This window comes from Pseudomonas sp. R-28-1W-6 (genome assembly GCF_009799925.1).
GTDB lineage: Bacteria > Pseudomonadota > Gammaproteobacteria > Pseudomonadales > Pseudomonadaceae > Aquipseudomonas.
The window spans coordinates 443120-555767 of record NZ_WELK01000002.1 but is presented as its reverse complement, the minus strand read 5'-3'; the positions used below and the strand labels follow the sequence as shown (position 1 = coordinate 555767).

The window sequence follows — 112648 nt, the reverse complement described above, 5'->3', positions numbered from 1 at the left end:
CGGCCATGCGCAGGTCGCGCTCGGCGCGGCGCTGCTGGCTGATGTCGCGGCCGATGCCGAGCACGCCTTCGAAGTGGCTCTGTTCGTCCCACATCAGCATCACGCGCATTTCCACGGTGATCTTGCGCCCGTCGGCGCGCACGCAGTCGAAGACGAAGGTCTTGCCGCCGAGGGTCGCCTGCAGCTGGTGCAGGCGCTGCTGGTCGGCGAGGGACTGCTTGACCTGCTCCAGCAGGCCATGCAGGTCGGCCAGCTGGCGCGGGCTGGCCACGGTGCCGAGCAGGCCGTGCTGCAGGATCCACTCCGGGCTGTAGCCGAAGAAGCTCTGCGCCGAGGGGCTGACGTAGTTCAGCTGCAGGCTGCTGTCGGTGGAAATGATCACGTCGCTGATGCTTTCCGCCAGCAGGCGGTAGCGCCGCTCGCTGTCGCGCAGGCTGAGCTGGGCGTTGATCTCGGGGGTGATGTCCTTGGCCACGCCGATCAGGCGGCTGACCCGGCCCTGGGGGTCGCGGCTGAGGGCGTGCTCGCGCACGTCGAACCAGTGCCAGCTGCCGTCGCGGTGGCGCCAGCGCAGCTGGCAGTTGAGCAGCAGGCCGTTGCCGACCACCTTCTGCAGGTTGCGCACGCGCTGGTACAGCTCGACATCGTCGGGGTGGAGGATCTTCTCCCACAGCTTGTCGCCCAGCTGGCGCAGCTCGTCCTTGCTGTAGCCGAGGTCCGGGCCCAGGCGGTTGTTGCTGAACAGCACGCGCTGGTTGCTCATGTCGTGCACGTAGAGGGTGTCCGGCACCGCGCGCAGCACCTCGGACCAGAAGCGCTCGCGTTCCACCAGCGACAGCTCGACGCGCTTGCGGCTGGTGATGTCGTGCACGCTGAGGGTCACCGCGTTCAGGTCCGTCTCGCGCTTGGGCAGCTGCAGGGTCAGCCACAGGTAGCGTTCGTGGCCGTGCGGGGTGCGCATGCGGCTTTCGATCATCATGGTCTGGTCGCCGTCGAGCAGCGCGGCCACCAGGGCGTAGCGCGAGCCGCCGGGGCGCAGCGGCCGGTTGCCGACCAGGTGCTCCCAGGCCTGCTGGGGCGTGTCGACGCCGAGCAGGTCCATGGCCACCCGGTTCATTTCGGTGAGGCGCGCCCGGCGCAGCATCTGCTGGCCCAGTTCGGGATTGCGCTGCAGCCAGTCCGGCAGCTGGCTGCTGTGGCGCAGGCCCTGTTCGACGAGGAAGTCCTTCAGCCCGCGCAGGTCGATCACGCACAGGGCGACGCCGCTGCCCTCGAAAATGTCCTGGTAGCGCCGGCGGGTGTCCTGCAGCACTTCCATGGCCTTGTGCTGCTCGGTGATGTCGCGCAGCACCCAGACCCGGCCGCCCGGGTGGTTGTGGCTGGCCAGGGCATGGCTGGTCACCGCGTACCGGCGCTTGTGCCCGTCCTGGAGGATTTCCACCGGCTGCGCCTGGACCTGGGCCGGGCTTTCCAGCCAGGGGCCGAGGGCCGGCAGCAGCTTGAGCAGGTGCAGCTTGTGCGCGGCGCTGCTGTTCAGGCCGAACATCTGCTCGGCGCGCGGGTTTAGGTAGCTGATCAGGCCGTCGGCCTGGGTCACCAGCACCCGCTCCTCGATGACGCCGAGGGCGGCGATGGCGTCGTCCAGCGAGCGCCGCGACAGCGCATGGGATTCGCGCAGGCTGCGTTGCTCGCGCAGCAGGCCGAACAGGGCGAGCAGGGCCAGGGCGGCGCAGAGGATGAACAGCAGCAGCTTGCCGGCCTGCGGCGGCAGCAGTTCGGCGCGCACCCGGTTGGCATCGAACAGCGCATGCAGTTGCCAGTCGCTGGTCGCCACCGGCAGTTGCAGGATGCTCTGGCGCCGTTCGGCCGCGCTCAGCTCGCGGGTGCTCAGGGCCGGTGCGGGCGGCTGGCGCAGGATCACCGCGCCGCTGCGGCTGTCCTGCAGCAGCCAGGCCTGCGGCGAGCGGCTGCTCGGCAGCCAGTTGCGCAGCGCCGCCGGGTGCAGGCGCAGGAGCCAGCCGGCATTGCCCTGCGGCCGGCCGAGGACCACGTACAGCAGGCCCTGCTCGCGCGGGCCGAAGGCGAATCGGTAGGGCTGGTGCGGGGCGCGGCTCAGTTGCTGGAGCAGTTCGGCATCTTCGGCAGACGGGTCGCTGTCGCCTTGAATCTGCCCCGACTCGTCGAGCCAGGCCAGGCTGTGCAGGGCCGGGTACAGCCCGCGCAGGCTGCCAAGCAGGCTGGTCAGCTCGCTGCCGGCCAGCGGCCGCGGCGCGTTCAACTGCAGGAAGGCCTGGCCGGCCTCGGCCTTGAGCTTCATCACCAGACCCAGGTGCTCGGCCAGTTGCGTGCTGTGCGTCAGGCTGCGCTGGCGCAGGCTGTCTTCCTGCTGCTGGAATTCCTGCTGCAGCTGCCACAGCAGCAGGCCCAGCATCAGCGCCACCAGCAGCGCCAGGGCGCCCTTCAGCGAGCCACGCGAGGGGCTGGCGAACGGGTCACCCGGGGAGCGGCTTGAGCGGTGGGGGGGCGGTTTAGGCACGCAAACAATCCTGCTGATACTACTGCCTGTCTGCGGACTGTAAGCCAGGCAACCACAACCGCCTAGCATGCCTTGCTGGGCGGCAAAGTGCCATTACTGTCCGTCGCGCGGGTTTGCCCGCTCCGGCGCCTGCGGGCGTCACCGCCGTGCGGGCCAATCCCCCATTCGTTGTGCGGTCTGGTCGTTGCCACCCGGGCCGTGTCGGCGGCAGCGCTTCGGGGCGGTCCTGCGTGAGTCGCTGGCGCCCACCTGAAACGCCAAGGCCACCCGCAGGTGGCCTTGGCGTTTGTTCCTGCCCAGGGCGTTTAGAAGCTGTACAGCATGCCCAGGCTGACACTGCCGATGCTGGTGTCGTAGAAGTCGATGTTGCTGTCTTCCTCGCCGTAGCTGATGGCGCCGCGGGCGCGCCAGTTCTGCAGGCCGAAGGGTTCCTTGTAGGAGGCCCCCAGCGACACGCCCATGCGGTCGACGTCGGCGGTCTCGGCATAGATGGGATTTTCATCGTCGCTTTCCAGCGTGCCGGCCACCAGATTGACCACCAACTCCCAGTTCTGCAGGCCGGTGTAGGCATAGTTCAGCTCGGCCTGGTAACCGTCCATGGCCATGGCCTCGCCGTCCAGGTCATGCTCGACACCGGAAATGCTGGGAATGATGAGGTGGTCGCTGGAAGGCTGCCAGACATAGGCGACCTTGAGCGTGTTGAGATCGCCCTCGCGGTTGAGCAGGTCTTGCTCGTCCGCGGACAGGCCGAGGGCGGTTCCGCTCAGTTCGTCGTCCAGCTCGATGGAACGTGCGGTGTAGGTGATTTCCAGGCCGCTGCCGAAGATGTGTTCCCAGCCCAGGCGCCCGCCGCCGCTCGAGACATCGGTTTCCTGGCGGTCGGTACCGACCAGGTAGGGGTCTTCCCAGGTTTCCACCGGGGTCGAGGCGATGGCGCTGGCGACCAGGTTGCCGGCGCCGCCGATGCCCTGGCGCACGCCGATACCGAGGGTGCTGTCCTGGGTCAGGAAGTCTTCCAGTTCGGTGCCGCCGAAGATCTGCGTACGGCTCTCGGCGAAGGTGTAGTTGAGGCCGAAGTCCAGCAGCAACTTGCTGTAGTCCTTGCTGTCCGGGCCGTCGCTGAGGGAGTCGATGCGCTCGTCGGCCACCTCGGTGCCGCCAGCGGTGGCGATCATGTTGGTTTCCCGGGAGCCGGCGGAGGCGCCGGCGAAGGCGAATCCGGAAAAGCCGCTTTCCTGCGGAATGCGGTCATAGGCCTGGGCCGAGAGGGCCGCCGCCGAGACGAGGATGGCGAGAAGGGTTCTTTTCATGGGTGACTCCTCATGGTGACTCTACATGCGGACCGGTCGGACGCGCTGCTGGGCGAGCCGGGCAGGGTTCTCGGTATGGCATGCCGAAGCGCACGGCTGAGCCATCGACGTGACGGCATCGCGAGTCGGCAAGCAAGCGGCGGACACGCGTCCGGCGCTTCGCAGGAAGTAAAGCCTGCGTCGTGGGCTTGGCAAGTCGCGGGCGTACGGCAGGGGCAGTCATTCGCTGCCGACGGTCGGGTGTTCGTTCTTGGTCGGGGCGCAGGAACGATTCGTCTGTCCCAGTGACCTCCTGCAGGGTCCGCTGGACGTGGGGCGAGAGGGCATCCCGGCGGGGCGCGGGTACGTCTGGCGCGCAGCAGGTAGTAGATGGCGCGGGGCCTGCTGTTTCCCGGCTGGCCTCAGGCCGAGGCCCCTGGGGGCGATGGACGCCTCTTGCGCATTCCCGGCGGCCTAACAAGCTGCCCGGGGTTCACCCAGCGCAAACGCTGCCAATAGAGCTAATAACGGTAGCTGGCATATACTTCGCGTCATTTTCACATTCTCGAGTGAGGTCCTCATTTTGGCTCAATACGTCTACACCATGCATCGGCTCGGCAAGGTCGTGCCGCCGAAGCGGGAAATCCTCAAGAACATCTCCCTGTCGTTCTTCCCGGGCGCCAAGATCGGCGTGCTCGGCCTCAACGGCGCCGGTAAGTCGACCCTGCTGCGCATCATGGCCGGCGTCGACACCGAGTTCGACGGCGAAGCGCGCGCCATGCCGGGGATCAACGTCGGCTACCTGCCGCAGGAACCGCAGCTCGACCCGAGCAAGACGGTGCGCGAGATCGTCGAGGAGGCCGTGGGCCAGATCAAGCAGGCCCAGGCCCGCCTCGACGAGGTGTACGCCGCCTACGCCGAGCCGGACGCCGACTTCGACGCCCTGGCCGCCGAGCAGGCCAAGCTGGAGGCCATTCTCCAGGCCAGCGACGGCCACAATCTGGAGCGCCAGCTGGAAGTCGCCGCCGACGCCCTGCGCCTGCCGCCGTGGGAGGCCAGGATCGAGCACCTGTCCGGTGGCGAGAAGCGCCGCGTGGCCCTGTGCCGCCTGCTGCTGTCGGCCCCCGACATGCTGCTGCTGGACGAACCGACCAACCACCTGGACGCCGACTCGGTGGCCTGGCTGGAACACTTCCTCCACGACTTCCCCGGTACCGTGGTGGCGATCACCCACGACCGCTACTTCCTCGACAACGTCGCCGGCTGGATCCTCGAACTGGACCGCGGTGCCGGCATCCCGTACGAAGGCAACTACTCCGGCTGGCTGGAAGCCAAGTCCGAGCGCCTGGCCCAGGAGTCCAAGCAGCAGTCGGCCCACGAGAAGGCCATGAAGGACGAGCTGGAGTGGGTGCGCAAGGGCGCCAAGGCCCGCCAGGCCAAGTCCAAGGCCCGCCTGCAACGTTTCGAGGAGATGCAGTCGCAGGAATTCCAGAAGCGCGCCGAGACCAACGAGATCTACATCCCGGCCGGCCCGCGCCTGGGTGACAAGGTCATCGAGTTCAAGAACGTCCGCAAGGGCTACGGCGACCGCGTGCTGATCGACGACCTGTCGTTCAGCGTCCCCAAAGGCGCCATCGTCGGGGTGATCGGCGGCAACGGCGCCGGCAAGTCGACCCTGTTCCGCATGCTGATGGGCAAGGAAACCCCGGATTCGGGCAGCATCGAGATCGGCGACACCGTGCAGCTGGCCTGCGTGGACCAGAGCCGCGACGACCTGGACGGCGGCAAGACCGTGTGGGAAGCGGTGTCCGACGGCTTCGACATGATCAAGATCGGCAACTACGAGGTGCCGTCGCGCGGCTACGTCGGCCGCTTCAACTTCAAGGGCGGCGACCAGCAGAAGTTCGTCAAGGACCTCTCCGGTGGTGAGCGCGGCCGCCTGCACCTGGCCCTGACCCTGAAGCAGGGCGCCAACGTGCTGCTGCTCGACGAACCGTCCAACGACCTCGACGTGGAAACCCTGCGCTCGCTGGAAGAGGCGCTGCTCGACTTCCCCGGCGCGGCGATCGTGATCTCCCACGACCGTTGGTTCCTCGACCGCGTTGCCACCCACATCCTGTCCTATGAGGACGATGGCAGCGTGGTGTTCTTCGAAGGCAACTACACCGAGTACGAAGCCGACCGCAAGAAGCGCCTCGGCGACGCGGCCTCCCAGCCGCACCGGGTGCGCTACAAGAAGCTGGCGCAGTAAGCGCTGCTGCAGTGAGAACGGAGCCGCGAGGCTCCGTTTTCGTTTGGGCCTGGGCAAAACGCCGGGCAGTCGGCGGCAGCGGGCCCGCGCCGCGGCGATAATCCATCCTGTCGGGCAATTGGTGCCTGCAAGGAGAAGGACATGCTCAGGAGGCACGGAATGCACGCCGCCCTGCTGGCGGCCGCCTGCTGGGCCGGCCAGGCCTTGGCGCTGGAGGCGGTGCGCGAGGGCGACATCATCTTCCACCAGTCGCGCTCGGCGCAGAGCCAGGCGATCCAGCTGGCCACCCATTCGCGCTACAGCCACATGGGCCTGGTGCTCTATCGCGACGGCCAGCCCCAGGTCTACGAGGCCAGCGCGCGGGTCAAGTACACCCCGCTGGCCGAGTGGATCGCCCGCGGCGAAGGCGGCCACTACGTGCTCAAGCGCCTGCGCGAGGCCGACCGCCTGCTGGACGAGCCGGCCCTGCGCCGCCTGCGGACCGAGGCCGCGCCGTTCGCCGGGCGCCGCTATGACCTGACCTTCGAGTGGTCGGACCAGCGTCTGTACTGCTCCGAACTGGTGTGGAAGATCTATCAGCGCGCCCTGGGGCTGGAAATCGGCGCCCCGCAGCGGGTACGCGACTTCGACCTGACTTCGGCTGCGGTGCGCAGCAAGATGCGGGAACGCTATGGCGAGCAGGTGCCGCTGGACGAGCGGGTGATCTCGCCGGCGGCGATGTTCGACTCGCCGCTGCTGGTGCAGGTTCGCGCACAGTGAGCGCGGTGCACGAAGGCAGGGCGGGTGTGCCGTGCGCAGCGGGACGAAGCGGTTCTGCCTGCGGGGCGCATGGCGCACCCGGCGACAATCAGGACAGCCACGGCCCCGTCACGTGGGTGACGGGATCGTGGTCGAGCCTCAGCGGTAGCTCAGGCCCGGTTGCGCGGTGCTGATGCGGGTGCCGGCCTGGCCTTGGACGATGGCTTCGATATCCGCCAGCGAACCGATCACCGCGACCTTGCCGGTGTTGCGGGCGAACTCGCAGGCGGCCTGGACTTTCGGCCCCATGGAGCCGGCGGCGAAGCCGAGGCGCTCCAGTTCGTCGGGGTGGGCCTGGGCGATGGCCTTCTGGGTCGGCTTGCCCCAGTCGATATAGGTGGCGTCGACGTCGGTGGCGATCACCAGCAGGTCGGCCTCCAGTTCGGTCGCCAGGAATGCCGAGCAGAGGTCCTTGTCGATCACCGCTTCCACCCCGACCAGCTTGCCGTCCTGGTACATGGTCGGGATGCCGCCGCCGCCCGCGGCAATCACTACAGTGCCCTTTTCCAGCAGCCACTTGAGCGGGCGGATCTCGAAGATGCGCTTGGGTCGTGGGCTGGCGACCACTCGGCGGAACTTGTCGCCGTCGGGGGCGATGGTCCAGCCTTTTTCGGCGGCCAGTTGCTCGGCTTCCGCCTTCGGGTAGACCGGGCCGATCGGCTTGGTCATGTGCTGGAAGGCCGGGTCTGCGGGGTCGACTTCGACCTGGGTGAGCAGGGTGGCGAAGGGCACCTCGAACGGTAGCAGGTTGCCCAGCTCCTGTTCGATCATGTAGCCGATCATGCCTTCGGTTTCGGCGCCGAGAACGTCCAGCGGGTAGGGGTTCTTGGCGTCGTAGGCATTGCCTTGCAAGGCCAGCAGGCCGACTTGCGGGCCGTTGCCGTGGGCGATCACCAGTTCGTTGCCGGGCGCGACCCGGGCGATCTGCTCGCAGGCGATGCGCACGTTGTCGCGCTGGTTCTCTGCGGTCATGGCTTCGCCGCGCCGCAGCAGGGCGTTGCCGCCCAGGGCGATGACTAGTCGCATGGTTGTTCTCCTTGTGCGGATACGTAGGTTGGGTTGAGCGCAGCGCAGCCCGACAAGCGGAGCCCGGTCTGCGGCAGCGGTGTTGGGCTGCGCCGCCAGGCGGCGCAACCCAACCTACGCGCAGTTAGATGTCGGCCAGGGTCGAAACCAGGATCGCCTTGATGGTGTGCATGCGGTTTTCCGCCTGCTCGAAGGCGATGCACCAGGGCGACTCGAAGACATCCTCGGTCACTTCGATGCCGTTCTTCAGGTTCGGGTACTTCTCGGCGATCTGCTTGCCGACCTTGGTGTCGCTGTTGTGGAAGGCCGGCAGGCAGTGCATGAACTTGACCCGTGGGTTGCCGCTGGCCAGCATCAGCTCGCTGTTGACCTGGTAGGGCAGCAGCTGCTGGATGCGTTCGGCCCAGGCCTCGACCGGCTCGCCCATGGACACCCAGACGTCGGTATGGACGAAGTCGACGCCCTTGACCGCCTCCTTGGCATCCTCGGTGAGGGTGATGCGTGCGCCGCTTTCCTCGGCGAATTTCTTGCACGCGGCGACATGTTCATCGCTCGGCCACAGCGCCTTGGGCGCGGCGATGCGCACGTCCATACCCAGCTTGGCGCCGATCAGCAGCAGCGAGTTGCCCATGTTGTTGCGGGCGTCGCCCAGGTAGGCGTAGCTGATGTCGTGCAGCGGCTTGTCGCTGAACTCGCGCATGGTCAGCACGTCGGCGAGCATCTGGGTCGGGTGGTATTCGTCGGTCAGGCCGTTGAACACCGGCACGCCGGCATACTTGGCCAGGTCCTCGACGATTTCCTGCTTGAAGCCGCGGTACTCGATGGCGTCGTACATGCGCCCGAGCACGCGGGCGGTGTCCTTCATGCTTTCCTTGTGGCCGATCTGCGAGGAGCCCGGGTCGATGTAGGTGACGTTGGCTCCCTGGTCATAGGCGGCGACTTCGAAGGCGCAGCGGGTGCGGGTGGAGGTCTTTTCGAAGATCAGTGCGATGTTCTTGCGCAGCAGGTGCGGCTGTTCGGTGCCGGTGTACTTGGCGCGCTTGAGGTCGCGCGACAGGTCGAGCAGGTAGCGCAGCTCGCGACTGCTGTGGTGCATCAGGCTGAGCAGGTTGCGGTTGTGCATGTTGAACGCCATGGTTCTTTCTCCTTGTAGGCAACTGGAAACCTGGCCGCGTCAGAACTGCTGGTGGCTGGCGAGGCGGGCGGCTGGCTGGCAGCCGCCGGGGTGTGGGTTAGTAGTCGATCGGGTCGCGCAGGATCGGGCAGGTCATGCAGTGGCCGCCGCCACGGCCGCGACCCAGTTCGCTGGCGCTGATGGTGACGACTTCGACGCCGGCCTTGCGCAGCAGGGTGTTGGTGTAGGTGTTGCGGTCATAGCCGACCACCACGCCGGGCTCCAGGCAGACCACGTTGTTGCCGTCGTCCCATTGCTCGCGTTCGGCTTCATAGGCGTCGCCGCCGGTCTGTACCACGCGCAGTTGCTTGAGGTTGAGCGCCTCGGCGACCACGTCGAGGAAGGACTTGTCCTCGCGGCGGATGTCGATGCCGGCCGGTTTGCTCTCGTCCGGGCGCAGGCTGAATGGGATGATCTGGTTGACCACCTCGGGGAAGATGGTCACCAGGTCGCGGTCGCAGAAGCTGAACACGGTGTCCAGGTGCATGGCCGCCCGCGACTTGGGCAGGCCGGCGACGATCACGCGCTGGGCGGCGCCCTTGGCGAACAGGGCCTGGGCCACCTGGGCAATGGCCTGGCGCGAACTGCGCTCGCCCATGCCGATCAGTACCACGCCATTGCCGATGGGCATCACGTCGCCGCCTTCGAGGGTGGAGGCGCCGTGATCCTTGTCCGGGTCGCCATACCAGACCTCGAATTCGGCATTCACGAAGTCCGGGTGGAACTTGTAGATGGCGCTGGTGAGCAGGGTTTCCTGGCGGCGTGCGGGCCAGTACATGGGGTTGAGCGTCACCCCGCCGTAGATCCAGCAGGTGGTATCACGGGTGAACTGGGTATTGGGCAGCGGCGGCAGGATGAAGCTGCTGGCGCCGATGAAGTCGCCGAGCATGGTCAGCGGCTTGCTGGCGCCCAGGGCGTTGATCAGGTCGGCCACCGATACGCCGCCGATCAGGTGTTCGGCCAGCTTGCGCGGCTCCAGGCTTTCCATCCAGCCGCGCACGTCTTCCTGCAGGCCGAGGCCGACCTGGTCGAGGGTGATCTTGCGGTCGAGGATCCACTTCAGGGCCGCCTTGTTCTGCACCGTATCGGTGAGCAGGTTGTGCATCTCCAGCACCTCGACCCCGCGCTCGCGCATCTTGGTGACGAAGTCGAAGTGGTCGCGCTTGGCCTGGCTGACCCAGATCACGTCATCGAACAGCAGCTCGTCGCAGTTGTTCGGCGTCAGGCGCAGGTGCGCCAGCCCTGGCGAGCAGACCATCACCTTGTGCAATTTGCCCGCTTCGGAATGGACGCCGAGTTTGACTTTGGACATGGGAACCTCCTGGTTCGATCAAAGGGTGAGGAAGCCGCTGTACAGGCCGTAGCCCGCGATGACGGCGCCGATCACCACCGCGGCGAAGATCAGTTTCTCGATCGCGGTGAAAATGGGTTGGTTGAGTTCGCGCTTGGCCTTGGCGAACAGGATGGCGCCCGGCGCATAGAGCAGGGCGGACAGCAGCAGGTACTGCACGCCGGCCGCATACACCAGCCAGACGGCATAGACCACGGCGATCACGGCGACCAGCATGTCCTTGCGGCGCTCGCCGGGTTCCTGCTCGTAGCTCTCGCCGCGGATGGTCAGCAGCAGGGCATAGGCGGCCGACCAGAAGTACGGCACCAGGATCATCGAGGTGGCCAGGTACAGCAGCTTCAGGTAGGTGGCGTCGTTGAACAGGGTGATGATCAGGAACAGCTGGATCAGGCCGTTGGACAGCCACAGCGCATTGACCGGTACCTGGTTGGCGTTTTCCTTGCGCAGGAACTCCGGCATGGTGTGGTCGCGGGCGCTGGCGAAGAGGATCTCGGCGCACAGCAGGGTCCACGACAGCAGGGCCCCGGCCAGGGAAACGATCAGGCCGATGCTGATCAGCATGGCGCCCCAGGGGCCGACCACGTGTTCCAGCACGGCGGCCATGGACGGGTTCTTCAGCCCGGCCAGCTGGGCCTGGGCGAGGATGCCCTGGGACAGCAGGTTGACCAGTACCAGCAGCAGCAGTACGCCGATGAAGCCGATCACCGTGGCCTTGCCCACATCCGAGCGTTTCTCGGCGCGGGCGGAGAAGATACTGGCGCCCTCGATGCCGATGAACACCCACACGGTGACCAGCATCATGTTGCGTGCCTGGTCCATCACGCTGCCCAGTTCGGTGTTGCCCGTACCCCAGAAGTCGGCCTTGTACACCTCCAGCTTGAAGGCGATGGCGGCAATGATGATGAACAGCGCCAGCGGCACCATCTTGGCGATGGTGGTCAGGGTGTTGATGAACGCCGCCTCATGGATGCCGCGCAGTACCAGGAAGTGCAGCAGCCACAACACTATCGAGGCGCAGACGATGGCCGGCAGGGTGTTGCCTTCGCCGAACACCGGGAAGAAATAACCCAGGGTGCTGAACAGCAACACCATGTAGCTGACGTTGCCGATCCAGGCGCTGATCCAGTAGCCCCAGGCCGAGGAGAAGCCCATGTAGTCACCGAAGCCGGCCTTGGCATAGGCATAAACGCCGCCGTCGAGGTTGGGCTTGCGGTTGGCCAGGCTCTGGAACACGAAGGCCAGGGTGAGCATGCCCACGCCGGTGATCAGCCAGCCGATCAGGGTGGCGCCTGCGCCGGCGCTGGCGGCGATGTTCTGCGGCAGGGAGAAGATCCCGCCGCCGACCATGGAGCCGACGACCAGGGCGATCAGTGCACCCAGTTTGAGTTTGTTGCTTGAATCCGACATGTTGCCTCCAGAGCTGTGTTGGCAGCGGCTTGATTAGGCAGTGGTGGTAATGAACAAGGCATGACAGGGCGTGCAGAAACTGCTGCGCGCGCGGCCGGGCTTACTGGCGGGGCGTCGGGAGAGCGTGCCGGAGTGCATCCTGCCTCCTTGACGGGCACCGCCTGAGGGCGCCCGGCGAAAACTGTCGAGGGTGGTTGTGCCGGTGAGCCGCGGGCTCACAGGCCATCCTTGTCGAGGTGGTCGAAGTTGACCGGTTCGCCCGGTTGTGCGCCGAGCTGTTCGCGGATGTCCTTGAACATGGCGTCGTACTCGGCATGCCCGCGCATGATCGGGCTGGAGTTGGGCGACAGGCCGTGCTTGGTCACCGCCTTGGTGATCAGGCTGGCGAAGTTGAAGGCGGTATCGCGGTGCATGTCGAACTCTTCGCAGAACTCGCGGCCCTCGATGGTGCCAGTCACCTTGAAATGCATCAGCATGCCTTCGACCGGGTCGCGGCGGACCTCGTAGAACACGTCGATGTCGAATTTAGGCCAGTGCGGCATATCGGGTGGAGTGGTGCGGTGCAGATGACCTGGTTTGAACATGCTAGCCCCCATGGCCCGGCAGAACGGTTGGATGGTGATTGCTCGAAAGGGGAGCGCCGCTTGCTGCATTTTCGACAAACGTGTCGCCCTTCGCTGTAAAAATGTAGTGCGTAATAGCCAACAAGCAAGCGCTCAAGAGCGCTATCGGGACCTGGCTTGACCTGCGTCAAGCCGCCCCATGATGGCGGCCCGTTCCGCTCGTGCCGATGCGGTTGGGCTGTTAGCCTCGAGGGCGGGGAGGGGTGTGCAGAGCGGGGCATTTTCGTGCAGGGCGCGCGAATCTAGCCCTGGCTGGCGACGCAACTGGCCGCCTCGTCGTGTGGCTGCCGCACGCACTTGTCGCCCTTGCCGGGCGGATGCGGTGGCAGCAGCGGGGCCGCCAGATACAGCGGGCGTTGAGGATCACCCCGCGGCTGATGGAGCCCCACAGGCCGCGCGGCCTGTGGGCTCCTGGCTTCAGCGTTTGGCGCGCAGTTGCTCCATGGACAGGCGCATGTCGTTGGCCCAGCCGTCGATAACCGGTTTCACGTCATCGGCACTGAGTACCTGCTTTTTGTTTTCCAGGTCGGTGCCTGCGCCCTTGCGCACCACCTCGGCCACCACCTTGCCGTTGCCGGCATCGATGAAGGAGGCTTCGGTGGCGATCTCCACCTGCTGGTCGCGTTCGCCAGCGGCGGTAGTCGCAGCGGCCACCACCAGGGCGATGGGGATCACTTCGTAGGGCTTGAGGCCTTCGGTTTCCGCCGATACGGCGGTGATGGCCGGGCGGATGACCAGCGTACCGTTGCTCGGCGAGTTGCTGATCCGGATGACTTTGCTCAGTTCGCGCTTCAGGGCCTGATCGTAGTAGCTGGTGATGCCCTGCAGGGTGGTTTGCGGTATGCGCGAGTCGGGTTGCGGGGTTGGGTAGAACTTGCTGGGCTCGATGTACACCTGGGTGTAGCGACTGATATCCAGGTTCGGATCGACCCAGCGCGCGACCTTGACCCCGCTGGGGCTCTGCTGTTCGCTCAGGCGGCTGTAGTCCTGCAGGAAGCCGGAGTACTGGTCGGGTTGCACCAGGGTACTGGTACAGCCCGAGACCAGCATGCAAGTGGCCAGCAGGGATGCAGCAAAGCATTTCGTCATAGGTCTCTCCTTGGTTATCGCTCGGGATGATCGATTATTTCCGGCAGCGCGCCGACGGTCTGCACCGGGGCGTCGCAGTTTCCATAAGCCTAGTGCATGGCGCGGACCCGGCCAGGCGCTGACTGTAGCCTGACCGGATGACAACACGGCGTATTGACCGGTATCAAGCGCCGCAGTGGCGAAGAGGCGTTTGCCTTGCCCGCGCGCCCGGGCGCTTGATTGGCGTCAGTGCAAGGCGCGCAGAAGCAGCCACACTGAAAAAAACGCCACGGAGTTCCGTCATGAGCACGTTCGACCCGCAATGCGCGCTGGACCAGCTGTTCGCCGAGTACAGCAAGCGCGCCAATTCGATCCGCCGCGAGCTCGGCCTGCCGCACCAGGCGGATTTCGCCGAGCAGGCCCAGGAACGGCAGAACGATGAGGTGCTGGAGGCGCTGCTGGCCGAGGCCGAGGCCGGATTGCGCCAGGTCGGCCTGGCCCGCCTGCGCCTGGCCGAGGGCAGCTATGGCGAATGCCAGCGCTGTGGCGAACCGATCAGCCCGGCGCGTCTGGCCGTGCTGCCGGCAGCGGAATTCTGTTTGCGCTGCGCCGATCTGCAGCGCGCTTGATGCCTTGCCAGTGGCGTCGGGGCGGCGCCAGAATGAGTTCAACCTTCCGCGGTGTTGCACCGCCCGATACGAACCTGTTCAAAGCCTGCTGCGCGTCGGCCATGCTGTGTTGAGATCGGGCTCAGAATGCTCATTTACAGCTCGTAAACTGCGCTTCTTCGCCCGATCTCGCCTTGCCTGGCTCTAGCTCGCGAGACTTTGAACAGCTCCTAAGGACTTCCGATGCCCGAATCCTTCGCTGCCGGCCTGCACCTGGCGCCCGATGACCTGACCCGCCCCTTCGCTCCCGAGCAGTTCAATTTCACCACCACCGACGACCTGGAGTTCTTCCGCGGCGTGCTCGGCCAGGAGCGCGCGGTGGAGGCCCTGCAGTTCGGCGTGGCGATGCCGCGCCCGGGCTACAACGTGTTCGTCATGGGCGAGCCCGGCACCGGGCGCTTCTCCTTCGTCAAACGCTACCTCAAGGCCGAGGCCAAGCGCCTGGCCACCCCGGCCGACCGGCTCTACGTCAATCACTTCGACGAGCCGCGCGAGCCGCGTGCGCTGGAGCTGCCGGCCGGTACCGCGGCGGCCTTCACTGCCGATATCGGCCAGCTGATCGACAACCTGCTGTCGACCTTCCCCGCGGTGTTCGAGACGCCGACCTACCAGCAGAAGAAGAGCGGCATCGACCGCATCTTCAACCAGCGCTACGACAAGGCGCTGGACGTGGTCGAGCGCCTGGCGCTGGAGAAGGAGGTGGCGCTGTACCGCGACAGCAGCAACATCGCCTTCACCCCGATGAAGGACGGCAAGGCCCTCGACGAGGCCGAGTTCGCCCAGCTGCCGGAGGCCGAGCGCGAGCGCTTCCATGTCGACATCTCCGCCCTGGAGGAACGACTCAACGACGAGCTGACCGGCCTGCCGCAGTGGAAGCGCGAGCTGAGCAACCAGCTGCGCCAGCTCAACGAGGAAACCATCACCCTGGCGCTGCAGCCGCTGCTGGCGCCGTTGTCGGAAAAATACGCGGAAAATGCCGGGGTCTGCGCCTACCTGCAGGCGATGCAGGTCAACCTGCTGAAGACCGTGGTCGACCAGCTGGCCGACGAGAAGCCCGACGCACAGCGCCGCGAGGCTCTCGAGGAGCAGTACTGCCCGAGCCTGGTGGTGGGCCATCACGTCGACGGCGGCGCGCCGGTGGTGTTCGAGTCGCACCCGACCTACGACAACCTGTTCGGCCGCATCGAGTACAGCACCGACCAGGGCGCGCTCTATACCAGCTACCGGCAGCTGCGCCCCGGTGCCCTGCACCGCGCCAATGGCGGCTTCCTGATCCTCGAGGCGGAGAAGCTGCTCGGCGAGCCCTTCGTCTGGGAAGCGCTCAAGCGCGCCCTGCATTCGCGCCAGCTGAAGATGGAGTCACCGCTCGGCGACCTGGGGCGCATCGCCACCGTGACCCTGACCCCGCAGGTGATCCCGCTGCAGCTCAAGGTGGTGATCATCGGCTCGCGGCAGATCTACTACACCCTGCAGGACCTCGATCCGGACTTCCAGGAAATGTTCCGCGTGCTGGTCGACTTCGACGAGGACATTCCGCTGGCCGACGACAGCCTGGAGCAGTTCGCCCAGCTGCTCAAGACCCGCACCTCGGAGGAGGGCATGGCGCCGCTGACGGCTTCCGCGGTGGCCCGCCTGGCGACCTACAGTGCGCGCCTGGCCGAGCATCAGGGGCGCCTGTCGGCGCGCATCGGCGACCTGTTCCAGCTGGTCAGCGAGGCCGACTTCATCCGCCAGCTGGCCAGCGAGACGGTCACCGACGTCGGCCATATCGAGCGCGCGCTGCGGGCCAAGGCCACCCGCACCGGGCGGGTCTCGGCGCGGATCATCGACGACATGCTGGCCGGCATCATCCTGATCGACACCGCCGGCGCCGCCGTGGGCAAGTGCAACGGCCTGACCGTGCTGGAAGTCGGCGACTCGGCCTTCGGCGTGCCGGCGCGGATCTCGGCCACGGTCTACCCGGGCGGCTCGGGCATCGTCGATATCGAGCGCGAGGTCAACCTCGGCCAGCCGATCCACTCCAAGGGGGTGATGATCCTCACCGGCTACCTGGGCAGCCGCTACGCTCAGGAGTTCCCCCTGGAAATCTCCGCGAGCATCGCCCTGGAGCAGTCCTACGGCTACGTCGACGGCGACAGCGCCTCGCTGGGCGAGGTCTGCACGCTGATCTCCGCCCTGTCGCGCACCCCGCTCAAGCAGTGCTTCGCCATCACCGGTTCGATCAACCAGTTTGGCGAGGTGCAGGCGGTCGGCGGGGTCAACGAGAAGATCGAGGGCTTCTTCCGCCTGTGCGAGGCGCGCGGCCTGACCGGCGAGCAGGGCGTGATCATCCCGCACTCCAACGTCACCACCCTGATGCTCGACGAGCGCGTGCTGCAGGCGGTGCGCGGCGGCCTGTTCCATGTCTATGCGGTGCGCCAAGTCGACGAGGCGCTCAGCCTGCTGGTCGGCGAGGCGGCGGGCAGCCCGGACGAGCAGGGCCAGTTCCCGGCCGGCAGCGTCAATGCGCGGGTGGTCGAGCGCCTGCGCAGCATCGCCGAGATGGGCATGGAGGAAGAGGAGAAGGCCGAGGAGGTCAAGCCCAAGGCAGCCAAACCGGTGGCGAAGAAGCCCGCGCCATGAGGGAGCGGTCTACCGACAACTGGTCAGTCATCGAACAGCTGTCGGGCGACCATAAGGGACGCCGCACGGAGCGGTTTTCCCCCGTGCCGTCCACAGAGTTATCCACAGTTTGCGGGGGTAACTTTTATCCTTCCCGAGTGCGGTTACGGGGTGTAGGCTGAGAGCCAGACCTCGCGAGGACCGCCGTCATGCCGCGCAGCCTCTGTCTTACCCGTCAGTGCCTTGGCCTGAACACGCGCATCGAATGCCTGATCCACCCGCTGGCCGGCGATCGCGGCCTGTGGACGCTGCTCTGCGCGGCCGGCATGTCGGCCGCGCAACCCTCGGCGATCAAGGCGCAGGGCCCGTTCCACGGGCGCCTGGAGGCCGAATCCGTGCTCGAGTCGATAGCCCAGTGCCTGGCGGTGCAGGGCTACAACGAGTGCGCCGATCCGCCGATCTGGCGCCTGCATCTGCAGGCCGAGCTGCGCCGGCTCAACGGCGAGAGCTATCCGCATTCCCGGGATTACCAGTTCCGTCCGGAAAAATGACCCGGGCGTTGCGCGCTTTTTGCGCAATGCGCGCGCTGCCGCGCAGGGGCTGTCTTGCAGCCAGGTTTCCCGACCCTACCCACAAGGTTATCCACAGCGAACGGGGATAAATCCGGCAGCGCGTTGTCGTCTTTGTCCGGACAGGTTGGCTGGGTATACTCGCCGCCAGTTTTTCCGACCTTGGCGAGAGCACATGGAACGCTTTATCGAAAACGCGATGTACGCTTCGCGCTGGCTGCTGGCGCCGATCTACTTCGGCCTGTCCCTGGCCCTGCTGGCGCTGGCGCTGAAATTCTTCCAGGAAGTCATCCACATCATGCCGGCGATCTTCAGCCTGGATGAGGCGACCCTCATCCTCAAGCTGCTGTCGCTGATCGACATGGCGCTGGTCGGCGGCCTGCTGGTGATGGTGATGATTTCCGGCTACGAGAACTTCGTCTCCCAGCTGGATATCGAAGACGGCAAGGAGAAGCTCAGCTGGCTGGGCAAGATGGACTCCGGCTCGCTGAAGATGAAGGTGGCCGCCTCCATCGTCGCCATCTCCTCGATCCACCTGCTCAAGGTGTTCATGGATGCCAAGAGCTACGATCCCGATCACCTGATGTGGTACGTGATCATCCACATGACCTTCGTGGTTTCGGCCTTTGCCATGGGCTATCTGGACAAGCTGACCAAGCACGACCACTGACCCGCCGCATTGCTGTGCCAGCCGCCCGGCCGTTGCAGAACGGACGGGCGGTTGCGTTTTCGCCTTGCGCAAAACTAAATATGTACAAAACTATATTTTGTACATATCGTTGTATAGCTTTGTTGGCGAGGTGTCCCATGAAACTGCACGATCTGCTGGTCCATGCGCATGCTGGTCATGTGGATGAACTCAACCTGGTTTCCCTGGAAGGCGGCATCTATGTGCTGGAGGTGCACATGGATGGCAAGGCGCTGCCGGTCAAGGACGAGCACGGCAAGATCCTCCACCTGCGCTCGGTCGAGCATGCGCGCGATGTGCTGCAGCAACTGCCGCGCCTGCCGTTCCATCTGGTGCATGCCGAGGTCCACGACGAGATGTGTGGCATGCAGCCGGCGGCCTGTCAGCCCCTGCGTGTACCCATCTCGATGAACAGTGCCTGGTAGCGCGGGCGCGGTGCGCCGGCTCGGGCTGGTGCTGGGCGATCAGCTGTCCTTCGATCTGGCGCTGCTGACGGCGCTGAACCCGGCGCAGGATGCCCTGCTGATGGCGGAGGTGGCAGAGGAGGCCGGTTATGTAGCGCACCATCCGCAGAAGATCGCGTTGATCTTCAGTGCCATGCGCCACTTTGCCGAGGCGCTGCGTGAGCGGGGCTGGCGGGTGCACTATGTGCGTCTCGACGATGCGGCCAACACCGGCTCGCTGGTTGGCGAGCTGCGCCGCTGGGCGACGCGGCTGGCGGCTGGCGAGGTGCATGTCAACGAATGCGGCGAGTGGCGCCTGGAGCAGGCGCTGCGTGGCGCCGGCCTGCCGCTGGTGTGGCATGCGGATCGGCGCTTCCTCTGCGGGCGCGGCGAGTTCGCGGCCTGGGCCCGCGGCAGGAAGCAACTGCGCATGGAGTACTTCTACCGCGAGATGCGCCGCAAGAGCGGCCTGCTGCTCAATGGCGACGGCACGCCGGTCGGTGGCGCATGGAACTTCGATGCGGACAATCGCAAGGCGCTGCCCAGAGGCAGCAAGGCGCCGTTGACGCTGCGCTTTGCCCATGACGCCATCACCCGCGAGGTGCTGGAGCTGGTGGCGGCACGCTTCAGCCATCATTACGGCACGCTGGAACGTTTCGACTACCCGGTAACCCACGCCGAGGCCGAGGCGCTGTGGGCGCATTTCCTCGACTTCGCCCTGCCGGCCTTTGGCGATTACCAGGATGCCATGGCCACCGGGGAGCCCTTCCTGTTCCACGCGCGCATCAGTGCGGCGCTCAACATCGGCCTGCTCGATCTGCGCCGTCTGTGCGCGGATGTCGAGGCGGCCTACTGGGCCGGGCGCGTGCCGCTGAACGCCGCCGAGGGCTTCATCCGCCAGCTGATCGGCTGGCGCGAGTACGTGCGCGGCATCTACTGGCTGCACATGCCGGGCTACGCCACGCGCAATGCCTTCGGCAACACCCGGCCGTTGCCGGCGTTCTACTGGACCGGGCAGACCCGGATGAACTGCATGCGCCAGGCCATCGGCCAGACGCTCGAATACGCCTATGCCCACCATATCCAGCGGCTGATGGTGACCGGCAACTTCGCCCTGCTCGCCGGCATCGCCCCGCAGCAGGTATGCGACTGGTACCTGGCCGTCTACCTAGATGCCTTCGACTGGGTCGAGCTGCCCAACACCCTGGGCATGGTGATGCATGCCGACGGCGGTTTTCTGGGCTCCAAGCCCTATTGCGCCAGCGGCCAGTACATCAAGCGCATGTCCGACTACTGCGGCGGCTGCGCCTACAAGGTTGCCGAGAGCACCGGCGAGCAGGCCTGTCCGTTCAATGCGCTGTACTGGCACTTCCTCATGCGCCACCAGGACCAGCTGGGCGGTAACCAGCGCCTGGGCATGGTCTACAAGAACCTCGAACGCATGCCCGAGGCCAGGCGGCAAGCCCTGTGGCAGCGCGGCGAGCAGCTGCTGGCGCGCCTGGATGCCGGGCAGGCGCCGTGAGCAAGGCCGAGCTGCCGCTCAAGCACTGTGCGGTCTGCGGCTTGCCCTTCCGCTGGCGGAAAAAGTGGGCACGCTGCTGGGATGAGGTGCGCCATTGCTCCGAGCGCTGCCGACGAAATCGCGCGCCCCGGCCAGCGTCTTGAGCGGGGCTCTGTGCTAGTCTGGCCGCCCTTTTTTGCCCGCTAGTGGAGCCCAGCCATGTCCGAAGTCAATCTGTCCACCGACGAGAGCCGCGTCAGCTACGGTATCGGCCGTCAGCTGGGTGACCAGCTGCGCGACAACCCGCCGCCCGGCGTCAGCCTGGATGCCGTGGTCGCCGGCCTGCGCGACGCCTTTGCCGGCCAGGCCAGCCGCGTGTCCTCGGAAGAACTGAATGCCAGCTTCCGTGTGATCCGCGAAATCATGCAGGCCGAAGCCGCGGCCAAGGCCGAGGTCGCCGCCGGCGCCGGGCGCAGCTACCTGATCGACAACGCCAAGCGTGATGGCGTGACCGTGCTGGAGTCGGGTCTGCAGTACGAAGTGCTGGTGGCCGGCGAAGGCGCCAAGCCGTCGCGCGAAGACCACGTGCGCACCCACTACCACGGCACCCTGATCGACGGCACCGTGTTCGACAGCTCCTACGAGCGTGGCGAACCGGCCGAGTTTCCGGTGGGTGGCGTGATCGCCGGCTGGGTCGAGGCCCTGCAACTGATGAATACCGGCAGCAAGTGGCGTCTGCATGTACCGAGCGAGCTGGCCTATGGCGGCCAGGCCGTCGGCAGCATCCCGCCGCACAGCGTGCTGGTGTTCGACGTCGAGCTGCTCGACATCCTGTAAGAGTGGTGCCCGGGCGCTCGTCCTGAGCGCCCGGGCACCTGCAGGGGCGCCTTTGCTCCTGCTGCCCGGCCAGCCCCTGCAGAGGCCGCCAGGCGCCTGACGCGTCCCTGCGTCAGTGCGATGATTCCTCATGGGGGCGCAGGGCGCGGGCGTAGCAGAACAGGAACAGGCTGCGGACCAGCTCCTTGAGCACGCTCGGCTCGCTGGAGTTCAGGCCGTTCAGGTCGAGATCGCCCTGGTCGCGCAGTTCATCGATGGCTTCCTCTTCCAGCAGCGCGCACACCGCCCCGGTTTCCCGATTGAGAATGCGCAGGTAGGGATTCGGGCGATCCAGCCAGGCATCGATCAAGTAGGTCATGGTTCAGCTCCTTGTCGTTAAACTCGAAGGTGAGAATAATTCCTATTCAAATAATAGCAAGTCTCAATCGCATCTTTTCGTCGGGCAATAAAAAGCCCGTCGCAGGGACGGGCTCTTGGGCTGGCGCGTGGCCTCAGTGGGTGCGTGCCACGGCGAAGCGGCACAGCTCAATCAGGGCGCTGCGGTGGGTGTTGTCCGGCAGGGCGTCGAGGCAGGCGATGGCGTGGTCGGCATGCTCGCGTGCCAGTTGGGCGGTATAGGCCAGCGAGCCGGAAGCGGCCACGGCGGCGCGGATGCTTTCCAGGTCCTCGATGCCACCTTTCTGGATCGCCGTGCGGACCAGGGCGGCCTGTTCGGCGCTGCCTTCGCGCATGGTGTAGATCAGCGGCAGGGTCGGCTTGCCCTCGGCCAGGTCGTCGCCGACGTTCTTGCCCAGGGTCGCCGCATCGCCCTGGTAGTCGAGCAGGTCGTCGACCAACTGGAAGGCGATCCCCAGGTGGTCGCCAAAGTGGCGCAGGGCTTCGCTCTGTGCGCTGTCGGCGCCGGCCAGGGCGGCGGCACTGTGGGTGGAGGCCTCGAAGAGCATGGCAGTCTTGCCGCGGATGACCTCCATGTAGGTCTCTTCCGTGGTGCTGGCGTCGCGCACCTTGGACAGCTGCAGCACTTCGCCTTCGGCGATCACCCGGGTGGCGCGCGAGAGGATCTTCATCACCGGCATGCAGCCGAGCTCGACCATCATCTCGAAGGAGCGCGAATAGAGGAAGTCGCCGACCAGCACGCTCGGTGCATTGCCCCACTGCGCGTTAGCGGTGGCGCGGCCGCGGCGCATGCCGGACATGTCGACCACGTCGTCATGCAGCAGGGTGGCGGTGTGCAGGAACTCGATGGTCGCGGCCAGCAGGCGCAGGTCGTCGGCCTGGTAGCCCAGGGCCTTGCCGCTGAGCAGGACCAGCAGCGGGCGCAGGCGTTTGCCGCCGGCGGAGATGATGTAGTCGCCGATCTTTTCCACCAGAGGCACGCGCGATACCAGCTGGCGGCGGATGATGCCGTCGACGGCGGCGAAATCGTCCGCCACCACGCTGTAGAAGGCCTGGGGTTGCATCGTTGACGGGGCTCCTGGGGCTGGGCGCTGTCCGGTACCGGTCGAGGGCGCGGAATCAGCGGGGCGCGCGGCAGCTAGGCCGGTGCTCGGGCGGATTGCGCGGCATGCTAGGGGGCGGGGTAGGGGCTGTCAAGGCAAGTGCTGGCGGGGCTTGCCTCGCCAACGGGGTTTCCGTACAATCGCGGCCCCTAACTTCTTTGGGCACTCCCTGCCTTACGCAATTGCTAGGGTTCGACACTGACCCAAGCAGCCATGCCGGCCAATAACTCTTCCTATAAAGAGTCGGGTGAGCAGGTTTAACGGAGAGATATCCATGTACGCTGTAATTGTTACCGGTGGCAAGCAATACAAGGTCGCCGAAGGTGAGTTCCTCAAGATCGAGAAGCTGGAAGTCGCCACTGGCGAATCCGTGACTTTCGATCGCGTTCTGCTGATCGGCAACGGTGAAGACGTCAAAATCGGCGCTCCGGTAGTTGAAGGCGCGAAGGTTGTTGCCGAAGTGACTGCCCAGGGCCGTCATGACAAAGTGACCATCATCAAGTTCCGCCGCCGCAAGCACCACATGAAGCGTCAGGGCCACCGTCAGTGGTTCACCGAAATCAAGATCACTGGCATCCAAGCCTGATCCCAGTCTGGAGTATTTGACTCATGGCACACAAAAAAGCTGGCGGTAGTACTCGTAACGGCCGCGACTCAGAAAGCAAACGCCTTGGCGTGAAGATGTATGGCAGCCAGGCTATCAAGGCCGGCAACATCATCGTGCGTCAGCGCGGCACCCAATTCCACGCTGGCTACGGCGTTGGCATGGGCAAAGACCACACCCTGTTCGCTAAAGTCGACGGCGTGGTCAAGTTCGAAGTTAAGGGCGCCTTCGGTCGCCGTTACGTGAGCGTCGTGGCTGCCTAAGCCCGCGCTTGCTGAAAAAGCCCTGTCTCGCGACGGGGCTTTTTTGTTTCTGTATATCCTGTATCCAGTGTTCCATTAGCCCGTCGCCGAGACGGGAGGCGTACCCATGAAATTCGTCGATGAAGTTTCGATTTTTGTAAAAGCCGGCGACGGCGGTAACGGCATGATGAGCTTTCGTCGCGAGAAGTTCATCGAGAAGGGTGGCCCTAACGGCGGCGATGGTGGCGATGGTGGCTCCATTTTCATGGAGGCCGATCCGAACCTGAATACCCTGGTCGACTATCGCTATACCCGTCGCTTCAATGCGCGCAATGGCGAGAAGGGTGGCAGCACCGAATGTACCGGTGCCAAGGGTGAGGATCTGATCCTGCCGGTGCCGGTCGGTACCACGGTTATCGACGCCAGCACCCAGGAGATCATCGGTGACCTGACCAAGCCGGGTCAGCGCCTGATGGTGGCGCAGGGTGGTTGGCACGGCCTGGGCAATACCCGCTTCAAGTCCAGCACCAACCGTGCGCCGCGCCAGACCACGCCGGGCAAGCCGGGCGAGTCGCGTGACCTCAAGCTGGAGCTCAAGGTGCTGGCCGATGTCGGTCTGCTCGGTCTGCCCAACGCCGGCAAGAGTACCTTCATTCGCTCGGTATCGGCGGCCAAGCCGAAGGTGGCGGATTACCCCTTCACCACCCTGGTGCCGAACCTGGGCGTGGTCAGTGTCGGGCGCTACAAGAGCTTCGTGGTTGCGGACATTCCGGGGCTGATCGAGGGTGCTTCCGAAGGGGCGGGCCTGGGCATTCGCTTCCTCAAGCACCTGGCGCGTACCCGGCTGCTGCTGCATCTGGTCGACATGGCTCCGCTGGACCAGAGCGATCCGGCCGAGGCGGCCGAGGTGATCATCCGCGAGCTGGAGAAATTCAGCCCGGCCCTGGCTGACCGAGATCGCTGGCTGGTGCTGAACAAGGCCGACCAGCTGCTTGATGACGAGCGCGAGGAGCGCATGCGCGCGGTGATCGATCATTTGGGCTGGGACGGCCCGGTGTTTGTCATCTCTGCCCTGGAGGGCGAGGGGACCGAGGCGCTGAGTCAGGCAATCATGCGCTATCTCGACGAGCGCGAGCTGCGCAAGGCCGAGGATCCGGCCTATGCCGAGGAGCTGGCGGAGCTGGATCGGCGCATCGAGGGTGAGGCGCGTGCCCGTCTACAGGCGCTGGACGACAAGCGTGCGCTGCGCAAGGCGGGGCTGAAAAGCGTCGATGACATCGGTGATGACGATGTCTGGGATGATGATTTCGAGGATGACGAAGATGGTCCGGAGATCATCTACGTTCGCGATTGAGGTATCGTACAGCGCCGCTTGATAGCGGCGTTGTGCTGACTGGCTGGGGTTAATGACATGCGGGACAAGGTGACCGGCGCCCAGCGCTGGGTGGTGAAGATCGGTAGTGCGCTGCTGACGGCGGACGGGCGTGGCCTGGATCGTGCCGCGATGGCGGTGTGGGTCGAGCAGATGGTGGCGCTGCGCGAGGCGGGCGTCGAGCTGGTGCTGGTGTCCTCCGGGGCGGTGGCGGCCGGCATGAGCCGCCTGGGCTGGGCGTCCCGCCCCAGTGCCATCCATGAGCTGCAGGCGGCGGCGGCCGTCGGGCAGATGGGCTTGGTGCAGGCCTGGGAGTCGAGCTTCGGCGAACACGGCAAACACACGGCGCAGGTGCTGCTGACCCATGATGACCTGTCGGACCGCAAGCGCTACCTGAATGCGCGCAGCACCCTGCGTACCCTGGTCGAGCTCGGCACCATTCCGGTGATCAACGAGAACGACACGGTGGTCACCGACGAGATCCGTTTCGGTGACAACGATACCCTGGCGGCGCTGGTGGCCAACCTGGTCGAGGCTGATCTGCTGGTGATCCTCACCGATCGTGACGGCATGTTCGATGCAGACCCGCGGCACAATCCCGATGCTCAGCTGATTTTCGAGGCGCGCGCCGATGACCCGTCGCTGGATGCGGTGGCGGGCGGCACCGGTGGTGCGCTGGGGCGTGGCGGCATGCAGACCAAGCTGCGCGCTGCGCGCCTGGCGGCGCGTTCCGGTGCCTATACGGTGATAGTCGGAGGGCGCATCGAGCGCGTGCTTGATCGGCTCAAGGCTGGCGAGCGTCTGGGTACCCTGCTGGCGCCCGAGCGTGGCCTGCTGGCGGCGCGCAAGCAGTGGCTGGCTGGGCATCTGCAGACGCGCGGTACGCTGACCCTGGATGCCGGGGCGGTGAAGGCCCTGCTGCAGGGGCACAAGAGCCTGCTGCCGGTCGGGGTCAAGGAGGTGCAGGGCAGTTTCCGCCGTGGCGAGATGGTGGTCTGTGTCGGTCCGGATGGTCGCGAGATTGCCCGTGGCCTGGCCAACTACAGCGCCCAGGAGGCGCAGAAGATCGTCGGCCAGCCGTCGGATGCCATCGAGAAATTGCTGGGTTATGTCGATGAGCCAGAGCTGGTGCATCGGGACAACCTGATTCTGGTCTGAGGAGGGTGCGAATGCGTATGGCAAAAGGATTGCTGGGTGGTTTGCTGTTGCTGCCGCTGATGGCGTCGGCGGAAGAGATCGGCGAGGTTTCCACTGTGTTCAAGTGGGTCGGTCCGAACGACAAGATCGTCGTCGAGGCCTTCGACGACCCGCGGGTGGAGGGGGTGACCTGCTACCTGTCGCGCGCCAAGACCGGTGGCGTCAAGGGTGGTCTGGGTTTGGCCGAGGATCGCGCCGAGGCGTCGATTGCCTGTCGCCAGGTTGGGCCGATCCGCTTTGCCGGCAAGCTCAAGGATGGCGAGGAGGTGTTCAAGGAGCGCACCTCGCTGGTGTTCAAGACCATGCAGGTGGTGCGTTTCTTCGATGAGGGGCGCAACACCCTGGTCTATCTGGTCTACAGCGACCGGATCATCGAGGGTAGTCCGCAGAACGCGGTGACCGCCATTCCGATCCTGCCCTGGGCGGGGCAGTAGGACGATAAAAAGCCGGAGCATGCTCCGGCTTTTTTCTGTCAGGCAAAATCCGGGCAATAAAAAACCGGCCAGAGGCCGGTTCTTCATGAGCGGTACATCTTAGGCGGCGGTAGCCAGTGCCTTGATGTGACCGTTCAGGCGGCTCTTGTGACGAGCAGCTTTGTTCTTGTGGATGATGCCTTTGTCGGCCATGCGGTCGATTACAGGCACAGCCAGAACGTAAGCGGTTTGCGCTTTTTCCAGGTCCTTGGCGTCGATAGCCTTGACCACGTTCTTGATGTAGGTACGAACCATGGAGCGCAGGCTGGCGTTATGGCTACGACGCTTCTCAGCCTGTTTTGCGCGTTTTTTGGCAGAAGGTGTATTGGCCACCGTCAAGCTCCTCGAGAAAAAACTGGGGGATAGCAACAAATAAGGCCGCGAATCATGCCGAGGCGAGGCCCATATGTCAAGCGCATTAGCATCCCGGTGTGCTGGCCTGACCAGTGGCGGGCCGTTACACTCGACGCCTTTGCGCGGCAGCGGATTGTCCGCGACTGCGCGCGTTTGCGGAAGTCGAATATTCCATGAATTTGCTCAAGTCGCTGGCGGCCGTCAGCTCCCTGACCATGCTTTCCCGGGTGCTGGGCTTCGTTCGCGATACCTTGATTGCGCGGATTTTCGGCGCCGGAGTCGCCTCGGACGCCTGGGTGGTGGCCTTCAAGCTGCCCAACCTGTTGCGCCGGATCTTTGCCGAGGGCGCCTTTTCCCAGGCCTTCGTGCCGATTCTGGCGGAGTACAAGACCCAGCAGGGCGAAGAGGCGACGCGTACCTTTGTCGCCTATGTGTCGGGGTTGCTGACGCTGGTGCTGGCGCTGGTGACGCTGCTGGGGATTCTCGCCGCGCCCTGGATCGTCTGGGTTTCCGCGCCGGGCTTTGCCGATGAGGCGGAGCGTTTCGGCCTGACCACCGATCTGCTGCGCCTGACCTTTCCTTATATCCTGCTGATTTCGCTGTCGTCGCTGGCGGGCGCGGTGCTGAATACCTGGAACCGCTTCTCGGTGCCGGCCTTCGTGCCGACCCTGCTCAATCTCAGCATGATCGGCTTCATGCTGTTTCTGGCGCCGTACTTCGATCCGCCCATCGAGGCGCTGGGCTGGGCGGTGCTGGTCGGCGGCCTGTTGCAGCTGCTGTACCAGCTGCCGCACCTGAAGAAGATCGGCATGCTCGTGCTGCCGCGCCTGAGCTTTCGCGATACCGGCGTGTGGCGCGTGCTCAAGCAGATGGGGCCGGCGATCTTCGGTGTTTCGGTCAGCCAGATCTCGCTGATCATCAACACCATCTTCGCCTCCTTCCTGGTCGCCGGCTCGGTGTCCTGGATGTATTACGCCGACCGCCTGATGGAGCTGCCGTCCGGGGTGCTGGGGGTGGCGCTGGGCACCATCCTGTTGCCGGCCCTGTCGAAGACCTATGCCAGCGCCAATCGCGAGGAGTATTCGCGCCTGCTCGACTGGGGTTTGCGCCTGTGTTTCCTGCTGGTGCTGCCCTGTGCCCTGGCGCTGGCCGTGCTGGCCGAGCCGCTGACCGTTTCGCTGTTCCAGTACGGCAAGTTCACCGGCAATGATGCGGACATGACCCAGCAGGCCTTGATTGCCTATTCGGTCGGCCTGCTCGGCATCATCCTGGTGAAGATCCTCGCGCCGGGCTTCTATGCCCAGCAGAACATCAAGACGCCGGTACGCATCGCCATCTTCACCCTGGTCATTACCCAGCTGCTCAACCTGGCCCTGATCAAGCCCCTGGCGCATGCCGGCCTGGCCTTGGCGATCAGCCTGGGGGCCTGTCTGAACGCCGGCCTGCTCTACTGGTTCCTGCGGCGCGGCGGCTTGTTCCGGCCGCAGCCGGGCTGGCCGCTGTTTCTCGGCAAGCTGCTGCTGGCGGTGGCGGTGATGACGGTGGCGCTGCTGCTGGCCCTGCATTTCATGCCGCCGTGGGCCGAGGGCACCATGCTCGTGCGCCTGCTGCGCCTGGGCGGCCTAGTGACGCTTGGGGTGCTGGCTTATTTCGGCGTGCTGTTGTTGCTGGGCTTCCGTCTGCGCGACTTTGCCCGGCGCTCGGTGTCCTGAGGCGCGCGGCGGCGACGCACTGCCTGTTGTCCGTCGCCGCCTGTGCGTATAATCGACCACTTTGTAAGCAAGAAGCGCGCTATGCAGCTGGTCCGCGGTCTTCACAATCTGCTACCCCTGAGCCAGGGATGCGTTGCCACGATCGGCAATTTCGACGGCGTGCACCGGGGCCACCAGGCCATCCTGGCGCGCTTGCGCGAACGCGCGATCGAGCTCGGCGTGCCCAGTTGCGTGGTGATCTTCGAGCCCCAGCCGCGCGAGTTCTTCGGCCCCGACACGGCGCCTGCCCGTCTGACCCGCCTGCGCGAGAAGCTCGAGCTGCTGGCCGGGCAGGGTGTCGACCGGGTGCTGTGCCTGGCCTTCAACCGGCGTCTGCGCGAACTGTCGGCGGCCGAGTTCGTGCGCCAGGTGCTGGTCGACGGCCTGGGCGTCAGGCATCTGGAGGTCGGTGACGATTTCCGCTTCGGTTGCGATCGCTCCGGCGACTTCGCCTTCCTGGTTCAGGCTGGTGCGCAGCAGGGCTTCAGCGTCGAGGCGGCGTTGACGGTCGAGCTGGATGCCGATCGGGTCAGCAGCACCCGGGTGCGTCAGGCGCTGCAGGCGGGTGAGCTGGAGCTGGCGGAGCGCCTGCTCGGCCGCCCCTTCGCCTTGACCGGGCGGGTGTTGCACGGGCAGAAACTGGCGCGCCAGCTCGGCACGCCCACCGCCAATGTGCAGCTCAAGCGGCGTCAGCCGCCGCTGCGCGGGGTGTTTCTGGTCAGTGCGCTGGTCGATGGCCAGCGTTACCGGGGAGTGGCCAATATCGGCCAGCGACCAACGGTCGCCGGCGATGGTCGTCCCCACCTGGAAGTGCATCTGCTGGATTTCGCCGGTGACCTGTATGGCCGGCGCCTGACGGTGATTTTCCACCACAAGCTGCGCGATGAGCAGCGTTTCGCCTCTCTGGAGGCGCTGAAGGCCGCGATAGACGCGGATGTCGCTGCCGCCCGGGCCTACTGGCTGGGTCAGCCGCTTGATTGATCACCGCTTGACTGAATTGAGCCCAAGAGCCTGAGATGACCGACTACAAAGCCACGCTGAACCTCCCGGATACTGCCTTCCCGATGAAAGCCGGCCTGCCGCAGCGCGAGCCGGAAACCCTGGCGCGCTGGGACAGCATTGGCCTGTACCAGAAGCTGCGGCAGCTCGGCGCGAACCGGCCGAAGTTCGTCCTGCACGACGGCCCGCCCTATGCCAACGGCAGCATCCACATCGGTCATGCGGTCAACAAGATCCTCAAGGACATGATCGTCCGCTCCAAGACCCTGTCCGGTTTCGACGCCCCCTATGTGCCGGGCTGGGACTGCCACGGCCTGCCGATCGAGCACAAGGTCGAGACCACCTTCGGCAAGAACCAGCCGTCCGATCTGACCCGCGAGCGTTGCCGCACCTATGCCGGCGAGCAGATCGAAGGGCAGAAGGCCGACTTCATCCGCCTCGGCGTGCTGGGCGACTGGGGCAACCCGTACAAGACCATGGACTTCGCCAACGAGGCCGGGGAAATCCGCGCCCTGGCCGAGATGGTCAAGCAGGGCTTCGTGTTCAAGGGCCTGAAGCCGGTCAACTGGTGCTTCGACTGCGGTTCGGCCTTGGCCGAGGCCGAAGTCGAGTACCAGGACAAGAAGTCCGATGCCATCGATGTGGCGTTCGCCATCGAGGACGCCGCCAAGCTGGCTGCGGCCTTCAGCCTGAGCGACCTGAGCAAACCGGCCAGCATCGTGATCTGGACCACCACGCCCTGGACCATCCCGGCCAACCAGGCGCTCAACGTCCATCCGGAATTCACCTACGCCCTGGTCGATACCGGCGAACGCCTGCTGCTGCTGGCCGAGGAGCTGGTCGAGGCCTGCCTGGCGCGCTACGGCCTGCAAGGCGAAGTGGTGGCCACGACCCAGGGCGCGAAGCTGGAGCACATCCGTTTCCGTCATCCGTTCTATGAGCGTTTCGCGCCGGTCTATCTGGCCGAATACGTCGAGCTGGGCGCCGGCACCGGCATCGTCCACTCGGCGCCGGCCTACGGCGAGGACGACTTCCGTTCGTGCAAGCAGTACGGCATGAGCAACGACGACATCCTCAGCCCGGTGCAGAGCAACGGCGTGTATGTCAGCGACCTGCCGTTCTTCGGCGGCCAGTTCATCTGGAAGGCCAATCCGGCCATCGTCGCCAAGCTTGACGAGGTTGGTGCGCTGCTCAAGCACGAGGCGATCCAGCACAGCTACATGCACTGCTGGCGACACAAGACTCCGCTGATCTACCGCGCCACCGCGCAATGGTTCGTCGGCATGGACAAGGCGCCGAATGATGGCGCGACCCTGCGCGAACGTGCCCTGGCGGCCATCGAGCAGACCGAGTTCGTCCCGGGCTGGGGCCAGGCGCGCCTGCACAGCATGATCGCCGGGCGCCCGGACTGGTGCATCTCGCGCCAGCGCAACTGGGGCGTGCCGATCCCGTTCTTCCTGCACAAGGAAAGCGGCGAGCTGCACCCGCGTACCGTCGAGCTGATGGAGCAAGTGGCCGCGCGCGTCGAGGAGCAGGGCATCGAGGCCTGGTTCAAGCTGGATGCCGCCGAGCTGCTCGGTAACGAGGCGGCGCAGTACGACAAGATCAGCGATACCCTCGACGTCTGGTTCGACTCCGGCACCACCCACTGGCACGTGATGCGTGGCTCGCACCCGATGGGGCACGAGCACGGCCCGCGCGCCGACCTCTACCTGGAAGGTTCCGACCAGCACCGCGGCTGGTTCCATTCGTCCCTGCTGACCGGCAGTGCCATCGACGGTCATGCGCCGTACAAGGCGCTGCTGACCCACGGCTTCGTGGTCGACGAGAATGGCCGCAAGATGTCCAAGTCGCTGGGCAACGTGGTCGCCCCGCAGGAGGTCAACGACAGCCTGGGCGCCGACATCATGCGCCTGTGGGTCTCGTCCACCGACTACTCGGGCGAGATGGCCGTGTCCAAGGTCATCCTGCAGCGCAGCGCCGACGCCTACCGGCGTATCCGCAACACCACGCGCTTCCTGCTTTCCAACCTGAATGGCTTCGACCCGGCCAAGGACCTGCTGCCGGTCGAGCAGATGCTCGATCTGGATCGCTGGGCCCTGGATGCCGCGGCGCGCCTGCAGGACGAAGTGATCGAAGCCTACGGCGAATACCGTTTCTGGAACGTCTACCAGAAGGTGCACAACTTCTGCGTGCAGGAGCTGGGCGGCTTCTACCTCGACATCATCAAGGACCGCCAGTACACCACCGCAGCCAACAGTGTGGCGCGGCGTTCCTGCCAGACCGCGCTGTTCCACATCGCCGAGGCGCTGGTGCGCTGGATCGCGCCGATCCTGGCCTTCACCGCCGACGAGATCTGGCAGTTCCTGCCGGGCGAGCGCAACGAGTCGGTGATGCTGAATACCTGGTACACCGGCCTGCAGCGTCTGCCGGAAGGCTTCGCGCTGGACCGCGCCTACTGGGATCAGGTCATGGCGGTGAAGGCGGCGGTGAACAAGGAGCTGGAAAACCTGCGTGCGACCAAGGCCATCGGCGGCAGCCTGCAGGCGGAAGTCACCCTATACGGCGAAGCGTCGCTGCAGGATGCCCTGGCCAAGCTCGGCGACGAGCTGCGGTTTGCCCTGATCACTTCGGCAGCCTCGCTGGCACCGCTGGCGGAGGCGCCGGCCGATGCGGTGGTGACCGAGGTCGCTGGTCTGAAGCTGAAGATCGTCAAGTCGAGCCATGCCAAGTGCGGGCGCTGCTGGCACTTCCGTGCCGATGTCGGCAGCCATGCCGCGCATCCCGAGCTGTGCGAGCGCTGCGTGAGCAATATCGAAGGTGCCGGCGAGGTGCGTGAGCATGCCTGAGGTCAGCCGTTTCGGGCGCCTGGCCTGGCTGTGGCTGGCGCTGCTGGTGTTCGTCCTCGACCAGGGCAGCAAGCAGGTGGTGCTGCAGCTGCTCGAGTATGGTCAGCGCGTGGTCGTGCTCGATGGCTATTTCGACTGGATCCATGTGTACAACCGCGGTGCCGCCTTCAGTTTCCTGGCGGGCGAGTCCGGCTGGCAGCGCTGGTTCTTCGCCGTCATCGCCCTGGGCGTCAGTGCGGTGCTGGTGGTCTGGCTGAAGCGCCTGAAGGCCGATGAAACCTGGCTGGCCATCGCCCTGGCCCTGGTGCTGGGTGGGGCGCTGGGCAACCTGTATGACCGTGTCGTGCTCGGTCACGTGGTCGATTTCATCCTCGTGCACTGGCAGAACCAGTATTACTTCCCCGCCTTCAACCTGGCGGACAGTGGCATTACCGTCGGCGCCGTGATGCTGGCGCTGGATATGTTCAAGAGCAAGAAGTCCGGAGAACCCGCCCATGACTGAGCAACGTATTGGCCCGGACAGGGAAGTCACCCTGCATTTCGCCCTCAAGCTGGCTAACGGCGACGTGGTCGACAGCACCTTCGACAAGCAGCCGGCGACCTTCAAGGTCGGCGATGGCAATCTGCTGCCCGGTTTCGAGGCTGCCCTGTTCGGCTTCAAGGCCGGCGACAAGCGCGTGGTGCAGGTCGAGCCGGAAAATGCCTTCGGCCAGCCCAACCCGCAGAATGTGCAGGTGATGCCGCGTTCGCAGTTCCAGGACATGGAGCTGTCCGAGGGGCTGCTGGTGATTTTCAACGATGCGGCCAACGCCGAGCTGCCCGGGGTGGTCAAAGCCTTTGACGACGCCCAGGTGACCATCGACTTCAATCACCCGCTGGCGGGCAAGACCCTGAACTTCGAGGTGGAAATCATCGAGGTTCGCCCGGCCTGATGCCGGCAGGCCGCGCCACCGTGGCGCGGCCGAGGCTTCAACGCTCATCTTTCTTTCCAGCGCCCTGCCCGAGATCGCCAGCATGCAAATCAAACTCGCCAACCCCCGCGGCTTCTGCGCAGGTGTCGATCGTGCGATCGAGATCGTCAACCGCGCCCTGGAAGTGTTTGGTCCGCCGATCTACGTGCGGCATGAAGTGGTGCACAACAAGTTCGTGGTCGAGGACCTGCGTGCGCGCGGCGCCATCTTCGTCGAAGAGCTGGAGCAGGTGCCGGACGACGTCATCGTCATCTTCAGCGCCCACGGGGTTTCCCAGGCGGTGCGCCAGGAGGCCGAGGCGCGCGGGCTCAAGGTGTTTGATGCGACCTGCCCGCTGGTGACCAAGGTGCATATGGAAGTAGCTCGCTACAGCCGCGATGGCCGCGAGTGCATCCTCATCGGCCATGCCGGGCATCCGGAAGTCGAAGGCACCATGGGCCAGTACGACTCGGCCAACGGCGGCGCCATCTACCTGGTCGAAGATGAGGCGGACGTTGCCAGGTTGCAGGTGCGCAACCCCGAGCAACTGGCCTTCGTCACCCAGACCACCCTGTCGATGGACGACACCAGTCGGGTCATCGACGCGCTGCGGGCCAAGTTCCCGAGCATCGGCGGCCCGCGCAAGGACGACATCTGCTACGCCACCCAGAATCGCCAGGATGCGGTCAAGCAGCTGGCCGCCGAATGCGATGTGGTGCTGGTAGTGGGCAGTCCGAACAGCTCCAACTCCAATCGTCTGCGCGAACTGGCTGAGCGCCTGGAGACTCCGGCCTATCTCATCGATGGCGCCGAAGACCTGCACCAGGAATGGTTTGCCGGTAAGTCACTGATCGGCATCACGGCCGGTGCATCCGCTCCGGAAGTGCTGGTGCGTGCGGTGGTTGAACGCTTGCGTGAATGGGGGGCGGCCGGCGCGGAGGAATTGGACGGTCGGCCAGAGAATGTGACCTTCTCGATGCCGAAGGAGTTGCGGGTCAAGAGCCTGTAGCTGGCGAGCAGGGTGTCGAGTCGACGCTTGAGCTGATGCGAACCCTGCCGGTTTTCGCCATGATCAGCTTGTGGTGGGTGTCGGGGGATGCCGGCGAGCAGAAGATCAAGGTGCCAGCCTGAAATCCGCCGCTGCTCAGTTGCGGTTCACCATACATGTTGAAGTGCACATAACTGGCGATGGACGTATTGCCAGATATTATCAGCGTTTCACTGGGCTCCCTGCTCAGTAGCACATGTTCGCCATCATCCTGTATGGCGTTGCTGTTGGGGTCTTCGAATACCGTCCAGCCAGCTCCCCAATCACTCTGCTGAGCCAGCAAGGTTACTCCCGTCTGGTGCAGTACCGCATAGGTTCTGGCGTATTTAAGGCTGTTGGTGAAGTTGCCCAGGCCGGCATTCAGCCTCTGTTTGGCGATGAGGGCGCTGGTTGCGGGTACTACCAAGAAGGAAAGCGTTGCCGTAATGGCAAGTGCTGTCAGTAGTTCGATCAGAGTGAATCCGTGGGGGCGCATGTTTAATCCGTCCGTGGATTAGTAGGCGATCTGACTATAGGTGAGCCTGGCCGATGGGCAAGGCCACTTGTCCGGACTGTACGGAGTCCCCTGTCGGTATTCGCTGAGGCTTCTAAATCGACCGTATGTCCCGTTTGGCCTGTTGTCCTCCGGGCTTATGGATATAGTCGCGCCCAGAAAAGGGAGGACGGCCATGCGGCGATATCTACGGGGTTTCACCATCATCGAGCTGATGATCACGCTGGCTGTCGTGGCGGTTCTGGCCGCCTTGGGCCTGCCGGCTTTCGACGGTGCATTCGAGCGCTCGCGAGCCAGCACCGAAGCGAATGATTTGGCTCAAGCGCTCAACTATGGCCGCCTCGAGGCCATCAACCGTAGTCAGTCGGTGACAGTGGAACCGACTGATAGCAATGCGGGATGGGCTGCAGGCATCACCATCAAACAGAGTTCTGACGATGCGGTATTGCGCACCGTACCGGCTATGTCGTCGGGGGCGGCGGTGGCCGAAGAGAATGGTGCCGACGCGATTGTATTCAATAGCTTTGGCGGTCTGAATAGCCCGTCAGCCGCTGTGGCGTTCACCTACACGCTGAGTGATCAGAACAAAGTTGTGGCGGTGTGCCTGAGCGGGCGCATTCAGGTTGGAGTGTGCAATTAATGAGCATGCAACGGATGCACAAAATGCAGCAGGGCGTCACTCTGATCGAGGTGATGATTGCCGTTTTCATCAGCGCGATCGGCGTGCTAGGGGCTGCCGCGCTGCAGCTTAATGCGCTGAAGTACACCAATAGTGCCGTCTATACCTCGCAGGCCAGTTTCATCGCTTACGACATTCTGGATCGAATACGGGCCAGTGCCGATCCAGACAACCTGAATGCCTATGACCTGGATAGCACCAACTCTCCGCCGTCGGGATCCGGTCTGCAGGATACCGATCTGATCGACTTCTCAACCAATGTGCAGAGCCTTCCCGATGGGCTCGGCAGTATCAATGTGGTCGGCAGTACGGTCAGCGTGACCATCAGTTGGTCGGAGGGCAAGGCAGGTCTCAGTGCTGATGAAACTGGCAACTTCACCATTACCACCGATGTTGCCAACGAGTGATGCGCATGATGAAGAGCAAACAAAAAGGGTTCGGTCTTGTTGAGGTCATGGTTGCCCTGGCGCTTGGTCTGCTGGTGGTGCTGGGAATTACCCAGATATTCGTCAGTTCCAAGCAAACCTACGTAGCGCAGGATGCTTCGGCGCGTTTGCAGGAGGATGCCCGCTATGTGCTGACGCGCATGACCCAGGAATTGCGCATGGCGGGCATGTTCGGCTGTCTGTCGCTGAGTTCTGGTTCGGTCACCGGCGTTCCGCCGGAGTTCGATGAGCCTATTACTTGGGAGAGCAATACGCTCGGCATCATTACGACGAATGCCGTCACCGGTTCTACCGCGGCAACCGATGCCGACTGGACGTTGACCACCGATTGCCGCACCACTGGTACGGTACAGGTCGGGGAGCATGATCCGGCAACAGGGGAGATGGCCTTCCCTATTCGCCAGGTCGAGTATCGGTACGATTCCGGAGAACAGACGCTTTCCGTGCAGAATGGCGGGAGTGGCGGCTTTCAACCCTTGATTACCGGGGTTGCGGATTTTTCCGTCGCCTTTGGCGTGGCGGCAGACTCTGAAAGTACCTATGCATCGGGCAGTTACGTTGAGACTCCTGGCAATTCGGCGTTTATCCGCAGTGTGCGAATCAGAATGACCCTGGCTGACCCAGACGGTAAGGCGCGTGATCAGACTTATTCGGTTGTAGCGGCGCTACGCAACCGGCTGCTGTGAAGGGAGAGGGGTATGCAAATCATAAAGAAACAGAGCGGCATGGCCTTGTTTGTAAGTCTGATCTTCCTCCTGTTGCTGACCATCTTCGGTGTGGCGGCCATGCAGAATGCGGGCGTGCAGGAGAAGATGGCCGGTAATGTCAAGTTGAAGAATGAAACGTTCCAATTGGCCGAGCGGGCGTTGCGTGAAGGTGAGAACTATATCCTTGATGTTGCTCATGAGGGTGATCTGGCGACGTGTGACGAGTGTGTTGGCGATAATTGTCGTGTGCCAGCTATCACCGGGGGGCTGGTCGAGACTGATGGCGTCTGCGATGTTTGGAGGAGTGCTGCCTCGGGCAATACCTTCTATCAACTGCAGAAGCTCGGGGGGTCAAGTGCTGCAGTAAATGTGCAGGTCGGTTCGAGTGTCGTGCTGTATCGGGTGACTGCAGTGTCGTACCAGGGTAATGCCAGGACTGCGCTGGAAAGTATCTATGCGCACAGTAACTGAGTGTTCTGTGAGGAATAAGGGAATGTCATATTTTAAAAACAAGTGCAACGCCTCAGGAGCTAGGTTGCTTTCGCTGCTGGCCGGTTTTGCCCTGGCGGTATATGCGGCTGCTCCGGTTTATGCATTTACTCCGTTTCAGGCGCCGCTGTTGAGTACGGCCGCCGTTGCGCCCAATGTGGTGGTGCTGCTGGATAACTCGGGTAGTATGAATACCGTTATCTATCATAACGGATTTAATTCCAAGGCCGACTATCCAACGGCGATGTATTGCAAGGCTGGAACCTCCTGTACTGTCAATAATAAAGATCACTGGACAGAGACGGCTACGCTCTCCGGGCATGACGACGTGGCGCAGGGTGACTGCAGTGCTGGATCTTACAAGTTGGGTGCAAGGAATGCGTATAAGGTTAGCAAGAAGACGGTTTACTATCCCGGTAGTGCGGGTCAGACCGTCTGCATTCCTTTTCCTGATGAGCTTCAGATAAATTCATCGGGCACCATGGCCGATGAAGTAGATATGCCAAAGAATTATCTCGAATATCTGGTGCAAGGCCTTCTGGCGGGCACCTTTAGTGCGGCGGATATTCCAACCGGTCACCGTATGGGGGTTGCCAAGTCAGTTGTTAAGCAGGTCATCGCTGACAATATTTCTGGTGTTCGCTTTGGCTTGGCTAGTTTCCGGCCGGGTAATACTGCCTCTGGCAGTACTGGCGAGGTTTATGAGCAGCAGGGTGGTATTATTCTTTCACAGCTGGGAGCTGCTCAAAGTACGTTAAATACTCAGGTCAATGCCTTGTATGGTGCAACTTGGACTCCATTGTCGGAGGCTTATTACGATGTGGTGCGCTACTATCGTGGCCTGGCTAGTTCCTACAATGCCGCCCCGGCAACCCCGTCTGATCAGATCCAGTACCGTTGTCAGAAGAGTTTCGGGATTGTCGTGACCGACGGTGCGCCGACATATGACACCAAGTTCTATAACGCATCGACCGATCCGGATCGGGACAATCCCTCGGTAGGGGGGGCGGATAACCTGCCTAACTGGGATGGGGTGAACCCTGCTCCGCCAGCCCCATACTCTGATGGTGACTCGTCTATTTCTCTGGGTAGTGAGGGGCATAGCTATTATCTGGATGACATAGCCTCGTTTGCTTATGACGTCGATATCCGGCCTACGGCAAGCACCTTGGATAATTCGGGTAAGAGCTTCGAGGATAGTACGTTCAATAAGCAAAATATCAGAACCTATACGGTTGGTTTTGCCCAAGATAATCAGATGCTGAAGGATGCGGCCTACTATGGTCGCGGCAAGTACTACACGGCTTCCGATAGTGCCGGTTTGAGTTCGGCTTTAAGCCAGGCACTTAACGAAATCAGTGCGCAAGCGGGTTCCGGTGGCGCCGGTGCGTCCAGTTCTTCGAGCTTGACCACATCCACCCGTTACTACAAGACGCTCTACGACCCTGCCGACTGGCGTGGCACCATCGAGGCCTATAGCCTGAGTGAAACTACGGGGCGTCTGGTATCGCGTGCCTGGACAACCGATAGCACCATTACGCCCTCCAATAACGGGGCTTCTTACGAAACCTACAATACTGCGACCAATGCTGTGGTTTCGCTCAACTACAGCAATGTGTCTAATGACCAGCAGGCGATTCTGGATGCAGATTTGCCAAGTGGTATCACCGGCACTCAGTTGGTCGATTGGGCCAAGGGTTCCGCGGTGACGGGATTGCGCACACGAACGGTTCTGCTAGGTGATGTCATCAACTCCACGCTTGAGCGGCTTTCGTCGACGGAGCGTCTGGCCAGCAGTGTCACTGGCGATAACTCCTATAACACCTATATGTCCGCCAAGGCTGCGATGACCAACAGTCTGCTGGTCAACAGCAACGATGGTTTCTTTCATGTGATCGATGCCGAAACGGGCGGGCATCGCTATGCGTTCATGCCTTCCAGCGTATTCCCATCACTGCATACTGTGGCTGCCCCAGACTATGCCACCGGCGGCTCGCACAAGTTCATGGTGGATGGCGGTATCACGGTTGCGGATGCTGAGCTGGGCTCGACCTGGTCCACTGTAGCCATTGCAGGGATGGGTGGTGGCGGTAAGAGCATGTTCGCTGTCAAGCTGTTCTCTGCTGGTAATAACAGTATCAGTGCTCTGTGGCAGATCACTGCGCCAGCTACCTCGACTCCGGCAAATGCTTTCAACAACCTGGGTTATACCTACTCGAAGCCGCTGGTGGCGAGAACCTCGGATAACGAGTGGGTGGCGATCTTTGGTAATGGTTATGGCAGTCACCTGGGTAAAGCCTCGCTGTACGTGGTCAACCTGAGAACCGGTGCGCTGATCCAGGAAATCGTGGTCGATGCCAACGACGATGGTACGGCGCCTAATGGCTTGTCCAGCCCGCAGATGGTGGTAAATGCTCAGTATCAGGTGCAGAAGGTTTATGCCGGCGACCTGCGTGGCAATCTCTGGGAGTTCGATTTTTCCAGTGTCTCCGGATCTGTTGCTAATTCGGGCAGCCCGTTGTTTGCAGCAGGAGTAGACCATCCGATCACGGCCAGGCCGCTGGTGGTCGAGCACACCGAGGGTGGGCATCTGGTGCTGTTCGGCACCGGCAAGCTGATGGAGTCTATTGACAAACTCAGTACCGAGCTGCAGACGTTCTACGGTATCTGGGACAAGAATGGTGCAGCCGGCACGGTCGAGAGCACTTCCCTGCAGGAACAGAGCTTTACGGAGGCTCTGGACATCACCGCGAACGGTGTAACACAGACCTATTACAAAACCAGTGAAAATGAAGTCGATTGGGATACCCGGCGTGGCTGGTACCTGCCGCTCAGCCTAGATGGTGCTCGTGAGGGCGAGCGTGTCATCTACCCGGCACAGACAACTATGGGGCGAGTCATCTTCGTGACCGCCAAGGTCGATGCCGATGATCCCTGCCAAAGTACCGGTAGTGGCAAGTTGGTCGAGCTGGATGCCCTGTCTGGGAAGATGCTGAGCTATCCGGTGCTGGATACCAATGGTGACGGGCGTATCGATGAGACCGATATTCGGGTTTCCGGTCTGGCGATCGATGGCGGCCTGCCGGGGCAGCCTGTGATCATCGATGCTGGCGACCAGAAGAAGACCCAGGGTAAATACATTCTGGATTCGACCGGTGAGGTGGTGGTGGTGGATGAGTGTGGCGAGGTGAACAACGGGCAGTGCGGCGGTGTTTCACAATCCCGGCGTATCATGTGGCGTCAATTGCAGTAAGGGAGCCCTATGAAACGTAATGGATTTACTCTGATCGAGTTGATGATTGCGGTGGCCGTGGTGGGGATACTCGCCGCCATCGCTTACCCAAGTTACACCGAGTACGTGAAAAAGACTCGGCGTGCCGAGGTGGCGGCAGTCATGCTGGAGAACGTCCAGCTCATGGAGCGTTTCTACTCGCAGAATGGCACCTATGTGGGGGCGACTATCGTAGATCAAAGCCCGGCTGATGGTACCGCTGTGTACAATATCGCTGTCGATGACGCCCAAACCAATGAGACTGCGTTCGTTATCGATGCGACCGCTGTCGATGGCAGCGTCATGGACGGTGATACGTGCGCGTCGTTGAGTGTCAACGAGCTGGGCGATCTGACATCTAGTGATAACGCAGTCTGTTGGCGGCGCTAGGCAATGGTTGGATAAGGGGAGCATGGCTCCCCTTTTTTATTGGGGGCGGTTGTGGTGCAGGGTTATTCCACGATGGTAGTGGGCGGCGGCGTGATTGGCCTCCTCGGAGCTTTAGAGCTTGCCCAGGCGGGCGAGCGGGTTGTATTGGTCGAGCGTGGCGTGATTGGTCAAGAGTCATCCTGGGCCGGTGGCGGCATAGTCTCGCCTCTTTACCCGTGGCGCTACAGTGTCGCTGTGACAGCCCTGGCGCATTGGTCGCAAGGATTCTACCCGTGCCTGGCCAAGCATCTGCTGGGGCTTACTGGTGTTGACCCGCAAGTCCATGCTACCGGCCTGTACTGGCTGGATCTAGACGATGAGTCTGATGCGCTGCTGTGGGCGCAGCATGAGGCCCACGAGCTGCGCAAGGTCGACATGCCGCAGGTATATGCTGCCGTTCCGATGCTGGGTGCTGGCTTTACCAATGCCATTCATATGCCGGGCGTTGCCAATGTGCGTAACCCGCGTTTGCTCAAGGCGCTGCGTGCAGCATTGCAGGCCATGCCTAATGTGCAAATGCTCGAACAGGCCGCAGTGGATGGTCTTGTGCAGGAGGCCGGGCAAGTTTGTGGAGTTCGCATCGGGGAGCGGGAGCTCCGTGCCGAGCGCGTGGTATTGGCGGCTGGGGCCTGGAGTGGCCAATTGCTGGCTGGATTGGGGCTGAGTCTGCCCGTCGAGCCGGTCAAGGGCCAGATGATCCTCTACAAGTGCGCAGAGGATTTTCTGCCAGCCATGGTTCTGGCCAATGGCCGCTATGCGATCCCGCGGCGTGATGGGCATGTGCTGGTCGGCAGCACGCTGGAGCATGTCGGCTTCGACAAGACGCCCACCGCCGAGGCCTTGAGTAGCCTGAAGGCCTCGGCAGAGCAGTTGCTGCCCGCCTTGGCGGAGGCCGAAGTGGTTGGGCACTGGGCCGGGTTGCGTCCGGGTTCTCCGGAGGGCATTCCGTTTATTGGCGAGGTGCCGGAGTTCCCGGGGCTGTGGCTGAATTGCGGGCACTACCGCAATGGTCTGGTGCTGGCGCCGGCCTCCTGCCGGTTGCTGGCGGATCTGATGCTGGGGCGTGAGCCGATCGTCGATCCCGCGCCCTACTCGCCGGTTGGGCGTCTGGGCTGAGGTTCAGTCGAGCCCCAGCTTCTTCAGGCGATAGCGCATCGAGCGGAAGGTCAGGCCCAGGCGCTGGGCCGCCGCAGTGCGGTTCCAGCGGGTTTCCTCGAGGGCCTGCATGATCAGCTTGCGCTCGATGTCTTCCAGATAGTCCTCCAGGTTGTCGATCTGCGCCAGGGACGCCTCGCCGGCTTCCGTCGCGCCGCCGGCGTCGGCCAGGCGCAGGTCGCTGGCCTTAATCTGCTCGTCCTCGCACAGCGTGTAGGCGCGCTCCAGCATGTTTTCCAGTTCGCGCACGTTGCCGGGGAAGCGGTAGCTCTTGAGCTTTTCCATCGCGTCGCTGGTCAGCTGCGGCTGGGCCAGGCCGGTGCCTTCGCAGAGCCGGCGCAGCATGGTCTCGGCCAGCAGCGGGATGTCCTCGCGGCGTTCGCGCAGCGGCGGTACCCGCAACTCGATGACGTTGAGGCGGTAGAACAGGTCCTGGCGGAAGCGCCCGGCCGCGACTTCCGCGGCCAGGTCCTTGTGCGTGGCGCAGAGGATGCGCACGTCCACCACCAGCTCCTGCTGGCCGCCGACGGCACGCACGGCCTTTTCCTGGATGGCACGCAGCAGCTTGACCTGCATCGCCAGCGGCAGGTCGGCGACTTCGTCGAGGAACAGGGTGCCGCCGTTGGCGGCCTGGAACAGTCCCTGCTTGTCTTCGATGGCGCCGGTGAAGCTGCCCTTCTTGTGGCCGAAGAACTCGCTTTCCATCAGCTCGGTAGGAATGGCGCCGCAGTTGACCGGGACGAACGGCTGTTCGCCCCGCGGCCCCTGCTCGTGGATCAGGCGGGCCACCAGCTCCTTTCCGCTGCCGGACTCGCCGCTGATGTAGACGGGGGCCTGGCTGCGCGCGAGTTTCTGGATCTGGTTGCGTAGCGCGCGCATGGGCGGCGACTCGCCGAGCAGGCGGGTATCCACTGGGCCTTCTTCATCGCTGACCGTACGCAGGCGCAGGGCGGTGGCCACCAGTTCGCGCAGGCGGCCGAGGTCGACCGGCTTGGTCAGGAAGTCGAAGGCGCCCGCCTTGAGTGCGTTGATCGCGGTGTCCAGGCTGCCGTAGGCGGTAATCATCGCCACCGGCACCTGCGGGTGGCGCTGTTGGATGTGCTGCACCAGTTCCAGGCCCGTGCCGTCGGGCAGGCGCATGTCGGTCAGGCACAGGTCGAAGGGTTCGCGGGCCAACCAGTCGCGGGCTTCCTTGACGTTGCGTGCGCTGCGTGTGTCGAGCTTCATGCGGCCCAGGGTGATTTCCAGGAGTTCGCGGATATCGGGCTCGTCGTCGACGATCAGGGCTCTTTGCCGGGTGCTCATGTTCAGCTCAGTTTGCGTGAGTGGGCGAAGGTGATGCGGAAGCAGCTGCCACCGCCTTCGCGCGGTTTGTAGTCGATGCGCGCCTGGTTGCTTTCGCACAGCTCGCGGGAGATGTACAGGCCGAGGCCGGTGCCCTTGCTGTCGGTGGTGTAGAAGGGCTCGAAGATATGTTGTAGCTGCTCGGGCGGGATGCCGGGGCCGTCATCGAGGATTTCCAGGATCGGCAGGTCGCTTTCCGCGTCGCGGAACAGTTGCAGCCAGACCTGGCCGAGCTGGTGGACCTGGGCGCTGTAGCGCATGCCGTTCTGCACCAGGTTGGTCAGCACCTGGGTCAACTGGTGGGGGTCCATCCGTGTTTGCAGGCCGCTGCCGCGTGTTTCCAGGTGCAGGGTCTGGTTGAGGGTTGCCGAGTTGCGGAACTCGCTGGCGAAGCGGTGCAGCCAGTACTTCAGGTCGAGCAGCTGGGGCTCGGCCTGGCGCCGGCGCGACAGTTGCAGCACGTTCTCGATCACTTGGTTCATCCGCCGCGAGTGGTCCTGGATGATCTGCGCCAGACGGCGGTCGGGGCCCTCGAGGATCTCCGATTCATGCAGCAGCTGGGCGGCATGGCTGATGGCGCCCAGGGGGTTGCGGATTTCGTGGGCGATCCCCGCGGTCAGTCGGCCGAGCGAGGCCAGCTTGAGCTGCTGGGCCTGCTGGGTGATCTGCGAGATGTCCTCGAGAAACACCAGGGTGTGCAGCTCTGCGCCGCGTTGCAGGGGGATGAAGCTCGGTTGCAGCAGCGGGCCTTCCGGTACCGCCTGCAGGCTCTGCGGGCGCAGGGTCGGGTTGTGCAGCCATTGTTGCAGGCGCCGGACCAGCTCCGGGCAGTGCGGGTCGAGCACCTTGCCGGTCAGATCGCCGCGCCCGAGCAGGGTCAGGGCGCCCTGGTTGGCCAGGACGACGCGGTGCAGTTTGTCCAGCACCAGGATGCCGGTGCGCATGCGCTGCAGAATCAGGGCGTTCAGGGCTTCCAGGCTGGCCACATCGACAGCGCGTTGCGCGGCGAGGGATTCGCTCTGCTGCAGGCGCCGGGTCAGGCCCTGGAGGAACAGTGCCGCGGCGAAGCACAGGGCGCCGAGGGCGCCGGCCTGCACATAGTTGGCTGAAGCCGCCGGGCGGCTGAAGCTCAGGTAGAAGGTCAGGTAGATCATGCCGATGGCTGCTACCGCGGCAATCAGCAGGCCGATCCGCCCGCGCAGCAGGATATTGGCAATGGCCACCGAGACGATCAGCAGGTTGCCGATGCCGCTCGGGGTGCCGCCGGCGGCATAGAACAGCGCCGAAAGCAGCACGACGTCGAGCAGGGCGATGCTGAAGACCTGCAGCAGATGCCGTGGCTGCTGCATCAGCACGGCGATCAGGATATTGACCACCAGGTAGGCCCAGCTGCCGTTGCGAAACAGCTGGGCGTGAGCCAAGTCGAGCAGGTCCTGGTCCAGGTCGCTGGATATCAGCAGGACCAGGGTCAGACCGATCGTGACCCGGTACAGGTGGTAAAGGCGCAGGACGTGGCGGCTATGGGTGCCGTCCAGGCTCATGGTCTCAGCGCTCACCTGAGGCGCTGTCCTGCTGCAGGTGCGCCGGGCAGCAATACCAGCGTTGCCCGTGGCTCAGGGCCTTGTCCTGGGGCACGTGGACGCCGCACTGGGCACAGCGCACCATAGGCGCCGGCTCGTCGGGGCGGGCCGGTTGCTGGGGCTGCGCGGGGCGCGGGCGATTGATGCGGCGCCACAACCACACGGCGGCCACGATGAAGGCGATCCAGAACAGCAAGCGAAACATGATGGGCTCTTCTTGTTGGCAGGCGGGCAGTGTAGCCAAGGTCGGGCGGCGGATGCAGCAGGCAAAGCGTGCAGTTGCCGGCTGGCAGGCAGAAAAAAGGGAGGCTCATGGCCTCCCTCTGTTGCTGCGCTCGGCGCTTAGTCGAATACGCCGAAGGTCATGTAGCTGAACCAGGAGCGCTCGCCGTCGTTGCCTGCGGCCTCATCCTGCTGCTCTTCGGCTTCCTTCTGGTTTTCCGGCTGCAGTTCGTCCGGGATTTGCTCCTCGGCGTCTTCGTACTGGCGGATCACGTCCTGGCTGGCGCGGGTTTCGCCCGGCGGCAGCGGGGTGTCGGATTCGATCAGGCCGAGGGTGGCCTTGGCCAGCCAGGAGCGGTTGTCGGCTTCTTCTTCGCGCGGGACGAAGTTGCCGTCGACCAGGCTCGGGTGGTTCGGGTAGTTGAGTTTCAGGGTTTCCAGGCTGGTGGCGGCCAGGTCGGTCATCTCCAGGCGCTGGTAGGCTTCGGTCATCACCGCCAGGCCATCGCCGACGGACGGGGTTTCCTGGAAGTTTTCCACCACATAGCGGCCGCGGTTGGCAGCGGCGACATAGGCCTGGCGGGTCAGGTAGTAGTGGGCGGCATGGATCTCATAGGCGGCCAGCAGGTTGCGCAGGTAGATCATGCGCTGCTTGGCGTCCGGGGCGTAGCGGCTGTTCGGGTAGCGGCTGGTGAGTTGGGCGAACTCGTTGTAGGAGTCGCGGGCCGCGCCCGGGTCGCGCTTGGTCATGTCCAGCGGCAGGAAACGGGCGATCAGGCCGCGGTCCTGGTCGAAGGAAGCCAGGCCTTTCAGGTAATAGGCATAGTCGACGTTGGCGTGTTGCGGGTGCAGGCGGATGAAGCGCTCGGCGGCGGACTTGGCCGCTTCCGGTTCGGCGTTCTTGTAGTAGGCGTAGATCAGTTCGAGCTGGGCCTGCTCGGCGTAGCGGCCGAACGGGTAGCGCGACTCCAGGGCTTTCAGCTTGGCCACGGCATTGGTGTAGCTGTTGCTGTTCAGATCGTCCTGAGCCTGCTGGTAGAGCTCGGTCTCGCTCAGGTTTTCATCAACTTCCGGCTTGTTCGAAGAGCACGCGGCGGTGATGGCGAGCATGGCGATCAGCAGCAGGTGTTTCACTTGCATGGCGGCTTGCGTCCCTGTGACGGCCGGCTGTCTTGGCCTGGACCGTCCTGTTATGATGAGCGCCCCGGAATAGCCGGGACAAAGACGCCGTATTTAACCACAGCGTGCAGCCGAAACCAAAAGCTGCACCTCCCTCCGCAGTAGCCCATGTCCGAAGACGCCGTTCAGCTCATCCAACTCACCGCCGAAGTGCCGTCCGCACTGGGTGGTCAACGCCTCGATCAGGTCGCCGCCCAGCTGTTCGACGAATATTCGCGCTCGCGCCTGTCGACCTGGATCAAGGATGGCCGCCTGACCGTCGACGGCGCCGTCGTGCGTCCGCGTGACATCGTGCATGGCGGCGCCGTACTGGCCCTGGAGGCCGAGCAGGAAGCCCAGGGCGAGTGGATCGCCCAGGACATCGCGCTGAACATCGTCTACGAGGACGAGCACCTGCTGGTGATCGACAAACCGGCCGGCCTGGTGGTGCACCCGGCTGCCGGGCACGCCGATGGCACCCTGCTCAACGCCCTGCTGCACCATGTGCCGGACATCATCAACGTGCCGCGCGCCGGCATCGTCCACCGCCTGGACAAGGACACCACCGGCCTGATGGTGGTGGCCAAGACCCTGCAGGCGCAGACCAGGCTGGTCGACCAGATGCAGAAGCGCACGATCAGCCGCATCTATGAATGCATCGTGATCGGGGTGATCACCTCCGGTGGCAAGATCGACGCACCGATCGGCCGCAGCTCGGCCAACCGCCAGCGCATGGCGGTGATCGACGGCGGCAAGCCGGCGGTCACCCATTACCGGGTGCTGGAACGTTTCCGCTCGCACACCCATGTGCGGGTCAAGCTGGAAACCGGGCGCACCCACCAGATCCGCGTGCACATGACCCATGTCGGCTACCCGCTGGTCGGCGACCCGCTGTACGCCGGGCGCTTCCGCATCCCGCCGGCCGCCAGCCCGACCCTGGTGCAGACGCTCAAGGAGTTCCCGCGCCAGGCCCTGCATGCGCGCTTCCTCGAGCTGACCCATCCGATCACCGGGCAGCGCATGAAGTGGGAATCACCGTTGCCCGATGATCTGGTGTGGATGCTGTCCCTGCTGCGCCAGGACAACGAATCCTTCGTCTGATGAGTACACATTGGCTGACGCCCGACTGGCCCGCTCCTGCCCATGTGCGGGCCTGCGTCACCACCCGCGCCGGCGGCGTCAGCCAGGCGCCGTTCGACGGCCTCAACCTCGGCGACCATGTCGAGGATGATCCGCAGGCGGTCGCCCGCAACCGCCAGATCCTCACGTCCGCCTTGCATTGCCAGCCGGCCTGGCTGCGCCAGGTGCATGGCATCCGCGTGGTCGAGGCCGATCCGGCCACGGTGGCCGAAGCTGACGCCAGTTGGAGCGCCACCCCGGGCATCGCCAGCGCGGTGCTAACCGCCGATTGCCTGCCGGCGCTGTTCTGCGACCGTGCCGGCACCCGTGTGGCGGCGGCCCATGCCGGCTGGCGCGGGTTGGCCGGCGGGGTCCTGGAGGCGACCCTGGAGGCCCTGGCCCTGCCGCCCGAGGAGGTGCTGGTGTGGCTCGGTCCGGCCATCGGCCCGCAGGCCTTCGAGGTCGGAGCGGAAGTGCGCGAGGCGTTCCTGGCCAGCCAGGCCGAAGCCGCGTCGGCCTTTCGCCCCAGCGTCAACGTCGGCAAGTTCCTGGCCGACATCTACCAGCTGGCGCGCATCCGCCTGGCGGCCCGGGGCGTCGGTGCCGTGTACGGCGGCGGCTTCTGTACCGTCAGCGATGCGCGCTTCTATTCCTACCGCCGCGCCGCGCGCACCGGGCGCTTCGCCTCGTTGATCTGGCTGGCCGACTGACCTGCATCAACGCCGGCACGCTTGAATCGCGGAAAACTGTCCTCATCTATGCTTCATCCCGGCGGGCTTTTCGTTTCTGGGGTGCTCATCGCCCCGGCCCGCCCTCAATAGGAAGGACGAACCTCCATGCGTATTGACCGCTTGACCAGCAAGCTGCAGCTTGCCCTTTCCGATGCCCAGTCCGTGGCCGTGGGCCTCGATCACCCGGCCATCGAGCCCCTGCACCTGATGCAGGCGCTGATCGAGCAGCAGGGCGGCTCGATCAAGCCGCTGCTGATGCAGGTCGGCTTCGACGTCAATGGCCTGCGCCAGGCGCTGACCAAGGAACTCGACCAGCTGCCGAAAATCCAGAACCCCACCGGCGACGTCAACCTGTCCCAGGACCTGGCGCGCCTGCTCAACCAGGCCGACCGCCTGTCGCAGCAGAAGGGCGACCAGTTCATCTCCAGCGAAGTGGTGCTGCTCGCCGCCATGGACGAGGGCACCAAGCTGGGCAAGCTGCTGCTCGGCCAGGGCGTGAGCAAGAAGGCCCTGGAAAATGCGGTGAGCAACCTGCGCGGTGGCGATGCGGTGAATGATCCCAACGTCGAGGAGTCGCGCCAGGCCCTGGACAAGTACACCATCGACCTGACCAAGCGCGCCGAGGAAGGCAAGCTGGACCCGGTGATCGGGCGCGACGACGAGATCCGCCGCACCATTCAGGTCCTGCAGCGCCGTACCAAGAACAACCCGGTGCTGATCGGCGAGCCGGGCGTGGGCAAGACCGCCATCGCCGAAGGCCTGGCCCAGCGCATCGTCAACGGCGAGGTGCCGGACGGGCTGAAGGACAAACGCCTGCTGTCGCTGGACATGGGCGCGCTGATCGCCGGCGCCAAGTTCCGCGGCGAGTTCGAGGAGCGCCTCAAGGCGGTGCTCAACGAGCTGAGCAAGCAGGAAGGGCGGATCATCCTGTTCATCGACGAGCTGCACACCATGGTCGGCGCCGGCAAGGCTGAGGGCGCCATGGACGCCGGCAACATGCTCAAGCCGTCCCTGGCCCGTGGCGAGCTGCACTGCGTCGGCGCCACCACGCTCAACGAGTACCGCCAGTACATCGAGAAGGACGCCGCCCTGGAGCGACGCTTCCAGAAGGTGCTGGTCGACGAGCCGAGTGAAGAGGACACCATCGCCATCCTGCGCGGCCTCAAGGAGCGCTACGAGGTGCACCACAAAGTGGCCATCACCGACGGCGCGATCATCGCCGCGGCCAAGCTGTCGCACCGCTACATCACCGACCGCCAGCTGCCGGACAAGGCCATCGACCTGATCGACGAGGCGGCCAGCCGCATCCGCATGGAGATCGACTCCAAGCCGGAGGTGCTCGATCGCCTGGAGCGCCGCCTGATCCAGCTCAAGGTCGAAGGCCAGGCGCTGAAGAAGGAAGACGACGAGGCGGCGATCAAGCGCCTGGAAAAACTCAACGAGGACATCGCCCGCCTGGAGCGCGAGTACGCCGACCTGGAGGACATCTGGAAGTCGGAAAAGGCCGAGGTGCAGGGCTCGGCGCAGATCCAGCAGAAGATCGAACAGTCGCGCCAGGAGCTGGAAGCGGCGCGGCGCAAGGGCGACCTCAACCGCATGGCCGAGCTGCAGTACGGCATCATTCCGGATCTGGAGCGCAGCCTGCAGATGGTCGACCAGCACGGCAAGACCGAGAACCAGCTGCTGCGCAGCAAGGTCACCGAGGAGGAAATCGCCGAAGTGGTGTCCAAGTGGACCGGCATCCCGGTGAGCAAGATGCTCGAAGGCGAGCGCGACAAGCTGCTGAAGATGGAAGGCCTGCTGCACCAGCGGGTGATCGGCCAGCACGAGGCCGTGGTGGCCGTGGCCAACGCCGTGCGTCGCTCGCGTGCCGGCCTGGCCGACCCGAACCGGCCGAGCGGCTCGTTCCTCTTCCTCGGCCCGACCGGGGTGGGCAAGACCGAGCTGTGCAAGGCGCTGGCCGAGTTCCTCTTCGATACCGAGGAGGCGCTGGTGCGCATCGACATGTCCGAGTTCATGGAGAAACACTCGGTGGCCCGCCTGATCGGCGCGCCGCCCGGCTATGTCGGCTACGAGGAGGGCGGTTACCTGACCGAGGCGGTACGCCGCAAACCCTACTCGGTGGTGCTGATGGACGAGGTGGAGAAGGCCCACCCGGACGTGTTCAACGTGCTGCTGCAGGTGCTGGAGGATGGCCGCCTGACCGACAGCCACGGGCGCACCGTGGACTTCAAGAACACCGTGATAGTGATGACCTCCAACCTCGGCTCGACGCAGATCCAGGAGCTGGTCGGCGACCGCGAGGCGCAGCGGGCGGCGGTGATGGATGCGGTGAGCAGCCATTTCCGTCCGGAGTTCATCAACCGCATCGACGAGGTGGTGGTGTTCGAACCGCTGGGGCGCGAGCAGATCGCCGGCATCGCCGAGATCCAGCTGCAGCGCCTGCGCGGTCGCCTGGCCGAGCGCGAGCTGAGCCTGGAGTTGAGCGCCGAGGCCCTGGACAAGCTGATCGCCGTCGGTTACGACCCGGTCTATGGTGCGCGGCCGCTGAAGCGGGCGATCCAGCGCTGGGTCGAGAACCCGCTGGCGCAGTTGATCCTGGCCGGCACCTTCATCCCGGGTGCGACGATCAAGGCGACCGTCAAGGACGAGGAGATCGTCTTCGTCTGAGCCTTGCCGTAACGAAAAAAGCCCCGCAAGCGGGGCTTTTTTCATGGCTGCACTGCGGCCTCTGGATTCGGCGCAGTGTTCGAGTCTAGATGCGGCTCCTCGTCACTCGGCCGGTTTCACAGGTGCTGCAGCACGATCTCCAGCGCGGTCGCCTGGTCGTCGGCCAGGTCGATGATGTGGAAGCCGCTCCAGCCGTGCTGGCCATTGGCGCCGGGACGGCTCCACAGGCAGTCGGCGCCCAGGCGGATTTCGTGGATGCCTTGCAGCGGCTCGCCCAGTACCAGGCGGCATTCCCACACCGAGTCGGCCTCCAGCGGCACGTCGCTGACCAGCATGAAGCCATCGGCGGACAGGTCGACGATGCGCCCCAGGCGCTTGCCGGAATGGAAATCGAGTACTTCCAGGCTGAGTTCGGTGGTGTGGCGACTGTGCTGGCGACGATCGTCCATTCAGGCTCCTTGGTCGACTTCGGTGGCGCGCCCGGTAAAGCGCTGGAGGACGCGGTAGATGGCATTCAGGGCGCGGTCCATCAGCGGCGCTTCGCGTTCGGGGGCGACGATGCGCGCCAGACCCTGCTCCATTTCGCTGGCGAGCTGCTTGATCGGCTTGATCGCCACGCGCTGGCCGCTGTGGTCGACGAACATGTAGTTGTGCGTGGTCGGGCTGAACCAGGACAGCTTGAGGGTGCGGGTTTCCGTGCCCTGGACAAATTCGAACCAGGTGCCGAACTCCAGCTGCTGCAACTCCTTGAACAGTGCCTGGGTGCGTGCCGACAGGTTTTCGCTGTGGCGGATGGGTGCAGCCAGGGCTGCGTCCTCGCCCAGCATCATGCCCAGCGGGCTTTCCTGCAGGGTGGCCTTGAGCTGGGCGGCCACCTGCGGTTGCCTGGCCTGCACCGCGTACTGGCAGGCGACGAGGTCCTGCAGCAGGCGGCGGATGCCGTCTTCGTGGTAGCCGCCGAGCAGTTCCAGGCCCTTGCGCAGGTCGTCCAGCAGGGCGACGCGCAGGCTCTGCAGGCGGGCGCTGCCGGCGGCGTCCAGCAGGGTGCCGCTCCAGGCCAGTTGTTCGGCCACTTCGCAGGCGCGCTGCCACTCGCTGCTGCGCTCGCCGTGGCGGAGCAGGACGAACACCAGCACGTCGGTCCAGGTCAGTTCCAGGAAGTTGCGGATGATGGTCGGCAGCTCGCGGTCCTTGAGCGCCTGGTTGACCGCATCGACCGCCAGCTGGCGGGCGCCGAGCAGTTTGTCGCGGCCCTTGGCCGCTTCGACGGCGCGCCGCTCGCGCAGCTCGACCTTGTGCTGCAGGGTGGCGACGAATTCGTTGAATTCATCGAGCAGGCTGTCGAACAGCAGCAGGTCGCCGGCGAAGCCGTGGATCACCCGCTCCACCACCCAGTGCATCTTCGCCAGCAGGCCGCGCTCGTCGCCTTCGCCGCCATACAGCACGCCGGCCTGGGCCATGCTGTTGAGCAGGCGTCGCGCCGGATGATGATGCTGGGTGAATAGCGCCTTGTCCTGCAGCGCCACCTTCAGATAGGGCGTGTGCAGGTGCGACAGGGCGGTCTTGCAGGCGTCCGGCAGGTTGTCATCGTCGAGGATGAAGTCGAACAGCATGCCGACCAGGTCGACCACGTCGGCTTCCTGGTCCGAGAGCTTCTGCTGGCCGGGGCGCAGGCTATGGGTTTCCAGCTGTTGCTGCAGGTCGGCCTTGAGGCCTTCGACGGCTTGCGGGCGCTGCAGGCGCTGGCTGAGGTCGTGGGTCGACTGCTGCTGCAGGCGGTTCAGGGCGTCGAGCAGTTCGCTGGCGCTGTAGGTGCTGGTGGCGGTGCGCGGGGCGAAGCTGGCAATGCTGCGCGTGCCGCCGAGTAGCGGGGCGTCGGCATTGCGTTCGCGGTGTTCGCTGAGCAGTGCGGCCAGGCCGCCGAACAGCTGGGCGGGGTCCGCGGGCGGCGGGCTGTTGAGGTCCGCGGGGGCGGCGTAATGCGGTTCGATGGCGGCATGCAGTAGGTCGGCCGCCGGGCCGGGGGCTGCCGGTTGTGCCGGGCTACGGTGTGCCGCAGCAGGTGCCTGAGGCGCCTTGGAGGCGGCTGGAGTGGGGGCGCCGCCGGTGCTGGTACTGCGCTGCGCACTGTACTTCAGGTTGGGCAGAATGCCGGCGTCGATCAGGCGCTGGTTGAGGGCTTCGTACAGGGGCTCGAGGCCGTGCATCACGTGCTGGTCGAAGAGCCTATAGAGGATGATCTTGATCCGCAGCGGCAAGGGATGCGGCGCCAGGGCCTGGCGGAAGGCGTGGGCGATGGCGTGTGGGCCGAAGGGGTTGCTGTCCTCGCCGAGCTTGTGGCCATTGTTGAGCAGGGCCAGGCGCTGTTCGAGGGCGAACAGGGCGCGCGCGCTGTGCGCCCTGACCCGGCTGACCATGTTGATGACCTGCAGGCTCTCCTCGTAGTCCTCGTTCTGCACCAGTGCCAGTTGCTCGGCATCCAGCACGCCGATCGGTTCGGCGGCCTTGAGCCTGCCGGCGAGGAAGTCGGCGAAGTTCTGCGCGATCCGCTGCTGGTAGCTGCGCTCGATCAGCGGGCGCAGCTTGCGGAGCTCGCGCATGTTGTCGAAGAACAGTGCCTGTACGCGGTTGTTCTCGGCCTTGTCCGCGCAGTCGAAGAGGGTCGCGTCGACTTGGCCGAATAGCCCGGCCAGATCCTTGGCCAGCCGCTGCAGCAGCAGTTTGCGGCAGTCCTCTGCCAGCTCGCCGAAGCGCGGCGGGATAGCGCGGCTGGCGGGGCTGGCAGACGGGTGTGAGGGCGTGTGCGGAGTATCCGGGGTACTCATGGGCTTTCCTGTGCGGGCCTTGCCGGTCCGCGCATCCTGCTGTGATGTCGTGCATGTGGTAGACACATAGTAGCCGGAAGTCGGCGCGCAAGGCGTTGTTAAGAAAGTGATTTCAAGGCTTGACAGGGGCGCGTTAAAACGTAAAATGGCGCGCCTCAGATGCGGGAAGCGGTGAACGCCGAAGCCTGTTAATGAGCTGGAAGGTGATACGTTCCGCGATAGCTCAGTCGGTAGAGCAAATGACTGTTAATCATTGGGTCCCTGGTTCGAGTCCAGGTCGCGGAGCCAACTTTCTTATCGGGGTATAGCGCAGTCCGGTAGCGCGCTTGCTTTGGGAGCAAGATGTCGGGAGTTCGAATCCCCCTACCCCGACCATTTTAGGGTCGTTAGCTCAGTTGGTAGAGCAGTTGGCTTTTAACCAATTGGTCGTAGGTTCGAATCCTACACGACCCACCAACATCTTCCTGGGCTTGCCTCGGGAAACACGAAACCCGCCCCGTGCGGGTTTTTTGTTGTCTTTTTTCCGTGCCGCAGGCGCTTGCCCGGGTTGCCCGGGGCAAGCGCGCGGCGCGTAGTCAGTGCAGCTTGAGGCGTGGCTCGGTGCTGCGGCCGATGCGGTCGCTGAGCATCAGCAGCAGGGTGCGGAAGGTGCCGTACAGGGCCATCTGGTGCATGCGGTAGAGCGAGATGTAGAACATCCGCGCCAGCCAGCCTTCCAGTTTGACGCTGCCCATCAGGTTACCCATCAGGTTGCCCACCGCGGAGAAGCGCGACAGCGAGATCAGCGAGCCATAGTCCTGGTAGTGGAAGGTCGCCAGCGGCTTGCCCTCCAGGCGCAGCCTGAGCGACTTGGCCAGCAGCGAGGCCTGCTGGTGCGCGGCCTGGGCGCGTGGCGGGACGGTGCGTTCGCTGCCGTCGCCGAGCGGGCAGGCGGCGCAGTCACCGAAGGCGAAGATGTTGTCGTCCAGCGTGGTTTGCAGGCTCGGGCGCACCAGCAGCTGGTTGATGCGGTTGCACGCCAGGCCGTCCAGTTCCCGGAGGAACGCCGGGGCGCGGATGCCGGCGGCCCAGACCTTGAGGCTGGCCGGCACTTCCATGCCCTGGGCGACGAGCAGGGACTGCTCGCTGACCTGGCTGACGGCGCTGTTGGTCAGCACGGTCACCCCGAGCTTCTCCAGGGTCTGGTGCACCGGCTGGCTGATCCGTTCCGGCAGCGCCGGCAGCACGCGCGGCCCCGCTTCGATCAGGGTGATGCGCATGTTCTGCGGCTGGATGTTGTTCAGGCCGTAGGCCGCCAGCTCGTGGGCTGCGTGGTGCAGTTCGGCGGCCAGTTCGACGCCGGTGGCGCCAGCGCCGACGATGGCCACGCTGATCTGGCCGTCGTCGGTCTTGCCGGCGTGGGCGCGCAGGTAGTGGCTGAGCAGCTGGCGGTGGAAGCGTTCGGCCTGCTCGCGGGTGTCGAGGAAGATGCAGTGCTCGGCCGCACCGGGGGTACCGAAGTCGTTGGTGGTGCTGCCGACGGCAATCACCAGGCTGTCGTAGCCCAGCTCGCGGGCGGCCAGCAGCTCGGCGCCGTTCTCGTCCAGGGTGGCGGCCAGGCGAATGCTGCGGCGAGCGCGATCCAGCCCGCTCATGCGGCCGAGCTGGAACTGGAAGTGGTTCCACTTGGCCTGGGCCACGTAGTTCAGCTCGTCTTCCGAGGAGTTCAGCGAGCCGGAGGCGACCTCATGCAGCAGCGGTTTCCAGATATGGGTGAGGTTGGCGTCGACCAGGGTGATGCTGGCCTGGCCGCGCTTGCCCAGGGTTCTACCCAGGCGGGTAGCAAGCTCCAGGCCGCCGGCGCCGCCGCCGACGATCACGATGCGATGGGTCATGGGGATGTCTCATAAGGCTGGGGGAATCCGGGAGGGAGTCAGCCTGGGCGAGCGCTAAGCGGCTCATAGCACCAGACGGCTCAGCAGGCGGCTCAGTACGCCGAGCACGATGACCGCGAGCAGGATGACCAGCAGCAGGCGCCAGACCCGAAAGGGAGGGCGCTCGACCCGGTGCTGTGGCGTGCTCAGGTATTGATCGACGCGCTGCTGGTCTTCGGGGCTCAAGCGGCTGGACATGGCGCACCTCGCGAGAAAGTGGGCTCATTCTAGCCCTGCGTCGGCGAGCGGCTCAACGCGCAGCGGGTCATCCAGGCGAATAATGCCGCCGTGCAGCACGCGGGCGGTGATCCCGCCGTGGCCGCGCATGGCCTGGAAGGTGCCGGGGCCCAGGCGCGCCTCCAGCTTGGCGCAGGGCTGGCACCAGCCGGTGGTTTCCAGGATGGCCTGGCCGATGCGAAAGCGGCGGTTCTTCAGGCTGAACAGGTTGATCCCGGCGATGGCGATATTGCGCCGCAGGTCGGCGGCGCCGATCAGCTGTTCGGGCGTGCGGCCGAGCAGTGCATTGATCACCGCGAGGTGTTCCCACTGGATCAGCGTGACCTGGCGTGCGTTGCGTGGTCCGGGGCGGGCGTGGTCGCCGGTCAGGCCGGCTTCGCGGCGCGCTTCCACCGCGTCCAGTTCGAGCATGGCGCCGCCGGCCTGCGGGCGCACGCCGATCCAGTGCACCCGGCCTTGTTGCGGCACCCGGGCGAGCAGTTCATGCAGCGGGCTCACAGGCTGATACCGACGTCGAACAGCACGGTGCGACCGAGGTTGCTGCGCAGGAACTCGGGGGCATCGGCATGGGCGAACAGCACGCGGGCGTAGGTCGGGCCGACCAGGGACAGCGAGCGCCAGCCCTGGCGCAGGTATTCGCCGGGCGGCGGGAAGTGGCTGTTGAAGTCGGGCATGTCGCGCTTCAGGTTGATGTAGGCGAGCAGGTCCAGCTCGCCCAGGTCGATGCCGCGTTCGCGGTAGTTGTGCGCCTTCTTGCGCAGGGTCGGCGCCAGGCGTCCCTGCAGTTCGCTGGCGGCGATCCGCCGGGGGCGCGGCTCGCGGCGCAGCAGCTGGCTGAGGGACAGGGCGCTGCGGCGGCGCTCCAGTTCGGCGCGCCATTCGTCATTCAGGCGGCGGCCCTGGTCGAGGACGAAGAACACCTCGAAATTGGCCTCGCGAAACAGCACGTCCGGCGGCTCCTGGCGAGCCGAGCCGAACTCGTCGTGGCGGAAGGGCACGTTCAGGCCGAGCAGCAGGCGCTGGCAGACCCAGCGCTCGCGCTCCCACTTGCGCGCGTTGGTGAGGAAGTCGTTGGCCTGTTCGGCTTGCCGGGTCAGCAGGCGCAGGTAGTCTGAATCGTCCATGGGCGCAGCATAACCGCAAATTCGTCCTGCGGCAGCGGGGCGCTGAAGCCTGCTCTTGAGCGGTGTAGACTGGCTTGTCGCTTGCGAGGCCAGCCTATGCCGATCCGCTCCATCACCCCTGCCGACCACCCGCAGCTCGTCGCGCTCTGGCGGCGCACGCCGGGCATCTGCCTGCGCCCGGAGGATGAGCTGGCGCCCTTCTGCGCCTATCTGGCGCGCAACCCCGGGCACAGCCTGCTGGCCGAGGTCGATGGGCAATTGGCGGGCTGCCTGCTGGCCGGGCATGATGGCCGGCGCGGTTACCTGCAGCATCTGGTGGTGGATCTGCCGTGGCGCGGGCGCGGCCTGGCGCGGGTGCTGCTGGACGAGGCGCTGGCGCGACTGGCGGCGCAGGGGATCGGCAAGTCCCATGTCTTCGTCCTGCGCGATGCCCCGCAGGCGCTGGCCTTCTGGTTGGCCCAGGCAGGCTGGGCGGCGCGCGAGGATATCCAGGTATTTTCCACGAGGAGTGGCGCATGAAAGTCTGGTTGATGTTGTTGCTGGGGCTGCTGTCCGTGCCGGCCATGGCGCTGGAGCCCGGAGAAAAACTGGCGCCCTGGACGCTGCTGGATCAGTTCGAGCAGCCCTATACCCTGGATGACCAGTTGCAGGTGTTGCTGGTGGCGCGCGACATGGCCGGGGCCAAGCTGCTCGAGACGGCACTGCAGGATCGGCCCAAGGGCTATCTGGAGCAGCGCCGGGCGGTTTTCCTGGCCGATATCAGTCGCATGCCCAGGCTGGTCGCCAGCCTGTTCGCGGTGCCGGCGATGCGCGACTACCGCTACCGCGTGCTGCTCGATTCGCAGGCACGGGTGGCGCCGCGCTACCCGGGCGAGGCGGGGGCGGTGCTCTGGCTCGACCTGCGAGGCGGCCACCTGCAGGCACAGCGCAGCTTCACCGAGGCGGCGGCGTTGGCCGCCGCGCTGGAGCAGATCGCCCCTTGATCGGTGCCGAGCTGCTGTCGGCGACCAGCCTCTGGTGCGGTTGGCTGATCTATCTGCCGCTGCTGCTCTGGGCGCTGTGGCGTGCGCCCTGGGTCGAGCTGTTCAGCGATCAGCGGCGCCAGCACCTGCTGTTCGGCACGGTGCTGGCGCTGTTCCTGCTATGGCTGGTGCGCCGCGATTTCGCTTCGGGCCTGTCCTACCACTTCATCGGCATGACCGTGGTCACCCTGCTGCTGGACTGGCCGCTGGCCGTGCTCTGCGGCCTGGCGGCGCAGCTGGGGCTGCTGGCCATGGGGCGTCAGGATCTGGCGGCGCTGGGGCTCAACGGCATACTGCTGGTGTCGATCCCGGTGCTGGTCACCGAGCTCTGTGCGCAGCTGGTGGAGCGGCGGCAGCCGCGCAACCTGTTCGTCTACATCTTCTGCTGCGGCTTCTTCCCGGCGGCGCTGGCCGTGCTGCTCAGCTTGCTGGCCGGGCTCGGCGTGCTGTGGCTCGACGGGCTGTATGTGATGCCGCCGTGGCTGGATGACTTCGCCGGCTACCTCTGGCTGATCATGTTTCCCGAGGCCTTCATCAACGGCATGCTGGTCAGCGGCCTGGTGGTGTTCTATCCGGACTGGCTGGAAACCTTCAACCGCACGCGCTACCTGTCGGCGCCGTGGAAGGACGAGCCCCCGTCTTCCTGATGGGGCATGCTTCAGCGGCTGGATCGAGGCTGCCGGCTTGACCTGGATCAACCGCCGTCCACGCCGCCAGCGCAAGCTCGGCAAAACAGTGGAGGCAGCGACATGGGTGTACACGAGTGGGCGCGGGGAGAGGTCGAGGGCAGTCTGCAGCGTGCGCAGGAGCTGGGTATCGACCCTCTGCTCGCCTTGCGGGCCCTGCTCAGCGCGGTGGTGGCCGGCAACCAGCGGCTGCGCCAGCCGGCCGACCTGGCAGCCGAGCTGCAGTTTCTGGCCGATAACCTGGATGATCAGCGCGACTATAGCTTCATGAGGCCTTAGGCCTTGCGTTGACTCGGCGAACGCTCAGCTCGCACGGGTGATTGGCTTGGGTGCGCTGCTGTGGTTGGTGCGGAGGGTGCCGCTGCGCGCACCGCGGCGCTCTGCGAGCTGGCGCCCCCGGCAAATCCGAGTCGGGTTACTGGGCGTGGCGTAGGGCCGGGTGAGTCGCTAGGGCGCTCAATGCTCGCGGGGTGGCAGCTCGCCGGAAAACAGTTCGTCTTCCAGTGGGTCGCCGGCAATCACGTGGGCTTCGGTGGCCCAGGCGCCGAGATCGATCAGCTTGCAGCGCTCGCTGCAAAAGGGCCGGCTTGGGCTTTGCGGGCCCCATTCGACGGGGGCGCCGCAGGTCGGGCATTCGACGGTGCTGCTCAAGGTTGTCCTCCTCGCAGGGTCAGGTAAAAGCGGTGCAGGCGTTCGACTTCGCTGTGTAGCCAGGCCGGGTCGCGATCGTTCAATAGTACGTCGTCGGCATGGCGCAGGCGCTCATCGCGGGCCGCCTGGGCCTTGAGAATGGCCTCGACCTGGGCGGCTGAGACCTGGTCGCGGGCCATGGTGCGTTGCCGTTGCAGCTCTTCGGGCGCATCCACCACCAGGACCCGCTTGGTCATGGTGGTCTGCCCGGATTCGATCAGCAGCGGCGAAACCAGGATCGCATAGGGCGATTCCGCGCGCGCCAGGTAATTGCGGATTTCCTCGCCGATCAGCGGGTGCAGCAGGCTTTCCAGCCAGCGCCGCTGCTGCTGATCCTGAAAGATCAGCTGGCGCAGGGCGGCGCGATCCAGTTGGCCGTCGGCTTGCAGCACCTGCGGGCCGAAGCGCTCGACGATGCGGGCCAGGGCCGGACGGCCAGGCTCGACGACCCAGCGGGCGGCGTGGTCGGCGTCGATCAGGTGCACGCCGAGGTCGGTGAAGTGCTGGGCTGCCGCGCTTTTACCGCTGCCGATACCGCCGGTCAGGCCGAGAATCCAGGGTGTGTTCATTCAAAACCGGGCAAATTGCAAATAGGCTCCGGTTATTTGATCACCCCAGAGCAGCGCAATCCAGCCGGCAATCGCCAGATAGGGGCCGAAGGGGATGGGCGTGCTGGTTTCCTGGTTGCGCAGGCGCAGCATGATCACCCCGAGCACGGCGCCGATCAGGGACGACAGCAGGATGGTCAGCGGCAGGATCTGCCAGCCGCCCCAGGCACCGAGCATGGCCAGCAGCTTGAAGTCGCCATAGCCCATGCCTTCCTTGCCGGTCAGCAGCTTGAACAACCAGTACACCGACCACAGGCTCAAATAGCCGGCTACCGCGCCCCACAGGGCGTCTTCCAGGCTGGTGAACAGGCTGTAGTGATTGAGGATCAAACCCAGCCACAGCAACGGCAGCACCAGGGCGTCCGGCAGCAGCTGGTGGTCGCAGTCGATCAGGCTCATCGCCAGTAGGCCCCAGGTCAGCAGCAACATGGCGGCCGCAGGCCAGCCAAAACCGAAATGCAGCGCGACATAGGCGGACAGCAGGCCGCAGGCCAACTCCACCAGCGGGTAGCGCTTGCTGATCGGTGCCTTGCAGTTGGAGCACTTGCCGCGCAGGAACAGGTAGCTGATGACCGGGATGTTCTCCCACGGCTTGATCTGGTGCCCGCAATGCGGGCAGCTCGAATGCGGCAGGATCAGGTTGAAGGTTTCCCCGGCCGGTTCTTCGGGAAGCTCGAGCACCTCCCGCGCCTGCAGGCGCCAGTCGTGCTGCATCATCTTCGGCAGGCGATAGACCACCACGTTGAGGAAACTGCCGATCAGCAGGCCGAGGAGCAGGGCGCATAAAACAAAGGCCGGCAAGTTGCCGGCCAGAAAGTCGATCAACTGCATGGTTAGACAACGGCGCCCAGTTGGAAGATCGGCAGGTACATGGCAACGACCAGGCCGCCAACCAGCACCCCGAGTACCGACATGATCATCGGCTCCATCAGGCTGGTCAGGCTATCGACCATATTGTCGACCTCGGTCTCGTAAAAGCTGGCCACTTTGTCGAGCATGTCGTCGAGGGCGCCGGATTCTTCGCCGATGGAGGTCATCTGCAGCGCCATGCTGGGAAAAACCCCGGTGGTGCGCATGGAGAAGTTCAGCTGCATGCCGGTGGAGACATCCTGTTTGATTTGGTTGACCGCCGTCTTAAACACGATATTGCCGGTGGCCCCCGCTACCGAGTCCAACGCCTCAACCAGCGGGACGCCGGCGGCAAAGGTTGTTGCCAGCGTACGGGCGTAACGGGCAACAGATGACTTGTAAATAATGTCTCCGACAATCGGTAATTTCAAAACTGAGCGATCAAGCCAATTACGGAATTTCTCTGAGCGCTTGTGTGCTTCCTTGAAGGCGACGGCTGCCGCAAAAAGCCCGGCCAGCACGGCCAGCCACCATTTTTGTAAGGCTTGTGACAGGGCTATGACCATTTGGGTAAAGGCTGGTAGTTCTGCACCGAAGTTGGCGAAAACGGACTCGAATTGGGGGACTACTTTGATTAGCAGAATGGCGGAGACAATTACCGCAACGACGATTACTGCAATAGGGTAATTCATCGCCTTCTTGATTTTGGCCTTGAGGGCCTCGGTCTTTTCCTTGTAGGTGGCAACCCGATCCAGCAGAGTTTCCAGGGCGCCGGCCTGCTCGCCAGCCTCGACCAGATTGCAATACAACTCATCGAAGTACAGCGGGCGTTTGCGTAGCGAGGCGGCAAAACTGTTGCCGGCGGCAACGTCCTGTTTCACCTCGTCGACCAGCTTGCGCATGTTGGGATTGTCGAAGCCTTCGCTGATGATGTCGAAGGAGTTCAGCAGCGGGACGCCGGCTTTCATCATTGTGGCCATCTGCCGAGTGAACAGGGCAATGTCCATCGGCTTGATCTTTTTCCCCTGGCCGAACAGTGCGACGGATTTCTTGCGAACCTTGAGCGGGTTGATGCCTTGCTTGCGCAGCTGAGCCTTGACCAATGCAGGGCTTTGCCCGGACAACTCGCCTTTGACCTTGGCGCCGCGCTTATCCGTGCCCTCCCAGGCAAAGACGCTGGTGTTTAGAGTTTTTTCGGCCATGGTTTAGTCCTTGGTCACGCGGTTGATTTCCTCAAGGCTGGTGATGCCCTGCATGGCCTTGAATAGGCCGGACGTGCGCAAATCATTGAAACCATCACGGCGCGCCTGCTCGGCGATTTCAATGGAGTTACCTTCTTCCATGATAAGCCGTTGCAGTGCAGGCGTGATTTTAACTACTTCATAAATACCCACTCGGCCTTTATAGCCACCCTTGCAATTCTCGCAGCCGATGGGGCCGTAGAGTTTGAATTTACCGATCTGGGCTTCGGGGAAGCCCTCCTTGATCAGGGTCTCGGCTGGAATCTCGACAGACTTTTTGCAGCTTGGGCAGAGTTTGCGCGCCAGGCGCTGGGCGATGATCAGGTTGACCGAAGTGGCGATGTTGAATGCCGGTACCCCCATGTTGCGTAGGCGGGTCAGGGTTTCCGCCGCGCTGTTGGTGTGCAGTGTCGACATCACCATATGGCCGGTTTGTGCGGCCTTGATGGCGATTTCCGCGGTTTCCAGATCGCGGATCTCACCCACCATGATGATGTCCGGGTCCTGGCGCAGGAAGGCGCGAAGCGCCTGGGAGAAGTCCATGCCCTGCCTGGGGTTGACGTTGACCTGGTTGATGCCCTCCAGATTGATCTCCACCGGATCTTCGGCGGTGGAAATGTTCACGTCGATGGTATTGAGGATATTCAGGCCGGTATACAGGGATACGGTCTTGCCGGAGCCAGTGGGGCCGGTGACCAGAATCATGCCCTGGGGTTGCTTGAGGGCATTCATGTACAGTTCTTTCTGGAAGTCCTCGTAGCCCAGTGCATCGATACCCATTTGGGCGCTGGTGGGGTCGAGGATCCGCATGACGATCTTTTCCCCCCACAGGGTGGGAAGGGTGTTGACCCGGAAGTCGATGGCCTTGGTCTTGGAAATTTTCATCTTGATCCGGCCATCCTGCGGCTTGCGCCGCTCGGAAATGTCCAGGCTGGCCATGACCTTCAGGCGTGCCGAGATGCGTGGAGCCAGCTGGATGGGCGGACGCGCCGCCTCATGCAGGATGCCGTCGGTACGGAAGCGAACGCGATAGGCTTTCTCGTAGGGCTCGAAGTGCAGGTCGGAGGAGCCGCCCTTGATCGCGTCCAGCAGCATCTTGTTGACGAAGCGCACCACCGGGGCGTCATCGGCATCGCTACCGGGGCCATCGTCTCTCTTGTCGTCATCTACCGACTCGATATCGACACTGTCCAGGTCGATATCGCCCATGCCTTCCAGGCCGGTGGTGGCGTTGTCGAAGAACTTCTCGATGGCGTCGCCGAGCTTGTCGTCTTCGACCAGGATGGCTTCGGTATTGAGACCGGTGCTGAACTGGATATCGGTGATGGCCTGGTGGTTGGTCGGGTCGGATATCCCGACATACAGCTTGTTGCCACGACGATAGAGCGGCAGGGCACGGTGCTGGCGAGTCAGTTTTTCGCTGACCAGGTCACGCGGCTGGCTCTCCTTGTCCATGGCGCCGAGGTCCATGAAGGCGATGCCGAACTGTTCTGCTGCCAGTTCGGCCAGGGCGCGGCTCTTGACCAGCTTGTTCTGCACCAGGTAGGTGACCAGCGGCAGCTTGTTGCGCGCAGCCTGCTGCTGAGCTTGCTGCGCCGTACGCTCATCGAGCAGTTCGGCCAAGACTATCTGGCGGGCCAGGCCGGAAAGAGAAACTGTGTCGTTCATGGGGGTGCGCATTAGTGAGCAATTGTGCCTTATAACTTAGTTGAGAGGGGCTGCCAAATCATCTGGCCTTGGGTGACCTAAAACGTCACAAAGTCCCGGAAAAGCGTGGGGTGTTGGTGCTGTTGTGCTATTGGCTGCTACGTACGGCGGTTTTTTGGGGTTGGCACGCAAGCTGCTTTATTCTCTGCAGGTCGAGTGGCCTGACTACTTTTCTTCCTCGATGGAGATGCTTATGAAAGCGCAAAAAGGCTTTACCCTTATTGAACTGATGATCGTGGTTGCCATCATCGGCATCCTGGCTGCCATCGCTCTTCCGGCCTATCAGGACTACACCATTCGCTCGAAAGTAACTGAAGGTATGGTTTTGTCTTCTGAAGCTAAAACAGCTGTTGCTGAAACTGCTGCTTCGCTGGGTGGCATTGCTAACGTAACTGCTGCTAATACCGGCTTCACCTTCCCTGCTGCTGGTACTGATTATGTCAGCAGCATCGCCATCACTGACGCCACTGGTGTGATTACTGTGACCATGGGTGGCACCGAGGGTACTGGTGCTACTGTTGAGCCGGTTATTGTTCTGACCCCGACCCAGGCGAATGCTGAGGATCCGATCACTTGGCAGTGCACTACTACTGCTGGTGAAGACAAGCACGTGCCGGCAAACTGCCGTTAATTGTGGTCTTGGCATAATGCTATGGTGCGCAGCATGTCTCACATAGAGGAGCGTGATTGTTCAGTTTAGCTGGCCTGGAGCTAGTAATTTGAGAGAGCCCCGCTTAGGTGGGGCTCTTTTTTTGCTTCAGATCTTACAATTGAATACCTTTCCGCATGGTGCTAGTTTACTGCCCGCTGCCGGTGTAGCTCAGTTGGTAGAGCAGCGCACTCGTAACGCGAAGGTCGCAGGTTCGATTCCTGTCTCCGGCACCACATATAAAAAAGCCCGCCAATAGGCGGGCTTTTTTGTGGGCGATGGTTTTACAGGGTCAGGCGCATCGACAGGTCGATGGCCTTGATGTCCTTGGTCAGGCTGCCGATGGAGATGTAGTCGACGCCGGTTTCGGCGATGGCGCGCAGGGTGCTTTCGTTGATGCCGCCGGAGGCTTCCAGCTTGGCGCGGCCGGCGGTGAGGCTGACGGCGGTGCGCATGTCGTCCAGGCTCAGTTCATCCAGCATGATGATGTCGGCCCCGGCGTCCAGGGCTTGCTGCAACTCTGCCAGGCTTTCCACTTCGACCTCCACCGGCTTGCCAGGGGCGATCTGCCGGGCGCTGGCGATGGCCTGGGCAATGCCGCCGCAGGCGGCGATGTGGTTTTCCTTGATCAGGAAGGCGTCGTACAGGCCGATGCGGTGGTTGTGGCAACCGCCGCAGGTGACCGCGTATTTCTGCGCCAGGCGCAGGCCAGGCAGGGTCTTGCGGGTGTCGAGCAGTTTGACCGCAGTGTCACGAACCATGTCGGCGAAGTGCTGGCTGCGGGTGGCGACGGCGGACAGGCTTTGCAGGAAGTTCAGAGCGCTGCGTTCGCCGCTGAGCAGGGCGCGTGCCGGGCCCTCTAGATGGAACAGTGCCTGATTGGCGCTGGCGCGTTCGCCGTCGGCGACCTGCCAGTGCACGCGCACGCGCGAATCCAGCTGGCGGAACACCTCGTCGACCCAGGCGGTGCCGGCGATCACCGCGTTCTCGCGGGTGATGATGGTGGCGCGGGCCTGGCGTTCGGCGGGAATGAGCTGGGCGGTAATGTCGCCACTGCCGATGTCTTCGTGCAGGGCGCAACGGACATTGGCCTGGATCTCGGTGCCGAGCTCGGCAAGGGTAAGGTTGGGCATGGCTGCCTCCGCTGTCGGATGGCGCGATTATAGAGATAGCCGACGGCTGGTGCAGGTGGGTGGCGGGGAATCTGCGCTCTTTCTAGCAGGCCGATAAGGTGTGTCACTCGACAGTTGCCGACCATTCGTGGCTTTGTCTTGTGCGGGCTGTGATCTGGGTCATGTCTGCAGCGGGGGAGAATTGGTCATTCTGCAACCCTCCCTACATAATGATAGTTGTCATAATTTTTGACGCCGTGTAATTGGCGCGAAAGTGACGCCCGTTGATTGTTTGCAGGCCGCCCGATCTGGCTCCTGCGGGAGACTCGTAATGCAGACCGACGCGAAAGTGGTGCACCTGAACAGGGTCGCCCCTGAGCATTCGCCAACTTCGCAGGCAGGAAGACTTCCCGTGGCCCTGATCCAGGTGCGCGACAAGGCTGCGCAGCAGCTCAGGCAGGCGCTGCAGGCACTGTTCGACAATGCCGACGACACGCTGTTCGACATGGCCGACCGGGCGGCGAGCAATGCCGAGCAGAATGCCTTCTTCGAAGCCATGCGCGATCTGCGCCTCAAGCGCAAGACGATCGAGCGGAGCTTCCTGCAGAAGGTCTTCGAGAGCTTCGCGGTCGTCAGCCAGTACCAGGTCGGCCAGGCCCCGCAGCTGAGCGGCGTGTCCTTCGAGAGCCTCTCGCTGGTACAGGACGATGTGCTCGAGGAGGCGGTTGCCCTGGATGCCATGGTGGCGCGGGTGATCAGCCGCGACGGGGTGGCGCTGGGCCACTTGACCACCCGCTGCAACGCCATCGTCAGCCAGAAGCTCGATGACAAGAGCAATCCGCTGGGGCCGCGTGCCCTCTGCGAGCAGTTCATGGCCGCCTGTGCCGGGCTTGGCGTGGAGATTCGCGTCAAGCTGATCGTGCTCAAACTCTTCGAGAAGTATGTGCTGGCCGATCTCGACCAGTTGTATGCCGCGGCCAACCAGCAACTGGTCGAGGCCGGCGTGTTGCCGGAGCTGAAGTCCGCACTGCCGGTCCGACGCCATGCACCGGGCCGCGAGACGCCGGGCAATCGGGTCGCCCGGGAGGCGGCGACGAGTGACGGTGCAGCCGCTTTCGCCGATGAAGGCGTGCAGGAGGTCTTCGGCGCGCTGCAGGAGCTGCTCTCCCATGTGCGCGGGACTGCGGCCGCGCCGCGTCGTGCGGTGCCGGCCGATGCGCTGCCGATTTCCAGCAACGATCTGATGCGTCTGCTCTCGCATATGCAGCAGCGCCTGCCGGCCGATGGGGCACCGGCCGCCGATGACTTCGACCTGCGCAACCAGCTGGAACTGTTGCTGACCCGCGCCAGTGCCAAAAGCGGCAAGGCGCGCGTGGTCGGTGAGGTCGATGAGGATGTGATCAACCTGGTGTCCATGCTGTTCGAGTTCATCCTGGACGACCGTACCCTGCCGGATTCGCTCAAGGCGCTGATCGGCCGCCTGCAGATCCCCATGCTCAAGGTCGCGGTGCTGGACAAGACCTTCTTCAGCCGTGGCAGCCACCCGGCCAGGCGCCTGCTCAACGAGATCGCCTCGGCGGCGCTGGGCTGGAGCACCCAGGACGATGCCCGGCGCGACAGCCTGTTTCAGCGCATCGAGCAGGTGGTCCAGCGCCTGCTCAATGACTTCACCGACGATCCAAGCATTTTCGCCGACCTGCTCGCTGAGTTCCTCGCCTTCACCGGCGATGAACGGCGCCGCAGCGAGCTGCTCGAACAGCGCACCCGCGATGCCGAGGAGGGCCGGGCCAGGGCCGAGCTGGCGCGCCAGCAGGTCGAGCAGGCGCTGAATGCTCGCCTGCTGGGCAAGACCCTGCCCGAGGTGGTGGTGCTCCTGCTGCGGGAAGGCTGGAGCAAGGTGTTGCAGCTGAGCTGCCTGAAACACGGTGTCGAGTCTGCCGAGTGGCAGGCGGCGCTGGCGGTGATGGACGACCTGGTCTGGAGCGTCGAGCCGCACGAGGAGCCGGAAGACCGCCAGCGTCTGCTGGAGCTGGTCCCGGACCTGCTCAAGGCCCTGCGCGAGGGGCTGGCGGGGGCTGCGATCGATCCGTTCGTCACCAGCGAGTTCTTCAGCCAGCTGGAGTCCGTGCATGTGCAGGCCTTCCAGCGTTTCACACGCGCACCTGTCGAGCCTGAAATGCTTGCGGCGCCTCTGGGTGAAGAGGCCGGGGATGAGCTGCCGGACGATCTCGAGGCACTGCTCGAGCTTCCGGCTGCCGAGCCCGAGTTGGCGGCGCCAGCCATGGTCGAGGTGGTCGAGGAAATCGTCCTGCTGGCGCCGGGCGAGTCGCGTGAGCGCGAGCCCGAGATCAATCTGCCCGATGACGACGAAACCCTGCTGCAGGTCGATAGCCTGCGCGTCGGCAGCTGGGTGGAGATCATGGAAGACGAGGAGCACAAGCTGCGCTGCAAGCTGGCGGCCATCATCAAGCCGACCGGCAAATACATCTTCGTCAACCGCACCGGCATGAAGGTACTGGAGAAGACGCGCATGGGCCTGGCCGTGGAGTTCCGCCGTGCGGCGATCCGCATGCTGGACGATGCCCTGCTGTTCGATCGGGCCCTGGAGTCGGTGATCGGCAACCTGCGCAAGCTCAAGGGCGCCTGACCTTCCGCTTGGCCCGACAACGCCCGGCTCGTGCCGGGCGTTGTCGTTTGTGCGAACCGCGCAGGCCCTGAGGCGCGGCCGGCTATCTGCTACAGTGGCGGGACTGTTCAAGGAGCCCCTATGCAGTTGGACCCCGTCAGCGGCTGGTGTGCCGGTGTGCAGCACTGCCCCTCGCCGAATTGCAATGCGCGCCCGCTGGGGGAGGTTTCCCTGCTGGTGATCCATAACATCAGCCTGCCGCCCGGGCAGTTTGGTACGGGCAAGGTGCAGCAGTTCTTCCAGAACTGCCTGCCGCTTGACGAGCACGCCTACTACGCCGGCATCGCCCATCTGCAGGTGTCCGCGCATTTCCTGATCGAGCGTGACGGGGGCGTCACCCAGTTTGTCTCCTGCAACGAGCGGGCCTGGCATGCCGGGGTCTCCAGCTTCGAGGGGCGCGAGGGCTGCAATGATTTTTCCCTGGGCATCGAGCTGGAGGGCACCGATGACTTGCCGTTCAGCGAGGCCCAGTATGCGGCGCTGGTCGACCTGAGCCGCCAGTTGCTGCAGGCCTACCCGGCGCTCAGCGTGGCGCGGATCTGTGGGCACAGCGATATCGCCCCGGGCCGCAAGACCGACCCGGGCCCGTATTTCGACTGGTCACGCCTGCGCGCGGCCCTGCTGGATCAAGGAGAGCGGTAGATGAACTTTCTGGTGCTGTTGCTGGTGCTCTGGGTGGAGAAGTTTTCTGCCGGGCGTCGGCGTATCCAGCGCGATGGCCTGTGGTTGCGCCAACTGGCCCGGGCCGAGGCGCGGGCGGATGCCTCGCCATGGTTGCAGCTGGCGCTGCTGGTGCTGCTGCCGGTGCTGCTGCTCGGGGGGCTGCTGCTGGTGCTGGAGCCGCTGGCCTATGGCTGGCTGGCCTTGCCGGTGCATCTGCTGGTGGTGATCTACTGCCTGGGGCGTGGCGATGTGCTGGCGGCGCTGGGGCCGTTTCGCGATGCCTGGCGGCGTGGCGATGACCAGGCGGCGCTGCATGTGGCCGAGCGTGACCTCGGCCTCGAGGCCGATGGCGAGGCCGAGCTGTTGCTGCGGGTGCAGGGCTATGAGCTGTGGCAGGCCTATCAGGGCTTCTTTGCGGTGATCTTCTGGTACGCGCTGCTCGGCCCGCTGGTGCCGCTGGCCTACCGCCTGCTGGCGCTGACCAGCGAACATGCCGCGACTGCGCCGCTGGCCGAGCGGGCCGCGCAGTTGCGCCATGGCCTGGACTGGTTGCCGGTGCGGGTGCTGGCGGCCAGCTTCGCCCTGGTCGGCAACTTTGCTGCGGTCAGCCGTGCGGTGCTGCACGACCTGCTCGGCTGGGACATTCCGGCGACGCAGTTGCTGGTCAATGCCGGGCGTGCCGCCAGCGAGCTGCCCGAGCCGCAGGTGGGCGAGCCCGGGGTCAGCAGTCTGGATGAGCTGTGGCAGCTGCTGGTGCGGTCGGCCGTGCTCTGGTATGCCGCCTTCGCCGTGTGGATTCTTCTGCTCTGAATGCTACGGCCACAGCCAGGCGGCGCCGCGCACCCCGCTGGAGTCGCCATGGCGAGCCGACAACAGGCGGGTGTTGACCTGGTCGGAGAACACGTGGCGCACCAGTAGCGGTGGCACCTGCTCATACAGCGCGGCGATATTCGACAGGCCGCCGCCCAGCACTATCACGTGCGGATCGAGCAGGTTGATTACCGAGGCCAGGCCGCGTGCCAGCTGGTCGCAGTAGCGCTGCAGCGCCAGCTGGGCGGCCGCTTCGCCAGCCTGGGCAGCGGCCGCCAGTTGCGCCGCATCCAGCCCCAGGGCGCTGCGTGCGGCCCAGCCGGGGCCGCTGAGAAAGGTCTCGATGCAATCGTCCAGGCCGCAGTAGCATGAGCGCGCCGCACCGTCGGTCGGGTTGCGCCAGGGCAGGGCGTTGTGCCCCCATTCGCCGGCGATGGCATTCGGCCCACCGAGCAGGCGCCCGTTAATCACGATGCCGCCCCCCACTCCGGTGCCGAGGATCACCCCGAACACGCTGTCGGCCCCTGCGCCGGCACCGTCACTGGCTTCCGACAGGGTGAAGCAGTCGGCGTCGTTGGCCAGGCGCACCGGGCGCTGCAGCAGCTGTTCCAGGTCGCCTTGCAGGTCCTGGCCGATCAGGCACACCGAGTTGGCGTTCTTGATCCGCCCATGGTCGGGCGAGCGGGTGCCGGGAATGCCGATGCCCACGCTGCCGCTGGCGCCCAGCTGCTGCTCGGCTTCACGCACCAGGCGCACGATGGTCTGCAGGCTTGCCTGGTAGTCGCCCTGGGGCGTCGGCAGGCGCCGGCGCAAGCGTTCGTCGGAGCCTTGCAGGGCGATGATTTCCGTCTTGGTGCCACCCAGGTCAATGCCGAAGCGGAGAGGTGTGCGCATTCTTAACCTTAAGTTACAGAGGTTGAGGTCGATATCCGGTATACAGCTTGAGGAGGTGCATGTGCTTGCCTGAGCACGGCGCCGAGAGAAAACCTGTGACACCCCTATTTTGCCGTTCCAGCGCCGGTCTGCTCCCAACCGGCATACAACAATAATGGCAACAGGAGACGTTTAGTGAATAGCGTGTTGTATCCCGCCATTGCGCTGATGAACCGCCTGAGCTTCGGCATGAAGTTCAGCCTGATCAGTGTGCTTTTCTTCCTGCCCATGCTGATCACCAATTTCTATCTAGTGCGCGACTCCTATCACGAGTTCGTCGATACCCGGTCGGAACTGCAAAGCCTCGAGCTGCTCAAGCAGAGCCTGAAGATGCGTCAGGAGCTGGAGCGCCTCAACGATCTGCTGGAGATCAATGCTGTGCTCGGCCAGTCCGGCGAGTCGGAGAAGCTGGTCGCGCAGATCGGTGCACTGGAAACCAGCATCAATGCCACCCTGGGGCAGTTGCAGCCGAGCAGCAGCGACGCGCAGAAGATCGAAGAATTCAACATCCAGCGTGACGCCATCAAGGCCGCCCTCGATGCGCTCAAGCAGGAGTCTTCGCAGCGCAGCAAGGCCGGCCTGGGGGTCAAGGCGCTGGACAATGCCGAGGTGTTCATCAAGTTCGTCGCCAGCCAGTCTGGCCTCAGCCAGGACGGCGAGCTGACGGTGCGGCAGATGACCGAGCTGCTGACCACGGTCACCCCGCCGGTGACCAAGGCCCTGAGCAAGGGCCGCGCCCTGGGCTCCTACTCCCTGGGCCAGGGCATCCTCGGCTCCTCCGACAGCACCAAGCTCGACGAACTGCTGCTGGAGCTGGAAAAGCTGCACGCCGAATACGGCTTCAAGATCCAGAACGCCCTGCAGGGCAACGCCCTGGCACAGAAGCAGCTGACCGCGCTGGCCGAAGCCAGCCGCAGCAGCCTGACCGAGGGCGGCAGCCTGCTGGAAGAGCAGATCCTCATGGCCGATACCCTGGACGCGCCGTGGCAGGGCTTCTTCGACCGGATGAGCGGCAGCATCGACAAGACCTATGTGCTCGACGATGCGGTGCTGGGCTTCCTCGATGAGGAACTGAGCGAGCGCCTGGCCGCCAAGCGTGTGCAGATGATCCTGCTGGTGGTGGCGCTGGTGCTGGTGTTCCTGCTGATCGGCTACCTGTATGGCGGCTTCTACGTGTCCACCCGCACCACCCTGAAGGGCTTTGGCCAGACCCTGGGCCAGGTCGCCGCCGGCGACATGACGGTCAGGGTCAGCGTCAAGAGCCAGGACGAGCTGGGCGAGCTGGGCCAGGTGTTCAACGGCACCGTGGCGAAGATCCGCGACCTGATCGAGCTGGTCGGCCAGACCGTGACCGAAGTCGAGCGCCAGGCCGATCGCGTCGAGCTGGTCTCCGGCGAGAGCAGCCAGGCGGTCAGCGCCCAGCGCGGGCAGATTGAGCAGGTGGCCACAGCGATGAACCAGATGTCCGCCACCGCCCAGGAGGTCGCACGCAGCGCCGCCGCCGCGGTGGACAGCGCGCACAGCGTCAACCAGGAAACCGTCAGCGGCCGCGGCATGGTCGAGTCCCAGGTCGGCAGCATCCAGCTGCTGGCCAGCGAGATCGAGAAGTCGGTGAGCGTGATCAACCAGCTGGCCGCCGACAGCGCCTCGATCAGCCAGGTGCTGGAAGTGATCAAGGGCATCGCCGGGCAGACCAACCTGCTGGCGCTCAACGCGGCCATCGAGGCGGCGCGCGCCGGCGAGCAGGGCCGCGGCTTCGCGGTGGTGGCCGACGAGGTGCGCAACCTGGCCAAGCGCACCCACCAGTCCACCGAAGAGATCGAGCAGATGATCGGCCGCCTGCAGAGCGGGGTCGGCGCCACGGTGACCGCCATGAACGGCAGCCACCAGATGGTCGAAAGCACCGTCAGCCAGTCGGCCAACGTGCAGCAGGCGCTGGAGAACATCCTCGGCGCGGTGGGCATGATCGTCGACCAGAACCAGCAGATCGCCGCCGCCGCCGAGCAGCAGACCGCGGTGGCCCACGATATCGACATGAACATCGTCGAGATCAACCAGGCCGGCGAGCGCACGGCCGAAGGCGCGGTGCAGACCGAACAGGCCAGCCGCCAGCTGTCCGACCAGGTCGGCCGCCTCAAGGAGCTGATCAGCGCGTTTCGCGTCTGAGTCGCTGCTCGTGCTGCACAAGGCCCGCCATCTGGCGGGCCTTGTCGTTTCTGGATGGTGTCAGTGCGGCCAGCCGAACAGGGCGGCGGCGTTGCGGCTGCTGGCGCTGGCCAGCTCTTCCGCGCCGATGCCGCGTAGTTCGGCCAGGGCCGTGCAGATGTCGGCGAGGAACTCCGGGCTGTTGCGCTGGTTGGCGTGCATGGCCGGGGCCATGTCCGGTGCGTCGGTTTCCAGGACGATGGCCTCCAGCGGCAGCCGGGCCACGACCCTGCGCAGGCGCAGGGCCTGCGGCCAGGTCGGCGCGCCGCCGAGGCCGAGCTTGAAACCGAGCCGCAGGTATTCGCGGGCCTCCTCATGGCTGCCGGCGAATGCATGGATGATCCCGCCGCGCTTGAGCTGGCAGCGCTTCAGGGTGGCGATGGTGGCCGCGTGGGCGCGGCGCACATGCAGCAGGACCGGCAGCTCGAACTCGGCGGCCAGCCGCAGCTGGGCCTCGAACAGTGCCTGCTGGCGCTGGCGGTCGAGCTGGTCGAGGAAGTAGTCCAGGCCGAACTCGCCCACCGCGCAGAGCCGGGGATGGCCGGCCAGGCGTTCGAGCCAGTGGCGCAGTTCGCCCAGGTGCTCGGGGCGGTGCTGCTCGAGGTAGACCGGGTGCAGGCCGAAGGCGGCGTACAGGCCGGAATCGTCCTGCACCAGGTCCCACAGGCGCTGCCAGTTGGCCTGGTACACGCCGAGCACCACCAGCTTCTCCACGCCCAGGGCACGGCTACGTGCGAGCACGGCACTGCGGTCGGCGTCGAAGTCGGGAAAGTCGAGATGGGTGTGGGTATCGATCAGGTGCATGGGCACAGCATCGGCGATTTGCCGCCAGGTCGCCAGCCCGCGCGTGGTGGCCGGAAACGGCGAAGGCCAGCAATGGCTGGCCTTCCTCTGTTGCCAACCCGGTGCCTGGGTCAGCAGTTGCCTTTCTTGGCCTGTCCGGGCGGGCAGTGGTGCGGGCCGCCACCGTCGCCGCCGCCACCGATGTCGATGCCGATACCCGGCAGTCGTAGGCTGCAGCCGGTCATGAGGATGGCCGCCATGGCCAGGATCAGCAGACGCGCGCTCATTTAGCAGCTCCCTTTCATGCGATGCCCGGGAGGGCAGAAGCTGCCACCGCCGTGGTGGCCGTCGCCGACATCGAGGTGGACCGAATCGACATCGCCGATGCGGGCATGCACGCCAGGGGCGCTGAAGCTGCAGCCCGACAACAGCAGGACCGAGCCTAGAACCATTACCGCCAAACTCTTCATTGGAATACTCCTGAACTTCCATACGCAAAAGACAACTGCTGCGACCGTGTCGGGCACGGTTCTGCGCGCAGTTGGACGCGGCGATTTAGCGCGCGTTCCATTGCAGCAAGTTTTCCCGATGGCCTGTGCCAAGCGGTCGACAGTTTTGCCTGAATGCGTCGCGCTTTTGCGAGGAATTTCCGGATTTTCAAGGGCTTGCCAGGCGGCAAGGGGGCGCCGGTAAGACTGCGGCGGCAGCGCCAGGCTGGCGGCGGTGGCCACTGCGGTTTTCCGCTGTGTGCTTCGTCGGCTTGATTTCGGTCATGGCCTTGGCCAGGTGGCAGGTCATGATGGTGGCCAAGTGTCCATTGATGTGGTCGTACGCCGGCTGGCGTGGAGCAGGAGCAGCTATGCAGATTCTCGACAAGCGCAAGGCGATGGCAATCACGCCTCTGCTGCGTCTCGGCTTTCGCCCGTTCTTCCTGCTGGGCAGCCTGCTGGCGGCGCTGGCCATTCCGTTGTGGCTGCTGGCGCTGCAGGGCTGGCCGCTGGCGGGGCAACCCCTGGGCGGCTGGCTGGCCTGGCACCGCCATGAGCTGGTGTTCGGCTTCGCCGGGGCGATCATCGCCGGCTTCCTGCTGACCGCGGTGCAGACCTGGACCGGGCGGCCGAGCCTGTCCGGCAAGCCGCTGGCGGTGCTGGTGGCCATCTGGCTGCTGGCGCGGCTGCTGTGGTGGGCGGGCTCGCCGTTGTTGCTGCTGCTCGGTAACCTGCTGTTCTTCGCCGGCGTGGCGCTGGTGATGGCGCGCCTGCTGTGGGCGGTGCGGCAGAGTCGCAATTACCCGATCGTGGCCGTGCTACTGCTGTTGCTGGGCGCCGACCTGCTGACCCTGCTCGGCGTGCAGCAGGGCAACGACGGCTGGCAGCGGCAGGGCGCCTGGGCCGCGGTGTGGCTGGTGGCGGCGATGATGGGGCTGATCGGCGGGCGGGTGATTCCCTTCTTCACCCAGCGCGGCCTCGGCCGGGTGACGGCGGTGCAGCCCTGGGCCTGGCTGGACTGGGCCTTGCTGCTGGTCAGCGCCGTGCTGGCCGTGCTGCATGCCGCCGGCATCGCATTGCTGGCGCAGGCCTGGCTCGGCCTGGCGTTCGCCGCCCTGGCCCTGGGCCATGGCATCCGCCTGGTGCGCTGGTTCGACAGCGGCCTGCTGCGGGTGCCGCTGCTGTGGTCGCTGCACCTGGCCTATGCCTGGCTGGTGCTGGCCTGCGCCGGCATGGCACTGTGGCATTTCGGCCTGCTCGGCAATCCCAGCCAAGCCCTGCATGCCCTGACCGTCGGTGGCGTGGGCGGCCTGATCCTGGCCATGCTGGCGCGGGTCTCGCTGGGGCATACCGGGCGGCCGCTGGAACTGCCTCGCGGTTTCGCCCTGGCCTTCGTGCTGCTCAACCTGGGCGGTGTGTTCCGCGTGCTGGGGGTCGGCTTCTGGTACCTGCCGTCGCTGTGGCTGGCGGCCATCTGCTGGACCTGCGCCTTCGCCCAGTACCTTTACTGCTATGCGCCCATGCTCTGCAGCACCCGCGCCGACGGGCATCCCGGCTAAGGAGTGGTGATGGGTTATCTATTGCTGAAGTTCGTCCACCTGAGCGCCGCCGCCTTCTTCATCGGCGGAGTGTTCTTCGAGGTGATGATTCTTAGCCGCGCCGCCCGGCAGCTGGAGGCGGCCCCGCGCGAGCAGCTGTCGCGGGCGCTGGGGCAGCGTGCCCGGCAGGTCATGCACTGGGTGGTGCTGGCACTATACGGTGCCGGTGTGGGGCTGGCCTGGCAGTACCGGGCGGTGCTGCGCGAACCCTTCGCCAGCAGCTTCGGTACCTTGCTGGTGCTGAAGATCGGCCTGGCGCTGAGCATCCTCGGCCACTTCGTTGCCGTGGTCTATCTGATGCGCAGCGGGCGCATGACCCCGGCCCGCTCGCGCTTTATCCACCTCAGCGTGCTGGTGCAGATGCTCGGCATCCTGTTCCTGGCCAAGGCCATGTTCCTGCTGAGCTGGTGAGCGGCTGCGCCGGCACTCAGTGGCTTGGCGGCCGGGGGAGCGCTCGCGACCTGGCCAGCTGGTGAAAGTGCTCGAGGCTCTCGTAGCAGAGCACGACCTCGGCATTGCGCGCGTCGTACCAGGCGTCGGGTGCGCCGCAACTGCTCAGGCGCAGGGTTGCGTCACGGGGCAGGTCGAACATCGCGCTGGCCTTGTCGGCTACCGCCTCCAGCTCGCCGGATGCCTTGACCTTGGCCAGCATCTCCGGCCCGTAGCTCAGGTGACCGGGGGGCTCGTCGTACAACACGCGGATGCGCTGCCGGATGGGGCTGCCGCGGGGGCGCTGCAGGCGTTGCTCGAACCACTGCACGGCATATTGCGCCTGGCGGTATTCCTCGTCGCAGTAGAGCGCCCGTTCCACCGGCAGGCCGGTGGTCTGGATCATCCAGTCGAGGCGATCGGGGTCGCTGCCGTAGGCCAGGCAGGCGATGTTGTAGAAGCGCTGGGCATCCAGGGCGTGGCTGTCCCAGGGCTGGATCTCCTCATGGGCCGGCTTGGGCCGCTGCGACTCCAGGCGCCAGTACTCGGCCACATCGAGCAGCTTCTGGTAGAAATCGGCATCGCGCGGCTTGCCATACAGCAGGAACAGGCCGATGAAGCCCAGCTGGTCGGCGGCGTCCTCCTCGCGTCCGAGCACCGGCAGCTTGAGTTCGTGGATCAGCAGATGCCCCATCTCGTGAAGCAGGGTGAACTCGGCGTTGGCGGTGATGAAGCGCAGCTGGTCGGCGCTGAGCGCCGGTTCCTCGGCGGCGGCCAGGCGGCAGAGCAGAAGCAGCGTGAGTCCACCCAGTAATTGCTTGAGCACCGCAGCCTCCGGCCACCTCGATAGTGGGGCAACTCTGCGAGTTGCGCGGGCAAGATTCAAGGGGTGGGCGCCGGTGCCAGCAGCCCGGTGGCGGTGAGGCCAGGGCTAAACATGACCTCGGCCCTTTTGCCCAGGCAACAAAAAACCCGCCGAAGCGGGTTTTTCTCAGACCATTCCGACATCCTGTCAGCTGCCTTCCTGGCGATGGTCGATCATCCTTGATCCCGATGAGCGTCCTGCTCATCAGTGATGGGCTTAGATTAGGCGCACTGACCGGTCGCCGACAGGGCCAATCGCAGCCTTGCCGTGTAAGCCTTTGGCTATTCGTGCACGAGACATCGACCGGCTCGGGTTGCCCTGGGCTGGCCCGCAGTGGCTCGAAAACCAGCGTGGATCGCCCCGGGCCAGTAGAATCGGACGGTGAACCAGGCATTCGAGGTGGCAGCGGTGGATCTACAGCGGGGCTTTGTCCTGACCCGGCACTGGCGCGATACGCCGGCTGGCACGCAGGTCGAGTTCTGGCTGGCGACCGACACCGGCCCGCGTCTGGTGCGCGTGCCCCATCAGCCGTCGGTGGCCTTCATCCCGGCCGAGCAGCGCGCGCGTGCCGAAGCACTGCTGCAGGGCGCGCGCGGTGCGGAACTGCGTGAACTGGGCCTGTACGATTTTCACCACCGCCCGGTGCTCGGCCTGTACTGCCCGCAGCATCGCCCGCTGATCAACCTCGACAAGCAGTTGCGCAAGGCCGGCGTCGACGTCTACGAGGCCGATGTGCGCCCGCCGGAGCGCTACCTGATGGAGCGTTTCATCACCGCGCCGGTACACTTTGGCGGTACGCCCGGTGACGGTGGCCTGCTGCTCGAAGCGCAGCTCAAGCCGGCGCCAGACTACCGCCCGCCACTGCGCCTGGTCTCCCTCGACATCGAAACCAGCGAGCATGGCGAGCTGTACTCCATCGCCCTGGAAGGCTGTGGCCAGCGCCAGGTGTATATGCTCGGCCCGCAGCCCGCAGTGGCTGCCGAGGTGGATTTCGACCTCGACTACAGCGCTACCCGCGCCGAGCTGCTGGAGCGGCTCAACCACTGGCTGGCTCGCCACGACCCCGACGCGATCATCGGCTGGAACCTGGTGCAGTTCGACCTGCGCGTGCTCCACGAACATGCCCAGCGCCTCAAGGTGCCGCTGCGCCTGGGGCGTGGCGGCGACGAGATGGGCTGGCGCGAGCACGGCAGCGGCAAGCACTACTTCGCCGCAGCAGCCGGCCGCTTGATCATCGACGGCATCGAGGCGCTGCGCTCGGCGACCTGGAACTTCCCCTCGTTCAGCCTGGAGTATGTCGCACAGACCCTGCTCGGCGAGGGCAAGTCGATCGATACGCCCTACCAGCGCATGGACGAGATCAATCGCATGTTCGCCGAGGACAAGCCCGCCCTGGCGCGCTACAACCTCAAGGACTGCGAGCTGGTGACGCGCATCTTCGCCAAGACCGAACTGCTCACCTTCCTCCTCGAACGCGCCGCCGTCACCGGCCTGCCGGTCGACCGCAGCGGCGGCTCGGTGGCGGCCTTCACCCACCTGTATATGCCGCTGATGCACCGCCAGGGTTTCGTCGCGCCCAACCTCGGCGAGAAGATCCCGCAGGCCAGCCCCGGCGGCTTCGTCATGGCGTCGCGCCCGGGCCTGTACGAGTCGGTGCTGGTGCTCGACTACAAGAGCCTGTACCCGTCGATCATCCGCACCTTCCTGATCGACCCGGTGGGCCTGGTGGAAGGTCTGCGCCATCCCGACGACAGTCAGTCGATCCCCGGTTTTCGCGGCGCGCGCTTCTCGCGCAGCAAGCACTGCCTGCCGGCCATCGTCGAACGGGTCTGGCAGGGGCGCGAGGCGGCCAAGCGCGACGGCAATGCGCCGCTGTCGCAGGCGCTGAAGATCATCATGAACGCCTTCTACGGCGTGCTCGGCTCCAGCGGTTGCCGCTTCTTCGACACCCGCCTGGCTTCGTCGATCACCCTGCGCGGCCACGAGATCATGCGCCGCACACGCGAGCTGATCGAAGCCGAAGGCCATGGGGTGATCTACGGCGACACCGACTCCACCTTCGTCTGGCTCGGCCACGAACATGCCGAAGAAGACGCGGCGCGCATCGGCCTGGCGCTGGTGCAGCGGGTCAACCAGTGGTGGCGCGAGTACCTGCAACAGGAATACGGCCTGGACAGCGCGCTGGAGCTGCAGTTCGAGACCCACTACCGGCGCTTCCTGATGCCGACCATCCGCGGCGCCGAGGAGGGCAGCAAGAAGCGCTACGCCGGCCTGGTACGGCGCGCGGACGGGCGCGAGGAGATGGTCTACAAGGGACTGGAAACGGTGCGCAGCGACTGGTCGCCGCTGGCCCGGCAGTTCCAGCAGGAGCTCTACCAGCGCATCTTCAACCGCCAGCCCTACCAGGCCTATGTGCGCGACTACGTGCGGCGCACCCTGGCCGGCGAACTGGACGAGCTGCTGATCTACCGCAAGCGCCTGCGCCGCCAACTCGGTGATTACCAGCGCAACGTGCCGCCGCATGTGCGCGCGGCGCGCCTGGCCGACGACTACAACCAGCGCCAGGGCCGGCCGCGGCAGTACCAGAACGGCGGCTGGATCAGCTACGTGATGACCCTCGCCGGGCCCGAGCCGCTGGAAACCCGCAGCACGCGGATCGACTACGAGCACTACCTGTCGCGCCAGCTGCAGCCGGTGGCGGACGCGATTTTGCCGTTCGTGGATGACGACTTCGGCCGTCTGGTCGACCGGCAGCTGGGGTTGTTCTGAGGGGATGTCGACTCCCGCACTGCCGGCGGCAGTAGCGGCAAGATTGCAGGGCGGATCGGCTACTGTGGGTTGGAATGCTTCACCCTGGCATTCGGCTCTGTACTGGTGGCTCCAGCAGGAGTGCGTTCTGACCAGGGCGTCATTGGTCTGAGCGCAGGGGTGGCAGGGCAGGGCTTGGGGCGGAAAGTGACCTCGCTACTGGTCGATCGACTTGCTGCGCTTCTTGGGCACTTCTCCGTCAGTGCCCGCACTTTTCAAACGGGCCCTCTGTGCGGTGTCAACGAACTGGGTGGCTCTCTTGGCTATGGGCAATTGCATTTGCTGAAGAGCGGGAAGGCTGAGGTATGGCATAGCAACACCAGAGCTCATTGCCTCGACGGCCCGGCCTTGCTGTTTTATCCGCGCCCGATTGCTCACCGGTTTGTCACCGACCAGGAGCATGGTGCCGAATTTGTCTGTGCCCACATTGAGCTTGAAGGTGGCGCTGCCAACCCCCTGGCGAACGCTCTGCCCGCGTGCGTGTGCCTTCCCTTGTCGCAGATGCCCGACAGCTTGCCGGTGTTGATGCTGCTGTTTGCAGAAGCGGGAGAGCTGCCAACTGTGGGCGTCAGGCCATGCTCAACCGATTGTTCGAGGTGTTGCTCATCCAACTGCTCAGGCAGTTGATGGAAAGCGGCGGCGCCCAAGTTGGTCTTCTCGCCGGCCTCGCGCACGTTCAGTTACGGCGCGCAATCGTCGCCATTCATGAAGCGCCGGAAAAAACTGGTCGGTTGAATCGCTCGCAGGTTTAGCAGGTATGTCCCGTAGCGTGTTCGCTAACCAGTTTCGTGACGCACTGGGTGAGACGCCTGCAGGTTATCTCCAGCGCTGGAGAATCGGGCTAGTACAAAAATGGCTGAAGAATGGCCAGCCACTCCGACTGATTGCCGAGGAGGCTGGCTACAGCGGAGAGTCCGCCCTTTCACGCGCATTCAAATCACAGTGCGGCATCTCGCCTAAGGCATGGCTCCGTCAGCAGCGGCTGGAGTAGAAGGTAGAGCAACCTGCGCTCATTACCATTCATATCTGACGCTATCGGCCAGACTGCAGTGCCCGGATTATGTGCGTGTTCACGATGAGGCTCTGTACTCTCCAAGGACTCCGGGCCTATTCATGTTGATGCCAGGCCCTTTGCCCCTGATTTGTCTACGCTCAGCAGGTTGAGTGTTGATCGCTGGCCATTGCCAGCGCATCTTTAACAGTCTTTGCCTCACCGATGGTCAGTACTGATGAGATCTGTAGCTGTAGTGGTATTTCAGGACATGCTGTTACTAGATGTAGCTGGTCCGGTCGAGGTTTTCTCCATCGCCAATCGCTACCTGGAACCGGAGCATCATTACAAAATTACAACTATCAGCTCTGAGGACGAGCTTCGGGTCCGCACTTCTAGCGGCATCGCCCTCACCGCAGATACTGGCATTGACGGCGCCATTGAAGCCTATGACGTATTGCTCGTGCCGGGCGGCCCGCATGCCTACAACCAGGTGTTTCCTCGATTGCAGTGTTGGTTGCGTAATCAGGCTCCCAAGGTGGGGTGTCTCGTTTCAATCTGTACTGGCGCCTTTATCCTGGGTCAGGCCGAGCTGCTCGATGGGCGCAGAGTCACCACCCACTGGAGCTATATTGAGCGGCTTGCCCAGGCCTTCCCAAAGGCCGAGGTCGAAACGAATCAGGTTTTCGTAAGAGACGGAAACCTGATCACCTCTGGAGGAGTAACCACCGGAATTGACCTGGCGTTATCCATCGTTGCCGAGCACCACGGAAAGCAGATCGCTCTGGCAGTCGCGAAGGTACTGCTGGTCGTAATGAAACGGCTGGGGGGGCAGATGCAATTCAGTCCTCTGGTTGCTGCCGTGGCGAAGGAAGACTCGCCCGTCGCTAGAGTGCAGAGCTATGTACTGGAAAATGTGATGGAGGATTTTAGCGTCGAGAGAATGGCGGGGCTGGTGGCCATGAGCTCACGACATTTTTCCCGTGTCTTCAGTCGTGAAGTGAATATGACTCCCATGGAATTTGTGCAGCGCGTACGCATCGACCATGCGCGCAAACTGCTTGAAACATGCGATATCCCATTGAAGACAGTGGCCTATCGCAGTGGGTTCGCTAGTGCTCGCCAGATGAGAGTGTTGTTCAGCAACAAGCTAGGGCTCACGCCCATGCAGTACCGGCGCAAATTCGGCTAGGCGGTCAGTGTCCGTCTAGCACCTCCAATTGTCCGTCATTGGTCCATCGTCTGCGTTTTTTATTCACAAATGACTGAGATCCTATCGTGTGGAATTACGACTAGGAGAGGCTCAATCTCGGACGGGAATTTGCGTCGCCTGTGGTTGGCTACGCCAAGCCTGACCGGGTGCTAAATGCCTGTAATCGCATGAATAGAAATAGAATCAACCACACCGATGTCGTGCTGCTCTTTGGTCCGTTTCGCTACTACGTGCAGCGCCGGCAAATACTAAATGGCGACCGACCCATGCGGGTTGGCAGCCGCGCCTTGGATATCCTTCACCTGCTGATTGAGCATGCGGGCAGCGTAGTCAGCAAGGAAGCCCTCATGGCGCGCGTCTGGCCTACTACGGTGGTTGAGGAGATCAACCTACGCGTTCACATCGCGGCCTTGCGCCGAGCTCTGGCAGACGGTGAGGGCGGGCAGCGCTACATCGCAAATATTCCACAACGCGGGTATAGCTTCGTCGCTGATGTGCAAGTGGGCGACACATCCGAAGTCGTTCACGCTGAACTGGCTCGCGAGGCGCAGCACAACCTTATGGGACGTTTGTCGCCGATCGTCGGACGGGAGGCCGTGGTCGATGACCTTGTGCGAAAGCTACCGACACGGCGCTTACTCACGTTGGTTGGCCCAGGTGGCGTTGGCAAGACGACCGTTGCCCTGCGAGTGGCTGAGTTGCTACTGCCGCACTATGAGGATGGCGTCTACTTCATCGATTTAAGCACGCTGGTTGACCCGGCATTGATCGCTGCCAAGGTGGTCAGCACACTCGGCCTTGCTCGGCTTGACGATGGTGCTCGTTGTGGTTTGGCGCGCCATTTGCTCTCTCGCCACAGTCTGCTGGTGCTCGATAACTGCGAGCACCTGATTGAAGGGTGTGCCGTCCTGGCCGAGGGGCTGCTCATGGAGGCGCCGCGCCTAACAATCCTGGCGACCAGTCGCGAGCCGCTCATGGCAGAAGCCGAGTGTGTGAAACGGATCGAGGGGCTGGTAGTTCCTCCGCCAGAGGCGTCGAATCTCGAACACGTACTGGACAACTCGGCCGTTCGCTTATTCGTTTCGTTGGTACTGGCGCACTGCCCAGATTTTGTCCTGCGTCAGCAGGATGCCCCCATCCTCATAGATATCTGCCGCCAGTTGGATGGTTTGCCGCTGGCGCTCGAGTTAGCAGCGTCACAGGTCGAGGTCCTTGGACTAAACGGCCTGTTGAACCAGCTTGAGCGCCTACTGGAGCTGCTCACTCATGGGCGAAGGACTGCCCCAGCCCGCCACCAGTCGCTGCGTGCCGTTCTTGACTGGAGCTATGACTTGCTGAGTCCGCTGGAGCAGGCAGTCCTTCGGCGTTTTGCCGTGTTTAAGGTAGCGATTTCACTGGATAACGCTGTCAGCTTTATCGTTTGTGAGCAGATAAATGAGGCGCAGGTCTTCGAAGCTATTACCCAGCTGGTATCCAAATCCTGGCTGGCTGTTGAACTGGTCGACTCAGTTGTGCATTACCACCTACAGAATATTGCGCGCGTTTATGCTCTGGAGAAGCTCAAGGCGGGGGAGGAGTACCGAGATATTCAAAAGCGTTATGCCCAGCAACGAAATATTCGAGTAATTGAGGGCCTGAAGCTTTCCTGAGCGCAGGTTCAGTAAGAGGCAACCGTCTAAGTCGAATACTCATCGAGGAGTTGCTTAGCTTCGAGCAGGTCTGGGGTTGCGAATCCCTCGCTGAAACGGCGATAGACCTGTTCCAGTGTTTCTCGCGCTTCACGGGTGCGACCAAGGTCCCACTGCAGCCTAGCAAGGCTGCAGGCTGATCGTAGCTCCCAGGCTAGAGCGCCTTGCAGGCTGGCAATTCGAAGCGCTTTGCGTAGCAGCGACTCGGCTTCAAACGTATCTGGGGCTCTACAGCTAAGCAGACTTACTGCTCTGACGCGTAGCACCTCCGCAGTGACCCAGCCGGCCTCACCTGACTGCGCACGAGCGAACATTGCGTCATCGACATAGGTCGTACAAAGAGTTGCCATGATGTCGTTGATCATGCCGTCTCTCTGCGGAAGGGGGCTGTCTTCCATGTTTTTTACTGGCATACAGAGCGCTCGTGCATAGTGCTGTGCCCAGCCATGAAACATGTTCATGGACAGCTTGCGAGTCTGCTCCAGTAGTAATTCGAGCAATGCATTGCTGGCTTCACAGTGGCCGTTATAGCGGGCTATGACCCACCCCGAGAGCGCCAAGGTGTAGCAGAGGGATGAGTCGTGCCCGATTTGCTGGGCCAGCTGCAGTGCCTCCACTGCTCTGTGCCAAGCCTGCTCCGGATAGCCCTGTAACCACAGAATGCGGGCGAGCAAGGTGAGGGTGGCGACCTGCTGGTCGTATTGCACACCAAAGCCGTTGGTAAAGTGTCCAGCCGGCGCGCCGCTGACAATTTCTTTAAGGGCGTACTCGGCATGCGCCCTAGCCTGTGGCTGATTGCCCGCGAAGTGCTGAGCCAGTCCGCTCAGCCTCTGTACGCTGAGCGACAGCTCGGGATTCTTGCTCAGGCATAGCCAATCGAAGTGGCGAGTCTGTTTCAGCGCCGCCACATAGTCGGCACGACTCAGATTCACAGCCATCAATCCTGAAGCCGCCTTGAGCTGGCTGGCCAGATCGTGGCAGCGTTCGGCCAGTTGCCCAGCCTTGACGAAGGCTTCGACGGTCTCCGGTGTACCTCCGCGGGTGTGATAGCAGGTGCTGCCCAGCACCAAGTTAAGCGTCACCTGTAGCGTCATGCAGGGTTGTAGGTTTTTTTCCAGTACGGAAAGAGCGCTGGCCACATAGGCGCTGTGTTCTTTGAACAGGGACAGCTCTTGCCAGACCGGTGTCGAGTTGGCGGTTAGCAGCACGGCAATTGCCTCTTCTCCTGATACCGAGAAGCTCCAGTCGAGCGCCGCGCGCAGATCGTCCACGCACGGTGCGATGCGCCAGATCCACTGCTTGGTCGGAATAGACTCCCATTGCTTGAGGGCCTGGTTCATTGCGGCAAGGCAGTAGTGCGCATGCTGCCGGCGTATTTCTGTCTCCTCTGCCGCTGCGCGTAATTTTTCTAGGGCGTAGGTGCGGGTTGTATCCAGCAGACGGTAATACACTTGCTCATCGCACTTAACGGCGCTCACCAGCGATTTAGCCACCAATTGGGAAATTGTTAAGCACGGTAAGGGGGCTGCTTCGTCGTTTCCGATGAGCTGGGACGCAGCTTCAAGGGTGAAGCTGCCTGGAAATACACTCAGTCGGCGCAAAGCTGCCTGCTCGTGTGCCTGCAGGAGATCATGGCTCCAGTCCAAGGTGGCGCTAAGGGTCTGCTGGCGTGCGGGTGCAGTCCTACGGCCGCGCTTAAGTAATCGAAAACTGTCGTTCAGCTGCGTTAGCACCCCGCTGAACCCCACGGTGCCCAGTTGGGCTGCGGCCAGTTCAATCGCTAATGGAATACCGTCCAGACGCCGGCAAAGCTCGGCGGCTAGCTGCAGCTCGGTGTCGCTCAGTTCGAACTGTCCATGATTAGTTACGGCGCGCTCCATCAGCAGTTGCATCGCTGGAAAAGTCATCGCCTGTGCGAGTGTCATTCCGGGCTCAGGCTGCGGAAAGGCAAGTGGTCCCAGGCGCTGTACATGCTCGCCATCGGCACGCAGAGGCTCGCGACTGGTAGCCAGGATGTTGATATGCGGGGCTGCCTTGAGCAGGGTTTCTGCTAGCTCGGCCACCGTATCAATCAGGTGTTCGCAGTTATCCAGAATTAGCAGCATCTGTTGATCGCGCAGATAACGAACCAGGTTGCTTATCGACTCCTCGTCATGCAGGTTCAGTTGCAGCACTGCGGCAATGGTCGACGGTAGCTGGGCCGCTTTTTCGAGAGGAGCCAGATCGAGCATACGGACGTCCTGCCGGTCGTTCGCCAAAAACCACTCGGCGACCTGCAGCGCCACCGTGGTTTTGCCTATCCCACCGGGTCCCACCAAGGTAACGAAACGCCTATGCCGCATTTGTCTTGCGAGGCTTTCGACCTCTCTAGCACGCCCGATAACCGGACTGAGGCGACGGGGGAGGTTGTGCATTTTAGGCTTGGCAGGATCCCTCGACGGTCGCAGCCACGTGACCGGTTCGACAAGGGTGTAACCACGTAGCGGAATGGTGGCGATGAATCGCTGACCGTCCCGACCATCCCCGAGCGCCTTACGCAGCGCGGCGATATGCACCCGCAGGTTGGTCTCTTCCACCACGCTGCCAGGCCACACGCGGGCAATCAGCTGATCCTTTTCTACCGCTTCCCCCGCGTTCTCTAGCAGAACCAGCAGGATCTCCATTGCTCGGCTGCCGAGGCGTATGGGGTAGTCACCCTTAAGGATCAGCCGCCTGTGCGGGTAGATGGTGTAAGGGCCGAGCGTCGCAACAACCTCGTTGCCAATGGTCGAGTCTTGATTCATGCATTTTCCTGCATATCCCCCGCCTGTGAGCAGAAGGCGTATGCGCTCTATATATCGATATGTTGTTTAGGCCATCGGCAGATGCGGCGGCCTTAAAACTTCATTCAAATCAGTGATCTATCTTTTGGAAGGTTAAGCGAATTCGACCAGTCTCAGAGTAGTGGCACCACAACGATTAACAAGCCTTAACTCGGTAAATGCCCGGAACGGGGAGAAGAATAATTGGCAAGCGATGCGCACTCGACGCCCATTTCAATCCGGGTTGGCAAGCAAGGCGCCTATCCACTCAGAGGAAAAGTCATGACTCCCCAGAAAAACTTCATTGCCGCCACGCTCACCCTAATCAGCGGCATCGCACTCGCTGCTGGCAGCCCGGGAGTGGAGCGGGAAACCCAAAAGTTTCTTGAAGCATTAGAGGCGGGCGGAGGTAAGCCGCTTGAGACCCTCAGCCCGCAGGATGCACGCGCGGTACTGGTCGGCGCCCAGGCTTCGGTCAAGGTCGATATGTCCGGCGTGAGCGTCTCCGAGAAGACCATTAAGGCGGGCGGCCAATCGATCCCGCTGACCATCGTCCGCCCCGAAGGCGCGAAGGGCGAACTGCCTGTGTTCATGTTCTTCCACGGCGGCGGCTGGGTGCTCGGCGACTACCCGACCCATGCCCGCCTGATCCGCGATCTGGTGGTGAACTCCGGCGCCGTGGCCGTTTATGTCGGCTACACGCCGTCGCCGGAAGCCAAATACCCGACCGCCATCGACCAGGCCTATGCAGCGACCCAGTGGGTGGGCGAACACGGCAAGGACATCGACGTGGACAGCTCGCGTCTGGCCGTGGCCGGCAACAGCGTCGGCGGCAACATGGCAGCGGTGGTCGCCCTCAAGGCGAAGGAAGCCGGCACGCCGAAACTGCGCTTCCAGCTGCTGCTGTGGCCGGTGACCGATGCCAGCTTCGAGACCGGCTCCTACAACCAGTTCGCCCAGGGCCACTTCCTGACCAAGCCGATGATGCAGTGGTTCTGGGACAGCTACACCACCGATCCCAAGCAGCGCGCCGAACGCTTCGCCTCGCCGCTGCAGGCGTCCACCGAGCAGCTCAAGGGCCTGCCGCCGACCCTGATCCAGACTGCCGAGTTCGACGTGCTGCGTGACGAGGGCGAGGCCTACGCACGCAAGCTGGACGCTGCCGGCGTCACCGTCACCGCGGTGCGCTACAACGGCATGATCCACGACTACGGCCTGCTCAACCCGCTGGCGCACATCCCGGCCGTGCACGCTGCCTTGCGCCAGGCCGGTGCTGAGCTGAAGAAGCACCTTCAGTAACTGACTAACCGGGAGCGCGTGCAGATGGGCACAAAGACCGTTTGAATGCGGATCTGCTGGCGTTTATCCAGAAGCAATAACCCCGTTCGCCACTGCTGGAGGGGTATTGCCGCTCACATCTTCAAACAAAGAGGAAACCACCATGGCTATCGCCAAAGCTGCACCGGGAAAGACCCTGCTCGATCCGATCAACCACACCCTGATCATGATCGATCACCAGTCGCAGATGTCCTTCGCCACCAAATCGATCGACGCGGTGACGCTGCGTAACAATGCCGCGCTGGTGGCGAAGGCTGCCAAAGAGTTCGCGGTATCGACCATCCTCACCACCGTCGCAGAGAAGAGCTTCTCCGGCCCGATCTTCGACGAGATTAAATCGGTTTTCCCCGACTACAACGTCATCGATCGCACCAGCATGAACACCTGGGAGGATGAGCGCATCGCTGTCGAGGTGAATGCCGCAGGGAAGCAGAAAATCGTGCTGGCTGGTCTCTGGACTTCGGTATGCATCGTCGGCCCTGCCCTGTCGGCTCTGGACCAGGGTTTCGAGGTCTACGTGATCGCCGATGCTTGTGGCGACGTATCTGACGAGGCTCATGAGATGGCCATGCAGCGGATGATTCAGCTTGGGGTTCGGCCGATGACCTCGCTGCAGTACCTGCTGGAGTTGCAGCGTGACTGGGCTCGTGGCGAAACGTACGACCAGACCGTAAAGACATCTATCGAGCATGGCGGTGCCTACGGTTTGGGCCTTATCTACGCCAAGACCATGTTCAACGCGTCCGAAGGTCACTGAGGTTAGGCGTCGTACGTTTGACGTACGGCGCTCACCTTTCTCGGCGGAGTGATCGACATGCACAGCCCCATTGATTGGGCCCTACTGTTTCTCAGAAGTACCAGCGCACTGTTGCTGCTTCACGTGCATGGCTTGCTCAAGCTGCTGCGGTTTAGCCAGGAGACGCAGCTAATGAAGGCCCTGCTTGGGCTTGGCGGTGTTGTGACTCTCTGCCTGGCGATCTTTGCCGAGGTTCTGTGCCCGCTGGTGATACTGCTGGGGATGTGCATCCGAACCGCCTGCTTGCCGATTCTGATGGCGCTGCTCGTGTCGCTTTTGCTAGTGCACCCTGACTGGAGTCTGGCCGAAGACCAAGCCGGCTGGCTGCTGATCATCTTCACCACCCTGGCGATTTCCGGGCCGGGCTTCGTGGCTCTTGGTCGGCGCTTTGCCGGCGCTCGGGCCAGGGCGCTCTGGCTCTGTTGAGTCGCGGTCCACCGCAGGACTTTTATATGGCCGAGCTCGACTTAGTCACATTGATAGTACGTCACCGGGTCAAGGCTGGGCAGGTTGCTGCCTATGAGCAGTGGCTGCGACGCACCATGAGGATCGCCAGTTCCTACCCAGGGCATCTGGGCGTGAATGTGATGCGCGATTTGGACCGCTTCGTTTGTGTGTTGCGCTTTGTCGGTACCCGCGAGCTGCAGTGTTGGCTGGACTCCAGCGAGCGGAAGCACCTGATAGAGGAAGTCGCGCCATTACTCGCCGACGGCGACCAGACCGAGATTGAGGCCGGCCGCGAGTTCTGGTTCACACCGAGTCCATCTATACAGCCGGCGCGTTGGAAGCAGGCGTGCATCACGTTTCTGGTGATTCTGCCATTGAGTCTCTTGGTGCCTCTCTTGTGGCAGCCGCTGTTTGCTCTGGTGCCCTGGTTGGGCGGTTATGTCCCGAGCAACGTGCTAATCACGCTGAGCATAGTGCTGTTGGTTGTTTACCTGTTCATGCCCAGAGTAACGGCCTTGTTCGCCGCCTGGCTGAACCCTGACTGAGAAAAGGGAGCCACGCATGAGCCATGACGATACCGATTCTGGGCGCCGCAAGTTTCTCGCCAACAGCACCGTGCTTGGCGCCGCTGGTGCACTTTGGGCCGCCCTGCCTTTTGTTGGCAGCGCCGGCAGTTCATTCGCCACTACCGAGGAGGGCGCCATGCCTGCCGATCTAATCCTGTTCAACGGCCGTTTGCACACAGTCGACCGTGAGAAGCCCACGGCTACTGGCGTGGCGATCAAGGACGGACGCTTCCTCGCCGTCGGCAGTGATGCCGAAGTCATGGCCCTGCGCGGTAGCGCCACGCAGGTCATTGATCTGAACAAGCGCACGGTGATACCCGGCCTCAACGACTCGCATCTACACCTGATCCGAGGCGGACTGAACTACAACCTGGAGCTGCGCTGGGAGGGCGTGCCTTCGCTGGCTGACGCCCTGCGAATGCTCAAGGACCAGGCCGACCGCACGCCCACTCCGCAATGGGTACGGGTGGTCGGCGGCTGGAACGAATTTCAGTTCGCCGAGAGGCGCATGCCGACCCTCGACGAGCTCAACAAGGCCGCGCCTGACACCCCGGTGTTCGTCCTCCACCTGTACGACAGGGCCTTGCTCAACCGCGCCGCGCTGCGTGTGGTCGGCTATGACAGGAATACGCCCAACCCGCCCGGAGGAGAGATTGTCCGTGACGCCAACGGCGACCCCACCGGCATGCTGGTAGCCCGGCCCAATGCGATGATCCTCTACTCGACTCTGAGCAAGGGGCCGAAGCTGCCGCTGGAATACCAGGTCAACTCTACCCGCCAGTTCATGCGCGAGCTCAATCGCCTGGGCGTGACCAGCGCCATCGATGCCGGTGGTGGTTACCAGAACTACCCGGACGACTACGAAGTCATCGAGCAGCTGGCCAAGCAGGACCAGCTGAGCATCCGCATCGCCTACAACCTGTTCACCCAGAAGCCCAAGGAGGAGCTTGCCGACTTCAAGCGCTGGACCGGTTCGGTGCAGTACGGCCAGGGCAACGACTTCTTCCGCCACAACGGTGCGGGCGAGATGCTGGTGTTCTCCGCTGCGGACTTCGAGGACTTCCTCGAGCCGCGTCCGGACCTGGCGCCGAACATGGAAAGCGACCTGGAGCCGGTGGTGCGCCATCTGGTCGAGCAGCGCTGGCCGTTCCGCCTGCACGCGACCTATGACGAATCCATCTCGCGCATGCTTGACGTGTTCGAGAAGGTCAACCGCGACATCCCGTTCAACCGCCTGCCGTGGTTCTTCGACCACGCCGAGACCATCAGCCCGAAGAACATCGAACGGGTGCGTGCACTGGGGGGCGGCATCGCCATCCAGCACCGCATGGCATTCCAGGGCGAGTACTTCGTCGATCGCTACGGTGCCAAGGCGGCGGAAAAGACCCCGCCGATCCAGCGTATGCTGTCAGAAGGCGTGCCGGTTGGCGCCGGCACCGACGCGACCCGCGTGGCCAGCTACAACCCCTGGACCTCGCTGTACTGGATGGTCAGCGGCAAGACCGTCGGCGGCCTGGAGCTGTACCCGCAGGGCCTGCCGCGCGCCACCGCGCTGGAGCTGTTCACCCATGGCAGCGCCTGGTTCTCCAGCGAGCAGGGCAAGAAGGGGCAGATCAAGGTGGGCCAGCTGGCCGACCTGACCGCGCTGTCGGCGGACTTCTTCAGCGTCGAGGAGGAGGCGATCAAGTGGATCGAGTCGGTGCTCACCGTGGTCGACGGCAAGGTGGTGTACGGCGCCGGCGAGTTCGACAAGCTGGCGCCGCCAACGATTCCGGTGCTGCCGGACTGGTCGCCGGTGGCCAAGGTGCCCGGGCACTGGAAGCCCAATGCGCCGCTGGTAGCGCAGGTGCACCAGTGCGTCGGTGCCTGCGCCGTGCATGCCCATAGCCACGACAAGGCGCGCCGCTCGGCGGTGCCGGTCAGCGACTTCCAGGGCTTCTGGGGTGCGTTCGGCTGCTCCTGCTTCGCCTTCTGACATGACCAGCCCACAGGGATCGGCCTGGAGCCCGTTGCGGCACAGCATCTTCCGCTGGCTGTGGCTGGCCAGCATCGCCTCCAACATAGGCACCTGGATGCACGAGGTCGGCGCCGGCTGGCTGATGACTTCGCTGTCGGCCAGCCCGCTGAACGTGGCGCTGGTGCAGGTGGCCGGCTCGGCGCCGATGTTCTTCCTGGCGCTGCCGGCCGGTGCCCTGGCCGATATCGTCGACCGGCGCCGCTATTTGTTGTTCGTGCAGCTGTGGATGGCTGCGGTGGCCCTGGCCCTGGCCCTGCTTACCCTCGGCGGCTACATGACGGTGCCGCTACTGCTGGTGCTGACCTTGGGCATGGGCATTGGCACCGCGCTGATGATGCCAGCATGGTCGGCATTGACCCCAGAGCTGGTGAGCAAGGCTGAGCTACCAGCGGCCATCGCTCTGTCCAGCGTCGGGATCAACGTTGCGCGTGCCATCGGCCCGGCCATTGCCGGCGTGCTGGTCAGTCTGAGCGGGCCGTGGGCTACCTTCGCACTCAATGCTCTGTCGTTCTTCGCCGTTATTGCCGTGTTGCTGCTATGGAAACGAGAAGTGACACCGACAGTCCTGCCGGCGGAGCGTCTGTTTGGTGCGATACGCGCTGGCTGGCGCCACAGTCGTGCCTCGAAGCCCCTGCAGGCGGTGATGGTGCGAGCCTTTGCATTCTTCTTTGGTGCCAGTGCCGGCATGTCGCTACTGCCGCTGATCGTGCGCACTCAGCTGTCGGGTGATGCCACGGACTTTGGTCTGCTGCTCGGTAGTGTGGGTGTTGGTGCGGTTGCCGGGGCCACGCTGCTGCCGCGGATTCGCTCGATCATAAGCACCGATATGTTGGTCGCGTTGGCAAGTCTCGTGTATGCGCTGGTAATAGTCGCCCTGGCCTTTGTGAGCGACTTCCGCGTGCTGGTCCCGGTGATGTTGCTCAGCGGTGCAGCATGGATCTCAGTGTTGTCGAGCTTGCAAGTAACTGCACAAACCTCTGTACCGAGCTGGGTAAGGGCCCGGGCTTTGTCGGTCTACATCCTGGTGTTCTTCGGCAGCATGGCCGCCGGCGGCATTTTATGGGGTTTCGTGGCCACGCACAGTTCAATCTCGCTGGCCCTTTGCGCTGCCGCCGCAACTCTAATGCTGGGCATTGGCACGACTGCATGGTTCAAGTTGCAGGTCACTGACGCGGAGGATCTTGCGCCCTCGCTGCACTGGCCAATGCCGGTCAGGGGCGATGATCAAGACCAAGACCAAGATCGCGGGCCGCTGATGGTCACGCTCGAGTACGACATTGCCCCCGAGCATGCGCTGGACTTCCAGGCTGCTATGTCCGAGGTAAGGCGCATGCGTCAACGCAACGGCGCGTTCTCCTGGGGGCTGGTACAGGACACGGAAAACCCCCGGCGCTGGTTGGAGTTCTTCTTCGATGAATCATGGCTCGAACACCTACGCCACCACAGTCGTGTTACCCGTGCCGAGCAGCGCATCGAGGCGGTAGCAAGGCGTTATCAGACCCAAGGGATCGCGATTCAGATCCGTCACTTACTGTCCGGGCGGGTTAGCTGAGCACGATTTCGCCAAGACAGGCGAAGAGAGACTTCGGCAGGGATCGCCGGCAGCAATTCACAATGAATACTTAGAAGGAGTCACCCATGAGCAGCGTGAAGTCTTACAACCGACTGGATAAGAACGATGCGGTAGTCCTGTTGGTAGACCATCAAACCGGCCTGATTTCCCTGGTACAGGATTTTTCGCCCAATGAGTTCAAGAACAACGTTCTTGCTCTGGCCGACCTGGCCAAGTTCTTCCAGTTGCCGACAATCCTCACCACAAGCTTTGAACAGGGCCCCAATGGGCCGCTTGTGCCCGAGCTCAAGGCCATGTTCCCAGCTGCGCCCTATATCGCGCGTCCGGGACAGATCAATGCCTGGGATAACGAGGACTTCGTCAAAGCGATCAAGGCCACCGGCCGCAAGCAATTGATCATCGCCGGCGTGGTTACCGACGTTTGCGTTGCATTTCCGACGTTATCGGCTCTGGCTGAGGGCTATGAGGTGTTCGTGGTCACCGACGCTTCCGGCACCTTCAACGAAACTGTTCAGCAGGCAGCCTGGGCACGCATGAGTGCGGCTGGAGCGCAGCTGATGAACTGGTTCTCTGTCGCCTGCGAACTGCACCGTGACTGGCGCAACGATATCGAAGGGCTGGGCAACCTGCTCTCCGAGCGCATCCCCAACTATCGCAACCTGATGAACAGCTACGCGGCGCTTACCAAGTAGCGATTCTCCCTGGTCGGTCAAGCCGGCCAGGTATGCCATCTCATGGGGCTCCGGCAGGGTGAAATCTGGCTGGCTGCCCCGTGATTACCCATTGAGAACCTGTTGATGACGAAATTGACTCACGCCACCGGCGCCCCGGTGGTCGATAACCTTAATATCCAGACGGCAGGGCCGCGTGGTCCGGCGCTGCTCCAGGACATCTGGCTGCTGGAGAAACTGGCCCATTTCGATCGCGAGGTCATACCCGAGCGGCGCATGCACGCCAAGGGTGCAGGTGCCTATGGCACCTTCACCGTGACGGGCGATATCACTCGCTTCACCCGAGCCAAGTTGTTCTCTGAAGTGGGTAAGCAAACGCCCCTGTTTGTGCGCTTCTCCACTGTGGCCGGTGAGCGGGGTGCCGCTGACGCCGAGCGTGATATTCGTGGCTTTGCCGTGAAGTTCTACACCGAAGAGGGGAACTGGGACATCGTCGGGAACAACACACCGGTGTTTTTCTTCCGTGACCCACTGCGTTTCACCGACCTCAATCATGTGGTTAAGCGCTGCCCGCGCAGCGGCCTACGCAGCGCCACGGCCAACTGGGACTTCTGGACCCTGCTGCCCGAGGCTCTACATCAAGTCACCATTGTCATGAGCGAGCGCGGTATTCCCAAGACCTATCGCCACATGCATGGCTTCGGTAGTCATACGTTCAGCATGCTGAACGCCGATAACCAGCGTGTCTGGGTCAAGTTCCACTTCGTATGCCAGCAAGGCATCGAGAATCTCAGTGATGCCGAGGCCGAGGCAGTCATAGGCAAGGATCGCGAAAGTCATCTTCGTGATCTCTACGAGAGCATTGAGCGCGGCGCCTTTCCGCGTTGGCAGCTGTGCATCCAGGTCATGAGCGAAGAGCAGGCGCGTGAGCATTCCCACAACCCCTTCGATCTCACCAAGATTTGGCCCCATGCTGACTACCCGCTGATCGAAGTCGGCGTTCTGGAGCTCAACAAGAATCCGGGCAACCACTTCGCCGAAGTCGAGCAGGCGGCCTTCTCGCCAGCCAACGTTGTGCCCGGCATCGGCTTTTCCCCGGACAAGATGCTCCAGGCCCGCCTTTTCTCCTACGGTGATGCACAACGTTACCGCCTGGGCGTCAACTTCAACCATATCCCGGTGAATGCGCCGCGCTGCCCGTTCAACAGCTACCACCGCGACGGAGCCATGCGCACTGACGGTAATGCAGGATCGACTCTGGCGTATTACCCGAACAGTTTTGGTGAGTGGAACGACAGTCGTGAATTGGCCGAGCCGCCGCTACCGCTCGAAGGAGCCGCCGGCAGTTGGGATCACCGGGTCGACGAGGATCATTTCGAGCAACCTGGCGCACTGTTTCGCCTGATGAGCCCGAGCCAACAGCAACTGCTGTTCGACAACACCGCTCGGGCCCTGGGCGATGCGCCCCAGGCGATCAAGCAACGCCACATCGACAACTGCACCAAGGCCGATCCTGGCTACGGCCAGGGCGTTGCGGCGGCGCTGGAGTCACTGAACCGCTAGCAGTCAGCGGTCCGATCTGCTCTGCCTCGGTGGAGCCGACTAGTCAGGCAGTGGTCTGTTTACGACCACTCCTGGCATTGCTGTCGAATCTTCAGAGCGCCAAATACTGAGTCTGGAGAAATAATGAACAGATCGGAAATGCGCCGTGTCGATCTTAATGTGCTGATCGTCTTCGAGACGCTGATGCAGGAGCGCAACCTTACCCGCACGGGGGAAAAGCTGTTCCTCGGCCAGCCAGCCATCAGCTCAGCGCTCAGACGCCTACGCGACTACTTTAACGACCCGCTTTTCGTTCGCACGGGGCGGACGATGGAGCCGACTAAGCGTGCTCTAGAGATCATCGAGCAGCTGCGACCGGCCATGGACGCAATGTCCAACGCTCTGAGCCATGCCAAGGAATTCGACCCGGCCACCAGTAAGCAGGTGTTCCGCATTGGCTTGTCTGACGACGTTGAATGCGGACTGCTACCGCTGCTGCTCAACCACCTGCGCTCGGCGGCTCCACATATCGTATTGGTGGTACGCCGTACCAATTTCCTGTTGTTGCCGGGCATGCTCGCCTCTGGGGAAATCTCGGTCGGGGTTAGTTACACCACTGATCTTCCAGCAAACGCCAAATGCCGCACGCTGCGTCAAATCCATACCAAGGTTCTGCGAGCCGACGATCGCCCCGGCCCTCTGACCCTTGACGACTACTGCGCACGACCACATGCGTTGGTGTCATTCTCAGGCGACCTGTGCGGCAACATCGACCAGGACCTCGCCCGTATTGGCCGCTCGCGCCGGGTAGTGCTTGCGGTGCCTCAGTTCAATGGCCTGCGCGCGCTGCTGGCTAACTCCGAAGTAATAGCTACGGTGCCAGACTACGCTGCCTGTGAGCTGGTCGTCGGCGGCCTGCTGCGCGCGGAACCGCCGCCATTCGAGATCGTGCCGGCGAAGCTGTCCATGGTTTGGAGTGGCATGCAAGACAACGACGTGGCCGAACGCTGGCTGCGTGAGCAGATCGTCCGCTTCCTAGGCGAGGACACGGTGGCTGCGCACCGCACGTGAGTGTGCGTGGATTGAGTGTTATGGCCGACGCCTATCTACTGTGCACGCCGCGGCCGTAGCCGGACTTATCCGACACAATGTGCTGGAGGTGTGCTCGGCGTCGGCACCAGGCTTTAGAGCGATTCCTATCAAACATCTGGTTGATACCCGGCTCGATGCCTTAACGCCGGGAAGTGAGTTGGTCACGCTGGTGAACTGAATCTTTCGCGGAGCCTTCCAGGTGGTGCAGTAGGCCTCCATGCTGGTGAAGGCTGATTTGTCTCAGCTGAGGCCATAGCAACGCGTATTCGCCAGCGCCCGGAGCGATTCCGGGCGCTGGCGAAGCCAGGGAGTTGCGCTTACATTTTTGGCTGCTCTTGCGGCCGCAGGTCGAAGACCAGTACCTCGGCCTCCTCACCATGGTTGAACTCCAGCGTCTGCGCATGACGAATCTTCAAGCCGTCTCCTGCCTTCAGGCGCTGGCCGTTGACGCTGAGCGAGCCGCTTGCGACATGCACGTAGGCGTGGCGTGCGATCGGCAAGCTGAGTGTGGCGCGTTCGGCGCCGTCGAACAGGCCGGCATAGACTCGTACATCCTGATTGATGCTGAGCGAACCGTCCTGGCCGTCCGGCGAGAGCACCAGGCGCAGGCTGCCGCGTTTCTCCTCGGTGGAGAAGTGTTGTTGCTGGTACCGCGGCTCGATGCCCTTGGCATTCGGCACTACCCAGATTTGCAGGAAATGGACCGGGGCGGTCGAGCTGGCGTTGTACTCGCTGTGTGCGACACCGGTGCCAGCACTCATCAACTGTACATCGCCCTTGCGGATCACCGAACCGGTACCGAGGGTGTCCTTGTGTTCCAGCGAGCCCTGCAGCACATAGGAGAAAATTTCCATGTCCCGATGGGCATGGGTGTCGAAGCCGCCGCCGGCGGCCACGTGGTCATCATTGATCACCAGCAGATCGGAAAAACCCATGTGCTCAGGATCGTAATAGGAGGCAAAAGAGAAGCTGTGGCGCGACTTCAGCCAACCGTGATCGGCGCCACCACGCTCGGAGGCCTTGCGAATTTCAGTAGTGTTGGTCATGTGCTTGTCTCCGTTATCTGGGAGCTGTGTTCAGCCCGTCGAAAACAGAGTACTGTCCACTCTGTTAGTGAATAAGCACTCGGAATAGGTTTTACTGTCTACCTGAGGGAGACAATGAATCAGCTGGAAGATATGCGATTGCTCGTCAGCGTGCTGGAACGCAACAGCTTCACCGCCGCTGCCGACGCCCTGGGTCTATCCAAGCAGTTCGTCAGTCGACGCCTCACCGCCCTGGAGGCTCGCCTGGGTGTTCGCCTACTCAATCGTTCGACCCGCAAGCTCAGCGCCACCCCACTAGGTCAGGTTTACTACGAACGCGCGGTGAGGATACTGGAGGATGTCGAGGAGACTGAGTCACTGGTGTCCGAGCAGCGCAGCAGCCCGCGTGGCACTTTGCGCCTGTCGGCGCCCATGTCGTTTGGCACTCTGCACCTGAGCACTTTGCTGCCCGGCTTCCTGCTGCGCTATCCGGAAGTCAGCATCGAGCTGGACCTAAGCGACCGCATGGTCGATGTGCTTGGTGAGGGCTATGACATGGCGGTGCGAATCGGTGTGCTGGCCGACTCGACCTTAATCGCCCGGCCACTGGTGGCCCTGGAGACGGTTACCTGCTGCAGCCCGGCCTATCTGGCACTCAATGGCGTACCTGAGACACCGGCCTCGCTGGGCGAGCATGAGTGCTTGCTTTATGGGCACTCCAAGGCGGTTGACTGGGACTACTGGGTAGATGGTCGCGTCGAGCGTTTTGCGGTTAGCGGGCGGTTCCGGGTCAACAATGGTGAGCTGGTGCGCGACGCTGCTATTGCCGGCCTCGGCCTCGCCAGACTGCCAACCTTTATTGTCGGGCGTGCGCTGGAAGCTGGTGATCTGGTGCCCGTGCTACAAAAATATCAGCTGCCATCGGCCAAGGTATTTGCCGTATATCCGCAGCACCGGCAGGCCTCGCTGCTGATCCGTACCTTGATCGACTACCTCAAGGAGGTGTTGGCTTGATGAGTTTGAGTTGATCGCAACATAGTTGCTTAACGCACTGAACGGGTGAGCCCTGCCTGCATCCCAAGTATTCCAGTTCTCGGTACTCATGCTACTGGAGCACCAGTGTGATCGTGTCACATTGCATTGGATACAGACGCAGCAGCGTCATTATCAGGTTACTAATACGAAACATGGTTCGCTGAAAACTAGAGTGGCTTACAAATATTAAGCACTCTTATTATAAGCCAGCTGTATATTCCATCTCGGTCACAGGGCATGGTCTGCAGTGTTGGGACGGCCCAAGGTGAAAAAGAACAGGCTTTCATCGTTATGACCACAAGTTGCGTCCAATACGCCCCCTCTAGGCCGCAATGATGTGACTCACATCAGCATAGCCGGCGCCGCGAATCCTGAGATGACACTCCGTTGTTCTTGCGCAAACGTATGCACAAGAGCATGAACGGTATGCAATGCAGTCCATTCATCTTTGTCGGCAATCCAGTCATGCTTGCTGCATTTTCCTTCTCCTGCCGTGGAGCCCTTCATGCTTGCACTGATTGCCCTGCACCCACTAACAATCGGCGTCGGCTTGCTGCTCGCCGACCTCGCGTGCTGGCGCCTGTTGCCGGCCGAGGCCAAGGTCTGGCGGGTGCTGCTGCGCCTTGGGATCTTCATTGCCTACAGCCTGGCAATTATCAGTGCCGGGATGAGTCCACTGCAGCCACCGCCGTGGAGCGAGCCGGCGCTGAACATGCTCGGCTCCGTATTGGGTATCGCCTGGTGGCTGCTCTGTGCGCGCACCCTGACTGTGGTACTCGGCGTGCTGCTGATGCCGCGCAGCGGCCACACCGGGCGCCTGCTGCAGGACGTACTGGGGGCGTTGATCTTCCTCGCGGCCATAGTCGCGGCGGCGGCCTACATCATGCAACTGCCGGTCAAGGGCCTGCTGGCCACCTCCGGGGTGGTCGCCATTGTCATAGGCCTGGCCCTGCAGAACACCCTGGGCGATGTGTTCTCCGGCATCGTACTGAACACCACCAAACCCTATCGCCTGGATGACTGGGTGTCGATCGACGGGATCGAAGGCAAGGTGATCGAGATCGACTGGCGTGCCACTCATCTGCGCACCAACCAGGGTAGCACCGTAGTGATTCCCAACTCGGTGGCAGCCAAGACCAAGGTTCTCAACCTCAATCGCTCCACCGATATCCAAAACCTCAGACTGAGCATCAGCGTGCCGGCGCAGGTGCGTCCACGTTTGGTGATAGACGCCCTCAACCGTACCCTCCAAGGTGTTAGGGCACTGCATCAGACGCCTAAGCCGAAGGTTTCGGTCAAGAGTTCTGACCTTAGCGCCGTGGAATACGAAATGAGTGCATTTGTTGCCACCGACTGCAGCGCCAGCGAGGTGCGTAACCTACTTTTCGACCTCGCTCACCGTAACCTGCAAGCCTCTGGCATTCTACGGGGCGCTTTACTTCCCGACGTTCCACGCAGCCGCCAGCGGATACTGCTCGATGACGTAAAAATCTTCCGTGCGCTTAGTGCGGAAGAAAAGGATCGACTGGCCGAACTGCTCGTGGCGCAAACATTCAATAAAGGCCAGGTATTGCTGGAAATTGGAGAAGTCAGCGAGCAATTGCTGCTGATCGGAACAGGTGTCATTTCAGCATCCATTCCTAATGGCAGCGAAGTAGTTGAGGCCGGCCGCATGGGCCCTGGCGAGGTTATGGGGGAACAGGGAGTTACTTTCGACACGCCGTCCGAGGCCCGTTTCACAGCGCTGAGTTCGGGTGTGCTCTATCGTCTCAAAAAGGAGTTGCTGCAGGCCTGCCTGGAGCAACGCAGCGAAGTCGGCAGCGCGCTGGCCAAGCTACAAAGCTTCCGCCAACAGGCCGGTGCCTCTTTACTGGAGCAGAAGCCTGTGACGATCAGAAAAGGAAAGTTTCTCAGCTGGCTACAGCGCTCTTAAAGGTTTGCTAGCACGCGGACGACGTTCTCTTGGTGCTGCAAAGATCTAATCGCCATATCCATGGACATTAGGTCGTTGCATTAAGCACCTTGCGTGACAGTTCGGGGTAAACGTTGCATTTGAGGTGTTCGATTATTGTGAGGAGCCCTTCGGGAGTTACATCGTCCCATTTGCGCATTTGAGTTACCTGAGTAATAGACGCGAGTTATAGCAGTGGGTTCTTCATGCCTTGCGCTTGAGTGGCACGACATTGCCTGCCGCCAATTTTCCCAGGTGATCGGCATACCACTGCATCATCACCTTGCGCTGTTCCAGATAGGTGCTCTTGTCATAGACGCCGCGGACACCTTCCTTGACGTGGGATAGCTGGGCCTCGACGTGCTGCGAGTCGAAGCCGTTCTCGTTGAGGATGGTACTGGCCAGGTGGCGGAAACCGTGGCCGGTCTGGCGGCCTTCGTAGCCCAGGCGGCGCAGCGCCATTAAGAACACGGTATTGCTACGTGGTTTGGTGATATTGCCTCGGCCAAGGAACAGCAGCGCATAGTTGCCAGTGATGTTTTGCAGTTCGCGCAGCAGAGCAATAGCTTGCGTTGGCAATGGCACCCGATGCTCACGGCGGCGCTTCATGCGCTCTGCAGGAATCAGCCATAGGCCAGTATCAAGGTTGAGCTCTTCCCAGCGCGCTTCACGCAGCTCGGATGGTCGGCAGGCGAGCATCGTCAGCAGCTGCAGGCCTATACGTACATCGGGGGCATGGGGGTAGGCACGGATAGCCCGGAGCAGTGCCGGCAGCTCCTCGATGGATACATGGGCAAAATTCTCCACAGGCTTGGTCAGTAGGAATTTATGCAACCCTTCGAGCGGGTTGTGCGTCGCTCTGCCAGTGACGCGAGCCAGGTCGTATACCTCCCGGCACATGCCGCGCACACGGCTTGTCTGTTCAACGATCCCGGTCTGCTCCATGCCACGCAGGAACTCCATCCACTCCATTGGTAGGATGCCGGTGTAGGGGCGCTTGCCGAAAACGGGGAATACATGCTTTTCCAAGGCGCCGATGGTGCGAACCGCCGTCCCTTCCGTCCAGGTCTTGCACTTGACGGCATACCACTCGCGAGCCAGGTGCTCGAAGGTATTGTTGGCCGCCTCGAGCTCTGCTGCCTTCCTGGCGCGCTTGGTGGCCATGATGCTGCCGTCCTTGGCGGTGCCGTCGCGCAGCTCGCGTACTTTCCGTCGGGCCTGTTCGCCGGTCAGTTGGTGGTCGCCTGTACCATAGCCGCCCAATCCCAACCATGACCACTTGCCGTCGGCCTTCTTGTAGCGCAGCTGCCAGGACTTCGAACCATCCGGCTTCACTCGGAAATACAGTCCGTCGCCATCCAGCTCACGGTACTCCTTCGCTTCCGACTCCAGGCTGGCGAGTACGGTGTCGGCCAGGGGGCGGCGTTTGATATCGCTGCGCTTCATTCCTGTATCCCTATGGTTCAATTTTTTTTGAAGGATACACAGAGGGATACACGAAGGGAATGGTGTGTGGATGCGCTGGGGGACGTGTGGAAACAAGAAAGCCCGCACGGGGCGGGCTTTTCAGGGGTGTTTCCGGTCATGTGGGAACATGTGGAAACTTGCATTTGGTGGAGCCGGGGGGATTTGAACCCCCGTCCGCCAGTTCGCCGCTATCGGTTCTACATGCGTAGCCATCTCTATTGAGTTAACTCCGCGCGACCCGAGTGGCAGGGTGCTTGGAGCGAGCTGCATAAGTTTTAGCCGTTACACCTGCAGCGAGTTTGGCGGCGATCCTGTTCTATCTGACTGTCCAGAATCTTCGGGTTTACAGGCATCCCCTATGGACAGCTAGCGGCACTTAGGCGGCTAGAGCGTAGTTGTCGTCGTTGGCAACTATAAGTTTGCAACAGTGGATTTACGAGTTCTGTTACCAACTCGGCATGCCCCTCAAGTTTTGTTACCGGCGTCGAATCCTAATCGGCCCCAAAACCTTCCTACCGGAGTAGGACCGCTAGTCTACGGCAAAGGTTCCGCAGCGTCGACCGTCCATCTGGCTTTAGAATGGTCGCGGGTTTGTCGCCAGGCGGCTGGCCCTGGCGCTGCCATGTGCCATCATTCCTCTGTTTCGATTGCCTGGAGCGCCGGCATGCCGCCTGCACCGCACAAACCTTTGCGCCGCTGGATCTGGCAGGCCTTCCTGCAGAGTGCCTTGATTCCCCTGGTTCTGGTGGAGTCGGTGCTGATCGGCGTCTACCTGTACACCAACGAGTCGATCCGCGAATCTCAGGTCGGCTACCTGCAGAACAGTGCGTTGCAGGATCTGGCCAGCGCGGTGCAGCGCGAGGGTCAGGTGATCGACAGCCGGCTCAAGGCCATCGAGTCGCAGGTCAGCATTTTCCGCGATGCGGTCGGTGAGGCCCTGCAGGATGAGCGTTTCGAGCCGGACGCGCTGGAGCGGGCGCGCCATGCGCAGACTCCGGATGGGGTGTTCTACAGCCGCAGCGATGACGGCCGCGCCGCGTCCTTTTATGCCAATAGCACGCCGCCGCAGCGCCAGGATCGCGACAAGGTCCTGCGCCTGTCGCGGGTCGATCCGTTGATGCGCTCGATCAAGGGCGCCGACCCGCTGGTGGCGGCGGTGTATTTCAACAGCTGGGACAGCTACAACCGCATCTATCCGTTCTTCATGACGCCCGAGCAGTATCCGCATGACATGGTCATCCCGGATTACAACTTCTATTACCTCGCCGATGCCAAGCACAACCCGCAGCGCAAGACGGTGTGGGCCGATGTCTACCTGGACCCGGCCGGCCTCGGCTGGATGATGTCGGCGATCGCCCCGGTGTATCGCGGCGATTTCCTCGAGGGCGTGGTGGGGCTGGACGTGACGGTGGGGCAGATGCTCGCCGAGATCGGCAACCTGCAGGTGCCCTGGCAGGGCTATGCGCTGCTGGTCAGCCGGGACAACGGCATCATGGCGCTGCCGGCGGCGGCCGAGCACGATTTCGGGTTGCGCGAGCTGACCCAGTACTCCTATGCCGAAGCGGTCAGGCGCGAGGTGCTCAAGCCGGCCGATTTCAAGCTGGATCGCCAGGCGGGCCTGCAGCCGCTGGTCGCGGCCATGGCGCAGGCCCGGCATGGCGTCGAGGAGGTGCAGCTGGGCGGGCGCAGCCAGTTGATGGCCTGGAGCGAGATCCCGCAGACCGGCTGGCGTCTGCTGCTGGTGGTGGATGAGGCCAACATCTTCCGCGAGACCAACAGCCTGGCCGAACAGTACCAGCAGATCGGCTACCTGCTGATCGCCGGGCTGCTGTTCTTCTACCTGCTGTTCGGCAGCTGGATGTGGTTGCGCTCGCGGCAGTTGAGCAACCAGCTGGCCACGCCACTGGCCGGCATCGTCGGGATGATGCGGCGCCTGGCGCACGGCGAGCGGGCCTCGGAAGTGCCGCCCACGGGGATCAGCGAGTTGGCCGACATGGCCCAGGAAGTGCGCTATGCCGGTGAGCAGCTGCGGGCCAGCGAATCACGCCGGCTCGAGGTGCAGCGGACCCTGGAGCTGGTGCTGGAAAGCACCACGGAAAGCCTCTGGGAAGTCGAGGCGATGAGCCTGAGCATTTGCGTCAGCGAGCGCTTCGTCAAACGCTTCGGCCTGCGCGACAGCTGCATGCCGTTCGCCGAGTTCAACCAGCGCGCGCATCCGGACGATCTGCCGCGCATCCGCCAGCTGCGCCTGAGCATGGCGGACGACGCCCGCGAGGACTTCTTCGAGGCCGAGTACCGCTATGCCGACGCCCAGGGCCAGTACGTCTGGCTGCTCAGCCGCGGCAAGGTCATCGAGCGTGACGGCCAGGGGCGTGCGGTGCGGGCGGCCGGTACGCATGTCGATATCACCGGCCTCAAGTTGGTCCAGGAGGAGTTGCGCCGTGCCAGTCTGGAGGCGCAGGCGGCCAGCCAGGCCAAGAGCCGCTTCCTGTCCAGCATGAGCCACGAGCTGCGCACCCCGCTCAATGCCATCCATGGTTTCGCCCAGCTGATCGAGCTGGAAGTGCAGGAGCGACCGGACGCCGCCCAGGAGCTGGAGTACGCGCGGGAGATCGTGCTGGCCAGCCGCCATCTCACCGCGCTGGTCGACGATATTCTCGACCTGTCCAGCATCGAGAGCCGGCGCCAGCACCTGCAGCTCAAACCGGTCGAGGTCAGCGCACTGCTCAGCGGTTGTGCCGAGCTGGTGCTGCCGGAAGTGCTGCAGCGTGGCCAGCAGCTGCGGGTGACGCCCGGGGTGGTCGGCGAACTGTATGTGCTGGCCGATATCCGCCGGGTGCGCCAGGTGCTGCTCAACCTGCTGTCCAACGCGCTCAAGTACAACGCGCCGCAGGGCCTGGTCTGCCTGGGCTACGAATTGCGCCCCGGTTGCGTGCGGTTGTGGGTCGAGGACTGCGGGCCGGGGCTCAGCGCCGAGCAGCAGAGCCAGCTGTTCCAGCCGTTCCAGCGTCTCGGCCGGGAGAGCTCGAACATTCCCGGTACCGGTATCGGCCTGGTGCTGTGCAAGGAACTGGCTGCGCTGATGGATGGCGAGATCGGTTTCAGCAGTTCGCCGGGTGCCGGCAGCCGCTTCTGGATCGACTTGCCGAGCGCGGCGGCGCCGGCCCCGACGGTCGCCACGGACGTTCAGGCGAGCGACGACGGCGCGGAGCAGCCGTTGGCCCAGGTGCTTTGCGTGGAGGATCATCCGGCCTGCCTGCGCGTGCTGCAGGAGGGGCTGCGCAGCATGGCCGAGGTGCAGGGCGCCGGTTCGCTGCGCCGGGCCAAGGTGTTGTTGAGCGAGCAGACCCCGGCGCTGGTGCTGCTGGATCTCGACCTGCCGGATGGCAACGGCCTGGCGCTGCTGGAGTGGATGCGCAGCCAGCCGCAACTGGTCGATGTGCCGGTGCTGGTGGTCAGCGCGGCCATCGATGAGGCGCAGATGGCCGAGGCCCGCGAGCAGGGCGCGCAGGCCTGCCTGCTCAAACCGGTGGATCTGCAGAAGCTGCGGCAGATGGCGCTGTCGCTGCTTGGCCAGGTGGTCTAGGCGGCGCCTGGGGCCCGCCGGACCGGCTTATTCGCTGGACTGCAGCAGGTTCAGCGCCTCTTCCAGCACCTTGACCGACTCGGCGTGGTCGCCGGCCTTGTGCAGGGCCTCGCCCTCGGCGCGCAGGCGCTGCACTTCGGCGAGCACGGCCGGGTCGGCCGGCGGGTCGCTTTTCAGCAGTTGATCGATCTTGGCCATCTCCTGCGGGCAGTGCATGGCCATCAGTGGCGTGCAGAGCAGGGCGGCGGTGAGAAACAGGACGGTGCGGCGCATGATGGCTCTCCTCGACGGGGCGGTGTCAGCAGTATAGGAGCCGCATGGCGATCTGCAGGGCTGGCGAGCGTTCGCCGGGTGCTTGCCATGGACGCCGCTCTCGCGGCATTCGCGGCGCAAGCCGCTCCTGCGCACGCCGCGTTTAGCGGGTGACATTGGCCCGGGCAAAAAAAGCCCCGCACGGGGCGGGGCCGAAGTTCGCGTGCCGGGGCACGCACCTTGAGGTCAGGGTTTGCGTCGGGTCACCCGGTCGACCAGGTAGACCAGGCCGTGGTAGTCGATGCCGGCGTGATGGCTGAGGCCGATCTCGCAGGTGCGGCTGGTGGAGATGCCTTCCGCGCAGGTCTGCACCGCATCCTTCAGGCTGCGCAGCGCGTGGGCGTTGAGCTGCGGGGTGGTGAAGCCCTTGTCGCCGGCGAAGCCGCAGCAGTGGATGCCTTCGGGGATCACCACCTGGCGGGTGCAGCGCCGCACGATGTCGATCAGGCCCTGGGCCTCGCCCAGGTGCTGGGTGCTGCAGGTGACATGCACGGCCACCGGTTGCTCCTGCGGGGTGAACTCCAGCCGCTCCAGCAGCTGTTCGCGGATGAACTTCACCGGGTCGTGCAGCTGTAGGCGCGGGTCGAGGCCGTCCTGCAGCAGGCGCAGGGTGCAGGGGCTGGTGTCGCAGTAGATCGGGTCGAGGCCGCCGCGGCTGGCCTTGAGCAGGGCATCGATCAGCTCCTGCTTCTTGCGCTCGGCCTGCTCGGGGTAGCCCTTGGAGGCGAACGGCTGGCCGCAGCACAGGTTGTCCTGCTCGGCGGGGAACACCACCTGGAAACCGGCTTTCTCCAGCAACTGGCGGGTCTTGTCGAGCAGCGGCATCTGCTCGGCGTCGGCGAATGCCGGGCCCATGGCCCGCGACACGCAGGCCGCCAGATAGACCACCCGTGGCCGTGCGTCGCTGACGGCCGGATTGATTCGAACTGGTTGCGCCGCCTGTGGCATGGCTGGCGTCCATAGCGGCAGGCCGGCGCTTTCATGCAGCGTGCGGGCGACCTTGGCCAGGCGTGGCGCACCGAGCAGCCGGCGCGCGCCATCGGCCAGGCGCAGGCTCAGGCGCGTGCCCTGCAGCACCGTGGCGAAGTGCCCGGCCAGCCAGCTGGCGGTGCCGGGGTGACGGGCGTTGCCGGCGCGCAGCTGACGCACCAGGTTACCAGTGTTGATGCCCACCGGGCAGCGCTGCGCGCACAGGCCGGTGGCGGCGCAGGTGTCGAGGCCCTGGTGCTGGTAGGCGCGCTCCAGCTCGGTGGTGTCGATGCCGGCACGTTTGCGCGCCTGGATGTCGCGCCAGATGACGATGCGCTGGCGCGGCGTCAGGGTCAGACCGTTGGACGGGCACACCGGCTCGCAGAAGCCGCACTCGATGCACTTGTCGATGATCTCGTCGGCGGCCGGCAGCGGCTTGAGGTGTTTCAGGTGGATCTGCGGGTCTTCCGACAGCACCACATCGGGATTGAGGATGCCCTGCGGGTCGAGCAGGCGCTTGAGCGTCCACATCAGCTGGTAGGCCTCGCTGCCCCACTCGAGTTCCACAAAGGGCGCCATGTTGCGCCCGGTGCCGTGCTCGGCCTTCAGCGCGCCGCCGAACTCCACTGCCACCAGTTGGGTGACGTCCTGCATGAAGGCTTCGTAGCGGGCGACCTGGGCCGGGTCGTCGAAACCCTGGGTGAAGACGAAGTGCAGGTTGCCCTCCAGGGCGTGGCCGAACAGGATGGCCTCGTCGTAGCGGTGCTTCTCCAGCAACGCGATCAGGCGGTTGACCCCCTCGGCCAGGCGTTCGACCGGGAAGGTCACGTCCTCGATGATCACCGTGGTGCCGGTTCTGCGCACCGCGCCGACGGCGGGGAAGGTGTCCTTGCGGATCTTCCACAGCTGGTTGTACACCGCCGGGTCTTCGCTGAAATCGACCTGCTTCTCCACCGGGAAGTGTGCGATGGACGCCATGATCTGCGCCAGCTGCTCATGCAGCAGGCTCTGGCTGGCGGCGCGTGATTCGATCAGCAGGGCGCAGGCATTGGCCGACAGGCTTTTCACCCAGGCCGGCATGCCTTGCATATTTTCCACCGAGCGCATGCTGCGCCGATCCAGCAGCTCCACCGCCGACACCGGCTGCAGCTTGAGCAGCGGCACGGCCTGGCAGCAGCTTTCCACATCGGGGAAGACGATCAGCGCGCTGGCCTTGTGCGGGTGGTCTGGCACGGTGTCGTAGGTCACCGCGCTGATAAAGCCGAGGGTGCCTTCGGAGCCGACCATCAGGTGGTTGAGGATCTCCAGCGGTTCGTCGTAGTCGATCAGGGCGTTGAGGGAGAAACCGGTGGTGTTCTTCAGCCGGTACTTGTGGCGGATCTTGGCCGCCAGCGCGCTGTTGGCGCGGGTCTGCCGGCCCAGTTCGGCCAGGCGTTCCAGCAGCTCGCCGTGGCTCTGGCGGAAGGCGGCCACGCTGGCGGCGTCCTCGCTGTCCACCACCGTGCCGTCGGCCAGCACCAGGCGCAGGCCGGCCAGAGTCTGGTAGGTGTTCTGCGCGGTGCCGCAGCACATGCCGCTGGAGTTGTTGGCGACTATACCGCCGATCTTCGCCGCGTTGATCGAGGCCGGGTCGGGGCCGATCTTGCGCAGGAAGGGCGCCAGCGCGGCGTTGGCGTTGGCGCCGATGACGCCCGGTTGCAGGCGGATCTGCGCGCCGTTGTCACGCACCTCGCGGCTGTTCCAGTGCTCGCCGAGCACGATCAGCACCGAGTCGGAAATCGCCTGACCGGACAGGCTGGTACCGGCGGCGCGAAAGGTCACCGGCACGCGGGAGGCCGAGGCCAGCTTGAGCAGCTCGACCACCTCTGCCTCGCTCTCGACCCGGATCACCAGCTTGGGGATCAGCCGGTAGAAGCTGGCGTCGGTGCCGAAGGCCAGGGTCGACAGTGGGTCGTCGAAGCGCCGTTCGCACGGGATCAGGCGGGCGACGGCGGTGAGAAAGGCGGCGGGCAGGCTCATGGTGGCTCCGGGGTCAGGAGGCGGCGTGGCGCAGTTCGCGCACCAGCGAATCGGCGCTGATCTCGGCGATGGACTTGGCCCCGGTCAGGGTCATGGCCACGCGCATTTCCTTGTCGATCAGCTCCAGCAGGTTGCTCACGCCGGCGCCACCGGCGGCGGCCAGGGCGTAGACGAAGGCGCGGCCGAGCATCACCGTGTCGGCGCCGAGGGCGAGCATGCGCACCACGTCCAGGCCGGTACGGATGCCTGAGTCGGCGAGGATCGCCAGCTCGCCCTTCACCGCGTCGGCAATCGCCGGCAGGGCGCGGGCGCTGGACAGCACACCGTCGAGCTGGCGACCGCCGTGGTTGGAGACGACGATGCCGTCGGCGCCGAACTTCACCGCATCCCTGGCATCTTCGGGGTCGAGGATGCCCTTGATCACCATCGGGCCCTCCCAGAAGTCGCGGATCCACTGCAGGTCCTGCCAGGAGATCGACGGGTCGAAATTGGCGCCCAGCCAGCCGATGTAGTCGGCCAGCCCGGTGGGGTTGCCGCGGTAGGCGGAGATGTTGCCCAGGTCGTGGGGCTTGCCCAGCAGGCCGACGTCCCAGGCCCAGCTCGGGTGGGTCATGGCCTGCAGCATGCGCCGCAGCGGCGCGTTCGGCCCGCTCATGCCGGAGTGGGCATCGCGGTAGCGCGCGCCGGGCACCGGCATGTCGACGGTGAACACCAGGGTGGTGACGCCGGCGGCCTTGGCCCGCTCCAGGGCATTGCGCATGAAGCCGCGATCCTTGAGCACATAAAGCTGGAACCACATCGGCCGGTCGATCGCCGGGGCGACTTCCTCGATCGGGCACACCGAAACGGTGGACAGGGTGAAGGGAATGCCCTTGGCCGCCGCCGCCTTGGCCGCCTGCACTTCGCCGCGGCGGGCGTACATGCCGGTCAGGCCGACCGGGGCCAGGGCCACCGGCATGGCCAGGGTTTCATTGAACAGTTTGGTTTCCAGGCTCAGCTCGGCCATGTTGCGCAGCACGCGTTGGCGCAGGGCGATATCGGCCAGGTCGGCGACGTTGCGCTTCAGCGTGTGCTCGGCATAGGCGCCGCCGTCGATGTAGTGGAACAGGAACGGCGGCAGCTTGCGCTGGGCGGCGGCGCGATAGTCGGTGGAGGCGGAGATGATCATGGGCGTCTCATCCGGTTGAAAAAAAGTGAAGCCGCTATGTGTCGGACGGATCTCGCGAGCTAGAGCGAGACAAGGCAGAAATGGCCGAGGGTGCGGAATTTACGAGTTGTAAATGAGCAGCCCGAGGCCATTTCTAACGCTGTATCGCCGACGCGCAGCAGATCCGAATGTCCTCAGTGCACCAGCATGCCGGTAAAGACATAGGCCTGGGCCAAGGTGATCAGGCCGACGAAGGCGGCGAAGATCAGGCTGTGCTTGAGGGTGAAGCGGAACAGGTCGGATTCCTTGCCGACCATGCCGGTGGCGGCGCAGGCCACGGCGATGGATTGCGGCGAGATCATCTTGCCGGTCACCCCGCCGCTGGTGTTGGCCGCCACCAGCAGGGTCTGGTCGACCCCGATCTGCTGCGCGGTGGTGGCCTGCAGCGAGCTGAACAGGGCGTTGGACGAGGTGTCCGAACCGGTGAGGAACACGCCCAGCCAGCCGAGGAACGGCGAGAAGAACGGGAACAGTGCGCCAGTGCCGGCCAGGACCAGGGCCAGGGTGCTGGACATGCCCGAGTAGTTGGTGACGAAGGCGAAGGCCAGCACCATGCCGATCGACAGGATCGGCCATTTCAGCTCGATCAGGGTTTCCTTGAAGGTGCTCAGGCCGGTTTTCGCGCGGATCTTCAGCACCAGCATGGAGATCAGGGCGGAGAAGAAGATCGCCGTGCCGGTGGCCGAGATCGGGTCGAGCTTGAACACGGCCGGCATGGCGGTGGCGCTGGCCACGATCGGTGCGGTCTTGATCACCAGCTGATCCAGGTGCGGGATGGCGAAGTTGAACACCGTGCCGTACATCGCGCCACCGGCGGCGAACAGCGCCTTGAACGGCTTCAGCGTCCAGATGGTCACCAGCACGGTGAGGATCAGGAACGGCGACCAGGCCTTGAGGATCTGGGCGAAGCTGTAGGGCGATGGCAGGGTGCTGCGCGCACCGCCGAAACCGCCGGCGAAGGCCGTTACTTCGGCGCTCACCCCGGCGACGGCAGCCTTGGCCGCGCGGGCCGGTTGCCAGACCTTGAGGAACAGGGTCAGGGAAATCAGGCTGACCAGGGCCGAGGTGATGTCCGGCAGTTCCGGGCCGATGAAGTTGGAGGTGAAGTACTGGGTCACGGCGAAGCTGGCGCCGGCGACCAGCGCGGCCGGCCAGGTTTCCTTGACCCCGCGCCAGCCATCCATCATCGCCACCAGCCAGAACGGCACGATGATCGACAGCAGCGGCAGCTGGCGGCCGGTCATCGCGCCGATCTTGAAGGCGTCGATGCCGGTGACCTGGCCGGCGACGATGATCGGGATGCCCAGGGCGCCGAAGGCCACCGGCGCGGTGTTGGCGATCAGGCACAGGCCGGCCGCGTACAGCGGGTTGAAGCCGAGGCCGACCAGCAGGGCGGCGGTGATCGCCACCGGCGCGCCGAAGCCGGCGGCGCCTTCGAGGAAGGCGCCGAAGGAGAAGCCGATCAGCAGCACCTGCAGGCGCTGGTCGTCGGTGATAGACAGCACCGAGCTGCGGATCACCTCGAACTGGCCGCTCTTGACCGTCAGTTTGTAGAGGAACACCGCGGCGACGATGATCCAGGCGATCGGCCACAGGCCGTAGGCGAAGCCATAGCCGGCGGCGGCGAAGGCCATGTCGGCCGGCATCTGGAAGGCGAAGATGGCGACGATGATCGACAGCGCCAGGGTGATGCTGCCGGCGACGTGGCCTTTCAGGCGGAACACCGCCAGGGCCAGGAAGAAGAACACGATCGGGATCAGGGCGACCAGCGCGGACAGGCCGAGGCTGCCGAGCGGTGTGTAGAGTTGTTGCCAGGTTTGCATGGTGGGTGGCTCCCTAATTGTTTTTGGAGGTGCCTGGGCTGTCGGCAAGGCCGGTCGCGCCGTTCTGGTAAATTGGTAATACCAATTTACAAAGTAGCGCCGCCAGAGTAAAAGTCATGCTTCCTGCCTGTCAAACCCCTTGTCTCAGACTTTGGTCGAACAGGGGCGGGTTGCTGGGCTCGGGTGGTCTCGTTAGGCTAGCCGGCAGGCGTCGTGCTAGAGCGGGGCAAGTGGTCAAACCAGTGGGGAGTGGCTTTATGGCAGTGGGTCAGGTGCAGCAGCGCCGTCTGTCGGATGACATCGTCAGTCAGCTGGAGGCGATGATTCTCGAGGGCACGCTCAAGATCGGCGAACGCCTGCCGGCCGAACGGGTGCTGGCCGAGCAGTTCGGCGTGTCGCGTCCTTCGCTGCGCGAGGCGATCCAGAAGCTGGTGGCCAAGGGTCTGCTGGTCAGTCGCCAGGGCGGCGGCAACTATGTCGCCGAGACACTCGGCAGCACCTTCAGCGATCCGCTGCTGAAGCTGCTGGAGGAAAACCCGGCGGCCCAGCGCGATCTGCTCGAATTCCGCCACACCCTGGAAGGCTCCTGCGCCTTCTACGCCGCCCAGCGCGCCACCGAGCCGGATCGCCAGCGCCTGAGCGAGGCCTTCGCCGCGCTACAGGATTGCTACGAGCGCGGCGGCACGGTGACCCGGGCCGAGGAGGGCGCGGCCGATGCGCGCTTCCACCTGGCGATTGCCGAGGCCAGCCACAACGCGGTGCTGCTGCACACCATCCGCGGCCTGTTCGACCTGCTCAAGCGCAACGTGGTGACCAATATCGGCGGCATGTACGCCCAGCGCGAGGAAACCCGCAGCATGCTTATCAGTCAGCACCGGGCGCTGTTCGAGGCGATCATGGCCGGGCGTGCCGAGGAGGCGCGGGATC

General features: G+C 63.8%; 101 protein-coding genes, 4 tRNA genes and 1 other RNA gene (2 of these 106 cut by a window edge). 65 read left to right on the top strand and 41 right to left on the bottom strand.

What is annotated here, in order from left to right:
• Positions 1 to 2431, bottom strand: partial view of an EAL domain-containing protein gene (locus tag F3I62_RS06810; RefSeq protein WP_218572779.1) — the 5' portion only. 1676 nt of this gene lie to the left of the window's left edge; only the first 2431 of its 4107 coding nucleotides appear in the window; it begins with the start codon at positions 2429 to 2431; its stop codon lies beyond the left edge, outside the window.
• A gap of 410 nt (positions 2432 to 2841) precedes the next feature.
• Complete coding sequence (locus tag F3I62_RS06805; protein ID WP_160488890.1) at positions 2842 to 3846, bottom strand: DUF2860 family protein; 1005 nt, start codon at positions 3844 to 3846, stop codon at positions 2842 to 2844.
• A 562-nt stretch (positions 3847 to 4408) separates the two neighbouring features.
• Between F3I62_RS06805 and ettA the strand changes: the two genes are divergently transcribed.
• Together ettA and F3I62_RS06795 are read left to right on the top strand one after the other, a co-directional pair.
• Positions 4409 to 6076, top strand: a complete 1668-nt coding sequence (gene ettA, locus F3I62_RS06800) for an energy-dependent translational throttle protein EttA (protein ID WP_160488889.1) — start codon at positions 4409 to 4411, stop codon at positions 6074 to 6076.
• A gap of 159 nt (positions 6077 to 6235) precedes the next feature.
• Entirely contained in the window at positions 6236 to 6835 is a 600-nt protein-coding gene (locus F3I62_RS06795) for a YiiX family permuted papain-like enzyme (RefSeq protein ID WP_218572745.1), read from the top strand.
• A 138-nt stretch (positions 6836 to 6973) separates the two neighbouring features.
• Here the strand turns inward: F3I62_RS06795 and arcC are convergent, their stop codons facing one another.
• From arcC to F3I62_RS06765, 6 genes are all read right to left on the bottom strand, one after another.
• A complete protein-coding gene (gene arcC, locus F3I62_RS06790; RefSeq protein WP_160488887.1) occupies positions 6974 to 7900 on the bottom strand; it encodes a carbamate kinase in 927 nt (308 codons plus the stop codon).
• Between the two features lie 124 nt (positions 7901 to 8024).
• Entirely contained in the window at positions 8025 to 9035 is a 1011-nt protein-coding gene (locus F3I62_RS06785) for an ornithine carbamoyltransferase (protein ID WP_160078403.1), read from the bottom strand.
• 97 nt (positions 9036 to 9132) lie between these two features.
• Positions 9133 to 10386: an arginine deiminase gene (gene arcA, locus F3I62_RS06780; RefSeq protein ID WP_160488886.1), complete on the bottom strand. Its 1254-nt coding sequence runs from the start codon at positions 10384 to 10386 to the stop codon at positions 9133 to 9135.
• Positions 10387 to 10404: 18 nt separating this feature from the next.
• The gene (arcD, locus tag F3I62_RS06775) at positions 10405 to 11832 is read right to left on the bottom strand and encodes an arginine-ornithine antiporter (protein ID WP_160488885.1); all 1428 of its coding nucleotides are present in this window, start codon (positions 11830 to 11832) and stop codon (positions 10405 to 10407) included.
• 215 nt (positions 11833 to 12047) lie between these two features.
• Positions 12048 to 12416, bottom strand: coding sequence for a DUF5064 family protein (locus F3I62_RS06770; RefSeq protein WP_160488884.1), 369 nt, complete (start codon positions 12414 to 12416; stop codon positions 12048 to 12050).
• Positions 12417 to 12872: 456 nt separating this feature from the next.
• Positions 12873 to 13544 carry a DUF3313 domain-containing protein gene (locus tag F3I62_RS06765; RefSeq protein ID WP_160488883.1) on the bottom strand — a complete coding sequence of 224 codons (672 nt, stop codon included), beginning with the start codon at positions 13542 to 13544 and terminating at the stop codon, positions 12873 to 12875.
• Positions 13545 to 13825: 281 nt separating this feature from the next.
• Here F3I62_RS06765 and F3I62_RS06760 point away from each other — a divergent pair, with 281 nt between their 5' ends.
• The 8 genes from F3I62_RS06760 to F3I62_RS06725 all read left to right on the top strand — a co-directional run bounded on the left by F3I62_RS06760 (position 13826) and on the right by F3I62_RS06725 (position 20830).
• A complete protein-coding gene (locus F3I62_RS06760; RefSeq protein ID WP_160488882.1) occupies positions 13826 to 14152 on the top strand; it encodes a TraR/DksA family transcriptional regulator in 327 nt (108 codons plus the stop codon).
• Positions 14153 to 14374: 222 nt separating this feature from the next.
• Positions 14375 to 16813 (top strand): Lon protease family protein, encoded by a 2439-nt coding sequence (locus tag F3I62_RS06755; RefSeq protein WP_160488881.1) that lies wholly within the window; start codon positions 14375 to 14377, stop codon positions 16811 to 16813.
• Positions 16814 to 17001: 188 nt separating this feature from the next.
• Positions 17002 to 17343 carry a hypothetical protein gene (locus F3I62_RS06750; protein ID WP_160488880.1) on the top strand — a complete coding sequence of 114 codons (342 nt, stop codon included), beginning with the start codon at positions 17002 to 17004 and terminating at the stop codon, positions 17341 to 17343.
• 193 nt (positions 17344 to 17536) lie between these two features.
• Positions 17537 to 18031, top strand: coding sequence for a TIGR00645 family protein (locus tag F3I62_RS06745; RefSeq protein WP_160078412.1), 495 nt, complete (start codon positions 17537 to 17539; stop codon positions 18029 to 18031).
• A 137-nt stretch (positions 18032 to 18168) separates the two neighbouring features.
• On the top strand, positions 18169 to 18474 hold the full coding sequence (locus F3I62_RS06740; protein WP_160488879.1) for a DUF6482 family protein: 306 nt from the start codon (positions 18169 to 18171) through the stop codon (positions 18472 to 18474).
• The gene (locus F3I62_RS06735; protein ID WP_372240088.1) at positions 18464 to 20014 is read left to right on the top strand and encodes a cryptochrome/photolyase family protein; all 1551 of its coding nucleotides are present in this window, start codon (positions 18464 to 18466) and stop codon (positions 20012 to 20014) included. The genes F3I62_RS06740 and F3I62_RS06735 overlap by 11 nt, the downstream gene beginning before the upstream one ends.
• Complete coding sequence (locus tag F3I62_RS06730) at positions 20011 to 20157, top strand: DUF2256 domain-containing protein (RefSeq protein ID WP_160488878.1); 147 nt, start codon at positions 20011 to 20013, stop codon at positions 20155 to 20157. The genes F3I62_RS06735 and F3I62_RS06730 overlap by 4 nt, the downstream gene beginning before the upstream one ends.
• Before the next feature lie 55 nt (positions 20158 to 20212).
• Positions 20213 to 20830, top strand: a complete 618-nt coding sequence (locus F3I62_RS06725) for an FKBP-type peptidyl-prolyl cis-trans isomerase (RefSeq protein ID WP_160078416.1) — start codon at positions 20213 to 20215, stop codon at positions 20828 to 20830.
• Positions 20831 to 20942: 112 nt separating this feature from the next.
• Here the strand turns inward: F3I62_RS06725 and F3I62_RS06720 are convergent, their stop codons facing one another.
• Together F3I62_RS06720 and F3I62_RS06715 are read right to left on the bottom strand one after the other, a co-directional pair.
• Positions 20943 to 21188, bottom strand: a complete 246-nt coding sequence (locus F3I62_RS06720; RefSeq protein ID WP_160488877.1) for a hypothetical protein — start codon at positions 21186 to 21188, stop codon at positions 20943 to 20945.
• 133 nt (positions 21189 to 21321) lie between these two features.
• Positions 21322 to 22290, bottom strand: coding sequence for a polyprenyl synthetase family protein (locus F3I62_RS06715; protein ID WP_160488876.1), 969 nt, complete (start codon positions 22288 to 22290; stop codon positions 21322 to 21324).
• 313 nt (positions 22291 to 22603) lie between these two features.
• Between F3I62_RS06715 and rplU the strand changes: the two genes are divergently transcribed.
• From rplU to F3I62_RS06690, 5 genes are all read left to right on the top strand, one after another.
• On the top strand, positions 22604 to 22915 hold the full coding sequence (gene rplU / locus F3I62_RS06710) for a 50S ribosomal protein L21 (RefSeq protein ID WP_160078419.1): 312 nt from the start codon (positions 22604 to 22606) through the stop codon (positions 22913 to 22915).
• Positions 22916 to 22938: 23 nt separating this feature from the next.
• Positions 22939 to 23196: a 50S ribosomal protein L27 gene (gene rpmA, locus F3I62_RS06705; RefSeq protein ID WP_160488875.1), complete on the top strand. Its 258-nt coding sequence runs from the start codon at positions 22939 to 22941 to the stop codon at positions 23194 to 23196.
• Between the two features lie 106 nt (positions 23197 to 23302).
• Positions 23303 to 24529, top strand: coding sequence for an Obg family GTPase CgtA (gene cgtA, locus F3I62_RS06700; RefSeq protein WP_160488874.1), 1227 nt, complete (start codon positions 23303 to 23305; stop codon positions 24527 to 24529).
• Positions 24530 to 24586: 57 nt separating this feature from the next.
• Positions 24587 to 25705, top strand: a complete 1119-nt coding sequence (gene proB / locus F3I62_RS06695) for a glutamate 5-kinase (protein ID WP_160488873.1) — start codon at positions 24587 to 24589, stop codon at positions 25703 to 25705.
• An 11-nt stretch (positions 25706 to 25716) separates the two neighbouring features.
• Entirely contained in the window at positions 25717 to 26178 is a 462-nt protein-coding gene (locus F3I62_RS06690) for a CreA family protein (protein WP_160488872.1), read from the top strand.
• A 99-nt stretch (positions 26179 to 26277) separates the two neighbouring features.
• On the opposite strand, the gene rpsT is transcribed toward F3I62_RS06690, so the two are convergent.
• Complete coding sequence (gene rpsT / locus F3I62_RS06685; protein WP_160078424.1) at positions 26278 to 26550, bottom strand: 30S ribosomal protein S20; 273 nt, start codon at positions 26548 to 26550, stop codon at positions 26278 to 26280.
• A gap of 194 nt (positions 26551 to 26744) precedes the next feature.
• Between rpsT and murJ the strand changes: the two genes are divergently transcribed.
• The 6 genes from murJ to ispH all read left to right on the top strand — a co-directional run bounded on the left by murJ (position 26745) and on the right by ispH (position 34129).
• Positions 26745 to 28283, top strand: coding sequence for a murein biosynthesis integral membrane protein MurJ (gene murJ / locus F3I62_RS06680; protein ID WP_160488871.1), 1539 nt, complete (start codon positions 26745 to 26747; stop codon positions 28281 to 28283).
• 81 nt (positions 28284 to 28364) lie between these two features.
• Positions 28365 to 29303 carry a bifunctional riboflavin kinase/FAD synthetase gene (gene ribF, locus F3I62_RS06675; protein WP_160488870.1) on the top strand — a complete coding sequence of 313 codons (939 nt, stop codon included), beginning with the start codon at positions 28365 to 28367 and terminating at the stop codon, positions 29301 to 29303.
• Positions 29304 to 29338: 35 nt separating this feature from the next.
• Complete coding sequence (gene ileS, locus F3I62_RS06670) at positions 29339 to 32170, top strand: isoleucine--tRNA ligase (RefSeq protein WP_160488869.1); 2832 nt, start codon at positions 29339 to 29341, stop codon at positions 32168 to 32170.
• Positions 32163 to 32672 carry a signal peptidase II gene (gene lspA / locus F3I62_RS06665; RefSeq protein ID WP_160488868.1) on the top strand — a complete coding sequence of 170 codons (510 nt, stop codon included), beginning with the start codon at positions 32163 to 32165 and terminating at the stop codon, positions 32670 to 32672. The genes ileS and lspA overlap by 8 nt, the downstream gene beginning before the upstream one ends.
• Positions 32665 to 33102 carry an FKBP-type peptidyl-prolyl cis-trans isomerase gene (fkpB, locus tag F3I62_RS06660; protein WP_160488867.1) on the top strand — a complete coding sequence of 146 codons (438 nt, stop codon included), beginning with the start codon at positions 32665 to 32667 and terminating at the stop codon, positions 33100 to 33102. The genes lspA and fkpB overlap by 8 nt, the downstream gene beginning before the upstream one ends.
• A gap of 82 nt (positions 33103 to 33184) precedes the next feature.
• Complete coding sequence (ispH, locus tag F3I62_RS06655; protein WP_160488866.1) at positions 33185 to 34129, top strand: 4-hydroxy-3-methylbut-2-enyl diphosphate reductase; 945 nt, start codon at positions 33185 to 33187, stop codon at positions 34127 to 34129.
• Here the strand turns inward: ispH and F3I62_RS06650 are convergent.
• Positions 34116 to 34643: a GspH/FimT family pseudopilin gene (locus F3I62_RS06650; protein WP_160489046.1), complete on the bottom strand. Its 528-nt coding sequence runs from the start codon at positions 34641 to 34643 to the stop codon at positions 34116 to 34118. The two genes, ispH and F3I62_RS06650, sit on opposite strands and share 14 nt — an antisense overlap.
• 193 nt (positions 34644 to 34836) lie before the next feature.
• Between F3I62_RS06650 and F3I62_RS06645 the strand changes: the two genes are divergently transcribed.
• From F3I62_RS06645 to thiO, 7 genes are all read left to right on the top strand, one after another.
• Positions 34837 to 35301 (top strand): GspH/FimT family pseudopilin, encoded by a 465-nt coding sequence (locus F3I62_RS06645; protein ID WP_160488865.1) that lies wholly within the window; start codon positions 34837 to 34839, stop codon positions 35299 to 35301.
• A complete protein-coding gene (pilV, locus tag F3I62_RS06640) occupies positions 35301 to 35747 on the top strand; it encodes a type IV pilus modification protein PilV (RefSeq protein ID WP_256667665.1) in 447 nt (148 codons plus the stop codon). The genes F3I62_RS06645 and pilV overlap by 1 nt, the downstream gene beginning before the upstream one ends.
• Positions 35748 to 35752: 5 nt before the next feature.
• Positions 35753 to 36472: a prepilin-type N-terminal cleavage/methylation domain-containing protein gene (locus F3I62_RS06635; protein ID WP_256667664.1), complete on the top strand. Its 720-nt coding sequence runs from the start codon at positions 35753 to 35755 to the stop codon at positions 36470 to 36472.
• Positions 36473 to 36484: 12 nt separating this feature from the next.
• Entirely contained in the window at positions 36485 to 36964 is a 480-nt protein-coding gene (locus F3I62_RS06630) for a PilX N-terminal domain-containing pilus assembly protein (RefSeq protein ID WP_256667662.1), read from the top strand.
• Between the two features lie 22 nt (positions 36965 to 36986).
• Positions 36987 to 40235 carry a pilus assembly protein gene (locus tag F3I62_RS06625; protein WP_160488864.1) on the top strand — a complete coding sequence of 1083 codons (3249 nt, stop codon included), beginning with the start codon at positions 36987 to 36989 and terminating at the stop codon, positions 40233 to 40235.
• Positions 40236 to 40244: 9 nt separating this feature from the next.
• A complete protein-coding gene (locus F3I62_RS06620) occupies positions 40245 to 40643 on the top strand; it encodes a type IV pilin protein (protein ID WP_160488863.1) in 399 nt (132 codons plus the stop codon).
• 72 nt (positions 40644 to 40715) lie between these two features.
• A complete protein-coding gene (gene thiO, locus F3I62_RS06615) occupies positions 40716 to 41798 on the top strand; it encodes a glycine oxidase ThiO (RefSeq protein WP_160489042.1) in 1083 nt (360 codons plus the stop codon).
• 3 nt (positions 41799 to 41801) lie between these two features.
• Here the strand turns inward: thiO and F3I62_RS06610 are convergent, their stop codons facing one another.
• The 4 genes from F3I62_RS06610 to F3I62_RS06595 all read right to left on the bottom strand — a co-directional run bounded on the left by F3I62_RS06610 (position 41802) and on the right by F3I62_RS06595 (position 46123).
• Positions 41802 to 43142, bottom strand: a complete 1341-nt coding sequence (locus F3I62_RS06610; RefSeq protein WP_160488862.1) for a sigma-54 dependent transcriptional regulator — start codon at positions 43140 to 43142, stop codon at positions 41802 to 41804.
• A 2-nt stretch (positions 43143 to 43144) separates the two neighbouring features.
• Positions 43145 to 44722, bottom strand: coding sequence for a PAS domain-containing sensor histidine kinase (locus tag F3I62_RS06605; protein ID WP_178122498.1), 1578 nt, complete (start codon positions 44720 to 44722; stop codon positions 43145 to 43147).
• A 4-nt stretch (positions 44723 to 44726) separates the two neighbouring features.
• Complete coding sequence (locus F3I62_RS06600) at positions 44727 to 44966, bottom strand: PP0621 family protein (protein WP_160488860.1); 240 nt, start codon at positions 44964 to 44966, stop codon at positions 44727 to 44729.
• Between the two features lie 137 nt (positions 44967 to 45103).
• Complete coding sequence (locus F3I62_RS06595; protein WP_160488859.1) at positions 45104 to 46123, bottom strand: outer membrane protein assembly factor BamD; 1020 nt, start codon at positions 46121 to 46123, stop codon at positions 45104 to 45106.
• Between the two features lie 147 nt (positions 46124 to 46270).
• Between F3I62_RS06595 and rluD the strand changes: the two genes are divergently transcribed.
• The 3 genes from rluD to clpB all read left to right on the top strand — a co-directional run bounded on the left by rluD (position 46271) and on the right by clpB (position 50661).
• Entirely contained in the window at positions 46271 to 47242 is a 972-nt protein-coding gene (gene rluD, locus F3I62_RS06590; protein ID WP_160488858.1) for a 23S rRNA pseudouridine(1911/1915/1917) synthase RluD, read from the top strand.
• Positions 47242 to 47970 (top strand): peptidoglycan editing factor PgeF, encoded by a 729-nt coding sequence (gene pgeF, locus F3I62_RS06585; protein ID WP_160488857.1) that lies wholly within the window; start codon positions 47242 to 47244, stop codon positions 47968 to 47970. The genes rluD and pgeF overlap by 1 nt, the downstream gene beginning before the upstream one ends.
• Before the next feature lie 126 nt (positions 47971 to 48096).
• Positions 48097 to 50661 carry an ATP-dependent chaperone ClpB gene (gene clpB / locus F3I62_RS06580; RefSeq protein ID WP_160488856.1) on the top strand — a complete coding sequence of 855 codons (2565 nt, stop codon included), beginning with the start codon at positions 48097 to 48099 and terminating at the stop codon, positions 50659 to 50661.
• A 116-nt stretch (positions 50662 to 50777) separates the two neighbouring features.
• On the opposite strand, the gene F3I62_RS06575 is transcribed toward clpB, so the two are convergent.
• Positions 50778 to 51110, bottom strand: a complete 333-nt coding sequence (locus F3I62_RS06575; protein ID WP_160488855.1) for a PilZ domain-containing protein — start codon at positions 51108 to 51110, stop codon at positions 50778 to 50780.
• A complete protein-coding gene (locus F3I62_RS06570; RefSeq protein ID WP_160488854.1) occupies positions 51111 to 53486 on the bottom strand; it encodes a DUF1631 domain-containing protein in 2376 nt (791 codons plus the stop codon). It abuts the gene before it with no gap.
• Positions 53487 to 53698: 212 nt separating this feature from the next.
• Here F3I62_RS06570 and F3I62_RS06565 point away from each other — a divergent pair.
• From F3I62_RS06565 to F3I62_RS06555, 3 genes are all read left to right on the top strand, one after another.
• Positions 53699 to 53774, top strand: a tRNA-Asn gene (locus tag F3I62_RS06565).
• Positions 53775 to 53784: 10 nt separating this feature from the next.
• A tRNA-Pro gene (locus F3I62_RS06560) sits at positions 53785 to 53861 on the top strand.
• Between the two features lie 5 nt (positions 53862 to 53866).
• Positions 53867 to 53942 (top strand) — tRNA-Lys (locus tag F3I62_RS06555).
• Between the two features lie 119 nt (positions 53943 to 54061).
• Here F3I62_RS06555 and F3I62_RS06550 read toward each other — a convergent pair.
• From F3I62_RS06550 to F3I62_RS06535, 4 genes are all read right to left on the bottom strand, one after another.
• On the bottom strand, positions 54062 to 55360 hold the full coding sequence (locus F3I62_RS06550; RefSeq protein ID WP_160488853.1) for an NAD(P)/FAD-dependent oxidoreductase: 1299 nt from the start codon (positions 55358 to 55360) through the stop codon (positions 54062 to 54064).
• A 63-nt stretch (positions 55361 to 55423) separates the two neighbouring features.
• Entirely contained in the window at positions 55424 to 55597 is a 174-nt protein-coding gene (locus F3I62_RS06545; RefSeq protein WP_160488852.1) for a DUF3094 family protein, read from the bottom strand.
• Positions 55598 to 55621: 24 nt separating this feature from the next.
• The gene (locus tag F3I62_RS06540; protein WP_160488851.1) at positions 55622 to 56134 is read right to left on the bottom strand and encodes an MOSC domain-containing protein; all 513 of its coding nucleotides are present in this window, start codon (positions 56132 to 56134) and stop codon (positions 55622 to 55624) included.
• Positions 56131 to 56760 (bottom strand): DUF1780 domain-containing protein, encoded by a 630-nt coding sequence (locus F3I62_RS06535; protein WP_160488850.1) that lies wholly within the window; start codon positions 56758 to 56760, stop codon positions 56131 to 56133. Before F3I62_RS06535 ends, F3I62_RS06540 begins: the two co-directional genes overlap by 4 nt.
• Positions 56761 to 56856: 96 nt before the next feature.
• Here F3I62_RS06535 and F3I62_RS06530 point away from each other — a divergent pair, with 96 nt between their 5' ends.
• From F3I62_RS06530 to F3I62_RS06515, 4 genes are all read left to right on the top strand, one after another.
• Positions 56857 to 57279, top strand: coding sequence for a GNAT family N-acetyltransferase (locus F3I62_RS06530; protein WP_160488849.1), 423 nt, complete (start codon positions 56857 to 56859; stop codon positions 57277 to 57279).
• On the top strand, positions 57276 to 57743 hold the full coding sequence (locus tag F3I62_RS06525) for an FAD/FMN-containing dehydrogenase (RefSeq protein WP_160488848.1): 468 nt from the start codon (positions 57276 to 57278) through the stop codon (positions 57741 to 57743). The genes F3I62_RS06530 and F3I62_RS06525 overlap by 4 nt, the downstream gene beginning before the upstream one ends.
• Complete coding sequence (locus F3I62_RS06520; protein ID WP_160488847.1) at positions 57740 to 58429, top strand: energy-coupling factor ABC transporter permease; 690 nt, start codon at positions 57740 to 57742, stop codon at positions 58427 to 58429. Before F3I62_RS06525 ends, F3I62_RS06520 begins: the two co-directional genes overlap by 4 nt.
• Before the next feature lie 102 nt (positions 58430 to 58531).
• Entirely contained in the window at positions 58532 to 58747 is a 216-nt protein-coding gene (locus tag F3I62_RS06515) for a hypothetical protein (protein WP_160488846.1), read from the top strand.
• Between the two features lie 177 nt (positions 58748 to 58924).
• On the opposite strand, the gene yacG is transcribed toward F3I62_RS06515, so the two are convergent.
• Genes yacG through pilB form a run of 5 tightly spaced genes read right to left on the bottom strand, consistent with a single transcriptional unit; the run spans position 58925 to position 63524 of the window.
• Entirely contained in the window at positions 58925 to 59119 is a 195-nt protein-coding gene (yacG, locus tag F3I62_RS06510) for a DNA gyrase inhibitor YacG (protein WP_160488845.1), read from the bottom strand.
• Entirely contained in the window at positions 59116 to 59727 is a 612-nt protein-coding gene (gene coaE / locus F3I62_RS06505) for a dephospho-CoA kinase (protein WP_160488844.1), read from the bottom strand. The genes yacG and coaE overlap by 4 nt, the downstream gene beginning before the upstream one ends.
• Positions 59728 to 60597 (bottom strand): A24 family peptidase, encoded by an 870-nt coding sequence (locus tag F3I62_RS06500; protein WP_160488843.1) that lies wholly within the window; start codon positions 60595 to 60597, stop codon positions 59728 to 59730.
• A 2-nt stretch (positions 60598 to 60599) separates the two neighbouring features.
• Positions 60600 to 61817, bottom strand: a complete 1218-nt coding sequence (locus F3I62_RS06495) for a type II secretion system F family protein (RefSeq protein WP_160488842.1) — start codon at positions 61815 to 61817, stop codon at positions 60600 to 60602.
• Positions 61818 to 61820: 3 nt separating this feature from the next.
• Complete coding sequence (gene pilB / locus F3I62_RS06490) at positions 61821 to 63524, bottom strand: type IV-A pilus assembly ATPase PilB (RefSeq protein WP_160488841.1); 1704 nt, start codon at positions 63522 to 63524, stop codon at positions 61821 to 61823.
• 232 nt (positions 63525 to 63756) lie between these two features.
• On the opposite strand from pilB, the gene F3I62_RS06485 reads away from it, so the two are divergent.
• Together F3I62_RS06485 and F3I62_RS06480 are read left to right on the top strand one after the other, a co-directional pair.
• Complete coding sequence (locus F3I62_RS06485) at positions 63757 to 64194, top strand: pilin (RefSeq protein WP_160488840.1); 438 nt, start codon at positions 63757 to 63759, stop codon at positions 64192 to 64194.
• Between the two features lie 178 nt (positions 64195 to 64372).
• Positions 64373 to 64448, top strand: a tRNA-Thr gene (locus tag F3I62_RS06480).
• Between the two features lie 48 nt (positions 64449 to 64496).
• Here F3I62_RS06480 and nadC read toward each other — a convergent pair.
• Complete coding sequence (nadC, locus tag F3I62_RS06475; protein ID WP_160488839.1) at positions 64497 to 65345, bottom strand: carboxylating nicotinate-nucleotide diphosphorylase; 849 nt, start codon at positions 65343 to 65345, stop codon at positions 64497 to 64499.
• A gap of 310 nt (positions 65346 to 65655) precedes the next feature.
• On the opposite strand from nadC, the gene F3I62_RS06470 reads away from it, so the two are divergent.
• The 3 genes from F3I62_RS06470 (at position 65656) to ampE (ending at position 69483) form a co-directional block, all read left to right on the top strand.
• A complete protein-coding gene (locus F3I62_RS06470) occupies positions 65656 to 67971 on the top strand; it encodes a DUF1631 domain-containing protein (protein ID WP_160488838.1) in 2316 nt (771 codons plus the stop codon).
• Between the two features lie 120 nt (positions 67972 to 68091).
• A complete protein-coding gene (gene ampD, locus F3I62_RS06465) occupies positions 68092 to 68652 on the top strand; it encodes a 1,6-anhydro-N-acetylmuramyl-L-alanine amidase AmpD (protein WP_160488837.1) in 561 nt (186 codons plus the stop codon).
• Positions 68653 to 69483: a regulatory signaling modulator protein AmpE gene (gene ampE / locus F3I62_RS06460; RefSeq protein WP_160488836.1), complete on the top strand. Its 831-nt coding sequence runs from the start codon at positions 68653 to 68655 to the stop codon at positions 69481 to 69483.
• A 3-nt stretch (positions 69484 to 69486) separates the two neighbouring features.
• Here the strand turns inward: ampE and F3I62_RS06455 are convergent, their stop codons facing one another.
• Positions 69487 to 70377, bottom strand: coding sequence for an ROK family protein (locus tag F3I62_RS06455; protein ID WP_160488835.1), 891 nt, complete (start codon positions 70375 to 70377; stop codon positions 69487 to 69489).
• 174 nt (positions 70378 to 70551) lie between these two features.
• Here F3I62_RS06455 and F3I62_RS06450 point away from each other — a divergent pair, with 174 nt between their 5' ends.
• Positions 70552 to 72582 carry a methyl-accepting chemotaxis protein gene (locus F3I62_RS06450; RefSeq protein ID WP_160488834.1) on the top strand — a complete coding sequence of 677 codons (2031 nt, stop codon included), beginning with the start codon at positions 70552 to 70554 and terminating at the stop codon, positions 72580 to 72582.
• 60 nt (positions 72583 to 72642) lie between these two features.
• Here F3I62_RS06450 and F3I62_RS06445 read toward each other — a convergent pair whose 3' ends face one another.
• The 3 genes from F3I62_RS06445 to F3I62_RS20285 all read right to left on the bottom strand — a co-directional run bounded on the left by F3I62_RS06445 (position 72643) and on the right by F3I62_RS20285 (position 74135).
• The gene (locus F3I62_RS06445; RefSeq protein ID WP_160488833.1) at positions 72643 to 73425 is read right to left on the bottom strand and encodes a TatD family hydrolase; all 783 of its coding nucleotides are present in this window, start codon (positions 73423 to 73425) and stop codon (positions 72643 to 72645) included.
• A gap of 110 nt (positions 73426 to 73535) precedes the next feature.
• Positions 73536 to 73691: a hypothetical protein gene (locus F3I62_RS20130; protein ID WP_178122493.1), complete on the bottom strand. Its 156-nt coding sequence runs from the start codon at positions 73689 to 73691 to the stop codon at positions 73536 to 73538.
• Entirely contained in the window at positions 73692 to 74135 is a 444-nt protein-coding gene (locus F3I62_RS20285; RefSeq protein ID WP_256667660.1) for a hypothetical protein, read from the bottom strand. It abuts the gene before it with no gap.
• A gap of 128 nt (positions 74136 to 74263) precedes the next feature.
• Between F3I62_RS20285 and F3I62_RS06435 the strand changes: the two genes are divergently transcribed.
• Both F3I62_RS06435 and F3I62_RS06430 read left to right on the top strand, forming a co-directional pair.
• Positions 74264 to 75451 (top strand): NnrS family protein, encoded by a 1188-nt coding sequence (locus tag F3I62_RS06435; protein WP_160488832.1) that lies wholly within the window; start codon positions 74264 to 74266, stop codon positions 75449 to 75451.
• Between the two features lie 9 nt (positions 75452 to 75460).
• Positions 75461 to 75901 (top strand): CopD family copper resistance protein, encoded by a 441-nt coding sequence (locus F3I62_RS06430; protein WP_160488831.1) that lies wholly within the window; start codon positions 75461 to 75463, stop codon positions 75899 to 75901.
• 16 nt (positions 75902 to 75917) lie between these two features.
• On the opposite strand, the gene F3I62_RS06425 is transcribed toward F3I62_RS06430, so the two are convergent.
• Positions 75918 to 76745 (bottom strand): DUF4344 domain-containing metallopeptidase, encoded by an 828-nt coding sequence (locus tag F3I62_RS06425; RefSeq protein ID WP_372240087.1) that lies wholly within the window; start codon positions 76743 to 76745, stop codon positions 75918 to 75920.
• A 447-nt stretch (positions 76746 to 77192) separates the two neighbouring features.
• Here F3I62_RS06425 and F3I62_RS06420 point away from each other — a divergent pair, with 447 nt between their 5' ends.
• The 6 genes from F3I62_RS06420 to F3I62_RS06400 all read left to right on the top strand — a co-directional run bounded on the left by F3I62_RS06420 (position 77193) and on the right by F3I62_RS06400 (position 83445).
• Complete coding sequence (locus tag F3I62_RS06420) at positions 77193 to 79553, top strand: DNA polymerase II (RefSeq protein ID WP_160489039.1); 2361 nt, start codon at positions 77193 to 77195, stop codon at positions 79551 to 79553.
• Positions 79554 to 79658: 105 nt separating this feature from the next.
• Complete coding sequence (locus F3I62_RS20410) at positions 79659 to 80219, top strand: cupin domain-containing protein (RefSeq protein WP_372240091.1); 561 nt, start codon at positions 79659 to 79661, stop codon at positions 80217 to 80219.
• Complete coding sequence (locus tag F3I62_RS20405; protein ID WP_305983900.1) at positions 80168 to 80344, top strand: hypothetical protein; 177 nt, start codon at positions 80168 to 80170, stop codon at positions 80342 to 80344. The genes F3I62_RS20410 and F3I62_RS20405 overlap by 52 nt, the downstream gene beginning before the upstream one ends.
• A gap of 5 nt (positions 80345 to 80349) precedes the next feature.
• Positions 80350 to 80583, top strand: coding sequence for an AraC family transcriptional regulator (locus F3I62_RS20400; protein ID WP_305983768.1), 234 nt, complete (start codon positions 80350 to 80352; stop codon positions 80581 to 80583).
• Between the two features lie 238 nt (positions 80584 to 80821).
• Positions 80822 to 81775, top strand: a complete 954-nt coding sequence (locus tag F3I62_RS06405; RefSeq protein WP_160488829.1) for a GlxA family transcriptional regulator — start codon at positions 80822 to 80824, stop codon at positions 81773 to 81775.
• Positions 81776 to 81963: 188 nt separating this feature from the next.
• The gene (locus F3I62_RS06400) at positions 81964 to 83445 is read left to right on the top strand and encodes a winged helix-turn-helix domain-containing protein (RefSeq protein ID WP_160488828.1); all 1482 of its coding nucleotides are present in this window, start codon (positions 81964 to 81966) and stop codon (positions 83443 to 83445) included.
• Between the two features lie 26 nt (positions 83446 to 83471).
• Here the strand turns inward: F3I62_RS06400 and F3I62_RS06395 are convergent, their stop codons facing one another.
• Complete coding sequence (locus F3I62_RS06395) at positions 83472 to 86267, bottom strand: winged helix-turn-helix domain-containing protein (RefSeq protein WP_160488827.1); 2796 nt, start codon at positions 86265 to 86267, stop codon at positions 83472 to 83474.
• Between the two features lie 300 nt (positions 86268 to 86567).
• On the opposite strand from F3I62_RS06395, the gene F3I62_RS06390 reads away from it, so the two are divergent.
• The 9 genes from F3I62_RS06390 to F3I62_RS06350 all read left to right on the top strand — a co-directional run bounded on the left by F3I62_RS06390 (position 86568) and on the right by F3I62_RS06350 (position 96306).
• Positions 86568 to 87584, top strand: a complete 1017-nt coding sequence (locus tag F3I62_RS06390; RefSeq protein ID WP_160488826.1) for an alpha/beta hydrolase — start codon at positions 86568 to 86570, stop codon at positions 87582 to 87584.
• 142 nt (positions 87585 to 87726) lie between these two features.
• Positions 87727 to 88380 carry a hydrolase gene (locus F3I62_RS06385; RefSeq protein ID WP_160488825.1) on the top strand — a complete coding sequence of 218 codons (654 nt, stop codon included), beginning with the start codon at positions 87727 to 87729 and terminating at the stop codon, positions 88378 to 88380.
• A 57-nt stretch (positions 88381 to 88437) separates the two neighbouring features.
• Complete coding sequence (locus F3I62_RS06380; RefSeq protein ID WP_160488824.1) at positions 88438 to 88845, top strand: DoxX family membrane protein; 408 nt, start codon at positions 88438 to 88440, stop codon at positions 88843 to 88845.
• Between the two features lie 26 nt (positions 88846 to 88871).
• The gene (locus F3I62_RS06375) at positions 88872 to 89411 is read left to right on the top strand and encodes an antibiotic biosynthesis monooxygenase (RefSeq protein ID WP_160488823.1); all 540 of its coding nucleotides are present in this window, start codon (positions 88872 to 88874) and stop codon (positions 89409 to 89411) included.
• Positions 89412 to 89568: 157 nt separating this feature from the next.
• Positions 89569 to 91407, top strand: a complete 1839-nt coding sequence (locus F3I62_RS06370; protein ID WP_160488822.1) for an amidohydrolase — start codon at positions 89569 to 89571, stop codon at positions 91405 to 91407.
• A 1-nt stretch (position 91408) separates the two neighbouring features.
• Complete coding sequence (locus F3I62_RS06365) at positions 91409 to 93001, top strand: MFS transporter (protein WP_160488821.1); 1593 nt, start codon at positions 91409 to 91411, stop codon at positions 92999 to 93001.
• Between the two features lie 86 nt (positions 93002 to 93087).
• Positions 93088 to 93714 carry an isochorismate family cysteine hydrolase YcaC gene (ycaC, locus tag F3I62_RS06360; protein ID WP_160488820.1) on the top strand — a complete coding sequence of 209 codons (627 nt, stop codon included), beginning with the start codon at positions 93088 to 93090 and terminating at the stop codon, positions 93712 to 93714.
• 105 nt (positions 93715 to 93819) lie between these two features.
• A complete protein-coding gene (locus F3I62_RS06355) occupies positions 93820 to 95256 on the top strand; it encodes a catalase (RefSeq protein WP_160488819.1) in 1437 nt (478 codons plus the stop codon).
• A 123-nt stretch (positions 95257 to 95379) separates the two neighbouring features.
• Positions 95380 to 96306: a LysR substrate-binding domain-containing protein gene (locus F3I62_RS06350; protein WP_160488818.1), complete on the top strand. Its 927-nt coding sequence runs from the start codon at positions 95380 to 95382 to the stop codon at positions 96304 to 96306.
• Between the two features lie 338 nt (positions 96307 to 96644).
• Here the strand turns inward: F3I62_RS06350 and F3I62_RS06345 are convergent, their stop codons facing one another.
• The gene (locus tag F3I62_RS06345; protein WP_160488817.1) at positions 96645 to 97373 is read right to left on the bottom strand and encodes a pirin family protein; all 729 of its coding nucleotides are present in this window, start codon (positions 97371 to 97373) and stop codon (positions 96645 to 96647) included.
• Between the two features lie 114 nt (positions 97374 to 97487).
• Between F3I62_RS06345 and F3I62_RS06340 the strand changes: the two genes are divergently transcribed.
• Complete coding sequence (locus F3I62_RS06340; RefSeq protein ID WP_160488816.1) at positions 97488 to 98366, top strand: LysR family transcriptional regulator; 879 nt, start codon at positions 97488 to 97490, stop codon at positions 98364 to 98366.
• 526 nt (positions 98367 to 98892) lie between these two features.
• Positions 98893 to 100320: a mechanosensitive ion channel family protein gene (locus tag F3I62_RS06335; protein ID WP_160488815.1), complete on the top strand. Its 1428-nt coding sequence runs from the start codon at positions 98893 to 98895 to the stop codon at positions 100318 to 100320.
• A gap of 222 nt (positions 100321 to 100542) precedes the next feature.
• Here F3I62_RS06335 and F3I62_RS06330 read toward each other — a convergent pair whose 3' ends face one another.
• Both F3I62_RS06330 and ssrA read right to left on the bottom strand, forming a co-directional pair.
• Positions 100543 to 101784, bottom strand: a complete 1242-nt coding sequence (locus F3I62_RS06330) for a tyrosine-type recombinase/integrase (RefSeq protein WP_160488814.1) — start codon at positions 101782 to 101784, stop codon at positions 100543 to 100545.
• Positions 101785 to 101949: 165 nt separating this feature from the next.
• Positions 101950 to 102308: a transfer-messenger RNA gene (gene ssrA, locus F3I62_RS06325) on the bottom strand.
• A gap of 161 nt (positions 102309 to 102469) precedes the next feature.
• On the opposite strand from ssrA, the gene F3I62_RS06320 reads away from it, so the two are divergent.
• Positions 102470 to 105391 (top strand): ATP-binding protein, encoded by a 2922-nt coding sequence (locus tag F3I62_RS06320; RefSeq protein WP_160488813.1) that lies wholly within the window; start codon positions 102470 to 102472, stop codon positions 105389 to 105391.
• A gap of 27 nt (positions 105392 to 105418) precedes the next feature.
• On the opposite strand, the gene F3I62_RS06315 is transcribed toward F3I62_RS06320, so the two are convergent.
• The 4 genes from F3I62_RS06315 to F3I62_RS06300 all read right to left on the bottom strand — a co-directional run bounded on the left by F3I62_RS06315 (position 105419) and on the right by F3I62_RS06300 (position 111721).
• Positions 105419 to 105664 carry a hypothetical protein gene (locus F3I62_RS06315; RefSeq protein ID WP_160488812.1) on the bottom strand — a complete coding sequence of 82 codons (246 nt, stop codon included), beginning with the start codon at positions 105662 to 105664 and terminating at the stop codon, positions 105419 to 105421.
• A 225-nt stretch (positions 105665 to 105889) separates the two neighbouring features.
• The gene (locus F3I62_RS06310; RefSeq protein WP_160488811.1) at positions 105890 to 108691 is read right to left on the bottom strand and encodes an FAD-binding and (Fe-S)-binding domain-containing protein; all 2802 of its coding nucleotides are present in this window, start codon (positions 108689 to 108691) and stop codon (positions 105890 to 105892) included.
• A gap of 13 nt (positions 108692 to 108704) precedes the next feature.
• Positions 108705 to 109859, bottom strand: a complete 1155-nt coding sequence (gene lldD, locus F3I62_RS06305; protein ID WP_160488810.1) for an FMN-dependent L-lactate dehydrogenase LldD — start codon at positions 109857 to 109859, stop codon at positions 108705 to 108707.
• A gap of 173 nt (positions 109860 to 110032) precedes the next feature.
• Complete coding sequence (locus F3I62_RS06300; RefSeq protein ID WP_160488809.1) at positions 110033 to 111721, bottom strand: lactate permease LctP family transporter; 1689 nt, start codon at positions 111719 to 111721, stop codon at positions 110033 to 110035.
• Positions 111722 to 111978: 257 nt separating this feature from the next.
• On the opposite strand from F3I62_RS06300, the gene F3I62_RS06295 reads away from it, so the two are divergent.
• Positions 111979 to 112648, top strand: partial view of an FCD domain-containing protein gene (locus tag F3I62_RS06295; protein WP_160488808.1) — the 5' portion only. 110 nt of this gene lie beyond the right edge of the window; 670 of the gene's 780 nt are visible here — the first part of the coding sequence; its start codon is at positions 111979 to 111981; its stop codon lies beyond the right edge, outside the window.

What these genes read in the sequence shown, in the direction of transcription:
- F3I62_RS06525 (WP_160488848.1), top strand. Translation starts at nt 57,276, where the DNA reads ATGAAAGTCTGGTTGATGTTGTTGCTGGGGCTGCTGTCCGTGCCGGCC.
- F3I62_RS06635 (WP_256667664.1), top strand. Translation starts at nt 35,753, where the DNA reads ATGATGAAGAGCAAACAAAAAGGGTTCGGTCTTGTTGAGGTCATGGTT.
- F3I62_RS06645 (WP_160488865.1), top strand. Translation starts at nt 34,837, where the DNA reads ATGCGGCGATATCTACGGGGTTTCACCATCATCGAGCTGATGATCACG.
- F3I62_RS06720 (WP_160488877.1), bottom strand. Translation starts at nt 21,188, where the DNA reads ATGACCTACTTGATCGATGCCTGGCTGGATCGCCCGAATCCCTACCTG.
- F3I62_RS06755 (WP_160488881.1), top strand. Translation starts at nt 14,375, where the DNA reads ATGCCCGAATCCTTCGCTGCCGGCCTGCACCTGGCGCCCGATGACCTG.
- F3I62_RS06455 (WP_160488835.1), bottom strand. Translation starts at nt 70,377, where the DNA reads ATGCGCACACCTCTCCGCTTCGGCATTGACCTGGGTGGCACCAAGACG.
- F3I62_RS06300 (WP_160488809.1), bottom strand. Translation starts at nt 111,721, where the DNA reads ATGCAAACCTGGCAACAACTCTACACACCGCTCGGCAGCCTCGGCCTG.
- ampE (WP_160488836.1), top strand. Translation starts at nt 68,653, where the DNA reads ATGAACTTTCTGGTGCTGTTGCTGGTGCTCTGGGTGGAGAAGTTTTCT.
- F3I62_RS06330 (WP_160488814.1), bottom strand. Translation starts at nt 101,784, where the DNA reads ATGAAGCGCAGCGATATCAAACGCCGCCCCCTGGCCGACACCGTACTC.
- F3I62_RS06485 (WP_160488840.1), top strand. Translation starts at nt 63,757, where the DNA reads ATGAAAGCGCAAAAAGGCTTTACCCTTATTGAACTGATGATCGTGGTT.
- F3I62_RS06380 (WP_160488824.1), top strand. Translation starts at nt 88,438, where the DNA reads ATGCACAGCCCCATTGATTGGGCCCTACTGTTTCTCAGAAGTACCAGC.
- F3I62_RS06500 (WP_160488843.1), bottom strand. Translation starts at nt 60,597, where the DNA reads ATGCAGTTGATCGACTTTCTGGCCGGCAACTTGCCGGCCTTTGTTTTA.
- coaE (WP_160488844.1), bottom strand. Translation starts at nt 59,727, where the DNA reads ATGAACACACCCTGGATTCTCGGCCTGACCGGCGGTATCGGCAGCGGT.
- F3I62_RS06770 (WP_160488884.1), bottom strand. Translation starts at nt 12,416, where the DNA reads ATGTTCAAACCAGGTCATCTGCACCGCACCACTCCACCCGATATGCCG.
- pgeF (WP_160488857.1), top strand. Translation starts at nt 47,242, where the DNA reads ATGAGTACACATTGGCTGACGCCCGACTGGCCCGCTCCTGCCCATGTG.
- F3I62_RS06390 (WP_160488826.1), top strand. Translation starts at nt 86,568, where the DNA reads ATGACTCCCCAGAAAAACTTCATTGCCGCCACGCTCACCCTAATCAGC.
- F3I62_RS06470 (WP_160488838.1), top strand. Translation starts at nt 65,656, where the DNA reads ATGCAGACCGACGCGAAAGTGGTGCACCTGAACAGGGTCGCCCCTGAG.
- rpmA (WP_160488875.1), top strand. Translation starts at nt 22,939, where the DNA reads ATGGCACACAAAAAAGCTGGCGGTAGTACTCGTAACGGCCGCGACTCA.
- ycaC (WP_160488820.1), top strand. Translation starts at nt 93,088, where the DNA reads ATGAGCAGCGTGAAGTCTTACAACCGACTGGATAAGAACGATGCGGTA.
- F3I62_RS06570 (WP_160488854.1), bottom strand. Translation starts at nt 53,486, where the DNA reads ATGAGTACCCCGGATACTCCGCACACGCCCTCACACCCGTCTGCCAGC.
- nadC (WP_160488839.1), bottom strand. Translation starts at nt 65,345, where the DNA reads ATGCCCAACCTTACCCTTGCCGAGCTCGGCACCGAGATCCAGGCCAAT.
- F3I62_RS06805 (WP_160488890.1), bottom strand. Translation starts at nt 3,846, where the DNA reads ATGAAAAGAACCCTTCTCGCCATCCTCGTCTCGGCGGCGGCCCTCTCG.
- F3I62_RS06335 (WP_160488815.1), top strand. Translation starts at nt 98,893, where the DNA reads ATGCTTGCACTGATTGCCCTGCACCCACTAACAATCGGCGTCGGCTTG.
- F3I62_RS06575 (WP_160488855.1), bottom strand. Translation starts at nt 51,110, where the DNA reads ATGGACGATCGTCGCCAGCACAGTCGCCACACCACCGAACTCAGCCTG.
- F3I62_RS06785 (WP_160078403.1), bottom strand. Translation starts at nt 9,035, where the DNA reads ATGGCGTTCAACATGCACAACCGCAACCTGCTCAGCCTGATGCACCAC.
- arcD (WP_160488885.1), bottom strand. Translation starts at nt 11,832, where the DNA reads ATGTCGGATTCAAGCAACAAACTCAAACTGGGTGCACTGATCGCCCTG.
- F3I62_RS06610 (WP_160488862.1), bottom strand. Translation starts at nt 43,142, where the DNA reads ATGAGCACCCGGCAAAGAGCCCTGATCGTCGACGACGAGCCCGATATC.
- F3I62_RS06690 (WP_160488872.1), top strand. Translation starts at nt 25,717, where the DNA reads ATGCGTATGGCAAAAGGATTGCTGGGTGGTTTGCTGTTGCTGCCGCTG.
- ampD (WP_160488837.1), top strand. Translation starts at nt 68,092, where the DNA reads ATGCAGTTGGACCCCGTCAGCGGCTGGTGTGCCGGTGTGCAGCACTGC.
- F3I62_RS06350 (WP_160488818.1), top strand. Translation starts at nt 95,380, where the DNA reads ATGAACAGATCGGAAATGCGCCGTGTCGATCTTAATGTGCTGATCGTC.
- F3I62_RS06340 (WP_160488816.1), top strand. Translation starts at nt 97,488, where the DNA reads ATGAATCAGCTGGAAGATATGCGATTGCTCGTCAGCGTGCTGGAACGC.
- lspA (WP_160488868.1), top strand. Translation starts at nt 32,163, where the DNA reads ATGCCTGAGGTCAGCCGTTTCGGGCGCCTGGCCTGGCTGTGGCTGGCG.
- F3I62_RS06315 (WP_160488812.1), bottom strand. Translation starts at nt 105,664, where the DNA reads ATGCGCCGCACCGTCCTGTTTCTCACCGCCGCCCTGCTCTGCACGCCA.
- F3I62_RS06355 (WP_160488819.1), top strand. Translation starts at nt 93,820, where the DNA reads ATGACGAAATTGACTCACGCCACCGGCGCCCCGGTGGTCGATAACCTT.
- ispH (WP_160488866.1), top strand. Translation starts at nt 33,185, where the DNA reads ATGCAAATCAAACTCGCCAACCCCCGCGGCTTCTGCGCAGGTGTCGAT.
- F3I62_RS06435 (WP_160488832.1), top strand. Translation starts at nt 74,264, where the DNA reads ATGCAGATTCTCGACAAGCGCAAGGCGATGGCAATCACGCCTCTGCTG.
- F3I62_RS06625 (WP_160488864.1), top strand. Translation starts at nt 36,987, where the DNA reads ATGTCATATTTTAAAAACAAGTGCAACGCCTCAGGAGCTAGGTTGCTT.
- F3I62_RS06400 (WP_160488828.1), top strand. Translation starts at nt 81,964, where the DNA reads ATGAATAGAAATAGAATCAACCACACCGATGTCGTGCTGCTCTTTGGT.
- F3I62_RS06515 (WP_160488846.1), top strand. Translation starts at nt 58,532, where the DNA reads ATGGGTGTACACGAGTGGGCGCGGGGAGAGGTCGAGGGCAGTCTGCAG.
- F3I62_RS06745 (WP_160078412.1), top strand. Translation starts at nt 17,537, where the DNA reads ATGGAACGCTTTATCGAAAACGCGATGTACGCTTCGCGCTGGCTGCTG.
- F3I62_RS06310 (WP_160488811.1), bottom strand. Translation starts at nt 108,691, where the DNA reads ATGAGCCTGCCCGCCGCCTTTCTCACCGCCGTCGCCCGCCTGATCCCG.
- murJ (WP_160488871.1), top strand. Translation starts at nt 26,745, where the DNA reads ATGAATTTGCTCAAGTCGCTGGCGGCCGTCAGCTCCCTGACCATGCTT.
- proB (WP_160488873.1), top strand. Translation starts at nt 24,587, where the DNA reads ATGCGGGACAAGGTGACCGGCGCCCAGCGCTGGGTGGTGAAGATCGGT.
- ileS (WP_160488869.1), top strand. Translation starts at nt 29,339, where the DNA reads ATGACCGACTACAAAGCCACGCTGAACCTCCCGGATACTGCCTTCCCG.
- F3I62_RS06535 (WP_160488850.1), bottom strand. Translation starts at nt 56,760, where the DNA reads ATGGACGATTCAGACTACCTGCGCCTGCTGACCCGGCAAGCCGAACAG.
- F3I62_RS06430 (WP_160488831.1), top strand. Translation starts at nt 75,461, where the DNA reads ATGGGTTATCTATTGCTGAAGTTCGTCCACCTGAGCGCCGCCGCCTTC.
- F3I62_RS06600 (WP_160488860.1), bottom strand. Translation starts at nt 44,966, where the DNA reads ATGTTTCGCTTGCTGTTCTGGATCGCCTTCATCGTGGCCGCCGTGTGG.
- F3I62_RS06750 (WP_160488880.1), top strand. Translation starts at nt 17,002, where the DNA reads ATGCCGCGCAGCCTCTGTCTTACCCGTCAGTGCCTTGGCCTGAACACG.
- F3I62_RS06545 (WP_160488852.1), bottom strand. Translation starts at nt 55,597, where the DNA reads ATGTCCAGCCGCTTGAGCCCCGAAGACCAGCAGCGCGTCGATCAATAC.
- F3I62_RS06760 (WP_160488882.1), top strand. Translation starts at nt 13,826, where the DNA reads ATGAGCACGTTCGACCCGCAATGCGCGCTGGACCAGCTGTTCGCCGAG.
- F3I62_RS06725 (WP_160078416.1), top strand. Translation starts at nt 20,213, where the DNA reads ATGTCCGAAGTCAATCTGTCCACCGACGAGAGCCGCGTCAGCTACGGT.
- rplU (WP_160078419.1), top strand. Translation starts at nt 22,604, where the DNA reads ATGTACGCTGTAATTGTTACCGGTGGCAAGCAATACAAGGTCGCCGAA.
- F3I62_RS06345 (WP_160488817.1), bottom strand. Translation starts at nt 97,373, where the DNA reads ATGACCAACACTACTGAAATTCGCAAGGCCTCCGAGCGTGGTGGCGCC.
- F3I62_RS06375 (WP_160488823.1), top strand. Translation starts at nt 88,872, where the DNA reads ATGGCCGAGCTCGACTTAGTCACATTGATAGTACGTCACCGGGTCAAG.
- F3I62_RS20130 (WP_178122493.1), bottom strand. Translation starts at nt 73,691, where the DNA reads ATGAGCGCGCGTCTGCTGATCCTGGCCATGGCGGCCATCCTCATGACC.
- F3I62_RS06370 (WP_160488822.1), top strand. Translation starts at nt 89,569, where the DNA reads ATGCCTGCCGATCTAATCCTGTTCAACGGCCGTTTGCACACAGTCGAC.
- F3I62_RS06550 (WP_160488853.1), bottom strand. Translation starts at nt 55,360, where the DNA reads ATGACCCATCGCATCGTGATCGTCGGCGGCGGCGCCGGCGGCCTGGAG.
- F3I62_RS06605 (WP_178122498.1), bottom strand. Translation starts at nt 44,722, where the DNA reads ATGAGCCTGGACGGCACCCATAGCCGCCACGTCCTGCGCCTTTACCAC.
- F3I62_RS06715 (WP_160488876.1), bottom strand. Translation starts at nt 22,290, where the DNA reads ATGCAACCCCAGGCCTTCTACAGCGTGGTGGCGGACGATTTCGCCGCC.
- F3I62_RS06385 (WP_160488825.1), top strand. Translation starts at nt 87,727, where the DNA reads ATGGCTATCGCCAAAGCTGCACCGGGAAAGACCCTGCTCGATCCGATC.
- clpB (WP_160488856.1), top strand. Translation starts at nt 48,097, where the DNA reads ATGCGTATTGACCGCTTGACCAGCAAGCTGCAGCTTGCCCTTTCCGAT.
- ribF (WP_160488870.1), top strand. Translation starts at nt 28,365, where the DNA reads ATGCAGCTGGTCCGCGGTCTTCACAATCTGCTACCCCTGAGCCAGGGA.
- F3I62_RS06395 (WP_160488827.1), bottom strand. Translation starts at nt 86,267, where the DNA reads ATGAATCAAGACTCGACCATTGGCAACGAGGTTGTTGCGACGCTCGGC.
- arcA (WP_160488886.1), bottom strand. Translation starts at nt 10,386, where the DNA reads ATGTCCAAAGTCAAACTCGGCGTCCATTCCGAAGCGGGCAAATTGCAC.
- pilV (WP_256667665.1), top strand. Translation starts at nt 35,301, where the DNA reads ATGAGCATGCAACGGATGCACAAAATGCAGCAGGGCGTCACTCTGATC.
- cgtA (WP_160488874.1), top strand. Translation starts at nt 23,303, where the DNA reads ATGAAATTCGTCGATGAAGTTTCGATTTTTGTAAAAGCCGGCGACGGC.
- F3I62_RS20400 (WP_305983768.1), top strand. Translation starts at nt 80,350, where the DNA reads ATGTCCCGTAGCGTGTTCGCTAACCAGTTTCGTGACGCACTGGGTGAG.
- F3I62_RS06650 (WP_160489046.1), bottom strand. Translation starts at nt 34,643, where the DNA reads ATGCGCCCCCACGGATTCACTCTGATCGAACTACTGACAGCACTTGCC.
- lldD (WP_160488810.1), bottom strand. Translation starts at nt 109,859, where the DNA reads ATGATCATCTCCGCCTCCACCGACTATCGCGCCGCCGCCCAGCGCAAG.
- fkpB (WP_160488867.1), top strand. Translation starts at nt 32,665, where the DNA reads ATGACTGAGCAACGTATTGGCCCGGACAGGGAAGTCACCCTGCATTTC.
- F3I62_RS06740 (WP_160488879.1), top strand. Translation starts at nt 18,169, where the DNA reads ATGAAACTGCACGATCTGCTGGTCCATGCGCATGCTGGTCATGTGGAT.
- rluD (WP_160488858.1), top strand. Translation starts at nt 46,271, where the DNA reads ATGTCCGAAGACGCCGTTCAGCTCATCCAACTCACCGCCGAAGTGCCG.
- F3I62_RS06795 (WP_218572745.1), top strand. Translation starts at nt 6,236, where the DNA reads ATGCACGCCGCCCTGCTGGCGGCCGCCTGCTGGGCCGGCCAGGCCTTG.
- F3I62_RS06445 (WP_160488833.1), bottom strand. Translation starts at nt 73,425, where the DNA reads ATGCACCTGATCGATACCCACACCCATCTCGACTTTCCCGACTTCGAC.
- F3I62_RS06630 (WP_256667662.1), top strand. Translation starts at nt 36,485, where the DNA reads ATGCAAATCATAAAGAAACAGAGCGGCATGGCCTTGTTTGTAAGTCTG.
- F3I62_RS06765 (WP_160488883.1), bottom strand. Translation starts at nt 13,544, where the DNA reads ATGACGAAATGCTTTGCTGCATCCCTGCTGGCCACTTGCATGCTGGTC.
- F3I62_RS06620 (WP_160488863.1), top strand. Translation starts at nt 40,245, where the DNA reads ATGAAACGTAATGGATTTACTCTGATCGAGTTGATGATTGCGGTGGCC.
- F3I62_RS06595 (WP_160488859.1), bottom strand. Translation starts at nt 46,123, where the DNA reads ATGCAAGTGAAACACCTGCTGCTGATCGCCATGCTCGCCATCACCGCC.
- F3I62_RS06405 (WP_160488829.1), top strand. Translation starts at nt 80,822, where the DNA reads ATGAGATCTGTAGCTGTAGTGGTATTTCAGGACATGCTGTTACTAGAT.
- F3I62_RS06530 (WP_160488849.1), top strand. Translation starts at nt 56,857, where the DNA reads ATGCCGATCCGCTCCATCACCCCTGCCGACCACCCGCAGCTCGTCGCG.
- arcC (WP_160488887.1), bottom strand. Translation starts at nt 7,900, where the DNA reads ATGCGACTAGTCATCGCCCTGGGCGGCAACGCCCTGCTGCGGCGCGGC.
- pilB (WP_160488841.1), bottom strand. Translation starts at nt 63,524, where the DNA reads ATGAACGACACAGTTTCTCTTTCCGGCCTGGCCCGCCAGATAGTCTTG.
- thiO (WP_160489042.1), top strand. Translation starts at nt 40,716, where the DNA reads ATGGTAGTGGGCGGCGGCGTGATTGGCCTCCTCGGAGCTTTAGAGCTT.
- F3I62_RS20405 (WP_305983900.1), top strand. Translation starts at nt 80,168, where the DNA reads ATGCTCAACCGATTGTTCGAGGTGTTGCTCATCCAACTGCTCAGGCAG.
- F3I62_RS06495 (WP_160488842.1), bottom strand. Translation starts at nt 61,817, where the DNA reads ATGGCCGAAAAAACTCTAAACACCAGCGTCTTTGCCTGGGAGGGCACG.
- F3I62_RS06365 (WP_160488821.1), top strand. Translation starts at nt 91,409, where the DNA reads ATGACCAGCCCACAGGGATCGGCCTGGAGCCCGTTGCGGCACAGCATC.
- F3I62_RS06320 (WP_160488813.1), top strand. Translation starts at nt 102,470, where the DNA reads ATGCCGCCTGCACCGCACAAACCTTTGCGCCGCTGGATCTGGCAGGCC.